This is a genomic window from Betaproteobacteria bacterium (assembly GCA_016709965.1).
Lineage (GTDB): Bacteria > Pseudomonadota > Gammaproteobacteria > Burkholderiales > Rhodocyclaceae > Azonexus > Azonexus amarohabitans.
Window position 1 is genome coordinate 1878136 of the sequence record JADJLT010000001.1, and the last position, 115343, is coordinate 1993478.

Below are 115343 nucleotides of genomic sequence, written 5' to 3' on the forward strand. Positions count from 1 at the left end.
CAATTTGTTGTCGTCGATATAGACTTCGCCGCCATCGGCTGCGACCAGACCGACAATCATGTAAAAACATGTGGTCTTGCCTGCACCATTGGGGCCGAGCAAGCCAACCACTTCGCCAGACTTGACCTCGAAAGAGACGTCTTCGACGACGGTCCGCGCCTTGTAACGCTTCTTGAGGTTATGCGCCGAGAGTTTGGATATCGGCATGTTCATTCGTTCACTCCGCACATCACCCGACGAATGGAATCGCCGGAAAAACCCCGATATTGCAGGAACCGAATCTGTTTGGCACGTTCCTCGGCGGATTCCGGCGGTCGACCGAACTTTCGCGCCCAAATAGCACGGCAACGCTCTGTCTCATCGCCCGCCTCGGGCAAGGCCGTTGCGATGTCGTCATCGCTGACGCCCTGCTGTCGCAGATCCTGACGAAGGCGGGCGTTGCCGTAGCGGCGTGCCCTCACGACGACCCGTTGCGTGGCGTAGCGACAGTCTGACAGCAATCGTTCAGCTTGCAAGGTATCAAGAACTACCGCGAGCTCTTCTGCGGATTCCGCATATATGGCCAGCTTGGCCTGGAGGCCCGCCCGGCTGTAATCACGCCGGGTGAGCAATTGCAGGGCACGGACGCGCAGATCAGGCATCCGCGGCAGCTGCCTTGGTCGGCTTGATGACAGTGGTGCTTGCAGATTCGCGAATCTTTGCTTCGATCTCCTGAGCGATTTCAGGATGCGACTTCAAAAATTCACGGGAATTGTCTTTGCCCTGACCGATTTTTTCGCCCTTGTAGGAATACCAGGCACCGGATTTTTCAACCAGCTTGTGAGCCACACCCATTTCGACCACCTCGCCCTGACGAGAAATTCCCTCGCCGTAGAGAATGTCAAAGATCGCTTCGCGGAAGGGTGGGGCAACCTTGTTCTTGACGACCTTGACCTTGGTTTCGCTGCCGATGACTTCGTCGCCTTTCTTGATCGCGCCAATACGGCGAATATCGAGGCGAACGGATGCATAGAACTTGAGTGCATTGCCACCGGTCGTGGTTTCCGGCGAACCAAACATGACACCGATCTTCATGCGGATCTGATTGATGAAGATAACCAGCGTATTGGTTTTCTTGATATTGGCAGTCAGCTTGCGCAGGGCCTGGCTCATCAGGCGAGCGTGGAGGCCAACCATCTGGTCACCCATTTCGCCCTCGATTTCAGCGCGCGGGGTGAGGGCGGCGACCGAGTCGATAACAATGATGTCGACCGAGCCGGAACGAACCAGCATGTCGGCGATTTCCAGGGCCTGTTCGCCGGTGTCCGGTTGCGAAATCAGCAGATCACCGACGCTGACACCAAGTTTCTGGGCGTATTGCGGATCGAGTGCGTGTTCAGCGTCGATGAAGGCAGCAACACCACCGAGCTTTTGCATTTCGGCAACGACTTGCAGGCAGAGTGTCGTCTTGCCAGACGATTCCGGGCCGTATATTTCGACTACGCGGCCACGCGGCAGGCCACCAACGCCAAGGGCAATGTCCAGACCGAGCGAACCGGTGGAAACCACCTGGATGCCTTCGTCGATTTCGGCATCGCCCATCTTCATGATGGAGCCCTTGCCGAATTGCTTTTCAATCTGTTGCAGCGCTGCTGCCAGCGCCTTTGCCTTGTTGTCGTCCATGGGCATACCTCGAAAATTTGACTGGATTATGGCACAGGGGCCAAAGATGGAATAGAAATTGCTGCGCTTGTTTGATCACCCGACCGGCCGGGATATGCTTGGGGCAAGATTCAATTTCAGCGAATTCATGGCGCGGACAGGGTATATTTCCTGCCCGCTCCTTTACTATTTTTACTGTGTATAAATACAGTACATTTACCATGACCGCTTTGCAAGCAGATTCTGCATACAAAACAACGCTCGGGAAACTGTTGCTGGGGCTTGCGCTGAGCCTGATGGCCACTCACACGCCGGCCAAACCAGCCCTCTGGTATTGGTGGGTCGGAAATTCCAGCGAGCAGCGCATCTGCGCGCAGGTTTCACCCGGATCAGGTTGGTCACGCGAAAACACACCATTTCGGGATAGTCATTGCAGCATCAGGGTAACGCCATTTTGAGTGTTTATTTGCCGCCCCCTGACAATGGCCTGGCTGTCATTCATGCCGACACCGAAATAATCGTCGTCGACAAACCGTCCGGTTTGCTTTCCGTCCCGGGTCGCGGGGCAGGGATGGACGACTGCCTGGCGACGCGCGTTCAAGCCAGGTTTCCGGATGCGCTGATCGCCCATCGTCTCGACATGTCCACCTCCGGCTTGCTGGTTCTGGCCCGTGGTGCGGAAATGCATCGGCAGCTTTCCAGATTTTTTCGTGATCGCCAGATCGACAAGCGTTACCTCGCTATCGTCCACGGGTTGATGGCCGTCGATAATGGCGAAGTCGACCTGCCGCTGATCTGCGACTGGCCAAATCGCCCCAGACAGAAGGTCGACTTCGAAATTGGGAAGCCGTCGCAGACGCGTTTTCGCGTCATTAGCCGCGATCCGCTGGCCAATACGACACGCGTCGAGCTGGAGCCCATCACCGGTCGCTCGCACCAGCTTCGCGTCCATATGGCCTCCCTCGGCCATCCGATTCTCGGTGACGATCTCTACGGCGGTGCGGCCACTGAACGTGCCGAACGACTGCTGCTGCATGCTATGGATTTAGGCCTTTTCCACCCGTTGACCGCAGTAGCCATGCAATTTCACAGCGACGCACCGTTTTGACCCGGCAAAAACCCGCAAAAACTTTATAATTTTTGCGTTTTTTACCTCATGCCGTCATTGTCCGCTCGATCATGTTGATCTGGTTTGTCGTTCTCTACCTGCTCGTTTCCATCGCTATTTGTCATCGGCTGCTGCAACACGATATTTACGAAGCCTTGCACCACCGGGCGGCGGCAGAAAACCACCACGTCGCTGGACGTTCACATCGACACCGATCTGTATAAAAATCAGCCCGAATCGAATATTTATCAGATTTTTCCTGACAATGTGACGCAATTTCGCCAGATATTGCGTCCTGCCGTCATCTTTGTTAATAAACATAAGGGCTGACGGGTTGCCCGATAGCTCCTAAAATCAGAAGCATGCCTCATCACGATCGTGGCCCCATCCTGCTTTCCCGCTACCTGGCGCTCGCCTGGTCGGGCTTGGTCGTCTACGCCAGCCTGCATCCGTTTTCCGGCTGGCGCGATACCGGCGTCTCGCCCTTCGCATTTCTCGAAGGCGGCTGGCCGCGTTACTGGACGGTATTCGACCTTATCGCCAACGTCGCCGTCTATCTGCCGCTGGGCTTTTTCTTGACGTTGGCCTTGAGCACCCTGCCGGGTCGTTTTACCGGCCTGATACTGGCGATACTGCTCGCCGGTGGCGTCAGTTTCAGCATGGAAAGCCTGCAGACCTGGCTGCCATCCCGCGTTCCCTCCAATCTCGACCTTGCCTGCAACAGTCTGGGTGGGCTGCTCGGGGCGCTATGGGCAAAATCGGTCGGACCACGCGTCTTCGCCCGAGTCGCCGCGCTCGAACATCAACTGATCGCCCCCATCCCGCACGCCGAACTCGGCCTGACATTGCTTGGCTTGTGGCTGCTTGTTCCGCTGTCACCGGAAACGCTGCTCTTCGGCGCTGGCGATTTGCGGCAAATTTTCGGGTTGACCGGCGCGGTCCCCTTTGCCACCGAAAGTTTCATCCTCATCGAGGCCAGTATCACGGCCTTCAATGTCGTCGCCATCGGCCTGATCGTTCGCATGCTGTGCGCCAAGTTGCTCTTTGCCTACCTGATCGTTCCGCTTTTCCTGCTGCTCTGCCTGAGCATCTCCACCGTCGCCGCAGCCATACTGGTCAGCCCCGCCGACGCCCTGGCCTGGCTGACGCCAGGCGCCCAGCTTGGCCTGATCGTAGGCAGCCTCATCCTTGGCATCGCCATCGCCTTGCCAGCCACGCCGCGCTTGATGATCGCCGTTCTTGCGCTGATTACCGGTACAGTGTTGGTCAACATGGCACCGCACAACCCCTATTCGGCCGCCGCACTGGCCGTCTGGCGACAGGGGCACTTTCTGAATTTCAACGGCCTGACCCGACTGGTGGCTAGCCTATGGCCTTTCCTGACCCTGCCATTTCTTTTGCTGACCACGCGCCGGGCATAGCCTGGCATGCCGATTCTGCCGAAGCGGCCGCCCGACGACTGACCGTCGACAGCGCCACCGGGCTGAATGAAGACGAAGCAGCCGTCAGACTGGCCGAACACGGCCCGAACTGCCTGACCGAAGTTCCCGGTATGCCCGCCTGGCGACGCTTTGCCGCCCAACTGACGGAACCGCTCGTACTCGTCCTGATTGCCTCCGGCGTGATCACCAGCGCCCTGGGGGAAATAGTCGATGCCAGCGTAATATTTGGCGTCGTATTCATCAACGCCATGATCGGCTACTGGCAGGAAGCCAAGGCCGAAGGGGCGCTGGCGGCTCTGGCGCGGAGCGTCGCGACGCCAGTGACCGTGCGTCGCGACGGGCATCGAAAGCACCTGGATGCGTCACAACTGGTCCCCGGCGACATCGTTCTGCTCAACGCCGGCGACCGCATTCCGGCTGATCTGCGACTGATCCTGCAGCATGAAATGCTTACGGACGATTCGATGCTCACCGGCGAATCGCAACCGGCGTACAAGCAGGCCGGCCCGCTACCGGCCGATACCTTGCTGGCCGACCGGCTCAACATGGCCTACGCGGGCACGACCGTCGTCGCCGGGCAGGGCTGCGGATTGGTGATCGCCACGGGCGATGCCACCGAAACCGGGCGCATTGCCGACCTGATAGCCACAGCGCCCAACATGGTGACGCCGCTGACGCGCAAGATGGACACCTTCTCCCGGTGGCTGTTGTGGGCCATCGGCGGGCTGGCGCTGCTGACGGTTGCCGTCGGACTGCTGCGTGGCGAAACGGCCTTCGACATGTTCATTGCCGCCGTGGCGCTGGCCATTGGTGCCATTCCGGAAGGCCTGCCGGCCGCTGTCACCGTCACGCTTGCCATAGGCGTCGCACGCATGGCGAAGCGGCGTGCCATCATCCGCCACCTGCCGGCGGTTGAAACGCTGGGCAGCACGACCGTCATCTGCTCGGACAAAACGGGCACGCTGACCGAAAACGCGATGACCGTTCGTGCCCTGTGGAGCAGCGGCCAGGACTATGTGCTGGGTGGTCACGGCTACACCCCCGACGGCGCCATCAGCGTGGACGGCGTCGCTGCCAGCCTCGATGAACCGGCCCGTGAATGCCTGATCGCCGGGGCGCTCTGCAATGATGCTTCACTGCGTCATGAGCACGGTCAATGGAAGATCACCGGTGACCCCACCGAAGCGGCGCTGATCGTAGCCGCCCGCAAGGCTGAACTGGATGAACATGCGCTGGGAACGCGCTTCCCGCGTATCGATGTCCTGCCCTTTGACGCCTGCCGGCAATTCATGGCCACGGCCCATCGCAGTGATGGCGATGACGTCATCTACGTCAAAGGCGCGCTCGAACGATTGCTGCCTCTGTGCGTCAATCAACTGGGTGCAGAGGGTGTCACGACGCCCGTCGACCTCAGCGTCATCGAAAAAGCAGCGCAAACCTATGCCGAGCAAGGCATGCGCGTGCTGCTGCTGGCGCGCAAAAATTTCGATTTTGGGCAAAATTTTCGGTTGACCGCGGAAAGCATTGAAACACTGACCCTGATCGGCATCGTCGGCATGATCGACCCGCCGCGCAAGGCAGCGACGGCTGCCATCCGCAACTGCCATTCGGCCGGCATCAGGGTCAAGATGATCACCGGCGACCACGCCGTCACGGCGCTGGCCATCGCCCGCCAGATCGGCCTGAACGCCGAGCGCGCCCTGACTGGCCGCGAACTGGCCACGCTCGACGATGCTGCATTGGCCGAGGCTGCCCACAGCGTCGACGTCTTTGCCCGCGTTGAACCGGAACAAAAATTGCGCCTCGTCCGCGCCCTGCAGGCCCGCGGCGAAGTCGTGGCGATGACCGGCGACGGGGTCAACGACGCCCCCGCACTCAAGCAGGCCGACATCGGCGTGGCCATGGGCCTCGGCGGCACTGAAGTCGCCAAGGAAGCCGCAGCGATGGTGCTCACCGACGACAACTTCGCCAGCATCGAGGCAGCGGTCGAGGAGGGCAGGGGCGTCTGGGACAACCTGGTCAAATTCATCACCTGGACGCTGCCGACCAATTTCGGCGAAGGTCTGGTCATCGTTGCCGCCATCCTGTTCGGCGTCACGCTGCCGATCACCCCGCTGCAGATCCTGTGGATCAACATGACCACCGCCGTGCTCCTCGGCCTGCCGCTGGCCTTCGAACCGATCGAGCGCGGCATCATGCAACGGGCGCCACGCCGGCTCGACATGCCGGTTCTCGACGCCGGCCTGATCCGGCGCATTGTGCTGGTTTCGCTGCTGCTGCTGGCCGGCTCGTTCGGCCTTTTCCTGCGCGCACTGGAGCAGGGGCACACCCTGGCCGAAGCACGCACCGTATCCCTCAACGTCTTCGTCATGGTCGAAGCGGCATACCTGTTCAACTGCCGTTCGCTGACTCAGGGATTCTGGAAGCAGGGCTTGTTTTCCAACCCGTGGATATGGGTTGGCGTCGGCATCACGCTTGGTCTGCAAATGTTGCTGACCTACCTGCCAATCATGAACCGCCTGTTCCAGACTGCGCCGATCGGCATCAATGAATGGGTAGAGATTTCAGTAGTCGCCGTGCTGTGTTCGCTGGTGGTCGCAGCCGAGAAATGGCTCTCCCGACGCCAGGCGGGAACGACCTGACCCGTGGCCCGTCCCGACTCGACAAGCGGCCAATGACCGCGCCCTGCCTGATGACCGCCTGGTCCGCCTGCGAAGCCGAGTTGCTCGGCTACCTGCGGCATCGCGTTGGGCACATCGAGGATGCCGAAGAAATTCTTCAGGAGGTCTTCATCAAGGCCATGCGTCAGGGCGACCAGTTTTGCGGTGTCGACCATCCGCGTGCCTGGCTATTTCAGGTAGCACGCAACGCCCTGGCGGATCGCTTGCGGGTAGCGCGCGAGCATGTTTCCCTGCCGGATGATCTGGCAGCGCCGCTGCTCGATGAAGCATTGCCAGTGGATGCACTCAGCCAGTGCCTGCCACGAGTCCTCTCCGAACTTTCAGAGACTGATCGTCAGGCCATCATGTTTTGCGATATCGATGGACAGTCACAACAGGCACTGGCCGAATACCTGGGTCTGTCGCTGTCCGGCGCCAAATCCCGCCTGCAACGGGCGCGCCTGCATCTGCGCCAGAAAATGGAAAAGGGCTGCCAGGTTCGTTACGACGAATCAGGGGCCGTTTGCAGCTTTACGCCTCGCCCACCGTTGTCTGGCCAATGATGCCAGGCGCACATACGGCACACCTAAAATTTGTGACTATCGTCTCCTAAACTGAATGAAGGGACATTTGCGCCCGGACTGAGGTTAAGGAGAACGACATGGATATCATCAAGCAGATTCTCGAGTCATTTAGTGGCACCTTGCCCAAAGACAGCAAGACCGCTGCCGCCATTGCCCGCAATGCCAGTCCTGCCGAAATTTCAAGCTGTGCCAGCGAGGAGGGTTTGCATGCCCTCGCTGGCGCTCTCTTTGAGGCCTGCGAGGAAGGTGGCAAAGACAACGCCGCGCTCGATAGCTCGGTCAATGTCAGTGCAAGGGTGACCGAGCGCTTGCGGGAATTCCGCCAGGAATTGCCTGCCAATTGTGAAACCGCCCGCTTGATCGACGCCGGGGCACGTCTGGAAGAGATTTCGGAAGCTGCGCAAAAAGAAGGTTTGAGCTCGCTGGTCAGCATGCTTCTGGAGGCGGAACAGGAGCAGGATGACGGCAAAACCTGAGCGCTGATTAGCCAGGAAAGCTTGGGGCTCCTCTTGAACGAACATCAGCACGAAGCAGCGCATACCCACCTGGCGACGGGCAAAACCCTGTTGATTGCCTTGGCGCTGACGATTGGCTATTCGGTCATCGAACTGGTTGCCGGCTGGCGTTCGGGTTCACTGGCCTTGCTGGCCGATGCCGGACACATGGTGACCGATGGCGCCGCGCTCGGCATTTCTGCCCTGGCCGCTTGGCTGGCAGCACGTCCGCCCAGCCGAAAGCACACCTACGGCCTCGGCCGGGCCGAACTGCTGGCCGCGTTGGTCAATGCGGTGTCGATGCTCGTCGTGGTCTTCATGATTGCGACTGAGGCGTGGCATCGGCTGCAAAGCCCGGGCAGTGTCGATGGCGCCACGGTCAGCCTGGTCGCGGTGATCGGTTTGCTGATCAATCTCGTCGTAGCCTGGGTCCTTTCCCGTGGCGAGCGCAACCTCAATATTCGTGCAGCGCTACTCCATGTGACGGGTGATGCACTCGGATCGGTCGCCGCCATTGTGGCCGGCGCCGTGATCTGGTTCACCGGCTGGACACCCATTGACCCGTTGCTGTCCATCCTGATCGGCGGCCTGATTCTCGCCTCCAGCATGCGCCTGTTGCGCGAGGCCGTGCATGCGACGCTGGATGGCGTGCCGTTCTCGATGAATATTGAGCAAATTGGCCTGTCGCTGGCCAAGGTGGCGGGTGTAAGCGAGGTGCATGATTTGCACGTCTGGCCTATCGCCGCCGAACGTCTGGCCATCTCGGCGCATGTGCGGGTCGAAAACATCGCCGACTGGGCCCGGATACTGGATGACCTGACAGCAGTGGCCGGCAAACTTGATATCAACCATGTCACCTTTCAGCCGGAGAACGTGGCGCCTGCACAACCAATCACTTTGGTCAGAAAGTGACAAATCCTGCGTCTTTTTCGCCGAAACCTCGTCTTCGTAGACGTAAATATCTTTAAGCTGAACCCGGAGCAAGCCGATGACCGCCGTTCCTGTCGAAACATCTGATCGCAACAAACTGATCCAGTGGCTGATCGGCATCTCTGTGGCGACCGTCGCCTGGTTGTTTGCCTATAGCCAGCTCACGGCTTTTGCTGACTGGATCGTTGAGATTCTCGGGCTAACGCGGCAGACGCGCTTTGGCGAGGCCGTCCATTTCTTCTTCTACGACAGCCCGAAAGTGGTCTTGCTGCTCACCGGCATCGTTTTCGTCATGGGCATCATCCAGACCTTCTTTTCGCCGGAGCGAACACGGGCAATGCTGTCCGGCAAACGCGAGGGCGTTGGCAATGTGCTAGCCGCTTCGCTAGGCATCGTCACGCCTTTCTGCTCGTGCTCGGCCGTGCCACTGTTCATTGGCTTTCTGTCCGCCGGCGTGCCGCTCGGCGTGACTTTCTCATTCCTGATTTCAGCGCCCATGGTCAATGAAGTCGCGCTGGTGCTACTGTTTGGCATGTTCGGCTGGAAGGTGGCCGCGCTCTATCTGGGTCTGGGCCTGTTCGTCGCCATCATTTCCGGACTGATCATCGGCAAGCTGAAGATGGAACGCTTTCTCGAAGACTGGGTGCAGAAAATACTCGGCGAGCAGGCTGCGCATCATTCGGATGAACAACCATCCTGGGTCGAGCGTTTTGAAGCCGGTGGCGCCCATGTCAAAGAAATCGTCGGCAAGGTATGGCCCTACATTTTGGCCGGTATTGCGCTGGGTGCGGGCATCCACGGTTACGTGCCGGAAGACTTCATGGCCTCCTTCATGGGCAAGGATGTGTGGTGGGCCGTACCGGCCGCCGTGTTGCTCGGCGTGCCGATGTACACCAACGCGGCCGGCGTCATTCCGATTGTCGAGGCGCTGATCGGCAAGGGCGCGGCGATGGGTACCGTACTCGCCTTCATGATGAGCGTGATCGCCCTCTCGGCGCCGGAAATGATCATCCTGCGCAAGGCGCTCAAGCCGACCCTGATCGCGACCTTTGCCGGGGTCGTGGCAGCCGGCATCCTGCTCGTTGGCTATGTTTTCAACTGGGTGCTGTAGCAAGACAGCTTTTCTCACAATCCCGCGAAAGGAATCATCATGAAAAACATCAAGGTTCTCGGTACAGGCTGCGCCAACTGTCGCAACACGATTGCCCTGGTCGAAGCGGTCGCCAAGGAAAAGGGCGTCGAAGTGACGCTGGAAAAAGTCGAGGATATGGCCGCCATCATCGGCTGCGGCGTGATGTCTACGCCCGGCGTAGTCATCGACGGCGCCGTCGTTCATGCCGGCGGCGTGCCATCGCGGAGCAAGGTTGAGAGCTGGTTCTGAGGCTTAAAAAGACAGCACGACAACGGCGGGTTCCACGGTCAACCGGAAAAAATGAGCAAATTTGAAATTGCTTGCCCCCGCCCGGCAATAGCTGGCACATCGATCTTGATGTCATAATCGACATACTCCCTTCTGGGCCAGTCTGCCCGTGTCACATGTCCATGCCTCTGCCGATGAAACGACGCCATCTGACCACCACCGCCTGCCTCGCCTGCTTGGCGCTTGGTGCACAAGCCGCTGATCCTGAGTATTTCAACTACCGAGACCTGCTCGCCACACGCTCGGTCAAGTCCTTCACCAACCCGGCGGTCAAGATTTACCTGGCCAACGATGCCAAGCCGGCGTTTGCAGAAAAAACCCGGCCCGACACTTATACCGGCACCGGCATCAGCATCAGCCCTTTCGGCGGCTCGCGTCGGCATTGCGTCGAAGCGTTCGAAAACGCCCTCCGCTCAATGATCAGTGATGCCGCGACCAAGGGATTCGATGCCATCATCGATTTACGGGCCATGGCTGGTGACGACCCCGAACCGGACCCCAATCGCTTTACCTGCCAACCTGCCTACAAAGTGACCATCGTCACGCTACATGCGACCTTCGGTCTGACGCCGGAAGGCGCCCTGCGCGCCGCAGACGAAGACAAGCGCCTGCTCAACCAGCCCTATCGGCCCCCTTGGGAAGGTTCGATTTATGTCCCGCTTGACCCCATCCTCACTTCTCCCGAAGCACAGGCCATCCTCGGCCCCGAGATAAAGGCTTATCGGGAAAGCGATGCACCTGCGTACGCGTTGCGTTCCGGGCCTGACGACTACGCTGGATCAGCCGATATCGGCACTATCGGCGTTCCGGAAGCCTGCAAAAGCGCTGCATTGAATGCTTTGCAGGAGATGGCAGATCGAGCCAAAGCGCAGAAATTTGATTCAATCATCAAGATTCGCAGCCGGATGTACGAGCAATACACGCCGGGTTTATCCAGCCTCGAATGCGAGGTCGGAAAACGCAAGGTCTTCGTCAACCTGCAGGCTACTTTGGTCAACCGACGCTAGCGGCCCGGGCGAGCTAGCCGCGTGCTCTTTCGTTCCACGTGAAACTGCGTCGCCTATAATGGCAGACCTCACAGGAGAGTCCGCATGAGCCACTTCAAACACCACGTCTTTTTCTGCTGCAACCAGCGCGATCCGGGCGAAGGCTGTTGCAACGCCCTCGGCGCTACCGAAATGCAAACCTACGCCAAGGACCGCATCGCCAAGTTGAAGATGAAAGGCGAGGGCAAGGTACGCATTAACAAGGCCGGCTGCATGGACCGCTGCGATCAAGGTCCGGTCATGGTCGTCTATCCCGAAGCCGTCTGGTACACCTATGTAGACAAGGAAGACGTCGAGGAAATCATTCAGGAACATTTGATCAAAGGCCGCATCGTGGAGCGTCTGAAAATATGAAAGTCGTCGAAGAGAAAATCGTCGTTGATGGCCCGGTCGGCAAGATCGACGTCATCATGGAGCGCCCGGATGCCCCCAGGGGCATCGCGCTGATCGCCCACCCGCACCCGATCGGTGGCGGCGCCAATACCAACAAGGTCGCCTACACGCTGGCCAAGACCTTCATCAGTCTGGGCTACGCCGCCTTCCGCCCGAATTTCCGTGGCGTTGGCGGCACGGAAGGCATCCATGACGAAGGCGTCGGCGAAACCGACGACCTGCTTGCCGTGCTAGAAGATGCCAAGTGCCGCTGCGGCAATCTGCCCGTCGCGCTGGCCGGCTTCTCCTTTGGCGCCTACTGCCAGACCCGCGTCGGCAAGCGCCTGGCCGAAGCCAACCACCCGGCCCAGCGCCTCGTGCTGGTCGGCACCGCCGCCGGCCACGTCGAAGGCACGCGCCAGTACGACACCGAAGCCGTGCCGCACGACACCATCGTCATTCACGGCTCGGCCGACGAAACGGTGCCGCTGGCCAACGTCTTCGAATGGGCGCTGCCGAACGACCTGCCGGTCGTCGTCGTGCCCGGCGCCGATCACTTTTTCCACCGTCGCCTGCACCTGATCCGCGACATCGTGACGCGCGCATGGCGACACTGAACGCCAGCAATCTACGCAAAACCTACGGCGGCACCGAAGTCGTCGCCGGGCTATCGTTTTCCGTCGAACCCGGCACCTGCTTCGGCCTGCTCGGCCCGAACGGCGCCGGCAAGACGACAACATTGCGCCTCTGCCTCGGCCTGACCGCGCCGGACAGCGGCGACATCACGCTCAACGGCCACGTCATTCCCGCCGATGCCCAGCAGGCGAGGGCGCGCGTTGGCGTCGTGCCCCAGTTCGACAACCTCGACCCGGATTTCACCTGCGCCGAAAACCTGCTCGTCTTCGGCCGCTACTTCGGCATCCCGGACGCCGACATCAAGGCCCGCATCCCGCAACTGCTCGAATTCGCCAGCCTGACCGGCAAGGGCGATGCGCGGATTTCAACCTTGTCCGGCGGCATGAAGCGTCGCCTGACCCTGGCCCGCGCACTGGTCAACAACCCCGACATCATCTTCCTCGACGAACCGACCACCGGCCTCGATCCACAAGCCCGTCACCTGATCTGGGACCGCCTGAAACAACTCAAATCGGCCGGCAAAACGCTGATTTTGACGACGCACTTCATGGACGAAGCCGAGCGCCTGTGCGACACGCTGATCGTCATCGACCACGGCCGCAAGATCGCCGAAGGCAGTCCGCGCCAACTCATCGCCGAGCAGATCGAACCGCAGGTCATCGAGGTTTACGACGAATCCCACGACCATAAAGGCAACGGCTGGCCCCAGGGTCAACTGGAAAATTTCGTCAAAAACGAAAAACATCTGGTCGAGCGCGTCGAAACCAGCGGCGAAACCGCCTTCTTCTATTGCCGCGACCCACGCGAACTACTGGCCAAACTGGCCGACACCGAAGGCCTGCGCTACGTGCATCGCGCCTCCAATCTGGAAGATGTGTTCATCAAGCTGACTGGGCGGGAACTGCGGGATTAGCCGGTAGTGAATCCCATGGTCAACGGCAAAAAACTGCCAAAATTCAAAACCATCCCCGCCGGAAAACAAAGCTTTCGCGTTGGAGTCATTCGGCACTGACAACGACTGTTCATTCGCCGGTCGAGGGAGGGAAGCTGAGTGAGCTGTTTTCCCACAGTGTTTCGTTGCAGGCCGCTTGATTGTGACCGCATAATCAGCGCATGAATATCAATTCATCTACGCTCCTTGGTGTCTGCACAAACTCTGTCGGGTTTCAAAAAGCCATGACTTTCCTCGTCCGCACCAACGCAACAACGCGCGGTCTTGCCTCGGCGCATCCCGGGTACGACTTGAATAGGTGGCTGAGAATCCCGGGGCGTCGACTCGTTGGCAATGGCCCTGGTGGCAGGTGGCATTGCAGTGATGCGAATGGAAAGATGCTCCGGTTGCGGTCCGCGAATGGAGCGAGGCATTTTGGCAAATCGCTTTCCAGCGTGCTCGGGGTAGCAGATGGATTGAACCGGTGGCCATGCTGACCCGCATCCGCCGCATTGCCCAAGCCGCATCGGGGATCTGCACTTGAGTTCCGCAAATCCCGGCACGCCCCCGACGCCACCGTCCGTGATGGATGCTGCCAAGCTTGGCTGGCAGCCGATGCGCCGCGCCAGACCTCAGGGCAGGCGACTTTATATTCCGTTGCTGACTTCCCTGTTGATCCACGCACTGATATTGAGCCTGACCTTCAGTGGCGACGAGTTCGGTCTTCCCGGCTTGGCCTTACCCTGGCAGGATAGACGGATCGAAGTGCCTGATCTGCAAGTTGTGCTCGCGCCGGCACCGCCCAGAGAGACAGCGCCAGCCCTCCCGGCAGCCCCTTTGCCGTTGCCATCGGAATTGATGGCCACCGGGCCGGCAGTCGTATCATTCCAGCGTCCTGACTCGCCCCCGGAACCAGCGGCCCCGGCGCTCACCACGCAGAGCGAGCCCACTGTGAAAGCGAATGTAAAGCCAAAGGCAGCGACGGAGATCGCGCCTGTTACCGCACCAGCAGAGATATTGGCAAACTCTGCGCCTCCACCGAAACCTTTTCCCGCCGTGATCGCCTTGGAGCAATCCCAAGCACCTGAGTTCGTCGTGCCCCCTCCACCGTTGGAACCCGCGCCTCCCGACTCAGCGGCGCAGGCAAGCATCGGCCAGTCGGCGCGGGAACGAGTTGCGGAGGAAATTGCTCGAGCTGAGTCTGCGCGGCTGGAAGTCGAACATCAGGAGGCAGCCCGACAAGCTGCAATCCAGAAGGAGCAGGCAGCGCAGGATGCCGCGAAAGCAGACGCGGCGCGGCTGGACGCCGAACGCCCCGAAGCCGCCCGACAAGCGGCAATCCAACAGGAATTAGCACGGCAAGAAGACGCAAAGGAAGAGGCCGCACGACTGGACGCAGAGCGCCAGGAGGCCGCGCGGCAAGCAGCAGCCCGTCAGGATTTAGCACGGCAGGATGTTGCGAAGGCCGAGGCTGTACGAATGGACGCCGAACGCCAGGAGAGTGCACGCCAAGCAGCAGTCCGACAGGAACAGGCTCGGCAGGAAGCTGCGAAGGCAGAAGTCGCACGAATGGACGCAGAGCGCCAGGAGGCCGCACGGCAAGCAGCAGCCCGTCAGGATTTAGCACGGCAGGATGTTGCAAAGGCCGAGGCTGCACGACTGGACGCAGAGCGCCAGGAGAGTGCACGCCAAGCAGCAGCCCGACAGGAGCAAGCTCGGCAGGAGGCAGCACGGGCAGAGGCCGCACGACTGGATGCCGAACGCCAAGAGAACGCACGGCAAGCAGCTGGCCAGCAGGAGCAAGCACGTCAGGAAACCGCACGGGCAGAGGCTGCGCGGCAGGAAGCCATACGAGAGCAGAACGCCAGGCGGGACGCTGCGCGTCGGGCGATGGGTCGACAACTGGACGAAGAAGCCGCCCGTCGCGACGCTGCGCAGGCGGCAACACGCCTGTCACCCTCGTCGAGCGGTATGCGCCGAGGCAGGCTCTTTGGCCGCACCGACGCCAATGCTGAACTCATTCTCTACGCAGAAGCCTGGAGCCGGAAAATTCACTTCAATATGGGATTCGAGAAAGTGCGAGAAGCTGCGATGCAACCGCACACCGATCCAATGGTCACGGTGGCCATTCGCAGCGACGGCTCGGTGGAGTCCGTTACATTTGTCCGTTCCAGCGGCGTCCCCGCGATCGACGAAGCGATACGACGCATCGTGCTGGACCAGACGCCCTATCTGCCCTTCCAGCCGGCACTTGCCCGCGAGTACGACGTGATCGAAATCCGCCGGACCTGGCATTTTGACTCGGCTATTCGGCTGTATTGACGGGACACCACCCGACGGCAGTGTGTGAGCCAGGCACCAAACCATCGCCCAAACGATCAGCACGCCCCCGGACAATCAATTCACGCTGGCATACGTTAGCGCTGACACACTCACCGAATGACCAGATGCTCGCCTTCGCGCCTAACCGGCATGGCAAAGTTGAACAGATCGGCGTGGGCAGCGAGATCGAGGTCGGCGCGGGGCAGATTTGGCCAAGTGCCGGCTGCAAAACGCTGCCCGAAATCCGATTCACGGATGCGTCGGGCAAAATCGTCTGGCACCAGGCATTCACCGCGCAGCAGCGATTCGATGTAGTCGGCGCAGGCGATGTCCTCGTCTCCATCACGATCGACCCATTCGCCGGTGATGATGAAGCAGACTTCTTCTGCCCCCGCCGCGCGGATCGCCTCGGCGGTGGCTCGGGCGCAAACGAAGCTGGCCGCGTAGAGTTGCCGCGCCTGACGAAATCGCTGCAAACCACGCACGCCAGCAGCGGTGCTCATCACGACATTTTTCCCGGCTAGCTCAACCTGCATCAGACGGGAGGGTGAATTGCCGAAATCGAAGCCGGGAGCAGGATCGCCACCACCCACGGCACCGATAGACACAGCATTCTGGAGTCGGCCGCGCAGCGACATCGCCGTGGATAACGCCTCCACCGGGTAGATGGCAAGTGCCCCTCTGTCCAGCGCAACTGCCGCCGTCGTAAACGAGCGCAGCACGTCGATCACGACAACCGTGTCTGAGGGAGTTGTCTGGTTCTGCAGACGATTGAGGATCAGACGCGAAAACTTCATGGCAGGCATCTCACTCGCCCACACTGACATGGCGATCCTGACGCTGAACCAAAGTTCTGGCCGAGCGCGGAACAGGCTTTTCGCGGTCCTTCAGCAGACCTTGCAGGCAGGCTGGGTTGGCATGGGCACCGCTGGACTGGTAGTCAGCGAGCAGTATTTGTCGGACGCTTTCCTTTTCCCGGCCGATGACGTTGGTCAGGTAATCGAACAGCGCGTCGAGCAGTTTTTCCGGCGTCAGGCGACTGGTCAGGCCGGTGCTCTGCCACAGCCAATCGGAAAACGCGAGAAAGGCGGCGAAAGGCGAAGGGCAGTCCAGCAGGATGGGCAGGGTTTGCGGGAAGCGGCCGGAATTGGCCAGCAGATCCCAGTAGCGGGCGAGCCGGGTGAAGCGCTGCACGGTCAGGGCGTCCACGACCGCCGTTTGCTGGATGGCGTAGGGCGGTTCGGCATCGTACACCATGCCGTAAGCCAGGCTATGGCGTGCGATGGGCGTGCCACGTAGGCGTTTGAGTACACCAAGCTGGATTTCGTGCGGACGCAACGCGTAAAGGCGGTCGAAGCCGGCGGCAAAGCTGCCCAGCGTTTCGCCGGGCAGGCCGAAGATGAGGTCGGTGTGCAGGTGGGCGTGGCTGTGATTAACCAGCCAGCTCAGGTTTTCACAGGTTTTGGCGTTGTCCTGCCGGCGCGAGATGGCTTGCTGCACCGCCGGGTTGAAGGTCTGGATGCCGACTTCGAACTGCAGCACACCGGGCGGAAAGCGGGCGATCATTGCCTTCAGGCGTTCCGGCAGATGATCCGGAATGACCTCGAAATGCAGGAAGAGGTCGGGCGTCAGGCGGTCGAGGAAAAACTGCAGGATGGTCAGCGAGCTGTCGATTTTCAGGTTGAAGGTGCGGTCGACAAACTTGAAGTTGCGTGCCCCGCGCAGGTAGAGCATATCCAGCGCAGCAAGAAATTGCTCCTCCTCAAAGGCCCAGGCGGTCTTGTCGAGCGAACTGAGGCAGAACTCGCATTTGAACGGACAGCCACGCGAGGCTTCGACGTAGAGCAGGCGATGCGCCAGATCGTCGACGCTGAATTCAGCGTAGGGCAAGGCAATATTAGCCAGCGCCGGCTGCTCGCCAGCGATCACTTTCATCAGTGGCTGCGGCCCGTGGAGCAGGGCGCGGCACAGTTTGGGGAAACTGACATCGCCCCAGCCGGTGATGAGATAGTCAGCCAGCCGGACGATCTCCTGACTATCCCACTCGTAACTGACCTCAGGGCCACCGAGGATGATTTTCAGGGTCGGGCGAGCCCGTTTGAGCTGGCGGACCACTTCGGTGGTTTGCACCACGTTCCAGATATAGACGCCAAAACCAATAATTTGCGGCACACCACCGACCAGCTCACCCAGCTCGACGAGCAGGGCTTCGACGATTTCCGGCACCGGCCGGGCGATGGTGAATTCGCGCAAAGCAGTCTGCGCCCGCAGGCCGCTGCCGCCATGCCGATCCATGTTGGCGAGCAGGTAGCGCAGACCAAGCGAGGCGTGGATATATTTAGCGTTGAGCGTACTGAGGAGGATGGCAGGCGGCATGCCATCATTTTGACAGCTTCACGGCACCCGCGATGGCGGCTTTCGTGAAGTCAGGGCCACAAAAAACGAATGACTTTTCGTTTTTCAGCCAAGAATCGCGTTGACCGCGGCAGCGAAGTCATCGAACACCGCTGCCGGACGAATGTCCGGACTTGTGTCGTCTCCGGGGCGGAACTTGCCGGTACGCACCAGAAGTCCCGGAATGCCCACTGCCTGCGCACCACCGATGTCGTCGCTCAGGTCGTCGCCGATCAATACCGTGTCGGCAGCCGCCAATCCCAGTTCGGACAGCGCCGCATTGAAAAACGCGGGGGCCGGCTTGCCGGTGATTTCAGCGCTAATCCCGGCCGAATACTCCAACCCGGCGACAAAGGCGCCCATGTCCAGCGACAGGCCATCGGGTTCCATGAAATAGCGGTTACGGGCCATCGCCATCAGTGGCACACCATCCATCAGCAGGCGAAAGGCATGGTTAAGGATGGGATAGGTGAAATACGGACCCATGTCGCCAAGCACGACGATATTGGGATCGGCCGAGCTTTCTCCCATTTCATCGGCGATATCCGGATGTACCAGCCACAGTGGCCGCAGCCCCCGGCTGTGTACCAGCGTACGCGCAGCCAGCGCCGCGGTTTGAATTTCCGCGCGCGCCAGAGAAAACTCCATGCGCTGAAGCTTGGCATACAAGGCCTGACTGGGGGTTCGGGTCGTATTGGTCAAAAAACGCAGGGGCAGGCCGGATGCCCGCAACCGGTCAAGCGCCCGGACCGCACCCGGCAGCGCATCGTCACCGGTATGCATGACGCCGGCCAGATCGATCAAAACTGCCTTGGGAGAAAATTTGGATTCCATAGACTTGCCCCTTTTCTACCTGCGAACTTCAAGCTCGTTCGATTGCCTGATTCGGACAAAGTTTAACTGGAGCCTACCGGCCAGTGTCAGGTTGTGTGGTTTCAAGGCCTAAAATTCTGCATGAAAACACGTGCCGACCGTGGCAATATACAGCTCACTTTATGATGAATAGCACCGCTTCAATGGATCCCACTCAAAGTAGCGCAAACAACGAAGACCAGCCCGCTGAGAATCCGGAGAGCTTCGAGGCCAAGATGAAGCTCGAGATCCGTGAGATCGGGATTCCGCCGCGCCCTGCGATCCTGATCCAGATTGAAGAAGAGTCTGCCAAGGACGAGCCAGACTTCATCTATATGGCCAAATTGCTCAACCGGGATGTCGCGCTGGCGGCCGGTATGATCAAGGTTGCCAATGCGCCCTATTTCTCCTTTGGCAAAAAAGTACCCACCGTTCAGGAAGCCTTGCTCGTCCTAGGCTTGAAACTGGTGACCAAGACCGTTTCCGGATTGGCATTGCAGCAGGTTTTCAAGCATGTGCCGCATATGGACCGTTTCTGGGATACATCGGCAATGACCGCCGATGTATCGGGCTGCGTGGCCAAGCAACTCGGCCGTGAAATTGGCATCCGTCCGGAAGACGCCTACACCTTTGCACTATTCCGTGATTGCGGCATTCCGATGTTGATGAACCCGTTTCCGGAATATCGCGAAGTACTGGCTCGTGCCAACAAGGAGCCCGTGTTGTCCTTCACCGCAGTCGAGGACGAGAGCATCGGTCTCAATCATGCTGTGCTCGGCGCCCAACTCGCCGAGAGCTGGTTGCTCCCCGATGACACTTGCCAAGCCATTCGGCATCACCATGACCGTGAGGCTTTGAACGGCACGATAGACATTCCCGTACGTTCGCGCCGGCTCATTGCGGTTGCGCAACTCGCGGAATACCTGATTCAGCTCAAATCCGCGCAATCGCGTTCCAATGAATGGGACAAGCTGGGTACTGACTGCCTTGCCTGTCTGGCGCTAACACCCGACGATTTGCCCGAACTGGGCAAGCAGTGCACCAGCGGGTAAATGCTGGCTTCTGCCGGCAGAGCGCTAAAATGCAGGCTCGACCTAACGCCCGGCCAAACAGATGTCCTCCACGCTAACCGCCAATACCCCAAGACGATTCGGCTTTCTGCCGGTCTGGCGGCGCAATTTCCTGGTCTGGAAAAAGCTGGCATTACCCTCCATCCTCGGCAATCTCGCCGACCCGCTGATCTACATGCTCGGCCTCGGTTACGGGTTGGGCGCCATGCTGCCCAGCATCGAAGGCCAGCCTTACGTCGCCTTCCTGGCTGCCGGCACCGTCTGCGCCTCGACGATGAACGCCGCCACCTTTGAAGCGCTGTACTCGGCTTTCTCCCGCATGCACGTGCAAAAAACCTGGGATGCCATCCTCAACACCCCCCTCGGACTGGGCGATGTCGTCGCCGGCGAGCTGTTCTGGGCAGCAACCAAATCGCTGTTCTCCGGTGCCGCCATTCTCGTCGTCATCACCGGCATGGGCCTGACCAACGGCCCGCTGATGCTGTGGGCACTGCCCGCCATCGTGCTTACCGGACTGGCCTTCGCCGCCCTCGGCCTGATCTGGAACGCGCTGGCCCCGTCCTACGATTTCTTCATGTACTACTTCACGCTGTTCATCACGCCGATGACACTGATTTCCGGCGTTTTCTTCCCGACTGATCAGCTCCCTGGCTGGCTGGCGCTGATCGGCGGCTGGCTGCCGCTGGCCCAAGGTGTTGCGCTGGTCCGGCCGCTACTCGCCGGGCAGGTACCGGCCAACGCCCTGATCCACATTCTGGCGCTGCTTGGTACTGCCGCCATCGCCTTCACCATCGCCCTGCACCTGACCCGCCGCCGCCTGCTCAAGTAGAATTCGTCGATGGAAACCTTGCTTGTCATCACCAACTGCCCGGACGAAGAAAGCGCCAACGCCATTGCGCTGGCCGCCATCGAAGCCAAACTGGCCGCCTGTGTCAATATTTTGCCGCGCGTACAGTCCGTTTATCGCTGGCAGGGCAAGGTCGAATCAACTTCCGAAATTCCCCTTTTTTTCAAGTCGACCGCAGCAATCTACCCGGCGCTCGAAACAAAAATCCGCGAACTCCACCCCTACGCGTTGCCCGAAATCATCGCCCTGCCGCTTAGCCACGGCTTGCCCGCTTACCTGAACTGGGTGGCGGCAGAAACGATCCAATGACCATGCGCCTTCTGTTCCTCGTCTTTTCCTTTTTCTTCTCGCTCGCCCACGCTGAGGAATTCCTCGACCCGGCGGTCGCCTTCAAACCATCGGTCAGGGCCGTGGACGGGCAGACCATTGAAGTCAGTTACGAGATCGCCAAGGGCTATTACCTGTATCGCGACAAGTTCCGCTTTGCCGTCGATGGCGAAACGGCCACGCTCGGTACTCCAAGCTTCCCGAAGGGCAAGGAACACAACGACGAGAATTTCGGCAAGGTCGAGGTCTATTACAAATCCGTTGCCATGCGAGTGTCGGTCGATCGCATGTCCTCCGGGCCTTTGCCGCTGAAAATCAAGGTCACTTCCCAAGGTTGCGCCGATGCCGGCGTCTGCTATCCGCCACAAACCCAGGTGCTCGGCGTCGAATTGCCCGATCCAGCCAGCGCACCTGCTGCGTCGACGCTCCCGGCTGAGGGCGACGAAAGTGGCAGGATCGCTGCGACGCTGAAAAACGCAGGGTTCTGGACCAGCCTTGCCTTCTTTTTCATTGCCGGACTTGGCCTGTCGCTAACCCCCTGTGTCTTCCCGATGATCCCCATTCTGTCCGGCATCATCGCCGGGCAGGGCCACAAGAACTCCCATGCTCGCGGCTTTGCGCTATCACTGACTTACGTGCTCGGCATGGCTGTAACCTATGCGGCGGCGGGTGTTGCCGCCGGCATGACCGGCACCTTGCTCTCCGCCGCGTTGCAAAGCCCGTGGGTGCTCGGCAGCTTTGCGCTGGTTTTCGTCGTCCTCTCGTTCTCGATGTTCGGCTTTTACGAACTGCAGTTGCCCACAGCACTACAAAGCAAACTCTCGGAAGAGTCCGGCCATCTGCAAGGCGGGCGCGGCGTTGGCGTCTTTCTGATGGGGGCGCTGTCGGCGCTGATCGTCGGCCCCTGCGTTGCGGCGCCACTGGCCGGTGCGCTGCTCTACATCGGGCAGACCGGTGATGCCGTGTTTGGTGGCGTGGCACTGTTCGTCATGGCCATCGGCATGGGCGCTCCCCTGATTGCCGTGGGTATCGCCGGCGGGTCGCTGCTACCCAAGACCGGCGCGTGGATGGAGGGCGTCAAGAAGGCGTTCGGCGTCTTGTTGCTGGCGACGGCCGTCTGGCTGGTTTCGCCAGTCATGCCGACCGTCGTGTCGATGCTTGCATGGGCCGGCCTGCTGATCATTCCGGCAATTTACCTCCACGCGCTCGACCCCTTGCCACCGCATGCCAAAGGCTGGCTGCGCTTCTGGAAAGGCATCGGCATCGTCATGCTGCTGACCGGCGCGGCACTGCTGATCGGCGCCCTGGCCGGCAACCGCGATCCGCTGCAACCGCTGGCCGGCCTGCGCGGACAAGCCGTGGCAGCCGAAGAGAAACGACTGCCTTTCGAGCGCGTCAAATCAGTGACTGAACTGGAGACCAGAATCAACACGGCCGGTCGCCCGGTGATGCTCGATTTTTATGCGGATTGGTGTGTTTCGTGCAAGGAAATGGAGCGACTCACCTTTTCCGATCCGGCGGTTCAGGCCAAACTGGCCGGTTTCACGCTATTGCAGGCCGATGTCACCGCCAATACCGATGATGACAAGGCATTGCTCGCCAAATTCAAGCTGTTTGGGCCGCCGGGGATCATTTTTTACGATGCGAAGGGGCAGGAAATCAGCGCCGTGCGCATCGTCGGATTTCAGGATGCGGTGCTATTTCAAAAATCGCTACAGCAACTGGGTCTGGCCAGCTAGATTTCCCGCCCGCCGGCGGCCGCAAGCGCGTGGCGCAGCGATAAGACCGCGAATACCGTGCCAACAACCGTTCCAGCCAGCACGTCCAGCATGACATGCTGGCGGGTGGCCACCGTGGACCACAGGATCGCCAGACATTGCAAGCCACTCAGGTAACGCACGACGGTGGGGGCGCCGACGGACCGGAACACCCGATCAAGCCAGAAGGCCGAAAAGACAGCGGCCGCCACGTGCAGGGAAGGGCAGGCATTGCCGCTGGCATCGGCATTCTTGATGATCGCCATCTGGGGGTAGAGGTTCCAGTCAATGCCCGCTGCGGGGACCGCGGTTGGAAACAACCAGAATATCCCCAGAGATAGCAGGCACAACCCTGCCATCCATTGGCCAAACAGTGCCAGGGTCCGGAAATTGGTGAGCAGGGCGGGTGCCAGCGAGGCATATACCCACAATGAAACATAGGCCGGGAAAGCCAGCGGCGTAAAAGGAACCCATTCATCAAGTCCGATCAAGGGCATGATGGTGGTCGGAAACAGCGGGTGGCTCAGCACACCAAAATAGCCCCAGAAAAACGCCCCCATGAACAGCATGGTACCCACCGCCTTGACGGGCCACAGGATGGCTATCCGGGAAGCAATCTGCCGGATCCAGTGCGGTCTGGAGAGGGAGGACATGAGGAGCTCTGCGCTTGGCAAACGAATGAATTGGGTGACATGGTAGCAAACGGCGTATTTTGCACCCTAGAAGAACGCACTGGCGAGAGGCTTCAGGGGCAAACCTTTGGAAAATATGGCCTTTCGGCTAAAATCGCGGGCTTATGGAATCCATTGACCTCATTCGCGATTTTCTCAAGGACCGCCTTGGCGTGGCGCCGGAAACTGTTGTTTCCCAATCGGTCCTGGCTGACCTTGGCGTTGACTCGCTGATGATGCTTGAATTGATGTTCGAGTTCGAGGATCACTTCGGCATCAAACTTTCCAGTGACCTGAAAGCTCCCCGAACGGTCGGCGAAATGGTATCGCTGATGGACGGGCTGATCAGCCGTCAGAAGAGCTAAGCGATGAGCCAACGGCGGGTTGCAATTACTGGCCTGGGGCTGGTCAGCCCTTATGGTGGCGATCTTGCCGATTTCTTCAGCCGCCTGTGTGCCGGAGAATCCGCCGTTCGTTACCTCCTGACCGACGACAAGCCGCGTCCGCTATCCATTCCCTTCGTCAATTGTCTGAACTTCAACCCGGATACCGCACTCGGCAAACCATTGGCATCGATGATGGACCGCTTTGCCCAACTGGGCATGGCGGCAGCCTTCAGCGCCTGGGATGACGCCGGATTCCCCCGCCAGACCGCGGACGATTCGCGCGATGACTGGGGTGTGTCGTGGGGCACAGCCCTCGGCGGCACGCTGGCTTATGAAAAAGGCTACCGTGAACTGTGGCAGAACGGCCGCGAACGACTGTCACCACTCTCGGTGGTCCTCGGCATGAATAACGCGGCCAATGCCCACATTTCCATCCAGCTCGGACTGGGTGGTGTCAGCATGAGCCACACGGTTGCCTGCGCTTCGTCAGCGATTGCCATCGGCGAGGCTTTCCGCCGCGTGCGCAGTGGTGAGGCGCGGGTGATGCTGACCGGCGGCTCCGATGTGCCCCAGGCCTATGGGGTGGCGCGTGCCTGGGAAGCCCTGCGCGTGATGGCCCCCGGCGACGCCGAGACATCGCCCTTCGCCTGTCGGCCATTTTCGGCCGATCGACGTGGCCTCGTGCTGGGCGAGGGCGGCGCCGCGCTGGTGCTTGAAGACTGGGATCACGCCGTCGCCCGGGGTGCCCGTATCCACGGTGAAGTAGTTGGCTATGGCACCAGTTGCGACCACAGCCATCTGGTTCGTCCCGACGTCAAGGGTCAGGTTCGCGCCTTGAAACTGACCCTGGCCGATGCGGGCTTGTCGGTCGATGACATTGACTATGTCAACGCCCACGGGACAGCAACCGCCGAGGGCGATCCGGTCGAAGTAGCCGCCTTGAAGGCCGTGTTCGGCCAGCGCGCCGACAGGCTGCCGGTCAGTGCCACCAAGTCCATGCACGGCCACCAGCTGGGTGCGGCCGGCGCGGTCGAAGCAATTGCGACGGTGCTCGCCCTGCGCGAACAGGCCATTCCGCCCACGGCTCATCTTGACCCGCTTGATCCTGCCTGCAGCGGCATCGATCACGTCACCCTGGTTCGCCGCAATCAGCCCTTGCGCGCCGCCCTGTCCAACTCCTTCGCGTTTGGCGGCAGTAACGCAGTCCTCGCGTTTCGCGCCGTTACCCAGTAAATCCACGGAAGCATCGCCATGTCTCAAGCCATTTCCCCGGAAGCCATCGAAGCCCTGTTGCCAGAGGTCGCCCAGCTGATCGTTGTGGCGCTCAACCTCGACATGACGCCCGGTGAAATAGACGCCGATGCGCCGCTGTTTGGCGATGGCCTCGGCCTGGATTCGATCGACGTGCTCGAAATTGCGCTGGTCATCTCCAAACAGTATGGCTTTCAACTCAAGTCGGACAATGAAGACAACGTCCGTATCTTTTCTTCGCTGCGCGCACTGACCACACACATCGCCAGCCAGCGCACCAAATGAGCCTTGGCCCTGCCCAGCTGCTGCGCGGCCTGGCGGTGCTCGTCTTTCTCGTCGGCTGGGCCGTGCTGGCTCATTTGGGCAGTTCGGGCGACAGCCATCTCGATCTCTCCGTACTGCTTGGCGTTGCCCCGATCATCGCCGCCCTTGGCCTGTTGCTATGGCGCACCCGGCACCCATTACTCGCCGGCAGCGGCATCGCACTGTCGCTGGGGGGACTGGCCTGGCTATGGCCAACACTGCGGGCGAACATTTCGCTGCTCTTTTTTCTTCAGAATATCGGTACCAATCTGGCGCTTGCCACCCTGTTCGGACGTAGTCTCATCGGCGACGGCGAAGCCTTGATCACCCAACTTGCCCGCGCGGTCCATCACGGTGAGATTTCCGAGCGCAAACGGCGCTACACCAGAAAGGCCACCCTTGCCTGGACGCTGTTTTTCCTGATCACTGCGCTGATATCGACCCTCCTCTGGTTATTCGCCTCGCAATCGGCGTGGTCGGTCTTTGCCAACCTGCTGTCCATGCCGCTACTGGCGGCGATGTTCGTGGCTGAACATGTCTGGCGCGTCCATTCTCTGCCGCCCGAAGAACGGCCGAGCTTCATTCAGGTTGCCCGCGCCTATCAGCTGCACGGCAAGCAGAAGCCCCCAGTCAATCCGTCATGAAAACCGAACCGCTGCTCTCCCATGGCGATCTTGACGCCATCTTTGCCTGGTGTCCGGATGGCCCGGTCAGCGTTGCCAACTATCTGGCCGACGCCACGGCACTGGCCGAACAATTGCCACCTGCCGGTTACCTGCTCAATCTTTGCCACGACCGCTATCGTTTCGCCGTCGGCTTTGCGGCCGGGTTGATGCGCGGCATGACCAGCCTGCAACCTTCATCACAGTCAGCAGAAACCTTTCAGCGCCTGTTCGGTGACTATCCGAACCTGATTTGCCTGTGCGATGCACCGGCCGACGCACAGGATTTGCCTCGCGTCGACTTTCCGGACCTTGCTGCGGTCAACCGGAAAAATGCGCAAAAAACCCAATTTTCAGTACCGCTGATTCCCGCCGATCACCTGGCCGCCATTCTCTTCACCTCCGGCTCGACCGGCCTGCCACAGGCGCAGCGCAAGACCTGGGGAAAACTGGTTGCCAACGGCCGGGCAGAAGCCATTGCGCTGGGCCTTGATCGCCGCCCGCACGCCATCGTGGGCACCGTACCTGTCCAGCACAGCTATGGCTTCGAATCGACTTTCCTGCTCGCCCTGCAGGGTGGCTGCACGTTCTGGGCGGGCAAGCCCTTCTTTCCGCAGGACATCACCTGCGCGCTGGACGCGGTCCCGCGACCACGCCTGTTGGTCACCACCCCGTTTCACTTGTCGGCACTCCTTTCCGCCGACATCGACCTCCCGCCACTTGACCTGCTGCTGTCCGCCACGGCACCGTTATCGACAGCGCTCGCGGCCAACGCCGAAGCCCGCACCGGCGCACCGATGCTGGAAATCTACGGCTCCACCGAATCCGGCCAGCTGGCCAGTCGCCGCACGACCCAGGGCGCTGAATGGACGCTACTGCCCGGCGTACGCCTCGAACCGTCCGGCGATGAGACCATCGCCTGCGGCGGCCATGTCGAAGGCCGCATCGCGCTCGCCGACCTGATCGAGTTGCTGCCCGATCACCGCTTTCTGCTGCATGGCCGCCACACCGACCTGATCAACATCGCCGGCAAGCGCACGTCGCTGGCCTACCTGAATCACCAGCTTGGCGCCGTTCCCGGGGTCGTCGATGGTGCTTTCTTCATGCCAGACGAGGAGGGCCCGGATGGCATTACCCGTCTGACCGCCTTTGTCGTCGCCCCCGGACTGACTGCCCGACAGGTCACCGTCGCCCTGCGCCAGCGCATTGACGCCATCTTTTTGCCGCGGCCGCTGGTGCTGGTGGATCAACTCCCCCGCAACAGCACCGGCAAGCTGCCCCGCGGCGACCTGCAGGCACTGTATGCCGACAAGGTGAACCATGCCTAACACCGAGTTTCAGTGGATCGTGCCGGCCGAACACCCGGCCTTCGCCGGACATTTCCCGGGCAACCCCATCGTCCCGGGCGTCGTTTTGCTCGACCGTGCCATCCTATTCGCCGAAGAAATGATCGGTAAATCAGGTCTGAACTGGCAGGTCGGCAATGCCAAGTTTTTCAGCCCGGTCAGACCGGAGGAAGTGCTCACTTTTCTGCTGGAGACCAAGGCAAGCGGGTCGATTTCTTTCAGCATTCGTGGCGCTGATCGCGATATTGCCTCCGGCAGCCTGAAACCACCTGCCACATGAGCGAGAAAAGCGAATCCGACTGGCTGCGTCAGCAGGAGCGCAGCAACCTCGCCATCCTGAAACTCATGGTGTGGATTTCGCTGACCTTCGGGCGGACCATCGGGCGGGTCGTGCTCTATGGCATTGCTGCCTATTTTGTGCTTTTTTCACCACGTGCCCGCCGCTTCAGTCGCGACTACCTTCATCTGGCGCTCAACCGCTGGGCTGAATGGTCGGACGGTTTCCGTCATGTCTTCAGTTTTGCGAGCACGATTCACGACCGCATCTACCTGCTCAATGATCGTTTCGATCTTTTCGACATCGACATCATCGGTGCTGAAGCAGTCGAGGAATCCGCCCGGAATCATCCCGGTGCCTTTCTGCTCGGTGCCCACCTCGGCAGTTTCGAAGTGTTGCGTGCCGTTGGCCGGGGCAAGGGCGGACTCAAGGTTGCGATGCTGATGTATGAGGAAAACGCGCGAAAGATCAATGCAACCCTCGAAGCAATCAACCCGGCGGCCAGCCAGGACATCATCCCGCTCGGGCACATGAATTCCATGCTGCAAGCGCGCGACAAACTTGATGCGGGCTACGTGGTCGGCATGCTGGCCGATCGCAGCCTGACCGACGACGCCACGGTCGACTGCGAATTTCTCGGCAAACCCGCGCCTTTCCCGCTCGGCCCCTTCCGCATGGCCGCCATGTTGCGCCGGCCGGTTTTCTTCATGACCGGCCTCTATCTCGGCGGCAATCGCTACCAGTTGCATTTTGAACCGCTGGCCGATTTTTCGCAGACGACGCGTGAAGAACGCGACACGGCCATCCACGCCGCCATGCAACACTACGCCGACCGTCTGACCCATTTTTGCCATCTGGCACCGTACAACTGGTTCAATTTCTTCAATTTCTGGCAGAAAAAATGATCAAACGACTTCTCGGCGGCCTCGTGCTGCTCGCCATCACCTTGCCAGCCTGTGCCGCCTTCGATGTCGGGCAACTGATGAATGACCTCGCCAGACACAAGGGTGGCAAAGCCAGATTCGTCGAAAAGCGATTCATTTCTCTGCTCGACAAGCCGGTGATATCCAGCGGTGAAATGACTTACACCGCACCCGACCGACTGGAAAAACGAACGCTGGTACCCAAAATCGAAACCCTGTTGCTGGACAAGGACATCCTCTCCATCGAGCGCGAAAAGCAGAAACTGAGCATCAACCTGGCCAATCAACCGGAAGCGCTGGCCTTCGTGGACAGCATCCGCGGCACGCTGTCCGGTAACCGGGAAGCGCTGGAGAAAAACTATGCCCTGCATTTGTCTGGCACGTCGGACAAGTGGGTGCTTACTCTCCTGCCCAGTGACCAGAAGATTGCCGCTATCGTCCAGCGCATCACGGTCAGCGGCCAGAAGAATCAGGTTCGCTCGATCGAATACCTGCAGGCTGACGGTGACCGTTCAGTCATGACCATAGAGCCGGTCGAGGCTAAATGACCCGACCCGCCGTTCGTGCCCTGTTGATCTGGCTGCTTGCCATGCTGGCCGGGGCCATGGTCGTCTGGAACAGCCACTTTTCGGCCGACATGTCCTTTTTTCTGCCAGCCAAGCCATCGGCCGAACAGCAGGTACTGGTCGATCAGTTGAAGGAGGGCGTTGTCACGCGCTTGCTGATGGTGGCTGTTGCCGGGGGTGATGCCGCACAGCGAGCCGCGGCGTCCCGCGACTTGCGCGGTCGACTGGAAAAATTGCCCGAATTCGCAGCCGTCCAGAACGGACAGAGCGGCAGCCTGGATGCCGACCGCGATTTCCTGTTCCAGCATCGCTACCTGCTCAGCCCGGCCGTCAAACCCGAACGCTTCAGTGTAAACGGCCTGCGCGATGCCATCGCCAACAGTGTCGATCTGCTTGCCTCGCCAGCCGGCATGATGATCAAGCCACTGCTGCCGCGTGACCCGACGGGCGAAATGATCGAAATCCTCGGCGCCTTGAATGCCGGGGCTCAACCCAATGTTCGCGAAGGTGTCTGGGCCTCGCGCGACGGTGAGCGCGCCATGTTGCTGACCCAGACGACGGCCCTTGGCTCCGATACCGACGGTCAGGAAAAGGCCATTGGCCTGATCCGCAGCGAATTTGCGGCCGGCTCGCCGGGCGGCGGCTTGACGATCCAGGTGTCCGGACCCGGCGTATTCGCCGTCACCTCACGCGCCACCATCAAGCATGAGGTCAGCCGGCTATCTGCCATCAGCACGCTGGCCATCATCGCCGTACTCTTTTTTGTTTACCGCTCGGCCCGTCTGATGACGCTGGGGCTGCTGCCCGTGGTCAGTGGCGCCTTGGCTGGCATCGTTGCAGTCAGCCTGGTTTACGGCACGGTGTTCGGTATCACGGTCGGCTTTGGCTCGGCACTGATCGGCGAGGCGGTCGATTATTCAATCTATTATTTTGTCCAGTCCAGCAAACTGGGTGTCGAACAGTGGCGGGAACGCTTCTGGCCGACCATTCGGCTCGGTGTGCTGACCTCGATCTGCGGCTTCGCGGCGCTGCTATTTTCCGGTTTCCCGGGACTGTCACAGCTGGGCCTCTATTCGCTGAGTGGCGTCCTCGCCGCTGCCATCGTGACCCGTTTCATCCTGCCGCCGCTGGCCGGCAACCACTTTGCCATGCGCGACCTGAGTCACCTCGGGCCGGTCCTCATTGGCGGAATCAAGCTGCTGCAGCGTCTACGCTGGCCCATCCTGGCGCTTGCGCTGGCTGCTGTGGTCTTTCTGGGGGTCAATCACAAGCATCTGTGGCACCCGAATCTGTCGGCATTGAGCACAGTCAGCGCCGAGGAGTCGGCCACCGACATGGCACTGCGCGAAGATATCGCCGCGCCGGATGCCCGCTACATGGCGGTGATCACCGCCCCGGATCGCGAAGCCGCGCTACAGGCGGCCGAGCGTGCCGGACAGCAACTCGATAGTCTCATCGCCCAGGGCCTGATCGGCGGCTACGACAGTCCGACCCGCTTCCTCCCCAGTCTGGCCATGCAGGCTTCCCGCCGTGCCAGCCTGCCGAGCGCGGATGAACTCCAGTCCCGCCTGCACGCTGCCCAAGCTGATTCACCGCTGGCCGCCAGCAAGCTCGGTGGATTTCTCGAGGACGTCGGCAAGGCCCGTACCCAGGACAACGTGACCCGTGAAACCCTGAACGGCACCAGTCTGGCACTTGTTGTCGATTCCCTGTTGCTGCAACGCCCGGCGGGCTGGAGTGTGCTGCTGCCGCTGCGCCCAGCCGGCGGCGACAAGGGCATGGATATCGCCATCGAGCCGGTGCGTGCCGCGCTGGCCGGCAGTGGTGCGTTGTTTGTCGACATGAAGAACGAGTTCGATACGCTGTACAACGACTACCTGCAGGAAGCGACGCTACTCTCACTTGCCGGCTTTATCGCCATTGTCACGCTGCTCGCCGTCACGCTGCGCTCGGCCCGGCGCCTGGCTGCCGTTCTGCTGCCGCTGCTCATCGCCGTCGTCCTGGTCATCGCCGGGCTGCATCTGGCGGGCGAACAACTCCACCTGCTGCACCTGATTGGCATGCTGCTGATTGTTGCCGTCGGCTCCAATTACGCCCTGTTCTTCGACCGCTCGAACAGCGGGGAAGGGCTGGACAGTCAGACGCTGGTCTCCATGGCCGTCGCCAACTTGACCACTGCCATCGGCTTTGGCACGCTGGCCCTCTCCAAGGTGCCCGTCCTGCACGCCGTCGGGATTACCGTTGGACCGGGAGCCATGCTCGCGCTGCTGCTCTCCGCCTGTTTCGTGGGGCAGCGTCGTGATTAAGCGCTATGCCACGGTCAACCGGAAAAATGGGCCCAAATCAAAATGTCACGTTTCACGTGAAACGGCCCCATGAGCACCACGCTCCGCACCGTGCGCCATCCGCGTGGCGCAGAAACCCTGCTCGTGTTGCTGCCCGGCGCCTACATGACGCCCGAGCATTACGCCGATAACGGCTTCTTTTCCGCTGTCGACCAGCGCGCCTTGAAACTGGACCTGCTCGCCGTCGATCTCGGTCTGGATGCCGTCTCCAGCGGCGACGCCATTCCGGCCGTCGTCGAACAAATCCTGAGTCCAGCCCGCGCCAACTATGCCCGCGTCTGGCTGGGTGGCATTTCGCTCGGCGGGTTGTTGTCCCTGTGCCTGAATGCCGATCATCCCGGCGCCATCGATGGCCTCTGCCTGATCGCCCCTTATCCGGGTAGCCGGCTGACCACCAACGCCATCAACCGCGCCGGCGGACTCGACGCATGGCAGGCAACGGCAGCGGAAATGACCGACGCGGAATATCGTGCCTATCACTGGCTCAAGGCCCCGCCGGCTGATTTTCCGGTGTTCGCCGGCCATGGGATCGATGACCGCTTTGCGTCAGGCATGCAAGCCATCGCCGAACGCTTCCCGATGGCCGCCCGCCACACCGTGCCGGGTGGCCACGACTGGCCGGCATGGCGCGTTTTGTGGGAACATTTCCTTGACCTTGGCCACTTTTCCACCTGACATGGCATCCCCCTGGCAGCCAACCCTCGCCATCAAAGCCACACTCGCCCTGCACGCTGCCGCACTCGCCGGCTGCGTGCTTGTACCCACCCTCTGGCCATGGGCGCTGGGCGTGCTGGTCGTCAACCACGCCATCATCACCACCGCCGGGCTGCTGCCGCGCACCACGCTGCTTGGCCCCAACCTGACCCGCCTGCCGGATTCCGCCGTCGCCCGCCGCGAAATTGCCATCACCATCGACGACGGCCCGGACCCGGAAGTCACCCCCCGCGTCCTTGACCTGCTCGACGCCGCCCATGCCAAGGCCACCTTCTTCTGCATCGGCTGGCGCGCCCGCGAAAGCCCGGTACTGTGCCGCGAAATCGTCGCTCGTGGCCATCGTGTCGAGAACCATGGGGACTCGCACGCCAACGCCTTTGCCTGCTTTGGTCCACGCCGCATGAAGGCCGACATCGCCGCCGCCCAGACCACCTTGACCGACCTAACTGGCCAGGCGCCACGCTATTTCCGCGCCACCGCCGGCCTGCGCAATCCCTTTCTCGACGCCGTGCTGCACGGCCTCGGCCTCCAGCTGGCGAGCTGGACACGCCGCCCCTACGATACCCGTTGCGGTGATCCAGACATCGTTTTCCAGCGCCTGACCCGCGACCTTGGCCCCGGCGACATCCTGCTCCTGCACGATGGTCATGCTGCTAGCATGGCCGATGGCCGGCCTGTTATCCTCGCGGTATTGCCCCGCCTGTTGGCGACCCTGAACGATCATCAACTCACCCCCGTCACGCTGCACGACGCCACTTCATGACCCAGCGTTTCTCCAAAGCCCTGCTCGACGAAGCCTCCCGCCCTTTCAAGAATGGCAACCGGTTCGCCTATCGCTATGCACGCGGCAAACTGTCGACCGACAACATCTTCCGTGAAATCCTGAAACGCGGCCTGTTCCCGAACAACGCACGCTTCCTTGACCTTGGCTGTGGACAAGGCTGCCTGTTCGCCTGGCTGCTCGCTGCCCGCAAACTGTACGAAGCAGGCAACTGGCCAATCAACTGGCCCGGCGCACCAAAGCCCCTCCAACTGCGCGGTATCGAGCTGATGCAAAAAGACGTCGACCGGGCCACCCGCGCCTTCGGGAGCGATCACCCGCTGGTCCGCATCGAGCAGGGCGACATGACCGAGGCCGATTTCGGCAGTGCAGACGTCATCACCATCCTCGATGCCCTGCATTACTTCGAATACGCGTTGCAAAAAGACGTCCTCCGGCGCATCCGCGATGCGCTCCCCCCCGGTGGTCTGTTTCTGACCCGCGTCGGAGATGCCTCGGCCGGACTGCCCTTCAAACTGTGCAACTGGCTTGACCACGTCGTCACCTTCTCCCGCGGCCACCGCCTGCCGCGCCTTTACTGCCGGCCGCTGGACGAATGGGTGGCCATACTGGAAAACCTCGACTTCATCGTCGAGACGGCACCGATGCACAAAGGCAAACCCTTCGCCAACATCATGCTCGTCTGCCACCTGCCTAAATAATCAATGCGCCGCGCCACCCGTCTCGTACTTCTGTGCACCGTGCTGCTCGCCGCGCTGGCCGGCTGTTCGCTGTTCGACGAAAATGAAGAAGAGGGTGGCGCCTTGCCTGCCGACATGGCGCGCCGTGCCGATGGCAAGACCGCCACCGCCTGGCCGACCTCGTTGCCCGAAGCCGAGGTCAAGAAGCGCATCGTCCGCCTGATTCCCGGCCACGCCAAAGACCGGCAGGGCTGGGCCGACGATCTATACACCGCTTACAAGACGCTGGAAGTCCCGCACGCCACGCAAACCTACTGCGCCAGCATCGCCATTATCGAGCAGGAATCCAGCTTCCAGGCCGACCCCACCGTGCCCGGCCTGCCCGCCATTGTTCGCCGCGAACTCGAAGCCCGGGCCGGGCGCTATGGCGTACCGGCGCTGATTGTCACCGCCGCCTTGAGCAAGAACTCGCCGGATGGCAAAAGCTACAACAACCGCATCGATGCCTTGAAAACCGAAAAGCAGCTCAATACGCTGTTCGAGGACATGACCGGCGAACTACCCTTTGGCCGTCAATTCTTTGCCAACCAGAATCCGGTGCACACCGGCGGCCCGATGCAGGTCAGCATCGATTTCGCCACGCAGCACCTGAAGGAGCGCAGCTACCCCTATCCACTGCCGAAAACAGTGCGCGACGAAGTCTTCACCCGGCGTGGCGGCGTCTATTTCGGCAGTGCCATCCTGCTCGACTACGACGTGCCCTACGACCATATCGTCTATCGTTTCGCCGACTTTAACGCCGGCCGCTACAGCAGCCGCAACGCCGCCTTCCAGCTCGCGTTGGGCAAGATCACCGGCAAGCCGCTGGCGCCCGACGGCGACCTGCTGCGCTACGAGGACGGCAAACCCGCGCCGATCCCCAGCAGCGTCGAAGAAGCAGCCATCGGGATGGCGAAGCAACTCGACATGAGCCGCCCGCAAATTCGCCGCGATCTGTTGCTGGAAAAAACCATCACCTTCGGCCGCAGCCCGCTGTTCAACCGGGTTTTTGAACTGGCCGAAAAGGGCGGCAAGCCGCTACCCCGCCAAGCCTTGCCGCAAATCGACCTGAAAAGCCCCAAGATCAGCCGCAAACTGACCACCGAATGGTTTGCGAAGAAGGTCGAAGGGCGCTATCGGAGCTGTTTGACGCGAAGCAGCGGCAAATAGCCCCGCTTACCGCTGCTGCCACGGTCAACCGGAAATTTCGGCCAAAATCGAAATCCAGAATCAGCGGGCCAGTATCCAAGCTGCAATCTGCCCGACCACTTCGGACTCGATGCCATTGAAGCCGTGATACGCCATCGCCTGGCACGGATCGCCACGGCTGACACCATCGCGGAACGACAGCAACTGCTTGCGCGGCAAACCGTCCAGCTTCTGCATCAGGGCCGGTATATCGCTGTAAGCGCAATGGCTGCAGCCATCGAGCTCGTGATGCGCCACCAACACCGGAATGCTCAGCTTTTCCAGTGCCATCGCCGTCACCGGCGGCGCCTTCGGGTCGGTCAGGATAGTCGAGGTCAGCACCAGACCATCCGGCCCGTCAGACCGACTCAGGCGCGTCGCCACCGCTGCGATCGATTGCGTACCGCGGCTGGTTCCGACCAGCCACACCGGCAAGCCAGACTGCTGGCGCACCCAGGCAATCACCGCCTGCACATCCGCCGCATGCTCTGCCCCATGTCGAAACCCGACGAGATAAGGTGGAGACTGCCGGTCCGATGGCGCATCAATTACCACGGACAACAAGCCCTGATCGACAAACAACTGCCGGCTACGAATCAGGAAATTCCCCATGCCCCAGCCGAAAGACCCATCTAGGGCAATCTGCAGGCCGCCATGGCTACCGGCAAACAGGATCACCCCCGCCTTGGGCGAGAGCGGGGCGAGAACGAGCAGACGCTGAGTTACGCCTGGACGGGTCGGAATATCGACGACTTTGGGCTCGGCATCGGCGTAAGCCAACGAAACAAAAAACCACAGCACGAACACGAGCCCGTTTCTAATCATTTGCATCATGTTTTGCTCCTCCCATCCGGTTCACAGAAATAACGAAGACAAGAAAACTATTTTCATTGAATTCGAGCCTGCCCTCTTTAACTCACGGATACGCACATGATAATTGGCCCCGGCCAGCAGGCTGCCGCGCTCAAAGAACGCGCGGTAAGCAGCCCCCGCCAAGGCGAGCTTGGCCTGATCGGCCATCTCCAGATGTTCAGCTGCGTACGACAGAAAAATCACCATGTCATCAACACACCGAGGCGTACCAACCTGTTTTACCGACTAGCACTGGTAATACACAAAGAAGCAATAACCCCCGTCGCAAGGAACGACGCCATTGCTCACTGCATAGCCACGATCCCTTGCCGCACGCCATCTTTGCCAGGCAGTACTTTGTGTCACAAAGGGGCCTTGTCGTTGCGAGCATTCCCGCACCTGTATGAAACGCCCTTCACTATGGATTGCCAGGCGCTGCGAGTACGCAGGTTCTATACCGGGCGTCGGCAACGCCAGAAATGGCGCCATGAGGGCCGCCCCGAGCACAATTCGAACCAAACAATATTGCCTTCGGACAACAGTTAGCCAATCTGCCGAAGATTGATTGAAGGATGCAAGCATTTTGTGTCCTCCTTTCCCGATCAAATCGAGGACGCCGCGCAAGCCGCTGCGGCTGATCTGACAAATGCATATGCCGTTGGGACCGCCCAACTCGGGTTTTGTTCCAACCTGAATATGTCAGCACTCCCATGCCGGTGCCACCCCTTGATCAGCCGCAGCGTGACCATCGATTTGTACTGGTCGTTTTGATCAGGCAGAACGTTCAAGGCCGGAACCGCCAATCCAGATTAAATTCCGGACCCCCTCTGCTAAAATCTGCCTCACACCTTTTCGAGCGCCACCGTGAATCCGCTGCTGCTGTCCGCCTACACCGTCACTACCTGCCTCGGCCGCGGAATTGATGCCACGCGAGCCGCGCTGCGCGACGGGCGGAGCGAGCTGGTGCCGTGCGCTTTTGAGAGCGTCCAGCTCGACACCTGGATCGGCGAAGTGGCTGCAGTTGACGCTGAAAGGCTGCCGGAATCGCTGGCCAACTACGATTGCCGCAACAACCGGTTGACGCAGATGGGGCTGGAAACCGACGGCTTTGCCGACCGCGTCCGCGAAGCCATTGCCCGTTACGGCAAGACGCGGGTCGGGGTCTTCCTCGGCACCAGCACGGCGGGCATTCTGCAGACCGAACTGGCCTACCGCCGGCGCGACCCGGCAACCGGCGCATTGCCGGACGATTTCCATTACCGCACGACGCACAATTCCTTCTCGCTGGCCGAATTCACCCGCGACTATTTCGGGCTGGAAGGCATGGCGATGGCAATTTCGACGGCCTGTTCGTCTAGCGCCAAGGTCTTCTCCGCTGCCACCCGCCAGCTGGAACTCGGCACTATCGACGCGGCCATCGTCGGCGGCGTCGATACGCTGTGTCTAACGACACTGTATGGCTTCGCCTCGCTGCAACTGACGTCAGCCAAGCCGTGTCGCCCCTACGACGCGGCGCGCAACGGCATTTCGGTCGGCGAGGGTGCGGCCTTCGCACTACTCGAACGCACTGACAATCCGGCTCCCGGTTCGCTGCTGCTGCTCGGCACTGGTGAATCGAGCGACGCCTACCACATGTCCTCACCGCACCCAGAAGGCTTGGGCGCCAAAATGGCCATGGCAGCAGCGCTGCGTTCGGCCGGGCTGACCGCCGGCGACATTGACTACATCAACCTGCACGGCACCTCGACGCCGGCCAACGACGCCGCTGAAGGCAAAGCCGTCTGCGCGCTGTTCGGCAATAACGTTCCGTGCAGTTCGACCAAGGGCGCCACTGGCCATACGCTGGGTGCCGCCGGTGCGGTTGAAGCGGTGATTTGCGCCTTGGCGCTGACCGATGGCTTTTTGCCCGGTAGCCCGGGGACGGAAGAACTTGATCCATCGATCCCGGTCGATTACGTGCTGCAAGCCCGCGATGGCCAGCCGCGCCGCGCGCTGACCAATTCATTCGGCTTCGGCGGCAGCAATTGCAGCCTGATTCTGGGCGTTGCGACATGAGCACCAAGCCGCTGACCGCCTGGATCGAAGGCATTGGTTTCCTCGCGCCCGGCCTGCCGGACTGGCCGATGGCCCGTTCCGTTTTACGCGATGAAATGCCGTTGACCGCAGCGCCCTCCGTCCTGCCGGCACCCAGCATCCTGCCGCCGGCTGAACGCCGGCGAGCCAGCCGGGTCGTCAAGTTAACCCTGGCGATCGGCCTTGAAGCAGCCGCCCATGCCGGCGCCAATGTCGCCACGCTGGCCACCGTGTTTTCTGCCTCGGGTGCTGACGGTCACAATTGCCACGCCCTATGCGAACAGCTGGCCACCGACGACCGCCAGATTTCGCCGACTCGCTTCCACAATTCAGTCCATAACGCCGCCGCCGGTTACTGGGGTATCGCGACCGGAGCGATGGCGCCGTGTCAGGTGCTCTGCGCCTACGACGGCAGCTTCGGCGCCGGGTTGATTGACGCCCTGGGGCAGGTCGTTCTCGACCGCCAGCCAACTTTGTTAATCGCCTACGACAGCGAATACCCCGTACCATTATTCGCCAAGCGACCAGTACCCGATGTGGCTGGTATAGCGCTTTTGCTAACGCCGGAACGCAGTGAGCGCTCGCTTGCATCGATCACTGTCACACCCGCTACCGATGCGGCTGAGCACTTGGCCAATGCTGATCTGGAATCACTGCGCCTCGCCATCCCGGCGCTGCGTGCCTTGCCACTGCTGCAAAAACTGGCGCGTGGCGAAGCGGGCAGGGTATGCCTGGACTACCTGCCGCCCATGCAGCTGTCAGTCGATATCGGACCGTGCTAGACCGTCACTGGATCGCCGCCCACATCCCGCATCAAGGCGACATGTGCCTGCTTGATGCGGTCAGCGAGTGGTCGGAAAATGCCATCGCCTGTCGGGCGATCAGTCACACCTCTCCGGCCAACCCGTTGCGCGCCGAAGGCCGTCTTGGCGCCGCCAACGGCATCGAATACGCCGCGCAGGCCATGGCCATCCACGGGGCCCTGCTGGCCAATGCCAATGACCAGCCGCGCCAGGGTTACCTGACCAGTGTGCGCAGCGTCAGCCTGCATGTTGCCCGTCTCGACGACCTGCGGGGTCATCTGGAGGTTCAGGCCGAGCGTCTGTCGGGCGATGCCAACAATATTCTCTACCAGTTCTCGATCAGCCACGACGGCCGCTGTCTGCTGGACGGTCGCGCCGCCGTTGTGCTCGACGCCGCTGCGCTGAATCCGAGCGCCCACGGTCAACCGGAAAATTCGACCAAAAAGGAAATTTCATGAAACGAGCCCTTGTCACCGGCGGCAGCGGCGGCATTGGCGCTGCGATCTGCAAGCGCCTTGCCGCTGACGGCCATCATGTCATCGTCCATGCCAACCGCAGCCCGAAAAAGGCGCAGGCGGTGGTCGACTTGATCACCGCCATTGGTGGTAGCGCTGAAGCCGTTGCCTTTGATGTCACCGAGCGTGCTGCAACGGCGGCCGTCCTGGACAAGCTGCTCGAAGCAGGGCCTATCCAGATTCTGGTCAATAACGCCGGCATCCATGCCGATGCTGTTTTCCCCGGCATGAGCACGGAGCAATGGCGTTCCGTGGTCGATGTCTCGCTGAACGGTTTTTTCAACGTTACCCAGCCGCTGACCATGCCGATGATCCGCACGCGCTGGGGTCGGATCATCAATATTTCATCGGTCGCCGGTATCACCGGCAACCGCGGCCAGGTCAATTATTCGGCGGCCAAAGGTGCGCTGCACTCGGCCAGCAAAGCGCTGGCGCTCGAGCTGGCCAGCCGTGGCATCACGGTCAACGCCGTGGCGCCGGGCATCATCGCCACCGACATGATCGAGGGTGCGTTCGACGCTGAAACGATCAAGAGTCTGGTGCCCATGAAACGCGCCGGCAAACCAGAAGAAGTTGCCGATCTTGTCGCCTTTCTCGCCTCGGACCGTGCTGCCTATATTTCGGGGCAAGTCATTTCGATCAATGGCGGGATGATCTGATCGCGGGTGAACTGCGCAGCAGTCAGATGTTTTCAGAATCATCCAGGCGCTAGAATGTGTCCATATCGTTCATCCAGGAGGCCCACATGCTTGCCCAAGTTACGGAAACCAGCCTGAGCCTGCATGAAGCAGCGCGCCTCATCAACAGTGATCCGGATGCCTTGCACGACATCGAGGTGGCACTTGCCCACGCCATCGAACATGGCGAGCTTCACGCCAACGTAAAGCGCTGGGCTACCGAACAGTGGGAGGGCCGGCAGCTGCCGGGCAACATCAACCGGCTGGAAACCTTCATCGAGCGCAGCGAGTTGGCCGCCTGGCAGCAGCGCAGCGCAGCCGCCTGAGCCGATTCAGGCTGTCAGCCGGGCCAGTGCGGCACTGATTTCCGCTTCGCTACCCGGGCGAACCAGACGCTCCAGCTCCACACCATCCTTCATGAAGATCAAGGTCGGCCAAAGCTTGACGCGAAAACTGCGGCCAAGAGGTCGACCGGAGCCATCTTCGATTTTCAGCGCACGCAGACCGGGGTAAGCCCGCTGGGCAGCCTCGATCAACGGCTGGGCGCCCTGGCAATGACCACACCAGTTGGCACCAAACTCGATCAGCACGGCGCCGTTCAAGGCATCTACTTCAGCCCGGTCCGTGGCTTCTTCAGAATAAGTCGGGATATACGCCATGCTTTTCTCCTCAGGCGGAACGCTGAATCAATGAGTGCAGGCGGGCCAGCTTCGGTGCCGCCATTGGAACAGTCAACATGGTGCTGGCCACTGCCATCAGCAACAGTGCCGTAAAGGTTTCGCTGGTGATGATTTGTTTGTCGAGCAGGATATTGGCAAAAATGATCATGATCAACGCCTTGGTCTGCAGCAGCCAGCCAATGATGCTGGCTTCGCCCGGTCGCCACTTGAGAATCCTGCCCGCGATATGAACGCCAATCAGCTTGCCGGCCACGGAAGCGACGAGCAGCACTGCCGCCGCGATAAAGACAGCCGACCCACCGACATTCCAGTTAGTCCGCAGCCCGGTCGACAGGAAAAACACCGGCATGATGACGAGCAGCACGTGATGGCGCAGCAGGTCCATTTTTTCCTGGTCGAACCAATCGGCTTCCATGCTCGCCCCGGCCAGGAAGGCACCAACCATGAAATGCAGTCCGGCCCAGTCGGCGCCAAAAGAAACCACCGCCAGCCAGATCAACGCGGCATACCAGCGATCATTTGCGTCAAGGCGCACCATCACTTTGTGAAACAAGCGGGCGGTTACCGCGAAGGTCAGCAAAAACGCGGCCTGCCGACCCATGCGTTCCCAGTCCATCAGGATCAACGCCAGAACCGCCCAGATCGCCACGTCGTCCAGGCTGGCATAGCGCAGGATGCGTTGACCGATGGGCTGGCGCAGGATTTCCAGTTTTTCCATCAGCAGGATCAGGATGGGCAGTGCGGTCACCGCGCAAGCCATGCCAACGCCGAGCACGAACTGCCAGGTCAGTGCCTTGGGTCCCATCCAGCCGTCAAAGCCAAGCATCAAGCCTGCCGCTGCACTACCCAATAGCAAGGGCGTCCCCAGCGCCAGGCCGGCCGTGATGCCGCTTTCCCGTCGATATTCCCAGGCTTTTCTGAAGTCGAGTTCGACCCCGGCAATCATCACGAAAAGCATGACCGCCCACCAGGCAATGCCGTTCAGCGACTGGACCACGGTCGGGTTGAAGACAAAGGCGTAATAGTCGGGATAGATCCGGCCAAGGATGCCCGGCCCGAGCAGGATGCCGGTCATGATCTGGACGACGACCAGCGGCGCGAAGTAATCGGTTCGGCCCAGACGCCAGATCAGGTAGGGAACGGTGAAGATGATCGCCATGGCGATCAGGAAAATTTCTGTCGTATTCATCGCCTTTAGCGCCTCGCTGCCGCAGCTGCCTGGCGTTGATAAATGGCAGCGAGCAGGTCGGTCTGGGTAAGGACGCCTGCCAGTCTTTGGCTATCATCCACGACCGGAATGATGACCGGATGATCGGCTGAAGCAAGCAATGCGGCAATCTCACTGATGGCTGTCGTGGTCAGCGCCTTGGCGAAGTGGTTGCTCATGATCTGGCCGACCACCTCGGGCTTGTCCGAATAATCGGAAGGCGTCGCGCGCAGCAGTCGGCGAATATTGTCGCCGATGCCCTGGGCGCCATGGGCTTCGACATGGCGCAGAAAATTTTCCAGCGTCAGGACGCCGATGACCCGATTGCTGCGGTCCACCACTGGCAAGCCGTGCAAATGATTGGCTTGCATCAGTCGCCAGGCTTCATTCAGCTCGGTTGCGAACTCAACGCTGATCGCCGGAGAGCTCATCACGTCGCCGCAGGTGCGCCGCTCGTGCCGCTGGTGGGCATGGCTAGTGGCCAGGTCATAGATGCGCACCAGATCGTCCTCGCTGATGTCCAGGTAGGTATCGAGCTGCTCCAGCGCGTGCTGGATATCTTCGTGACGAATGCTCCGCCTTGCCGGACGATCCTGCCGGGCCACCTGCGTAGCTGGCAGGCATTGTGGATAACGACGACCGGGGATCAGATTATTGACGACGAGGACCGCCATCAGCGCAGCGACGGCGTTTAGCAGTGCCGTTAGCAGCGAAGTCGGATGCTGCTGGGCACTCAGCGCAAAAACCACAGCCATGGCGCCGCCCGGCGGATGAATGCAGCGCAACCAGGCAGTCACCCAGATGGCCACCCCCAGCGCAATACCAACGGCCAAAAACGTTGGCGTAATCCACAAACCACAAAAATAGCCGATCAGCGCCGAGATGAAAAGTCCGCCGGCCAGCGACCAGGGCTGCGCCAGCGGGCTGTGGGGGAGGGCGAAGAGAATCACCGAGCTGGCCCCCAGCGGTGCCAGCAGATAGCTGATCCCCGGTTCGACCGGCACTACGGCGAGGATGGCCTGCATCAGCAGCATGCCGACCAACCCGGCCAGTGCGCTCAGCCAGCGTTCGCGTGCCGACAGTGGCGCGGCATCGGCGATCAGGTAACGCAGCGTAAATTGGCGCAGGGCGTTCATGACTCAGCCGAACAGGCGGCGCAGTACCAGAAATGGCAAGCGAACGATGAAACCGAGGAACAAGCGGGTGTGCATCCACGTCAGCAAGGTATTGTCACGCAGGTAGCGGAAGTGCGATACACCCCCTTCGTCAGCCCTGAAGTAACGAACCGGGGCGTCGATATTGAGCGGCCTGACACCGGCCCAGCACAGGCGGACGACCGCCTCGGGATCAAAATCAAAACGCCGCATGAAACGGTTGGCATGCATGATTTTCATCAGCGGCCTGATCGGATACACCCGAAAGCCGTAGAGCGAATCGCCAATGCCCATCCACAGGGTTTCGAGATTGGCCCAACCGTTCGACACCTTACGGCCATTGACGCGTAGCGCTGGTGCATCGGCATCGAACACCGGCTTGCCCAGAACCATTTTGGCTGGCTGTGCCTGCGAGGCAGCCATGAAGGCGGGGATCAGGTCGGCCGGATGCTGGCCGTCGGAATCCATGGTCAAGGCGTGGGTAAAGCCGGCGGCAGCTGCCTGCGTGACGCCTTCGAGTACGGCCGAGCCCTTGCCGCGATTTTGCGGCAGGACGATAACCTTCAAACCCATATCGGTCGCGGCCAGTGCCTGCAACCGCTCGGCACTGCCATCGGTGCTGCCATCAACGACCACCCACACCGGATTCCACTGAGCCCGCGCCGCCCGCACGGTGGCCAGCACCTTGGGACCGGGGTTATAGCTGGGAATCAGGACAAGATGGGTTGTTGAAGCGCTGGGCATGACGATTTCGATTCAAACAGCGAATGCTGCGGTCGACGGGGAAATTGGACCAAATTCGGAAGAAAAATAAGTATCGAGTTCAGCCGAAAACACTTGCACGTTGCTCGGTGGCGGAAAGCGACGACCGAGGCGTATGCGACAGGAGAGCGGCAGGACCGGGCGGCGAAACAACGGCCAGGCCTTGCCGAGATAAGGTGTCGAGAATTCGATCAGCAGCGTTTGTACGGGAACCTTGCTGCGGTAGGCAATCAGTCCGACGCTTGGCGTACTGGCGTCAAAGGGGAAGTTCCGGGTACGGGATCCTTCAGGAAAAATGATCAGGTGGGCACCTTGCTCAAGCTCCTCGCGAGCACCCAGAATCATCTTCAATGCTATGTCGTTGCGAATGTAACGGGCCAGTCGCGCCGCGGCACCGAACAGGATGTTATCCATCAACGATGCCTTCATCACGCAAACCGCATTGGGCAGTCGCGACACGATCATGACCGCATCCAGCAGGGAAGGATGATTGGCGGCAACAATAAGCGGCCCCTGATCGCGCAACTGGTCGATTTCATGCAGGTCGAAACGACAGGCGCAGAGCAGGCTAAGAATGCCCAGATAAACCTGGAAGCCGAATGAAATCATGCCACGGCCGAATGGTTGGCCCAGGCGTTTTGGCAGCAGGGGCTTGAGGATCAGCGCGCAGGGCAACCATAGCAGGCAAAGCACCGCCAAAGCGCCGAGACCGACCAACATGGCGACGTATTCGTAGGCCATCCACAAGGGATTGCCTGCGCTGCCGCGATCAGTCATCGACCTTGACGCGTGTTGATGACTCACCGAGGACCCAAGTGATGGCAATGCCGGCAGCCACGTAGTCTTTCTGGCGGACAAGCGGACTATTGTCGAAAGTGGCGCCGCCCAGGTTGTCGTAGCGAACAAAGCCGCCGACCCAGTAGCTGGGGAAGCGCTTGGAAAGGGCGACCAGATACTGCATGCCGGCGTAACCGGCCTTGGCTTCATAGGCCGGACGATCGGCCGTAGCGTATTGGGGCGCCACGGTGTAGTAGTAGGCATGCTGGCGTTTGTCACCAAACAGCGGGCCGGCCAGCATGCCGAGGTTCCAGCCAGCCATGCCGGGAATGTCGGTGATATCCATGTTCAGTTTGGGATGAAACACCAGGCCGATATCCTTCGGCGAACCTTCGAGCGTGATGGCGGTGCGTAGCGGTAGCAGCAATTTGACGAAGCGGGCGCGGTTTTCGGAACGCCAGAAGGTGACGTCCATTTGCGGGCCGATCTCGAAAGTTCCTTTGAGGTCTGGCATGCCGCTGCGTGCCGTGATGTCGTTGCTGCTGGCTGGCGGCGACAAAGCCAGGCTGACGCTGAGATCGAGCCAGTCAGAATCGAAAAAACTGCCCCGAATGCCATGGCGGTCAGCCTTCAGGAAATCGCCGTGATATGTGAAGTGCGGCACCGGCAACAGAAAATTGTTGGTCTGGTCCGAACCACGATACGACGGAAAGCTGAAGGCCGAAACACCGGCCCCGAGCTCCCATAAAGGCAGGTCTTCTGCTGCCTGGATGCCGGGCACCACACTCGCCAGCATCAGGGCCGCCAGACAACGCTGGCGAATCTTGTTCGGTCCGGCCATGTCAATCCTCCAACGCGTGCAAGGCGCTAGCCTCGATTTCAAGCAACAGCTCCTGCCGGCAAATATCGGCCTGCAGATAAACCACTTCTGCGCCACCAATCAACGATGCCAAGGTCTCGCGAATGATCTGGAAATCACCGGCCTCACGTACATAAACGCGGTACAAGAGATCGCCCAGCGCGAATGGCGAGGAACGACGCAGGCGATTTGCTTCGCTCAGCACTGCTTCGATATTGGCAATGCACTCGCAACACTGGCCGGCCACATCGCCCGGATGCACGGTCTGGTGGCCGACAATACTGGCCGTGCCCGAGATAAACAGGATTTCCTGCCCGGGCAGGTAAACCAGCGCTCCGCGCGAAAATGTCGGGCTGCGCGGGCCATAGTCGGCCGGATAGTTGTAGGCGCTGACCTGCCGCGGGTTTTCCAGCGGCACGGCAGGTGATTTGCCGGCCATGAAGGCAATGCTCAACGGGCCACCGGCCAGACCAATGGCGCAGGCTGCGGGAACATTGCCGGTGGCACCACGATGGCATTCGAGAAAGGCATCCTGACGTCCAATATTGAACTGGCGATAGCGCTCCAGCCCCCGGGTCTCCAGATTGATCGCCGCCAGGTAATTCCAGACTCGCCACAGATGGGGCAATTGGGCAGCATCAAGCAGACGGAAGATACGACGATAGGCCTCGGCACTGGCTGCCTGCAACGACGAACACGTTGCCGAACCAGGGAAGTCGGCTTCGTCCAGTTCGATGACCCCATAAAGCAGATCGCCGGCTCGGCGCCAGACGATACCTTCGCTGGTGCCGGAGGTGAGCGCTTGATTCGTTTGCCAGACTTCCTGAACTACAGCTGTGGTCGACCCGAGCAAGGGCGCAAAAATTCGTTGTTGCGGCCAATCCGTGATGGCCCCGCTCGGCGGTTCGCCAAGGATGGCCCCACCCAGCTCGGCGCCGGTTTCACGTGAAACCGTCAGTGGAAAGGAAGCGAAGCGGAGCGTCACTATGCGTTGTAAACGACAGCGTCGTCGACCTTGCGAATATTGAATTTCCGCTGCTTCCAACCCATGAACGCCCGCTTCGGCTGCATGATGTTGGCGGCGTAATAGAGGAACTTGAAGACCCAGATCGATGGCCAGATGGGTGTCTTGCCAAAAATGTCACCCGCCAGCATGGAGAGCACGGCCTCCTTGGCCCGTAGGACATTGCGGGGTCCCATAAAGAATTCACGCATGATCGGATTGGTCACGCGATAGATGAACCAGGAGAATTCCTTCGGCCCATGCCTCATCAGCGCGTCAAAACGTTTCAGGGCAGCTGCGGCCTTGGCTGGTGTCCTGAGGCAGGTATCGATGGCCTCGGCGGCGATCACGCCACTATTCATGGCCAGCAGCACGCCGGAGGAAAATACCGGATCAATGAAGGCATAGGCATCGCCGAGCATGACGTAATTGCTGCCGTGGTTTCGCTCGGATACATACGAAAAATTGCCGGTAGCTTCGACTTCGTTGATCAATTTGGCGTTGGTCAGCCGCATGGTCAGTTTTGGACACTGGGCAAAACCGTCGCGCAGGAATTGTTCCAGACTGCGGTCGCCCTTGGTTTTCATGTAGTAAGGCCAAGTCACCATGCCAATGCTGGTGATGTCGTTTGGCATCGGGATGAACCAGAACCAGCCGTGATCGAACCAGAAAATGGTGATATTGCCTTCGGCCGGGCCTTCATGACGCTGAACGCCAGTGAAATGACCGTAGATGGCCGAACTGTTGTGTTTCGGGTTTCGGTGCTTGATCTGGAAACGATTGGCCAGAAAAGTGTCACGGCCCGAAGCGTCAACGACAAAACGGGCCTGCCATTCAGTTTCGCGTCCGTCATCATGGACTGCACGAACGGCTGCATTGTTGTCAGGCAGGAAATCGACTGCCTTGGCCTTGCAGCCTTCATGGACTTCGACGCCCTTTTTCTCGGCATTGCGAATCAGGATTTCGTCAAACTGGTCGCGCTTGACCTGGTAGGCGTAGGGCATGGATTTGTCCCAGGCTTCAGCAAAGTTGAAGACCGAGGTCATTTCATGATTTGGCGAAACAAATTCAGCACCGGGTTTCATCATGCCGATGGCCTTCACTTGCTCGGCGATGCCCATGCGTTCGAATAATGGCAAGTTGGCCGGCAACAGGGATTCGCCAATGTGAAAGCGCGGGTGGTGCGCCTTTTCCAGTACCACCACCTTGTAACCCTTTTCGACCAGCATCGGCGCAACGGTAGAACCAGCAGGCCCGCCACCAATCACCAGCACATCGCACTGTCGACGTTCCACATTCTTCGCCTGCTGTTCCATCACTAACTACCCTTTATCTTTCTTTACGGCTGAAGTCTGTCTTATTTGGCCTTGTAGGTCATATTGCCTACCGTTTCAGAATGACCGTCAATCTTGCTAACCGTACCGCCCTTGGTCCAATAAACGTAATAAGGGCCGAAACTGGACCACCAGAAACGCCAGTATGGGCCATCCAGGTGGGGATTTTCGTTGGTCTGGGGATGGCCGACCGCCATGATGACCTGTTCCTTGGTCATCCCTTTCATCAACTGACCCTTGACGATGGCGGCACGGGTGACTGGCGAATATTTGGCCATCTTTAACTTCGGGTCTTCGAGCAGAACCAGCTTGTTAACCCACTGCTCCATCGTCTCTTCATCCCGGCCATAGTCGTGGCCCAAGCGCATCGGCTTGCCATTAATCTCGACGTAAGCACGGTTGCCATCGATTTTTTTGACGCCAATTGGTGTGCCGACAGCAATGAACGGCAATTCAGCCAGATTGGAATCACTGATCCAGTCCCCTGAATAATGCAGGTTACAGCAGGCATAGCCATGACGGACAACGGCTGTTTTTGCTTCTGCACCGCTGCTTGCGCCTTCCGGACGGGTTTCATTGGTGTTGCAGGCTCCGAGCGCGGCGATGAAACAGACCACTGCGGTCAACCGGAAAAAACGCACAAAAACGAAATTTTCATTCATGCCCGTTTCCTTTCCAATGCCCACGACCAAAACGAGGGATTATACCGCCGCCTGCAAGGCTGACGGCGTACAGCAGCCCGTACCTTCCTCAACCAAGGGAATAATTGCCTTCATCGCTTCACGCCGAGACATTTTGATTGGCGACATGGCCACGATGTGATCAACCTGTAAATCCGGGCTCAGGAATGGTTTCAAACCAACCGGCTGACGCGGATGCAGCTTGAATTCGCGCTTGGCTTTTTCCAGTTGCTCCTTGTTTGAATTGAAATACCGCGCAGCAGCGATCGTTTCAGGCAGATGATTGATCACATGCCACAAGCTCCAGCGATGGGCCCACAGTCGCTTGGCGAAGCGGCGACGATACCCTTTGCTGTCGTAGAAGCGTTTGACGTGCCAGTTATACAGCGCGTCCATCTCCTCTCGCGATTGGAAGCCGTGCGGCAAAAAGACAAAGTTCAGACAATTCATCAATCGCCAGTCTTCAATCATCTCCCCTGAAACATTGCTGTTGGCACACTCGTCCCAGATCGGCGCGCCATGCAGCGGGCTGAACTTGGTCATGTTCATTTCATCCAGTTCCAGCGACAGGATGAAATCACTGGTGACCTTGACTGTTTCAGGCGTCTCGCCTGGCATGCCAAAGATGAACAAACCCTTGGCCCGCATGCCTGCCGCGTGAATCTGGCGAACTGTGTCGCGTACTGCTTCAAGCGTTACGCCGGCTTTGTGGCGTTCCATCATCACCGGATCGGCCGATTCAATACCCATCGACACCATGAGAACGCCTGCCTGCTTGAGTTTGGCCAGCATTTCATCGGAGGTATGTCCGGTACGAATGGCGCAGTTCCACTGAATACCCAGTGGTTTTTTGATCAACAACTCACAGAGGTCAAAAACCCGTTGCTTCTTGGCTGTGAACAAGTCGTCATACATGTTGATGTGATGGACGCCGAACTTGTCGCGCAGGTATTTCATGTGATCGTAGGTGTATTGCGCCGAATTGGTTTTGTACAGTCGCTCAAATACCGTCCGATCACAAAACGAGCAGGTATAGGGACAACCGCGGGACGTAATCATCGTTGCCCCATGACGCTTTTCGTAGGCAAACAGTGGCAGGTGATAAGCGTGGGGAAAACCAGCCAATTTTTCGTAGGCAGGGAAGGGGAGTTCGTCGAGATCAATAATCCGGTCACGACGTGGATTGATACGGATCCTGCCCGTTTCATCCCGGTAAATCAGGTTGCCAATGTCCTTGAGTGGCTTACCGTCGGCCAGATCGAGGAACGAACCCTCACCTTCGCCAACAACCAGATAGTCAATTTCCGGAAAATGTTCGAGGATCGGAGCACCCAGCGACGAGACATGAACATTGCCAAAAACAATCCTTATTTCCGGTCGTTTGGCCCGTATATAAGCTGCAATTTCGAAAGCATCCATGAAACCGGATGTCGTTGCTGAAAACCCCACCATCTCCGGATCAGTCGCCAGCACCATCTCGGCATTTTCAACAATGGTTGGCGGTGCATATGGGCCGAGACAATCATGCAGTTGCACACTATGGCCAAACTTTTCCAGCCAACTGGCCAGTTGCATGATCCCGATGGGTGCCATTCGATTGGCCAGCACCGAAAAATCCGGTTGACCGGGTACAAAGTTGAAACCGGCGGGATGGACAAGCGTGATTCGCATGATCGCTTCCTCGAACGAAGTAACTGAATTTTATTAGAAAAAAACTAAATACTTCAGTTTTAGCGTCAGGGTGATCAAGTGCCCGTAACGTTTCATGGTGTTGCCTTTTGCTTTTAATAATAACTATAAGTAAACCTACTATTGAGAATAACTAAGCAACACTTCTGTGGATAACTAAAATAATCGTATCATTTTCAATGATTTGAATTCAAATAAGAGGGGTTGGTAACCCACTGGCTTGCCTGTGGATGAATTCCGGATAGTTTTTGGGTTTAAAAAAATAGCTGATTTACCAACAATTGCTGGACAGCTTGTGCACAGACTTACTGACAGGCTTATTTTCCGATGCAAAAGCGGCTGAAAATGACGCCAAGAAGGTCGTCTGCGGTGAATTCGCCAGTAATTTGGCCAAGTGATTGCTGAGCCAGGCGAAGTTCTTCGGCAAACAATTCAAGTGCCGGAAATACACCTTCAACCACGTTTCTGGCAGCAGCGACATGTTCCTGAGCATCAGACAAGGCTCGCAAATGGCGTTCGCGAGCAATGAATACATCTTCGGCCTGATGCCAGCCAGCAATTCTCAACAATTCCTGGCGTAACAGGCCTATACCCTCACCAGAGCGTGCAGAAAGGGATATGGCGGTGCTGTCCGGCTCATCATGTCGCTCCGGCTGGTTGCCTGAGAGATCAATCTTGTTGTAGATGGTGATACGTTGCAGACGTTCCGGCAGACGGTCGAGAATTTCGTGGTCAGCTTCGGTGACACCGGTCCGGGCATCGACCAGTAAAAGAACCGCATCGGAACGTTCAATTTCCTTCCAGCTACGTTCAATACCAATTTTTTCGACTTCATCATCTGTCTCGCGCAGGCCGGCAGTATCGATGATGTGCAGCGGAATGCCTTCGATCTGAATGGTTGATCGCAGGGCATCGCGTGTGGTGCCGGCGATCGGCGTGACGATGGCCAGATCGTCGCCAGCGAGGCGATTGAGGAGTGAGGACTTGCCAACATTGGGCTGCCCAGCCAGAACGACGTGTAGCCCTGATTGCAGCAGTTTTCCCTGGCCAGCGCGGTCGAATATCTCGGCTAGCTTCAGTTGCAGGCGTTCCAGTCGACCAAAGGCATTGGCTGCCTTCAGGAAATCAATATCTTCTTCAGGAAAATCCAGCGTGGCTTCAACCAGCATTCGCAGGTTGATCAATTCTTCGTTAAGTTCACCGATGGCACGCGAGAATTCGCCTTGTAATGAACGAACCGCAGAACGTGCTGCGCTGGTAGTTGCGGCATCAATCAGATCGGCAACGGCTTCAGCCTGTGCCAGGTCCATTTTTCCGTTCAGGAAGGCCCGTCGGCTGAATTCACCAGGTTCGGCCAAACGAGCACCGAGATCAAGGCAGCGGGCGAGGAGCATCTGCATGACAACTGGGCCACCATGGCCTTGCAGCTCAAGGACGTCTTCGCCGGTAAATGAATTTGGATTGTTGAAAAACAGCAAAATTCCGCTGTCGACCGTGGCACCGTCGGCTGATTTAAAATCAGCCAGAGTTGCATAACGGGGTTTGGGCGTCTTTCCGGTCAGTTCAAATGCAAAGGGCAGCAAATTGCTGCCCGATACACGAATGACGCCAACACCACCACGGCCGGGGGCCGTGGCGATGGCAGCAATGGTGTCTGACTTCACACCTTATGCTTTTGCGTCGTTGGCAGCCTTGCCGCCAGCTTCGATGAGGCGCGTGATCTGCCACTGCTGGGCGATGGAAAGCACGTTGTTAACCACCCAGTACAGAACCAGACCGGCCGGGAACCAGAAGAACATGAAGCCGAAGATCAGCGGCATGGCCATCATGACCTTGGCCTGGATAGGATCCGGTGGTGTCGGATTCAGTTTGGTCTGAACAAACATCGAGACCATCATGATCACAGGCAGAATGTAATAGGGGTCAGCAGACGCCAGATCCTTGATCCACAGTATCCATGGCGCATCGCGCATTTCTACGGCACCGAGCAACACCCAGTAGAGCGAAATGAAGACTGGAATCTGAATCAGGATAGGCAGGCAGCCGCCGAGAGGATTGACCTTCTCGGTCTGATACATTTTCATCATTTCCTGGTTCAGACGCTGTTTGTCGTCACCATAGCGTTCCTTCAGGTGCGTCAGACGAGGCGTCAGCTTTTTCATCTTGGCCATCGACTTGTACGAAGCGGCTGATAGCGGGAAGAAAATTGCCTTGAGAATGACAGTCAGAACCACAATTGCCCAGCCCCAATTGCCGACGATCTTGTGAATCGCTTCCAGTGCCCAGAATATTGGTGCAGCAACAACGGTCAACCAACCATAGTCGACAACCAGATCAAGTCCGGTAGCAACTTGCTTGAGCGCCGACTGTTCCTGTGGTCCCGCGAAAAGGGTAACGGTGATGTCGCTCTTGGAACCACGTGTAATTTCGGCGATTGGGACGATGACACCGGCCTGAAATACATTGGTCCCGTCGACCTTGCGCATGTAAAACTCGCGCGGCGTCTTGTCTTTGGGTACCCAGGCTGACACAAAGTAATGCTGAACCATGGCCAGCCAGCCATCGTCGGCGTTCTTGGCAAATTTGGCCTTGTTTTCAGCGATATGGGCAAAATCAACCTTCTGGTATTTTTCTGCATCGGTATAAACCGCAACACCGGTAAACGTTGACACCATCTTCGTCTCGCCTTCCGGCTTGACGTCATCACGCTGCAATTGGAAATAAGCGTTAGGTGTCAGTGGTTTATCGGTGGTGTTGTTGATTTCCCAAGTGACATCGATGTCATAGGAACCACGCTTGAAAGTCAGTATCTTGGCAATCTTTGCGCCATTGGCAGCGGTTGCTTCAAGTCGGACTTTCAACTCGTTAACCCCATCTGCCAAACTTGTCGGACCATCGACACGCTTGAATAATGTGCGGTGATTTGGCATCCCTTCGCCAATCAGGCCACTTTGCGCTGCATATTGGTGCTTGGCATCAAACAAGAAGAAATTTTTCGACTTGTCCTCATGGGCCTTGTACTTGAGAAGTTCAAGTTCGACCAAATCGCCGCCTTGTTCGGAAATGCTGGCCTTGATCAGGTCGGTAGCAACCGTAAATGTTGCTGCAGTCGATGCCGGCACAGCTGACTGAACTTCGCCGGGAGCTGCCTTTGCCTGCAGAGCAGCGGAAGGTATTGGCGCTGCACCAGCAATAGCGGCAGAGTTAGCCGCTTCGGCCAAGGGTTTGGGCTGGTTGTATTTCTGCCAGTTTTCCCACAGCATGAAGCTGGAAAACGTGAAGATCAAAACCAGTATCAGGCGTCGAGTATCCATGAACAGCCTACAAAAGAATTCTTGATTCAGGGTACAGGATCGTACCCACCAGGATGCCACGGGTGGCAACGGCAGACTCGTTTAAAGCCCAACCAGCCACCCCGGAAGGCGCCATATTTCTGTACTGCTTCTGCCGCATATGTCGAACAACTGGGAACATACCGGCAGCTTCGCCCGAGAAAAGGGCTGATTGCATATTGATAGATGCGAATCAGACCAATCAACAGGTACTTCATCATGCTTCCCGCTTCGGCTTGGACCGTTGCAACTTATCCAGCAAGGCAAGGAAATCGGCAGCCAGTTGAGCTCCATCGAGCGGTGCCGGCTTTGCAGCCAACCTGACTACCAGATCAACCCCAGGCAAGGCGGCCCGGTGTAGCCGAAATTGCTCGCGAACGACACGTTTGACCCGGTTACGGTCGACGGCGCGTTTGAGCAGCTTTTTGGCAACTACCACACCAAGTCTTGCCTCGGTATTACCCTCGGGACGAGGCTGATAGTGCAACATCAGCAACTTGCCACGAATTGCCCTCCTGAAACCAAAAACGGATGAGAACTCATCCGTTTTTGTCAGGCGATAGCGTCGGGCGAAGGTTTGTTCCACCTCGCCAAACGTCCGATTAAACGGCCAGACGAGTACGACCCTTGGCGCGGCGAGCAGCAATAACTGCACGGCCACCCTTGGTGCGCATACGGACCAGGAAGCCATGGGTGCGCTTGCGGCGCACGACCGACGGTTGATACGTGCGTTTCATGTTGTAATCCCTTGATGTGCTTAGAAAAACGCGTGATTACACCTTGTTTGATGGTGTTCTGTCAAGTTGATTTAATTTCAAAAGCTGTGGATAACTTCCTCGATGAGAGGTAAAATCCTTCATTCGCTGGCTGTTTGTCCGCCACCGTAATTTTCAAAAAATATCATTAAATCAAATATCTAATAACCGCCATCAAAATCTATTTTGAATGCGCGGGGAGGAGCTTTTCCGTCCATGGCCGGTTTTTGGGAATCCTGTTTGCAACGCTTCGAGCAGGAATTGCCCGCACAGCAATTCAACACCTGGATCAGGCCATTGCGGCTCGAAGGCGAAGATACAGCCCTGGACGATGGCCTGCGCCTGATTGCTCCGAATACCTTCATATTGAAATGGGTGCGCGATCGTTACCTCGCACGCATTGAAGATTACAGCCGTAATTTTTTCCCAGGCCCGGTCACGATTGCGTTGGTCATCGGCAGTGGAAAAGCTGCCGCCAGCCGAATTGAGACCAACAGTGATCCGGAAGAAAATATAGCCGCCAAGTCAGTTGCCCCCACTGAAAAGAAAATGCCGGCGCCGGAAAAATCCCGAGGCAGAGGGGGTAATTATGAAAAGTCCCGGCTCTTCCCATCATTTACTTTCGATAATCTGGTTGTGGGTAAGGCGAATGATCTGGCTCGCGCAGCTGCGGTACAAGTTGCGAATAATCCCGGTGGTGCATACAACCCGCTGTTTATCTATGGCGGTGCCGGCCTCGGCAAGACCCACCTGATTCACGCCATTGGTAACGCCATCGTTGTGGAAAATCCTGAAAAGATTGTTCGCTACGTTCATGCCGAAGACTATTACTCGGATGTGGTGCGCGCTTATCAACAAAAGTCCTTTGACACGTTCAAGCGTACCTATCGGTCGCTCGATGTGCTTCTTCTCGACGACGTTCAATTTTTCAATGGAAAAAACCGTTCTCAGGAAGAGTTCTTCTTCCTGTTCAACGCGCTGATTGAAGCACGCAAGCAAATCATCATTACCTGCGATACGTATCCGAAAGATATCAATGGTCTTGATGATCGCCTGGTGACTCGTTTCGACTGGGGCCTGACTGTCCAGATCGAGCCACCGGAACTCGAAATGCGTGTCGCAATCCTGAAAAAGAAGGCTGAGGCCGAAGGCATTCAGCTGGATGATGAAGTACCGTTTTTTATTGCCAAGCACTTGCGTTCCAACGTTCGTGAGCTGGAAGGTGCCTTGAAAAAGGTCTTGGCGTACTCTTCATTCCATGGACGTGCCATTGCGCTGGACCTGACCAAGGAAGCGCTGAAGGATGTCATTGGTTCGGCCCGCAATGTGGGTATTGATAATATCCAGAAGACGGTGGCCGACTACTACAAGATGAAGGTTGCCGAACTTTTCTCCAAAAAGCGTACCCGTGCCATTGCCCGACCCCGTCAGGTCGCCATGTGGCTTTGTCGGGAAGTGACTTCGCACAGCTTTCCTGAAATTGGTGATGCATTCGGCGGTCGCGATCACACCACGGTCATTCATGCGGTCAAGACTATCGATGCCTTGCGCCTCAAGGAAAACGAACTAAACCATGACTTGCATGTATTGCTGCAGGTATTAAAAGGATGAAGCTGTCGATAACCCTGTGCAAAAGCTGTGAATCAATTGTGAGTTATATGGGAATTCCTACTTTGTGGGAAAATTGTCCGGATTTCACCCACAAGCAATCAAGCCACTTTCGCAGATCGTATAATCTGATTCAATCATCTGAAATTAAAGATAATTTTTCAGTTATCCACAGAATTGTTCCCGATATAGTCTACTTAGGAATTTAATTTATGGTTCTTATCAAAACCCAAAGAGACACGCTTCTGGCCCCGTTGCAGTCGGTGTCGGGAATTGTCGAACGCCGTCATACGCTGCCTATCTTGTCCAATGTTCTGCTGGAAAAGAAAGGTGACCGGCTAACCTTGCTGGCAACAGACATTGAAATTCAAATCACAACGTCTACCGAAGGCGCTGGTGGCGATGGCGATGGTGCTGTCACCGTCGGTGCTCGCAAGCTGCAGGAGATTCTGCGCTCCCTGCCGGATACCACTGAAGTCAGCCTGATTCTGGAAGACAAGCGACTGCTGGTCCGCGGTGGCAAGAGTCGTTTCAGTCTGCAGACTCTGCCGGCTGACGATTTCCCGCGCATGACAGTCAGCGAAGGCGAGACCAAGCAGTTCTCGATTTCACAAAAGGCATTCCGTCAGCTGATCAGCAAGACCCAATACTCGATGGCAGCTCAGGATGTTCGCTATTACTTGAACGGACTGCTGCTGTTGGTTGAAGGCAAGGAATTGCGTGCGGTGGCTACCGATGGACACCGTCTGGCTTATGCCAGCGTTGAAATCGATACCGATTTCCCGCGTCAGGAAATGATTCTGCCCCGCAAGACAGTGCTCGAACTGAACCGTCTGCTGGTCGATACAGATGATGCACTGAACATTACCCTGACCTCCAACCAGGTGCGTTTTGCCTTTGGGTCGGTGGTTCTGGTCTCCAAGTTGATTGATGGCAAGTTCCCTGACTATGAACGCGTTGTTCCGGCAACCTTGAAGAACCACATGACGGTTGGCCGTCAGACACTGATGCAGGCCATGCAGCGTGCGGCGATTCTGACCAATGAAAAATTCCGTGGCGTTCGTGTTGTGCTGGGTGAAAACAGTCTGAAATTGATCGCTGCCAACGCCGAGCAGGAAGAAGCCGTTGAAGAAATCGAAGTCGATTACACCGGCGATGTCATCGACGTCGGTTTCAATGTCGGTTATCTGCTTGATGTACTGAACAACACCCATACTGAAGAAATTCAATGGAGCTTCAACGACGCCAATTCCAGCGCGTTGATTACTGTCCCGGGTAACGACCGCTTCAAATACGTCGTTATGCCAATGCGTATTTGATCGAACCAGCAATAACCCAAGAAGGCCTGCCCAGCCGGGCAGGCCTTTTGCAGTTTCACGTGGAACCAAAACAATGAGTGAAGAGAACGTCCCGCAAGGTGAATCGCCAGCCTATGGCGAAGCCAGCATCCAGATCCTCGAAGGCCTGGAGGCCGTCCGCAAACGTCCTGGCATGTACATCGGCGATACCTCCGATGGTACCGGACTGCACCATCTGGTCTTCGAAGTGGTCGATAACTCGATCGACGAGGCACTGGCTGGACATTGCAACGACATCATCGTCACCATTCATACCGATAATTCGATCAGCGTCATCGACAACGGCCGGGGTATTCCGACCGGCGTCAAGATGGACGACAAGCACGAGCCGAAGCGTTCAGCTGCCGAAATCGCCCTGACCGAACTGCACGCCGGCGGCAAGTTCAACCAGAATTCCTACAAGGTGTCGGGTGGCTTGCACGGCGTCGGCGTTTCCTGCGTCAATGCACTGTCCAAATTTCTGCGCCTGACCATCCGCCGCGATGGCAAGAAACATTTCATGGAATTTTGCCGTGGTGTTCCGGTTGACCGCAGCATTGAAATTCGTGATGGATTTGAAGTCTCGCCACTCAAGATTCTGGGTGACACCGAGAAGCGCGGCACTGAGGTTCATTTCCTCGCTGATGATGAAATCTTCGGTCACGTTGAATTCCACTATGAAATCCTCGCCAAGCGTCTGCGCGAGCTATCCTTCTTGAACAATGGCGTTGCCATCAAGTTGGTTGATCAGCGAGCCGGCAAGGAAGAACTCTTCGCCTTTGCTGGTGGCGTGCAGAGTTTCGTCGAGTACATCAACCGCACCAAGTCCGTTCTCCACCCGAATATTTTCTACTCGGCGGGCGATGCCAAGGTTGGCCAAGGCGCTGCTGATACAGGGATTATTATTGGTGTTGAAGTGGCCATGCAGTGGAACGACTCCTATCAGGAACAGGTTCTCTGCTTCACCAACAACATCCCGCAATCGGACGGTGGTACTCACCTGACGGGTCTGCGCGCTGCAATGACCCGCGTCATCAACAAGTACATCGACGAAAACGAAATCGCCAAGAAGGCGAAGGTTGATATTGCCGGCGATGACATGCGCGAAGGTCTGGCCTGCGTGCTGTCCGTCAAGATGCCTGATCCCAAGTTTGCTTCGCAGACCAAGATGAAACTGGTTTCCTCCGAAGCGCGGGCAGCGGTTGAAGAGGTCGTTGCCCAGAAGCTTGCCGACTTCCTGCTCGAGCGTCCGGTCGATGCCAAGATGATCTGCGGCAAGATCGTCGAAGCCTCCCGCGCCCGTGAAGCCGCCCGTCGCGCCCGTGAAATGACCCGCCGCAAGGGTGTGCTCGACGGCGTCGGCTTGCCCGGCAAGCTGGCAGACTGTCAGGAAAAAGACCCCGCGCTTTGCGAAATCTACATCGTTGAGGGTGATTCCGCCGGCGGCTCTGCCAAGCAGGGGCGTGACCGCAAGTTCCAGGCAATCCTTCCCTTGCGCGGCAAGGTGCTGAATGTCGAGAAAGCCCGTTTCGACAAGCTGATCTCTTCTGAACAAATCGTCACGCTGATCACTGCGCTCGGTACCGGCATCGGCAAGGACGACTTCAACGTCGAAAAGCTGCGCTACCACCGTATCATCATCATGACCGACGCGGACGTTGACGGTGCGCACATCCGGACCCTGCTGCTCACGCTGCTTTATCGCCAGATGCCTGAACTGATCGACCGTGGTTACGTCTATATAGCCCAGCCGCCGCTCTACAAGGTCAAGCATGGCAAGACCGAGCGCTATCTGAAGGACGATCTGGAATACAACCAGTTCCTGCTTAACATGGCGCTCGACGAAGCTGTTCTGACCCCACGTGCCGGTGCCGACGCCATCACCGGCCCGGCGCTCGAAGGCCTGGCTCGTTCCTGGCTGGCGACCGAAGCGGTCATTGATCGCCTGTCACACCTGATCAATCCGGAAGTGCTGCAATCCATCGTTCGCTACAACATTGCAATCGACCTCTCCAGCGAAGAAAACGCCCGCGCCAGTGCCGAGCGGATCGCCGGTTTCATCCCGGCCGGAACCCGCATGGTGCCGAAGTTCGATGACATCCAGGAACGCTGGATCTTGCGCGTCGAACGCATGCACCACGGTAATCTGAAGGTCGGTTTGATCGATGAAGATTTGCTCCTGTCTGGTGACTTCATTCAATTGCGGCGCACGGCCGAAACGCTGGCCGACATGTTTGCCGCAGGTGGGTTCATGGCTCGCGGCGAGAAGAAGCAGGTTGTCACCAACTTTGGCGATGCCATGAAGTGGCTGCTCAATGAAGTTGAACGTGGCATCAGCAAGCAGCGCTACAAAGGCTTGGGCGAAATGAACCCGTCGCAATTGTGGGAAACAACGATGGACCCGAAAGTCCGTCGCCTGCTGCGCGTGCAGATCGACGACGCCATTGCGGCCGACGAAATCTTCACGACGCTGATGGGTGAAGATGTGGAGCCGCGTCGGGCGTTTATTGAAACAAATGCATTGAGCGCGCGCGTCGACATCTGACGTTTTTGTAGGATCCCACGATTGTTTAGATTTTTCCCAAAAGTCTGGATTTCGTGGGATCAGACCAAGAAGCCACCTTAAGAGGGTGGCTTTTTTTCAACCATTAGTTTGATTATCAGCGATATCCTTCCATTGGTATGTTCGGACCTCAGCATCCGTTGAGGAATTTTGAAGGGACTGTCGCTATTGATATTTATCCTGCCACTATCGAGGGTACCGCTGCCCGCATGATTTCGACGAAATGCCGCAATCGCGCCGGATAGAAGCGCGCGTAGGGATAGACCAGATTAACGGGTAATGGCTCAGCCTGCCATTGAGGCAATAGATGGAGCAATTGCCCGGAAGCGAGATTCGGGGCCAGAAGCCAGGCCGAACCAATGGCCACGCCCAAGCCTTGCAAGGCAGCACTGCGCAAAGCATACAGACTGTCGGTACTCATCCTGGGTGAAATGGGAATGCGTTGCACCTTGCCCGTGTGCACATTTTGCAACTGTATTTGATTGCGATAGTAGGTTCGCAAAGCAACCCAAGGGAAGCCGGCCAAGTCCATGGCTTCTTCGGGTACAGCCAATCCATCCAGCAAAGACGGGGCGGCCACCACGATGCGTGGTACTTCGCCCAGCTTGATCGTCACCAGTGCAGAATCGGCCACCTCCCCGACCTGGATTGCGCAGTCGATGCCTGCAGCAATGAAGTCCTGAATGGCGCTGTCGTCATGCAGTAACCATTCGACGGTCATACGAGAGTAGCGCTTCAGGTAGTCCGCCAGTGGCTTGACCAGACGCTCCTGGCCGAAAGCGTGCGGAACAACCACGCGCAAAACTCCTTCCGGCTCTTCGTCCACGCCACGCAAGTCCGATTCGAATGCGGCCCAACTTGCCAAAAGGTCTTTGGCGCGTTCATAACATCGCTCGCCGTCGGCAGTGAGCCGCATGCTATGGGTGGAGCGATTCAGCAAACGCACCCCTAAAGACCGCTCCAGCGTTTGCAGGCGGCGGCTGATGGTGGGCTGGGTCGTCCCCATCTGAATGGCTGCCGCAGAAAGGTTGCCGGCATCAACGATGCGGACGAATGTCTGCATGAGCTCGATGCGGTCGCCTGTTCCCGATAACGAAGGCGCACTCGAATTGCTTGCAGGTCTGGTAATCACTGCTCTATTCATACGTGTAGCGTATATCAATATTGCAAAATTCGATACTACCGTTGTTGTCTTTTAAACGTCAGACTCTGTTCCATAGACATTTTTCGAGGACGGAGAAATGACAGCTATCCATGATATGCATGAACAAAGTGTGACAGCACCATTACGAGTTATTGAAGACAGTACTCTTCAAAATCACGTGTCGGAGGCAAGTCACACGCTCTCGCGGCGCCTGGTGTTATTGCTGGCGAGCGGCGCTGGCTTAGCCGTTGCATCGATTTATTACAGTCAGCCCATACTCGGCATCCTGGCCGCAGACATCGGTGCCAGTCCGCTCAAGATCGGCTTTGTGCCGACCCTGACCCAACTGGGCTACGCCTTGGGCATACTGTTCCTGGCCCCACTGGGTGACCGTCATGATCGCCGCACTATCATTCTCATCAAAGCCGCCTTGCTGGTCATATCCTTGCTGGCGGCAGCCTTTGCGCCGTCCATCGACATCCTGCTCGCTGCCAGCCTGGCGATTGGCTTAACCGCCACTCTGGCGCAGGATATCGTTCCGGCGGCAGCGACCCTGGCGCATGATTCCCGGCGCGGCAAAGTCGTCGGAACGATCATGACCGGGCTGCTGTTGGGCATCCTGCTTTCCCGCGTGGTTAGTGGCTTTGTTGCCGAACACTTTGGCTGGCGGACCATGTTTGTGCTTGCAGCCGCTGGCGTGGCTGTCATCGGCATCGCAGCCTGGCGCGGACTCCCGCGTTTCTCACCGACCACAAGCATGACTTACCCGGCATTGCTCGGTTCACTCTTCAATTTGCTGCGCCGCCACGCCTTCTTGCGCCATACTGCGTTGTCCCAAGGCCTGCTATCCATTGGCTTCAGTGCCTTTTGGTCCACGCTGGCAGTCATGCTCCATGCCGAGCCGTTCCACATGGGCAGTGCGGTAGCCGGAGCCTTTGGTCTTGCCGGTGCCGTCGGCGCGCTGGCTGCGCCATTGGCTGGCCACCTGGCCGACCGCCGCGGCCCGGAGCTCGTTACCCGCCTCGGCACCAGCCTGACTGCATTCTCTTTCGCCATCATGTGCTTGTCGCCTTTCCTTTCCCCAACAGCGCAACTCTGGTTGCTCGGGATCGGCACTATCGGCTTCGACCTCGGGGTACAAGCCACGCTGATTGCTCACCAGAGCATTGTCTACGGGATCGACCCGGGGGCACGTAGTCGCCTTAACGCTGTACTTTTCGTCAGCATGTTCATCGGGATGGCAATTGGTGCAGCCTTGGGCAGCATCCTGTTTGCGCAATGGGGATGGCTTGCAGTGACCGGCATGGCTACGGTGTCGGCACTGGCAGCGCTGGCCGTACGCTTCTACCCGCTACTCAGTGCCAAGCGATAGGCCACGAAGTTCACACTGGCGGAATTGGCAAGCTGACATTCACTACGATTAACCGCTGAATGTCAGCTTGCCGTCCGAAGTGCCATCAGCCGCCGGCTGAAACGCCGAAAAGATGACCGATGCCGAAGGTGATGCCGGCGGCGGCCATGCCGATCAGTAGTTGGCGCAGGCCGGAAAATGCGGGGTGCTTTCCGGTGAACACGGCGATGGCGGCGCCCAGCGCGAAAAGGCCGATGGCCGATGAAATGGCACTGGCTTGTACGACGTTTGTCTGGGCGACCAGGAACATGGGTAGCGCCGGGATCAATGCGCCGATGAGGAAGACCATAAAAGACGAGACGGCGGCGCCCATGGCCGAACCGCCCAGATCGTCCGGATTGACGCCCAGTTCTTCGCGCACCAGGGTGTCGAGCGCCGAATCCTTGTCACCGATGACGCGGGCGGCAATCTGCTTTGCTTCCGTTTCAGTAAATCCTTTGGCTTGATAGATCAACGCCAGTTCTTCCTGCTCTTCTGCGGGTGATTGCGTCAGTTCTTCGGCTTCGCTGGCGATCTGGTTTTCTTGCAGCTCGCGGGCGCTCTGGACGGATATCCACTCGCCCATGGCCATTGAGCAAGCGCCAGCCAGCGTGCCGGCGACAGCGGTTGCCAGCAGGGTGCTGGTGCTGGCCGATGTGCCGGCAACGCCCATGATCAGGCAAAAGGTGGAGACCAGGCCATCATTGGCGCCCAACACCATGGCCCGCAGGTTGTTGGCGGCCCCGGCGCCGTGCCGCCCTTCAAGGCGGGAATAGGCGGGCCCGTTCCAGCCCGTGCTTGAACGCGCTGCGAGCAGGGATAGCATGCGGGCGTGCGAGCGCTCCTGCGCCGGCATGGCGGTTCCGTGCGTTTCTTGCTGATTGTCGTAGACCTTGCGATTTCGCGCTTCTTCGTCGGCCATCAGGGGGAGCACGGCCGGCGCTCCGAAGCGGCCGGCGGCCCAGATGAGTAGTTGCGTTCGCCAGCCGGGTCGGCCTTCGGGGGGTTTCACTCCTGCATTTTCGATGCGGCGGCGCCAGAATTCGGCGTGGGTTTCTTCCACGGTGGCGAGGCGCCGATACAGTTCCGCAACTTCGCTTTTGCTTTCGCTCGCAGCCATTGAGCGATAGAGGGCTGCGCCGTCGATCTCGCTGCGATAGTTGGCGATAAATCGCGCAATATCCTGCCGTGCTGTCATTTTGTGTTCTCCAACGTCGATTTCTCCGCCCGGTATAATCTTCGATGGCCCTACAGGAAGGTGCTTCCGGGCTGCTTTCAGTCTATACCGAGCGCTCTGCCAATTGCTGAACGAATTATTTCCCGCTTTTTCCTTGACGCAGCTGGTCAGCGATTACGGCTACCTGGCGCTGGCGGTCGGCTGTCTGCTGGAAGGAGAAACCATTGTGCTGCTGGCGGGTTTTGCCGTGCATCGCGGTCAGCTGTCGTGGGGCCACGTCGTGTTGATCGCCACCGTCTTCAGTTTTGTCGGGGACCAGTTCTGGTTTCAGATCGGGCGACACTTCGGCGATCGCTTGATGGGGCGATTTCCGTCCATCGCAAGTCGTCGTCCCTGGCTGCAAAAGCGGGTGTTTGCGCATCCGGATCTGATCGTGCTGGGGGTCAGATTCATGGTCGGCTTGCGCACGGTCGGGCCTATCCTGATGGGCACGGGCTTTGTCCGGCCGTTACGTTTTTTCTGGCTCAATCTGCTGGGTGCGGTGATCTGGGTGCAGACGATTGTGAGCGCCGGCTATTTCTTCGGTGAGCTGGCGCAGCGTCTGCTGCCCGAGTTGAAAGCGGTCGAGGAGGGGGCTTTTCTAACCCTGCTGGTGTTGGGACTGCTGGTCCACGTGCTGCGCCGAAAGCAGGGCGGTATTCAGGATGACTAAACCGTGAGCGGCGGTTTTTTGCTCAGTTCGGGAGGGGGTATTTCGTGCGCGTGGTGATTCAGCGTGTTAGCCAGGCTTCCGTTGCGGTCGACGGGAAAATTTGCGGAAAAATCGAATCCGGGTTGCTGGTGCTGGCGGGCTTCGAGGCTGCCGATGATGAGTCGGATCTGGCATGGATGGCCGGCAAGATCGTCCGTACGCGGATTTTTGCGGATGAGACCGGGGTCATGAATCGCGACATCGTGGCGGCCGGCGGGGAGATTCTGGCGGTCTCGCAATTCACGCTTTATGCGTCAGTGAGAAAGGGCAATCGGCCATCGTGGAGCCGGGCGGCGCGGGGGGATGTGTCTCAGCCTTTGTTCGACCGATTTGTCGCCAAGTTATCAGCGGCGCTGGGCAAGCCGGCGGCGACCGGGATTTTTGGGGCGGATATGCAGGTCAGCCTGATCAATGACGGGCCGGTGACGCTGACGATCGATTCGAAAATGCCCGAGTAGGTGTTTCAGGCCACAGTGACTGCTTGCTGCGGTCAACCGGAAAAAACAGCGAAATTTGAAATTTTTCTAATCCAGATTGCTGTCGGTATCGGACAGCACGGATGGGTAGCCGCCCGGCGCATCCTTATGGTCGTAGATTTCCTGGATGTGGAACTCAAGGTCGGTCAGCGAGCCGTTTTCATCGGCGTAGATGTCCTTGATGCGCAGGATTTCGGGCAGGGCGCGCTTGAACGCCGCGATCAGTGTCGGGTCGAAGTGCTTGCCTGCCTGGTCCGTCATATAGCTCAGCGCTTCGTCGATCGGAATGGCTCGTTTGTAGGGGCGAACGGAGACCAGTGCGTCGAATACGTCGGCGATGGCTACGATGCGGCCTTCGAGCGGAATCGCGTCGCCTTTCAGTTGTTGCGGGTAGCCGCTGCCATCCCATTTTTCATGGTGGGTCAGGGCAATGATGCGGGCTGTTTCCAGTAGTTCGTTGGTGTGTTTGCCAATGATTTCGGCTCCCATCAGGGGGTGTTGGTGCATCACCTCCCACTCTTCCGCGTTGAGTTTTCCCGGTTTGAGGAGAATAGCGTCGGGAATGCCGATTTTGCCGATATCGTGCATCGGCGACGTGTTGAAGATGATGTTGGAAGCCTCGCTCCCCAAGCCGTGCGAGGTCGCAATGACGCGGGCGTAATGGCTCATGCGCAGGACGTGGTTGCCGGTTTCGTTGTCTTTGAATTCGGCAGCACGGCCCAATCGGCGGATGATCTGCTGGCGGGTGGTGAGCAGTTCCTGTGTGCGTTGGTGAACCATGCGTTCAAGTTCACGTGACTGGTCGTAGAGCGCCAGGTGGGTGCGGACGCGTGCCTTGACGATGGGCGGGCTGATCGGCTTGGTGATGTAATCTACGGCGCCAATGTCGAGTCCGCGTTTTTCGTCGTCAACACTACTCATCGCCGTCACGAAAATAATTGGAATACGCCGACGATCCGGATTGGCCTTGAGCCGGCGACAGATCTCCAGGCCGCTGAGGCCGGGCATCATGATGTCGAGCAGAATGAGATCGGGCGGCTCGTCGGAATAGACAATTTTCAACGCCTTTTCGCCGGAAGTGGCGACGCGAATTCGATATTCGTCGCGCAGTACTTCACTGAGCAGATCGATGTTTTCCGGGCTGTCGTCGACGACCAGGACGCATTGTTTGGGGATCAGGGGCTGCATGATCAATCGGCTCTCTTCAAGGTGAATTAGGTGCTGCGCCGCATGACGGCGATTTTTTGCAGGGTAGCGCTTGCATCTTCAAATTCATACTGGCTCACTTGCCGGGCAAGTTGATCGACCAGCATGGGGTCGGAGGCCTGCCGAAGCCAGGCTGCCAGTTCTTCGAAGTAGCTGACCGCGACTGCATCGTCATTATCAAGTAGCTGTTGCAGGTAGGAAAGGGCCTCGTCAGGGGCTTCCGGGGCGCGAATTTGCGGAGCCGATATCGGCACGACAAGCGGCGTATCCGCAATGGCCAGCGCGGCTGCCTGCGCCTTGTCCAGATCGTCCAGCAGTTGCTTAATAACAGGGTTGGTCGTTGCTGTGCCCTCCCTGAGCCTGCCTTCGAGCTCACCAGCAAGGCGGGACAGGGTGACCGCACCGATGTTGCCAGCCAATCCGCGCAAAGTGTGGGCGCGGAGCAGCATGGCAGCGGAATCTCCCCGTGACTGCTCCTCGCGCAAGCGTTCGACAGCATCGCCCTGATTGTCACGGAAGCGGCCAAGCAGCCGGTTGTACATGGCTTGATCACCACCCATGCGGTCGAGCGCAGCTCGGATGTTGATATCGGCAGATGGGGTCATCAGCGTTGTTCCCGCCGGGGCGGGGAGCTGTGGCGTACCCTCGGCAGATTCCAACCATAGCGCCAACGTAGCGTTGAGTACAGCGACATCGATCGGTTTGGGAATGTGGTCGTCCATGCCAACGGCCAGGCAGCGCTCACGGTCACTGGGCAGCGCGTTGGCTGTCATGGCGATGATGGGCAGCTGGCGCATCTGCAGGTCATGACGAATACGACCGGTAGCCTCGTAGCCATCCATCACCGGCATGTGGCAGTCCATCAGCACCAGGTCGTAGGGGATTTGTTGTACCCGTTCAACTGCCTGCAGGCCATTTTCTGCCAGATCGACGGTCAGGCCCATGTTGCTCAACATTTCCTGAGCCAGTTCGCGATTGACCTCGTTGTCTTCAACCAGCAACACACGCCGCCCCGAGAATTGGTGGGCCATTTTGGCGGAGGTGGCTTTGGGTGCGACGAGCATGGCTGATTCACGATGCAGTGCGACCATGATGCTGTCGAACAGCGATGACGGTGTTGCCGGTTTGCTCAGGATGGCGCCAATCGACAACTGGCCGAGTGCTGCCTGCAACTCTTCATGATCAAAGGCGGTGGCCATGACGATGGCGGCCTGGCTGGCATGGGGACTCCGGTTGATCCGGGAGACGAGTTCAACGCCATCCATTCCCGGCATTTTCCAGTCGATGATCAGCAGGCCGTAGGGTTGGCCGGCGACACTGGCCGCAGCCAATTCACCGAGGGCTGCACCGGCACCGGAGACTGCGTGGCTGTCGATGTCCAGTGCCTTGAGCATTTGCGTGAAGATTTCGCAGGCACCCAGGCTGTCATCAACGACCAGCGCCCGCAGATCGTTGGGCAGCCCGATGCGGCGCGGCGCTATTTCGTCACCTGCAGCAAGTCCGAAGGGAAGGTGGAAGCTGAAACAGCTACCCGCCCCCAGCTGGCTGGTGACAGTGATGTTGCCGCCCTGCAGGTCGACGATGCGTTTGCAGATCGACAAGCCGAGGCCCGTGCCACCGTATTTCCGGGTGGTTGAGGTATCGGCCTGGGTGAAAGCCGAGAACAGGTGTTCCTGCTGATCGGGGCTCATGCCGATACCGGAGTCGCGAACTTCGAAGCCGAGCTTGATACCTTGGTCGTTTGTCGCCAGTCGTTCCACCGTTACGGTTATTTCACCCGTCTCGGTAAATTTGATGGCATTGCCAACCAGATTGAGCAGCACCTGGCTAAGACGCAGGGAATCACCGATCAGGCGGTCAGGAACGTCCGGGCCAACGTCATAGAGCAGTTCCAGGCCGCGTTCGCGGGCTCTCAGCGAGCACATGTCGCCGAGCTGCCGCAGACAGCCATCCAGGCTGAAGGGGGCGAGTTCGAAATGCATCATGCCGGCCTCGATCTTGGAGAGGTCAAGGATGTCGTTGATGATGCCGAGCAGGCCCTTGGCGGCGTTGTCGACCTTGCTCAGGTAGTTTTTCTGGCGGGAGGTGAGTTCCGTTTGCAGGGCAAGGTGGGTCATGCCGATGATGGCATTCATCGGGGTGCGGATTTCGTGGCTCATATTGGCCAGAAAGTCAGCCTTCGCCGCTGCTGCCGACTCCGCATTGGCGCGGGCCCGTTCCGCTTCGCGCTTGGCTTCCTTGAGCGCTGAAATATCGACGATGACGCCGATCAGCCCGCCTGCCGTGCCATCGGGAGAGCGGAAGCAAGTAACCGAATACAAGGCGTCATGCAGTTGTCCTTCAGCATCCGGCAACTGCACTTCACGGCTGACCCGGCTGCATTCAGCAATGACTTTTTCGTCTTCAGCCTGATAAGCCTGGCGGGCCTCTTCAGGCAGATAGTCGAGATCGAGAACCCGTTTGCCAATAAATTGACTACGTTCAACCCCGAAAAACGTTTCATAAGCGCGGTTGCAGCCGAGGAAACGGGTGTGTTCGCCCTTGTAGAAAATCGGGTTGGGAATGGTGTCGAGCAAGGCTTGCAGGAAAGTGAATTGCCGGATGAGTTCAGTCTCGATTTGACGGCGATCCGTCACGTCCAGAATCGTGATGAGCAGCGAGTCGAGTTTTCCGTCAATGTCGCGGACCGGTGCAATCTGCACGTCGCCCCAGCACGACTCTCCATTCGGGCTGGAGAATTCAAACTCATTTCGGACACTATCGGTCTGTCCGGCCGACATTCGGGGCAGTACCTCGTTCATGCGGGCTTGGACTGCAGCGGGGAGAATAATTTTGTCCGGATGGGCGAGCAGGGCGTCGATGGGCTGGCCGACGAAGCGGGCAAACGCGGGATTGACCAGTACCGGCTGGCCTTCCGGATTCAGGCTGATGATGCCGACGGCGGCATTGTCAAAAACGGCGCGGAAAAATGCTTCCCGTTTCTGCAGGATATTCTGGCTCTGGCGCAAGGCGACGGTGCGCTTGGCGACTTTCAATTCAAGGTCGATGTTGGCATCCTGATGCGCCTGACGAGCGCTTTTCAGATGCTTGCGCATGCCTTCGAGGGCTGCTGCCAGCAAGATGACCTCGCGCCATGGGGCATTGGTGCTAACAGCCCGATCGAGTTCCAGTTCTCCGATACGGGTGCTATCTTCGGCCAAGGCATGGAGCGGTTCGCCGAAGCGACGGGCGATGTGGATGGCAACCGCCATGCCAAGTGCAATGGCGGAAAACAGGATGAGTCCGAGCAGCAGCAGGTCGTCGCGAGAAATCGGGACAAAATCCCTTTCCGGTGCGATGACGCCCAGCCAGATGCCGCTGGCGTTGTTTTCCAGGCGACGGAACAGGCTGACGACGCTGCCATCAGGGCCGGCAAAGATGTGCAGCCCACGCTCCGGTGTCGGGTTGGCTTGCCAAAGCCGATAAGCTTCGGCGAATTCGGGTAGCTGCAGCTCTTCGGCGGTTTTCAGCAAGGCCTGGTTGATGGTTTCCCGGTTGCTGAAGCGGGGGTCGCGCGGTGGCGCGATCAGTTTGCCTTCCTTGAGAAAAAGGGCGGCCCTGCCTTGCGATCCGAAGGTCATGCGCGTGGTGAATTCGGCAATGTCGATGAGCCGGACATCGTGGGCGATGACATAGCTGCTGCCATCTTCAGCCTTCCAGCGCATCGCAGCCGTGAGGCCGGGGTCCTTGGTCGTGAAGAAAATATACGGCTCTGTCCAGAACACATCATCGGTCTTCTGCAAGGTCATGGCACCCCTGAACCACGGGCGTTGGCGGGCGTCGTAGCTGCTCTCCCGCATTTCCACTTTCTCGATCTGCCGGTTCTTGTCCCAGGTGATCCAGTATGCCTGGCTGCCCCATTCTTCCGGGTTGCTGATCCGGTTGATCCAGTGGCCGTCACTGGTCAGCAGCAGGAGGATTTCCCGTCCCGATTCGTGAGCAAAAATGACCGAGCTGATTTCGCCATGATTGGCGATGATGGGGAAGAAGAATTCGTTGAAACGGAGCAATTGCGATTGCTCAAGATCGCTGCTGATACCCCAGCCCTGACTGCTGCGCAGCGTGACTTCGACGGTTTTGAAAAGCCGGGTAACGCGGGCTTCGAGCTGCTCGGCGGCCAGCCGCATCTGGCTTTCCGCCAGCCGGTCTACGGTCGGTCGGCCGATCACCTGGTAGAGGCTGAAGGTGAAAACGGCCAGCGATAGCAGGATCAGCAGGCCGATACGGAGTACCAGACTGTTGGCAAAACCCGGCTGTTTTAGTGAAACCCCCCGCAGCATTCCTTCCCCTTATCGTGAATGCCACACATTATTGAAATGTCGTTAATTTGCCGACGTTGCAATGTTACGAGATATCCCGGTCGGCCGTATACGGTTCCGGCAATCGTTTGTTTGAATCAGGGAACAACGGTCATTTCCGGTGTGTTGCCGATGAATTCGAGGCGTTGGCGCAGCGCTTCGGTGACGAAGATGTGGTTGTCGCGGTCAACCCGCAAAACGAGGCCAACGTCCATTTTTCGAGCCATCTCTCGCCAGTGCTCGGGGCCGGCGATGAAGACGGGCTTGGAGGTGGCGTCGGAGAGTGTGCCGGCTCGGGGCCCGGTCGGGATGAGGACAGTCACGGCTTGTGTGTGGTCAGCTGGATAGCCGGTGCCCGGGTCGAGCAAGTGGGCATAGCGTTTGCCGTCGACTTCGAAAAAACGCTGATAGTCGCCTGACGTGCCGATCGCTTCGCCGTCGTTCAGGGAGACGGTGGCCATCGGGCCGGATTGGCGCGGGTGCTGGATGCCGACACGCCATTTTTTTCCTTCCTTGCTGCCCAGCGCCATGATGTTGCCGCCAATGTTGATCAGCGCGTTGTTGATGCCCTGCGCGCGAAGAATGGCGGCGGCACGGTCAAGGGCAACACCCTTTAAATAGCCGCCGAAGTCGAGCGCAACGTTGCGGTTGCGACTGGAGATGGTGCTCCCGTTGATCGTGATATCGGCGATGGAGGGTTTGCTGGCCAACCAGGCCTGTATGTCAGCTTTGGTGGGCAATTCAGCCTTGAATTCGTCGGCCTGGAATCCCCACAGCTTGATCAGCTGGCCAATGCCGGGGTCGAACAGGTAGTCGCCCTGTTGCGACAGGGCTTGCGCCTCCTGAACGAATTCGGCGAGTTCAGGACTGACTTGCTGCGGTCGACCGGAAAAAATGGCCGAATTCAAAATCGTCAATTCAGAGTCTTGCCAGGCGTGGTAGGCCCGGTGCAGGCGGTCGAATTCGCGCAGCACGGCGGCGATGGCCTTGCGGCCCTGCTCGGGATCATTGCTGACGACCAGCACTTCGACGCGGGTGCCGAAGACGTAGGCTTGTTGTTCCTGCAGCGGCGTCCGGCCGCAGGCAGCGAGAAACAACGCAAATAGCGCGATCAGGAAAAGTTTCAGGCCAGACCGCATGCGCGTTCGATTGCCGAGATGAAGGCGCCGGCGGCATCAAAGCCAGATTGCTGGCGAATTTCGACCATGCAGGTCGGGCTGGTGACGTTGATTTCCGTGAGGTGGTCACCAATGACGTCGATGCCGATCAGCATCAGCCCGCGCTTGAACAGGGCAGGGCCGATGGCTTCGGCGATTTCACGGTCGCGTGCCGACAGCTCCTGGGCGACGCCGGTACCGCCAACGGCAAGGTTGCCGCGGGTTTCGCCAGCCTTGGGGATGCGCGCCAGGCAAAACGGTACCGGCTTGCCGGCGATGAGCAGGATGCGCTTGTCGCCCTGACTGATCTCGGGGATGTAACGCTGCGCCATGATGGTTCGCGCACCTTCCTGGGTGAGCGTTTCGACGATGACGTTGCGGTTCGGGTCGTTGCGATGGACGCGAAAAATCTGGCTGCCGCCCATGCCGTCGAGCGGCTTGAGGATGACGTCGCGCTGCTCGTCGATGAAATGGTGAATCTGCGCCATGTCGCGGCTGATCGCGGTGGTTGGTGCAAAGTGGGCGAATTCCATCAGGGCCAGCTTTTCGGAATGATCGCGCAGAGCCCGTGGCCGGTTGAAGATTTTGACGCCATCCGCTTCGGCTTTTTCCAGCAGCCATGTCGCCGTCAGATATTCGAAATCGAAAGGGGGGTCCTTGCGCATGACCACCGCGTCGAAGGCCGTCAAGGGCATCCATGCGCGGCCGGTTTCCCGATACCAGTCGTGGTCGTCCGGGCGCATGCGCAGGTGCAGCGCCTCGCCGGAAACGCCGCCGGCGTGGCCATGGTCCGGCTTGCGCCAGCCCAGTGTCGCTGCCTCGATGGCATAGACGTCGTGGCCGTGGTTTTCGGCGGCGCGCATCATCGCGATCGATGAATCCTTCCACGCTTTCAAGCCTTCCAGCGGATCGAGGATGAAAGCGATTTTCAGTGACTGGCTGCTGCCGCCGAGCAGATGCTTTTCAAAGTGAAGTTGTTGAGCCATGGCGACTCAGACTTCTTCCGGCGGTGCCGTGCGTTCGAGTTCGATGGCGGCAGCCAGGCAGGCCAGACGACCGACTACGCCGTAGGCGTAGAAGCGGTTGGGTGCGGCATCCGGGTTGTTGCAGCCGTAGTCGGGCATGTTGCAGCCGGTCTCGAAGGCGAGCGGCTCGAAATGCATGCCCGGTGCGTTGAGGTTTTCGTCCTTGCCGCGCCCGGTGTGGACGCGGTAGAAGCCACCGACGACGTAGCGGTCGATCATGTAGATGACCGGTTCAGCGACTGCTTCATTTAGTGTCTCGAAGGAATGCACGCCTTCCTGGATCAGTACCTCGGAGACTTCGAGGCCTTCCTTGACGACGCTCATCTTGTTGCGCTGCTTACGGTTAAGCGCGATGACCTCGTCGACATTACGCACGGTCATCACGCCCATGCCGTAGGTTCCGGCATCGGCCTTGACGACGACGTAGGGTGTTTCGTTGATGCCGTACTCCTTGTACTTCTCGCGAACGATGTCGAGCACGGCCGAGACATTGGCGGCCAGACATTCTTCACCCTGACGTTCATGAAAATTGACACTGCTGCAGACTGAAAAGGTCGGGTTGATGCGCCATGGATCGATGCCGATCGCCTTGGCAAAATCGTTGGCAACCTCGTCGTAGGCAGCGAAGTGGTTTGACTTGCGGCGCACCGCCCAGCCGGCATGCAGTGGCGGCAGTACGAACTGCTCGTGCAGACCTTGCAGGATGGCCGGAATGCCAGCCGAAAGGTCGTTGTTGAGCAGAATGGCGCAGGGGTCGAAGCCGTCCAGCCCAAGGCGGTGTGGTGTGCGGACCAGCGGTTCGAGCAGGAGGGTTTGACCGTAGGGCAGATCGATCGATGTCGGCTGCGTGATTTCCGGCAGCATGGAGCCGAGGCGAACGTTCAGCCCGGTCTGCTTGAGTATGGCGGCGATCTGCGCCACGTTCTGCAGGTAGAACTGGTTGCGCGTGTGGTTTTCCGGAATCAGCAGCAGGTTGCGTGCATCCGGGCATATTTTTTCGATGGCGCTCATCGCCGCCTGCACGCATAACGGCAGGAAGGCAGGATTCAGATTGTTGAAACCGCCGGGGTAGAGATTGGTGTCGACCGGCGCCAGCTTGAAGCCGGAATTGCGCAGGTCGCACGACGAGTAGAAGGGCGGCGTGTGCTCCTGCCACTGGCCGCGCAGCCAGTGTTCGATCTGCGTACTGCTCTCCAGAAATTTGCTTTCCAGTTCGAGCAGGGGGCCGGTGAGGGCGGTGGTGAGGTGGGGAACCATGTGCTGTCTCTCAATTCCAGGATTTTTATTGTGGTTGCAAATCTTACACCGCAGTGCAGCAAGAGTGCGCTCTGGCTTCGATCAAGCCCTTGAAAACAGGTAAAATTCACCTTTTCGTTTTACCGCTTTTTTCAGATTGGAATCGTAGTGCTCGTTGCCGCCAATATCACCATGCAATTTGGGGTAAAGCCCCTGTTCGAGAACGTTAACGTCAAGTTTGGCGAAGGCTATCGTTACGGCCTGATTGGCGCCAATGGCGCCGGCAAGTCGACTTTCATGAAGATCCTGTGCGGCGCCCTGGAGCCTTCGGCCGGCAATGTCTCGAAAGACAAGCACGAGCGCATGGCCTATTTGAAGCAGGACCAGTTCGCCTACGAAGACATGCGCGTGCTCGACGTCGTACTGATGGGCCACGAAGAAATGTGGGCCTGCATGAGCGAGCGCGACGCCATCTACGCCAATCCTGAAGCGACCGAAGACGACTACATGAAGGCCGCCGATCTCGAGCATCAGTTCGGCGAGTTTGATGGCTACACGGCTGAATCCCGTGCCGGCGAGCTGCTGCTCGGCGTGGGTATCCCGACCGAACAGCACGACGGCCCGATGAGCCAGGTCGCGCCGGGCTGGAAGCTGCGCGTGCTGCTCTGTCAGGCCCTGTTCGCCAATCCTGATATTTTGTTGCTCGACGAACCGACCAACAACCTCGACATCAACACCATTCGCTGGCTTGAAGACACGCTGAATGCCCGTGACTCGACGATGATCATCATCTCCCATGACCGTCACTTCCTGAACCAGGTCTGTACCCACATGGCCGATCTGGACTACGGCAAGATCACCACCTACGCCGGCAACTACGACGACTTCATGGAAGCCGCGCAGGCCGCCCGGGAGCGTCTGTCCAATGCCAACGCCAAGGCCAAGGAGCGTATTGCGGAGCTGCAGACCTTCGTCCGTCGCTTCTCGGCCAACGCCTCCAAGGCCAAGCAGGCAACCAGCCGCGTCAAGCTGATCGAAAAACTGAAACCGGAAGACATGAAGCCGTCGTCGCGCCAATACCCGTGGATTCGCTTCGATTACGACGAGAAGCAGAAGCTGCATCGTCAGGCGGTCGAGATCGAGAATGTTTCCTTCACCTACGAAGGCGGCGAGCGCAAGATCTTCAACAATCTGACGCTGACCATCAACGCCGGCGAAAAGATTGCCGTCATTGGCGAAAACGGCGTCGGCAAGACCACGCTGCTGAAGTTGCTGATGGGCGAAGTGACACCGCAATTCGGCACCATTAAATGGGCCGAGAAGGCCTACCCGGGTTACTACGCGCAGGACCACAGCGCCACGTTCGCCGGCGAGGAAAGCCTGACCGAATGGATCGCCGGCTACGCCCGTGCCACCATCGAAGACGGCGGCGATCTGGAAACCCTGATCCGCGGCACCTTGGGCCGTCTGCTGTTCTCCGGCGACGAAGTAAAGAAATCGGTCAACGTGATTTCCGGTGGTGAGCAGGGCCGCATGCTGTTCGGCAAGCTGATGCTGTCAAAGCACAACGTGCTGCTGATGGACGAGCCGACCAACCACCTCGACATGGAATCGATCGAAGCCCTGAACAGCGGGCTGGAAAAATTCCCGGGTACGCTGGTCTTCGTGTCGCACGACCGTGAGTTCGTGTCCTCGCTATCTACTCGCGTTCTGGAAGTGAAGAACGATGGTCGTATCGTCGATTACCTCGGCGGCTACGAGGATTACCTGGCATCACAAGGCGTCGAATAAAACTTCTGCTGGATACCGCGTAGGCTTCCAGCAGAAATTTCGTTTTTTGCCCTTTTTTCCGGTTGACCGTGGAAGGCCGAAACGTGACGCGTTTTCGGCCTTTTTTACTGCGGCAGGCCGCCGGCAGCCAGCGTGCGGATGATGCGCACGCAATCGACGTCGGACTGGTGGTAGGCCGACTTCACGTATTCAATATAGGCCCGCTCTTCCGAGTTCGGGTTGGTCGCCAGCGTCGTCTGATAAGCGAAGCGCAGGAACAGGAAGGTGGGTTCCGGCTCTTCGATGCTGATATGCAGGCTGCCGCCGGGATGGGTTTCGGAAGGCTGGATGTCGAAACGTACCGAGGTCATGTCGGCCAGCGTGACGCGATCCTGAATCACTGCCGGGCCGAAATCGAGTTCGCGCAGTAGCGTGTCGGCCTCCCGTTCAAGGATGGTGCAGGATTCCAGTCCGGGCAAGAAAGGGATAGGGTTTTCGACGCGATGGAGCAGCCCTTGCCACAGTTGATCGCGGGTCAGAGTGTCGATCAACGGGTTTTCCGGGTCGTTGATCTGGATAAGATGTTCGAATTTCATAGGCCCAATGTTAACATCCCTCCCATGCAACTAGAACGTATCCTCCAAAAACACGGTTTCGGTTCCCGCAGGGAATGTCGAGGCCTTATCCGCCGCCATCGTGTCGCGATCAATGGCCAGGTTTGCGACGATCCTTTCGTCGAACTCGACACCAACGGCCTCGTTTTCACTGTCGATGGCATCGATTGGCCTTACGCCGAATTCGCTACGCTGATGCTCAACAAGCCGGTGGGCTATGAGTGCTCACGCAAGCCGAAGCATCACGCTGGCGTTCTTGAATTGCTGCCGGTGTCCTTGCGTGAACGGGACGTGCAGCCGATTGGTCGCCTCGACGAGGACACTACCGGACTGTTGTTGATTACCGATGACGGGCAACTGAATCATGTATTGTCCTCGGGCAAGCGCAAGGTGCCGAAAGTCTATCTGGCAACGACCAAGCATCCACTCGATCAGGCGCAAATCGACCAGTTGCTGGCTGGTGTTCTGCTTGCCGACGAATACGAACCGATTGCGGCGGCGGGTGCTGAAATCGTTGGCGAAAAGCTGCTTCGCCTGACGCTGACCGAGGGCAAATATCATCAGGTCAAGCGTATGGTCGCTGCGGTGAGCAATCGCGTTGAAGCATTGCACCGTGAGTCGGTTGGCGAATTGACTTTGCCGCCGGATCTGAAGCCGGGCGAGTGGCGCTGGCTTACCGCGGTCGACCTGAAAAAACTGGGATATTCGAAATGACCCTGACCGAAATGCGCTACGTGGTGGCTCTGGCCCGTGAGCGGCATTTCGGCAAGGCGGCGGAGGCTTGCCACGTCAGCCAGCCGACGCTATCCGTTGCCTTGAAAAAGGTTGAAGGCCAAATTGGCGTGCCGCTCTTTGAGCGCGGTGCCAGTGACGTCCGCATCACGCCGCTGGGCGAGCGCATCGTCGCGCAGGCGAGGCGGGTGCTGGAAGAGGCGGTCAAGCTGGAAGAAATCGCCGAGGCCACCGGCGACCCAATGAGCGGCCAGCTTCGCGTCGGCATCATCTACACCATCGCGCCCTACCTGTTGCCGCAATTGATCCCGGCCCTCAACCGCGAGGCGCCGAAGATGCCGCTCTTCCTCAAGGAAGATTTCACGGCCAACCTGACCCCCGCGCTGAAAGCCGGTGAGTTGGACGTTATCGTCATCGCGCTTCCCTTCGATGAACCTGGCCTGGTTGCCCAGCCGGTCTATAACGAGCCTTTCCGCGTAGTTGTCCCGGCCAGCCATGAATGGGCTTCACGCGCTGACGTTAGCGGCGACGAGCTGGACGGCCAGAATCTGCTTCTGCTCGGCCAAGGCAACTGCTTCCGCGATCAGGTGCTCGAATCCTGCCCCCGTCTCACGGCGCCGGATGCGCTGGAGCATTCGCTGGAGGGCAGTTCGCTGGAAACCATCCGTTACATGGTGGCCAGCGGTGCCGGCGTGGCGGTCATGCCGAGCACGGCCGCCGATCCGCTGGTGGCCAAGGAGCCGATGGTCAGGGTGCTGCCTTTTGCCGGCACCCAGCCCAAACGTACCGTCGGCCTGGTCTGGCGCGTCACCTTCCCGCGGCCGCAGGCGATTGATGCGGTGCGGGCAGCCTTGCTGTCCTGCGAGTTGCCGGGGGCTTCGGCGGTTCGTTGAGGTTTCACGTGGAACGGTTTGATCGGATTCCGTACAGTCAATCCGATCCGGGCACACGGGTTTGGGCGTCCCGCCTTCAGTGCCTTTCATGCAGGCGATGAGATTGTTCAACTTGCTGGCCAGTTCGGCCAGAAGCAGGCCGAAAGACAAGGATTTCTTCGTTAAAAAGCCCGCGGAATATTCCGCGGGCTTTTTGCTGACTAGCCAGGGTGAATCAGGCTTCTGCGTCGGCTTTTTTCTTGGCCGGTGCCTTGGGCTTCGCCACTTTTTTCTCGAACTCGAAGCTGACCTTGCCGTCCTTGGCCATCAAATAGGCTGAGAATTTTCGGCGGGTGCGGTTGGAGACGAATTCCTTGAGCAAGTCGGTCTTGCCTTCGGCCAGCAGCTTCTTCATCTGAGCAACATCAATCGGCTGCTGCAGAATGATCTTGCCCGACCGGAAATCGCAGGTTTTGTCCGGGCCGACTGATTTCTCGCAGACGTAGGAGGTGCCGTGTTCGTAGACGTTTGCTGCGCACTTCGGGCACTGGCCCAGACTTTCCTGGGCGGAAAAATCGACCGGTTCCGCATCCGCGGCATCCGCCTTATCCTGGCCGAAGTCGAATTCTGGCTGCAAATCGTCGTTGAGCTTGATAGCCGCCGAGAAGCTTCGGCCCATCTTGTTGCGGAAACCGGTCAACGGGCCGACTTGGCGTTCGGTCAGTAGTTGCTCGATTTCAGCCGGTTCGTATTGGCGTCCGGCGACGATTTTCCACAGCGCATAGTCGCAGGTGCCGCATTGGAATTTCTTGTAGGTTTCGCGAATCTGGCCGCCGCACTTGGGGCAGGGCGTGGTCAGCACGCCGAAGTCACCGGGGATGGTGTCGGCTTCGTAGTGCTTGGCGCGTTCGACCATGTGGCGCGTCATTTCGGCGATTTCACGCATGAATTCCTCGCGTGTGAATTCGCCCTTTTCGATGCGGCCGAGCTTCCATTCCCAGTCGCCGGTCAGTTCTGGCTGGGTCAGCTCCTTGATGCCGAGGCCGTTGAGCAGGGTCATCAGCGAGAAGGCTTTGGCGGTCGGGATCAGTTCGCGGCCTTCGCGGTGCATGTATTGCTCGCCGATCAGGTTTTCGATGATCTGGGCGCGTGTTGCTGGCGTGCCGAGTCCGCGGCCGGCCATGGCGGCCTTCAGTTCCTCGTCGTCGACCATCTTGCCGGCGCCTTCCATGGCGGAGAGCAGGGTGGCTTCCGAGTAGCGCGGCGGTGGCTTGGTGGCGTTGGGCTTGACGGTGACTTCTTCGGCTTTGACCTTTTCCTTGGCGTCGACCGCAACCAGGTTGCCCTCGTCGCCATCCTGAGCTTCTTTGCCATGAACGGCCAGCCAGCCCGGATTGACCAAGACCTTGCCCTCGGTCTTGAAGGGGTGACCTTCGACGCGGGTGATCCGGGTCGTCACCATGTATTCGGCGGCCGGGAAGAAGACGGACAGGAAGCGCTTGACGACGAAGTCGTACAGCTTCTGTTCCAGCTCGTTCAGGCTTTTCGGGGCCTGCGGCGTCGGAATGATGGCGAAGTGATCGCTGATCTTGGCGTTATTGAAGATGCGTTTGTTCGGCAGCACCCAGTTGCGCGCCAGGATCTGGTGGGCAAACGGGGAATAGCGGGCGAGCAGCACCTCGTCGTGGCCCTTGCCGGCACCTTCGCCGGTCAGCACCGTCAGTGTTTCCTTGACGGTGGGCAGATAGTCTTCCGGCAGGCAGCGCGAGTCGGTCCGCGGGTAGGTCAGAACCTTGTGTTTTTCGTACAGGGCCTGGGCCAGTGACAGCGTGGTCTTGGCCGAGAAGCCGAAGCGGCTGTTGGCTTCGCGCTGCAGGGTGGTCAAATCGAAGAGGGCTGGTGACAGGCGGGTTTCCGGCTTGGCCTCTTCGGTCACTTCGCCGGGCTTGCCCAGCGTGGCGGCGCGGATGGCGTCAGCCTTGTTCTGTTCCCAGAGGCGGTCGGCCCGGGCGTGTTCGTCTTCGTTCTTGCCCTTGAAGCTTTCGTCGAACCACTTGCCTTTGTAGCTGCCGGCCTTGGCGGTGAAGTCGGCTTCAACTTCCCAGTAATCACGCGACTTGAATTCGCGAATACGCTTTTCGCGCTCGACGACGATGGCCAAAGTGGGTGTCTGGACGCGGCCGACGGTGGTCAGGTGGAAACCGCCGGTCTTGGAATTGAAGGCGGTCATCGCCCGCGTGCCGTTGATGCCGACCAGCCAGTCGGATTCGGAGCGGCAGACGGCAGCATCGCCGAGGCCTTGCATTTCGTTGCCGTTGCGCAGACGAGAGAAGCCGTCGCGGATGGCGCCCTGCGTCATCGACTGCAGCCACAGGCGCTGCACCGGCTTGCCGGACTTGGTGTGCTGGGCGATGTAATTGAAGATCAATTCGCCTTCGCGCCCCGCGTCACAGGCGTTGATCAGCGCGCTGACATCCTTGCGCTTGATCAGTTTAGCCAGCACCTTGAGGCGGGATTCCGTCTTCTCGATGGGCTTCAGCGCGAAGTGCGGCGGGATGACCGGCAGGTGGGCAAATGACCATTTTCCGCGCTTGACTTCGAACTCTTCGGGGCAGGCCAGTTCGAGCAGGTGGCCGACGGCTGACGAAATGACGTGGGTGTCACTTTCGAAGTAGTCGTCGTGCTTGGTGAATCCTCCCAGCGCCTTGGCGATGTCGGCAGCGACGGAAGGTTTCTCGGCAATAATCAGCTTTTTGGTCATGTTTGGGCCTGTGAAGTCCGGGGCATGATAAGTGCCCGGTGAGCGGCTTGGCAAGCCGTCTCTATATATAGGGGCTTAGCTCAGGCGCTGGTATCGGTTGCCGGGCAGCGTGGCAATTTGGCCGGACAGTTCCAGCATCAGCAGTTCCGGAAGTAACTGGTCGGCGCTTTGACCGGTGTACTCGACGAGATCGTCCAGGCTGCATGGCGCATGGCCAAGGGCGGTGAGTACAGGGTCTTCGAGGTTTTGCGATATTTCTTCGGCAGGTTTTGTCAAAGTGTCAAAATTGCCCAACTCTTCCAGCACATCGTTGGCTGTCTCCACCAGTTTCGCGCCTTGCTTGATCAGCTTGTGGCAACCTCGCGCAACAGGCGAATGAATCGAGCCGGGAATGGCAAAGACCTCTCGTCCTTGTTCGCCAGCGAGTCGTGCGGTGATCAGGGAACCGCTTTCGGGTGCCGCTTCGACTACCAGAACGCCGCGCGACAGCCCGGAAATGATGCGGTTACGCCGCGGAAAATTGGCAGCGATGGAGGGGGTGCCGAGCGGGAACTCGGAAATAACGGCGCCTCTTTCGACGATCGCCAACGCCAGTTCCTTGTTGCGGGCCGGGTAGATGCGGTCGGAGCCGGTACCAATGACGGCGATGGTATCGCCACCACCCGCCAATGCGCCACGGTGGGCCGCTGCATCGATACCCAATGCGAGGCCGCTGATGATGCACAGACCTTTGTTGGCGAGGGCCTTGGCAAAATTTTCTGCAGTCTGCAGACCTTGGGGGGTCGCATTGCGGCTACCGACCATGGCCAGCCCGCGCTTCCGCAGCAGGTCAACGTTGCCACGTACATAAAGCAGCGTGGGTGGGTCGGCGATTTCAAGCAGCGCTTGGGGGTAGGCGGCGTCGGCCAGCGTCACGATGTACTGCCCAGGCTGGGCAGCCCATTCAATGCTACGGTCAACTGCCTCCGATGGGTCAAAATCGAAAAGCAGGTCGGCCCGGTCGCCAATGACGGCTCGGGTCGCAAGCCTCCCGGCAGCAAAGATGGCTTCGGGTAAACCGAAAGCGGCGAGAAGCTTTCTTTGCGACTCGCCGCCGATTCCGGGAATAAGCGTCAGCCGCAGCCAAGCGGCCAAACTTTCACTAATGATCACGGGTTGCGGGCTGCATCCCCGACGATGACTGATTTTGAGGACTCAACGACCAACGCGTAGGCGACCCGGTCAAAGACACGGAAGACGAAAGCCAAACCGTAGCGTTCTTCCGGGATTGGCGTTTCGGTGCGTCGACCGTCATCGTCGACGTTGAGCGAGACGCGCTTGCGGAAGAGGGCGACGACGTGACCGATTTCTAACCCGTCGTTCTTGCCGCGAGTCAGCGAGATGACGGAATTGGTGCCACCTTCCTGAACGCCGCCGTAGATCGACATGACACGGGCAGCAACTTCCTGTTCCGGCCGGTGCGGTGCGTAAGCAATGATCTCTGGTGGTGGTGCGGGTATCAGGCGGTCACCGCGAGCCATTTCTTCTTTGGCCAGCGTAACGCGCAGGGAGGCAGGCTCACCAGGCTTGACCAGTTTGGCGTTGCCGAGGAAGTAGGCTTCATAGGCCATGATTTCGCCGGTTTCGGGGTTTTTAAGCGGTTTGCCTTTACGGTAAACATGCCATTTCTCGATGCTCGCATCGGGAATGCCACTAGCGTAAAACGAATCGCCACTACCGAGCAGCATTCGATCTTCCTGAGCAGCTACGATGCGTGCGCCTCGTGCTTCAGACTCCTTATCAGTGGCTTCGACAATCAGAGGCTGAGAAATGAACGGCTCGATGATGTCGGGACGAATGCTCGGGATAACTTGTTCAATCGGCGTGCTGTGCACCATGGGCTGCATTTTGCCGTCCTGCCCGGTCACCCGCTTGGCCTTTTTCAGGCGGGGTGAACCGCTCGACATGTCGAGCAGAATGATGTCGCCAGGGTAAATCCAGTGTGGATTCTTGATTTCTTCCTTGTTCATCTGCCAGATTTCTGGCCAACGCCAAGGTTGCTTGAGGAATTTGCCTGAAATCGCCCAAAGTGTGTCGCCTTTGACGACGATATGGCGGTCAGGGGGATTGTCGACGAGCGTTAGCGGCTCGGCGGCCGATGCGCAGACGGCCGTTACGGCCAGGATGAGCGCGGATATAATGCGAACCATAGTCGTAGCCTCACGTGCCGGTGGAACGCAATACCGTTGTCGCGGTCTCAATAGCGCCAATCAATTTGCGTCCATAATCGCGGAAATTGCTTTAGATTCTGCACGTAATAACCTAATCGAGCAAGCTTTTATTCCTATTTCAATATGTCTCTTCTACCCATTTTACGTTTCCCCGATCCGCGCCTGAAAAAGGTGGCGGCGCCCGTCGCAAAAATCGATGAAGGCACCCGAAAGCTGGTCGCCGACATGGCTGAAACGATGTATGAAGCCCCCGGTATTGGCCTCGCTGCAACTCAGGTTGATGTCCACCAGCGTATCGTCGTCATTGATGTATCCGAAGACAAGTCAGAATTGCACGTATTCATCAATCCGATCCTCGGCCAAAGTGAGGGTTTGCAGGTTGGCGAGGAAGGTTGTCTATCGGTGCCCGGTATTTACGACAAGGTCGAACGTGCCGAGCGGGTTAGCGTCAGCTATCAGGATCTTGACGGTCAGCAGCACACCATGGAAACAGAAGGTTTGTTGGCTGTGTGTATCCAGCACGAAATTGACCATTTGAACGGTACCGTTTTCGTCGATCACCTGTCCTTGCTCAAGCAGGCACGGATCAAGAACAAGCTGGTGAAACAGGCGCGCGTCACGGCATGAGACTGATATTCGCCGGAACGCCGGAGTTTGCTGCACAGGCCTTGCAGGCGATTGTTGTTGCTGGCCATGATGTGGCGCTGGTCCTGACGCAGCCGGATCGTCCGGCCGGGCGAGGTATGACGCTACAGCCATCGGCGGTAAAGAAGGTGGCGCTCGAACACGGTATCGAGGTGTTTCAGCCATTGACGCTCAAGGATACTGAAGCGCAAGCGAAGATTGCGGCGATTGGTGCCGAGGTGATGGTCGTCGCGGCCTATGGCCTGATCCTGCCGCAGGCAGTGCTCGACATGCCGCGCTTCGGTTGCATCAATATTCATGGCTCGCTGCTACCGCGCTGGCGCGGGGCGGCGCCAATCCAGCGTGCCTTGCTGGCCGGCGACACCAAAACCGGCGTCTGCATCATGCAGATGGAAGCCGGGCTGGATACCGGCCCGGTGTTGTTACGGGGTGCTTTTGCCATTGAAGCTACCGATACGACCGCAACGCTGCATGATCGGCTGGCCGGATTGGGGGCCAGACTGATTGTCGAGGCACTCGGCAAGCTGCCGTTGCCAACCGAGCCTCAACCGACCGAAGGCATCACTTATGCGCACAAGATTGAGAAGGCCGAGGCGTTGATTGACTGGACGAAGAGCGCGGCCGAACTGGATCGCCATATTCGTGCTTTCAACCCCTTTCCCGGTGCTCAGGCAGTGTTGGGGGGGCAGACGGTCAAATTTTGGCAAGCCGCGCCGGTTGACCTAAATGGTGAATTTGGCACTGTTTTGGCGGTTGACCGTAGCAGTGTCGTAATTGCCTGCGGTGACGGTGCGTTGGCCGTGACCGAGTTGCAAAAAGCGGGCGGCAAGCGTTTGCCAGTGCAGCAGTTCCTGGCGGGACATCCGCTGAAAGTGGGCGATCGCTTCGACACACTGGCCTGATCAGGCCACCCCAATGCTGCGGGGTGCTTCCCGGTATACGGGGGGCAAGGTGCCGACGACTGCCAGGCTGGGTTTCTCACCTGCCATCTGGTGACGCACAGTCAGGTAGCGCAGGCAGGTGACACGCAGGAAAGAAGTGAAGTTTTCGACTTCGCCGCGGTATTGCTCTATTTCGTCGTAGAGCTTGGCGATCAATTGATTGGTCGTCATGTGCTCGTTACCCGCCAGTTCAGCGAGGATGTCCCAGAACAGGTTTTCCAGGCGGATCTTGGTCACGAAGCCATGAATCCGGATTGACCGCGCCCGCGACTCGTAGAGCATGGGGTCGGCATTGATATAGATTTCGCACATGACATCTCCTGCTCAGAAACGCTGCGGGCGGGCCGAATGCCCGCCGCTTATCAAAGAGTAATGTTTGTACCGAGCACTTGCAGGAATTTTGCCAGCCAGTCGGGGTGGGCCGGCCAGGCAGGTGCGCTGACAAGGTTGCCGTCGACGTGGGCCTGATCGACCGGAATGTCGGCAAATTGACCGCCGGCCGCACGTACTTCGGGTGCGCAGGCTGGGTAGGCTGGGTAGGCGCTGCAGGAACGGTCTTTCAGGACGCCTGCCGCACTCAGTAATTGCGCGCCGTGGCAAATAGCCGCGATCGGTTTGCTAGTCGTGGCGAAGTGCTGAACCATGGCCAGTACCGCTGGGTTGAGACGCAGATATTCCGGTGCGCGTCCGCCGGGAATCACCAGAGCATCGTAGCTTTCGACCGTAATTTCGGCAAAGGTCGCGTTCAGTGTGAAATTGTGTCCCGGTTTTTCGCTATAGGTCTGGTCACCTTCGAAATCATGAATTGCCGTTCGGACGAATTCGCCGGCTCTTTTGCCGGGGCAAACAGCGTGTACGGTGTGGCCGACCATGAGCAGTGCCTGAAAAGGCACCATCGTTTCGTAGTCTTCGGTGTAATCGCCGGTCAGCATCAGAATTTTCTTCGCAGCCATCTTCGCCTCCTTTTTGCGTACAAGCCGTTGGCAACATGCCAATGTTGGTTTGGACATTGTCGGTAGAACTGCGTTCGGATGGGTAGTAGCCCGGTGCTACGGCAGGATTTCTTTATCCGGATCGAGCTGGCCTCGTTGAACTGCGGTCTGTTCGATCCGGGTCGGACGAAAGCGGTCGATCATGTCGTTGAACAGGGCGTGCGCCTGCTGGCTGTGGTCGCCGCTGAAATTGCAGACATAGACGTCCAGCGTGACGCTGCTTAATTCGGGCCAGGTGTGAATGGCAAGATGAGACTCGGCCAGGACGACGGTGCCGGTGACGCCGGCCGGTTCGCCATTTGCAGCGCAAAAGGCGTGAAAGAGACGGCCGACGACGGTCAGGGCATGGCGCTGGCAGGCGTCGACGCTGAATGATTCGAGTGCTGACGCGTCATGCAGAAAGTCTTCCGGGCATCGGCAATCGTGGAGGTCAGCAATCAGGTGAAGGCCGTTCATGGGTCAATTTTAGGGGTTTCGCGCGAAACCCGCTGGCTGAATATGCTTTCAAGCAGGCGACCCAGCCGGTAGCCGGCGTCGACGATGCGTCGGTTGGAAATATCACGGGCCCGTTGCTGAAATGACTCGGTGATGGCGGGGAGCAGGCTACCGTTGCTATCTGGGTAAGCCTGATTGAGAAGGCGGTGGCTTTCGTCGCGCCAGAGCGTGACATTTCCCTGAACGGGCGCGGGATAGTTAGCCATCAGTTGATCCGCAATCTTTTCCAGACGTTTGCCGCGCAACCAGGGCGGGCCGGGCAGGTCGTCCCAGTAAGTGTGCAAATTGCTGACGGGCAGTCGCTTGTTGAACGGGTTTTCGATCTCGATCTTGTTCCCGCCTTCGTCGCCATGCCGGCCAACGTGCAGCGGCTGGTGGATGTCGGCAACGAGATGTTCCAGCCAGGGCAGGGCATTTGAAATTTCGGCTTTTTTTTCGGTTGACCGCAGGAGATGGCTCAGGCGCTCGATTTGTTGATCCAGTTCGCCTGCCTCGACTTTTCCCCGGCTATTCAAATCAACGTAGTGCCAGCGTTTGTGGCGCGCGGTGTCGGGTAGGCCTGATTGGCTCGGCGTGGGTGCCTCTTTGTCCTCGTCATAAAAGCGTGGGTCGTTGCGGATGTCGTCCGGCCAGGTCGAGGCTTCGGCGAAGATGGCGACGCCGCTGTCCGTGTGCGCCCTTTCTACCCAATGCTCGTAATCCGGATGGCGGACGAGCGTTTGCCTGATCACCTCCCGGGTGTTTGGCGAAAGTTGCTGCCAGGCGATGAATGCTGTCAGTCGGTGGCCGGCAGCGTTCCAGGCCATAGCCGGGGCGCTCAAGACAAAGAAAATCAGAGTGAAAATGAATTGCTGCATTCGGCCATTATGCCGCGTGCGATAATCTCCGCCTATGTCCCGTTTGCCGCTCAACTCACTCGCTTTCGCCCTGTTGCAGGCCGCCCGTATCGATACTGCCGTGTTTGGCGGGCAAAGTCTGGCCGAGGGGCTGCTCAGCCGTGTCGATGTGGTGGCGCGGCCGGCGGTTCGGGATCTTGTCTATGGTTCACTGCGTGCCTATGGGCGCGGAGACTTTTTCCTGTCCCGTTTGCTTGAAAGGCCGTTGGCTTCCGATGAGGTTCGCGCTTTGTTGCTGGTTGCGATTTACCGTCTGGAAACCCGGCCGGACGCGACCCATACTGTGGTTGATCAGGCCGTTTCGGCAGCAGGAGAGGTTGCGGGCGGAAATTTTCGTGGTCTGGTCAACGGCGTGCTGCGCAATTTCCTGCGTCAACAAGTGGCGTTACGTGCCGCTTTCGAGGCTGACCCAGTAGCTGCTTCGATGCATCCAGACTGGTGGCTTGCCCGCTTGCAGGCAGCTTTTCCTCAGGACTGGATGAGCATTGTCGAAGCAGGCAATTTGCCACCGCCCATGGGTTTGCGCGTCAACGTACGCCGTATTTCTCGTGACGATTATTTGTCGAAGCTACTTGATGCGGGCATTGCCGCAAAAGTTGTTGGCGAGAGTGGACTGGCGCTCGAAAAGCCGGTGTCGGTGGATGCCCTGCCGGGATTTGCCGATGGCTTTGTCTCCGTGCAGGATCCGGGGGCGCAGTTGGCGGCGACACTGCTTGATCCGGCACCGGGCAGCCATGTTCTGGACGCCTGCGCGGCGCCTGGCGGCAAGACGGCGCACCTGCTGGAACGCTGCGATCTCGACTTGCTGGCACTTGATCTGAAGCCATCGCGCTGTCGGCGCATTGCCGAGGGGCTGTCGCGTCTCCGCCTCGTGGCGAGGATCGAAGCGGCTGACTGCGCCAAGTTGACCGCCTGGTGGGACGGACGTCCTTTTGACGCAGTGCTGGCTGATGTGCCATGTACGGCCAGCGGCGTCGTTCGCCGAAATCCGGACGCCAAGTGGCTGCGCCGCGAAGACGACATTGCCGGTTTTGCCGTCGCACAAGCGCGTATCCTTGATGCGTTGTGGCAGGTTGTACGGCCGGGCGGTAAACTGCTCTACGTAACCTGCTCGGTTTTCCCCGCCGAGAACGGTGATCAGATCGGGCGTTTCCTGAAGTGCCAGCCGGATGCTCATCGTTGCCACGAGGAACAGCTTTTACCGACTGCCGAACACGATGGATTTTTCTACTGTCTGCTCGAAAAGCGTGATTGAACGACTGCGCCGCTGGCTGCTGTTGTTGGCTTTCGTGCCTTTTTTGGCGTGGACCGCAGAAATTGAAGTTGCCAACCCCCAAATTACAGCCAGTGACGATGGCTATGTGCTATCTGCCGATTTCAAATTCGAACTGAGTCCACGGCTTGAAGAGGCGGTTACCAAAGGCGTTGTTCTCTATTTCGTCGCCGATTTCGAACTGACCAAGGGCCGTTGGTACTGGCTCGATGAAATGCTGGTCAACCGCAGCCAGACCTATCGCCTGTCTTATCACGCGCTGACCCGGCAATATCGTTTGTCGACCGGTGGCCTGCATCAGTCGTTCTCAACGCTGGCCGAGGCCATGCAGGTATTGTCCCGCCTGCGCAACTGGACCATCGCCGAGCGAGGCGAGAAGTGGATACGCCCCGGCGAACCTGTGGATGCTTCTTTACGACTTCGACTTGATATCACGCAGTTACCGCGCCCCTTCCAGATTACGGCTCTTGGCAACAAGGATTGGAGCTTGGGTTCCGACTGGAAGACTTGGCGGACGACCCTGCCTCAGTTTGCCTCGCCGACGGAGGCAAAGTGAAGCGTATCGTCGCAGCCGGCGGTGCGTTTGCGGCAGCCATAGGGGTCATCCTCTGGTTCTTGCTGCTGATGTCCACGGCGGCAGACACTGTAATTTTCTCCCGCAATTACCCGTTGCTGATCGGGCTCAATGTCGTCCTGGCGATCGGCATGCTTGGGTTGGTCGGCTGGCAGTTACGTACGCTCTGGCGCGATTATCAGGCGCAGGTATTCGGCGCCCGCCTCAAGCTGCGTTTGATGCTGATGTTCGGGGTCATTGCCGTGCTGCCCGGGGCACTGGTCTATGGTGTCTCGGTGCAGTTTGTTACCCGCTCCATCGAAAGCTGGTTCGACGTTCGCGTCGAAAAGGCGCTCGAATCCGGCCTGCATCTTGGCCGTTCAGCGCTTGACTCGCTGCTGCTCGATCTGGGCGACAAGGCGCGCAGCATGGCGACCGAGCTTTCCGATATTCAGGAGTTTTCTCGTCGCTCGGCATTGCTGCGCCTGCGCGAAGAAAAGGGGGTTCAGTCCGCGGCGCTGTTCTCGGTTGGGGGGCAGCTCCTGTCGAGCGCGACGACCGAGTTGTCCAGCCTCCTTCCTGATTTGCCCAGTCAGTCCCAGTTGAAACAGGCGCGCAGCACGCAGCTTGTTAGCACCGTTGAAGGTGATGGCGGCAAACTCTACCTGCGCGTGCTGGTGCCGGTCAGTGCCCGCGGCATGTTTGAGGAGCCGCGAATCCTGCAGCTCACTCAGCCCGTTCCATCCGGTCTTGCCCACGACGCCGATGCAGTGCAGGGCGTCTATCGCGATTATCAGGAATTACAGTTGGCGCGCGAGGGCCTGACCCGTATTTACGCGCTGACGCTGACACTGACTGTCCTGGTGGCGCTCTTTGGGGCATTTGCGCTGGCCTATGTCATGGCCCGGCGACTGGCGGCGCCACTCTACATTTTGGCGGAAGGCACGCAAGCGGTTGCACAAGGTGACTTTTCCCCCCGTCAGGCCATCTACAGCGGCGACGAGCTTGGCGTGCTGACCCAGTCGTTCAACCGGATGACCCGTCAGCTAGATGATGCCCGCCGGGAGACTGAGCGGCATCGGGCCGAACTCGAGTCGGCACGTGGTTATCTCGAATCGATTCTGGCTAACTTGTCGACCGGTGTTCTGGTATTTGACCGACATTTTGTCTTGCGTACGGTCAACGAGGGTGCGTTGACCATCCTGAGCGACGATTTCATGGGATTGGTTGGTGCCGCTGTTGAAGAATGGCCGCGTCAACAGGCCCTCGGGACTTTCATTCGCGAGCATTTTGCTGAAACTGAAGAGGCGGAATGGCAAGCCCAGCTCGAAATGGAACGGCCGAATGGCATGCAACAAGTCTTGTTACTGCGCGGTTCCCGTTTACCGGAGGCCAGTGGTGGCGGTGATGTGGTGGTGTTTGATGATGTGACGCGCCTGATTGCCGCCCAACGTAGCGCTGCATGGGGTGAGGTGGCACGTCGACTGGCCCACGAAATCAAGAATCCGCTGACGCCAATTCAGCTGTCTGCCGAACGGTTGCAATTCAAGCTGGCCGATAAACTGAGTGATGGTGATGCTGCCATGCTGGCGCGTGGCACACAGACCATCATCAATCAGGTTCAAGCCATGAAACGCATGGTCAATGATTTCCGCGATTACGCGAGGATGCCGGCTCCTGAGGTGGATGAGCTTGATCTGAATGATTTGATTGGCGAGGTACTGGGTCTTTATGAAAGCTCGTCAGCGATCATCGAATCGCGCTTGGCGCCGGATTTGTCACTGGTACTTGGCGATGCCACACAATTGCGACAGATTATTCATAACCTGCTGCGCAATGCCGAAGATGCACTGGAGGGGCGTGAGGGAACTCGCATCCTGATCCAGACAGAAACGGCTGGCCGTCAGGCGAAACTGACCATTGCCGATAACGGCCCGGGATTTCCGGTGGAGCTGTTGCCGCGTATTTTTGAACCTTATGTCACTACCAAGGCCCGTGGCACGGGTTTGGGTTTGCCCATCGTCAAGAAAATTGTCGAAGAGCATCAGGGCACCATTGAAATCAGCAATGCACCGGAAGGTGGCGCACGGATAGAGATTCGTCTGCCTCTGGTGAAAGCGGAGGAAGCCAAAAATGGCAATCATTCTGGTCGTTGACGACGAAGTCGGCATACGTGAACTGTTGTCCGAAATACTGATTGATGAGGGCTACGATGTTCGTCTGGCAGAAAATGCGACGGCAGCCCGTCTGGTTCGCAACGAACTACGGCCCGACCTCGTGCTGCTCGATATCTGGATGCCTGACACTGATGGCATCACGTTGCTGAAGGAGTGGCACGCAGCTGGCCATCTCAACATGCCGGTGGTCATGATGTCCGGTCATGGCACGATCGATACCGCGGTGGAGGCCACCCGATTTGGTGCCTTTGATTTTCTTGAAAAGCCCATCGCACTCCAAAAGCTGCTGTCTACTGTCCAAAAGGCCTTGAAACATGACAAGCCGCCTGCCCGCCCGGCGTTGACCCTGGAAGCGTTCAGCCGCCTCGCCTTCGTCAAGGAATTCAAGCGGCGGATGGAGCAGGCCCTGGCCAAATCGCCCATTCTGCTTCTCAAAGGTGCGAGTGGGGGCATGGCTGAAATTTGTGCCCGTACGCTTCAATTGCCGCGGGCACCGTGGCTGGATCTATCCGGCGTGAGCAGCGCATTAACGCAGGAAATGCTGGAAAAAGTGACGGGAGGGATCCTTTTTGTTCCCGACCTGTCCGGGTTCGGCAAAATGCAGCAAATGAACCTGGCTTTCGCGGTCGACCGCCTGGAGAAGCTGAATCTGCAAATGATTGTCGCCTCGGCAACGCCGCTGGCGGCGCTTGGTGAAGCGGGCTGGGACAGCAAATTGCTGGCACGTCTTGGCGAGATATGGGTTGCTTTGCCGTCGCTGGCCGGCCATGGTGACGAGTTGCCGGAAATTGCCGGGCTGCTGCTGACCAATTTTGTCGAGCGAGGAGAGGTGCCGCAGCGTCGGTTGTCGACGGCGGCCCTGAATGCGTTACGTACATTGCCGTGGAAGCGCTCGCCGGAGTCGAGTTGGAGCGATCTCTATGCATTGGTCCGCAATCTCGCGCTGACCTCCCTGGAGGATGAGATCAGTGCCGAAGACGTGGCCCGGGTCATGCCTCCAGATGCCGGTGGCAGTCCCGAAATACTGTCGCTGCTACCGTTGTTTGATCAGCCATTGCGCGAGGCCCGCGACGCGTTCGAGAAGATGTATTTCGAGCACCATCTGCGCCTTGAAGGTGGCAATATGACAAAGCTGGCAGAGCGGTCCGGGCTGGAGCGTACACACCTCTACCGGAAGTTGAAGCAGCTGGATGTCAAGTTGGGAAAACGTAACGAAGAATAATTACCCGGGCACAAAGGGGGAGACATGAAAGTGATCATTCTCGGCGCAGGTCAGGTTGGGGCCAGTGTTGCCGAAGGACTTGTCTCGGAAGAGAACGATATCACGGTCGTCGACAACGATTCCGCGCGGCTCGCACAATTGCAGGACCGGCTGGATTTGCGAACGGTAGTGGGCAATGGGGCAACTCCCTCGGCACTTCGCGAAGCAGGGGCGGACGATGCCGACATGATCATCGCGGTTACCGAGAGTGATCAGTCGAATCTGGTTGCCTGCAAGCTGGCTCACAGCATCTTCAATGTGCCGACCCGAATAGCCCGTCTGCGTTCTCGTGACTTTCTCGAGGACGAGAGCCTGTTGTTGCCGGAGAACTTTGCGGTGGACTTTGCGCTATGTCCGGAGCAAGTGATTACCGACTATATCCGTCATCTGATCGAGTTTCCCGAAGCACTGCAAGTGCTGGATTTTGCCAATGGACGAGTCAGTCTCGTCGCTGTGCGGGCTTATGAAGGGGGATTGCTGGTTGGCAAACAGATCAAGCAAATGCGGGATTATCTGCCACCGGAAATGGATGCACGGATCGCCGCCATTTTCCGTCGTGACCAGCCGGTTTTCCCGGAAGGGGAGACCGTGGTTGAGGCTGGCGACGAAGTGTTCCTGCTCGCGGCAGCCGAGCATATCCGGCCGGTACTTTGCCAGCTTCGGCGAATGATGAAGCCGGTGGAAAGGATCATGATTGCCGGGGGGGGTAATATCGGTCTGCGTCTGGCGAAGACGCTCGAAAAACGCTACGAAATCAAGCTGATTGAAGGTCGCAAGGAACGGGCGGAATTGATCGCCAACGAACTGCACAATACTCTTGTCCTGCTCGGCGATGCGACTGACGAAGATCTGCTAGAACAGGAAAATATTGCCGAGATGGACCTTTTCATCGCAGTGACCAACGATGACGAAGACAACATCATGTCCGGCAGTCTGGCCAAACGGTTGGGGAGCAAAAGGGTGGTTGCCCTGATCAATCGCCGTGCCTATGCCGAGATGATTGAAGGGGGGCCGATAGACATCGGCATTTCACCGGCCCAGGTATCGATTGGTGCATTGCTGGCACATGTTCGGCAGGGTGATGTGGCCGAAGTCCATTCGTTACGACGGGGGGCTGCGGAAGCACTGGAACTGGTTGCCCACGGTGATGCGAAGACATCGCAAATCATCGGCAAGCGTATTGATCAGATTGACTGGCCGCACGGTGTCACGGTTGCTGCCCTGGTTCGTAATTTCGACAAGGCCATGGTAATTGGTCAGACCGATGACTGGACTTCGATAACACGTCACGGCGAGGTCGTTATAGCCCACCACGACACCGTTATCGAACCGGAAGACCACGTGATCGTTTTCTGCACTCGCAAGAAACTGGTCAAGAAGGTCGAGAAGCTTTTTCAGGTCAGTTTTCACTTTTTTTAGGGGTAGATCGTGACCCGCTTTGCCCCCGTTTATCGTGCGTTGGGCATGATCATCATGCTCTTCAGCCTGACGATGCTTGCGCCGCTGATCCTGTCATACGTCACGAAAGATGGCGCACAGTCCGCCTATGATGAAGCATTTGCGCTGACCATGCTGTGCGGGTCTTTTCTCTGGTATCGCTACCGTCGCTGCAAGCGCGAGTTGAATATTCGCGATGGCTTTCTGATGGTGGTACTCGTTTGGACAGTCCTGCCGGCATTTGCTGCCATCCCACTCATGTTGCAGCTCGGACTGAGTCATACCGATGCCTATTTTGAGACTGTGTCGGGGCTGACCACCACTGGATCAACCGTGTTGTCCAATCTGGACACGCTTCCCATGTCGATAAATCTTTGGCGCCACCAGTTGGTTTGGATCGGGGGTATGGGGCTGATCGTGCTTGCCATTGCCATATTGCCGCTGCTGGGTATCGGCGGGCGACAAATGTTCAAGGCTGAAACGCCTGGGCCGATGAAAGACGCCAAGATGACGCCGCGTATCGCAGAAACGGCCAAGGGACTCTGGTTGGTCTATGTAGGCGTGTCAATTGCATGCATCGTCAGTTATCACTGGGCCGGCATGAGCTGGTTTGATGCGGTCTGCCACGGCTTTTCAACCATGGGCCTTGGCGGCTTTTCGACCCACGATGCAAGCTTCGGTTTTTTCAATTCTCCCGCTGTTGAGTTTGTGGCCATTGTTTTCATGCTGATCGCCGGCATGAATTTCGGAACATTGTTTCTGGCCGTCAGCGGACGCTCCATTCGTCCCTATCTGCATGATCCGGAGGCGGCTTGGTTTCTCGGGATAACGCTACTCAGCATTCTCGTGGTGGCCATCTATATCTGGAAGGATGGGGCTTATTCCGAACTGGATACGGCGCTTCGGCATGCGGCCTTTAATGTAATTTCCATCGCCACAACGACTGGCTACGCCAGCGTCGATTATTCGCTTTGGCCTATTTTTGCCCCCTTGTGGATGCTGTTTTTGTCCAGTTTTGTCACCAGCGCCGGCTCTACCGGTGGCGGTATCAAGATGATGAGAGCGCTGCTCCTCTACAAGCAGGTTTATCGTGAACTGCTGCGGGCGATGCATCCCAACGCGGTTTACAACATCCGTATCGGCAGTCAGATTGCACCTCAATCCATATTGTTTGCGGTGCTTTCCTTTGGATTCATGTATATGGTCAGCATCGTTTCACTGACCTTAATTCTTGCATTTACTGGCCTTGATATCGTTTCCGCCTTTACCGCCATCGTGGCAAGTGTCAATAACACCGGGCCAGGCCTTGGCGTGGTTGGTCCTTCCACAACGTATGCGGTGCTAGAAGACTTTCAGACCTGGATCTGCATCTTTGCAATGCTGCTGGGACGACTCGAAATTTTCACTTTGCTGGTTGTTTTGACTCCCGCCTTTTGGCGGAAGTGACCCGGCGCCCGGAAAGGCGGATAATTCCGCCTTTCCGATTTTCAGGCGGAGTCCGACGTGAGCCGACCCAAGAACGATACTTTCCTGCGCGCCCTTCTCAAAGAGCCGACCGAATATACCCCGCTGTGGCTGATGCGTCAGGCCGGTCGGTATTTGCCTGAGTATTGCGAGACCCGCAAACGTGCCGGCAATTTCCTGAACTTGTGCAAGTCGCCGACCATGGCCTGCGAAGTAACGCTGCAACCTCTTGCTCGCTATGATCTGGACGCTGCCATCCTTTTCTCGGACATCCTGACCGTTCCGGATGCAATGGGCCTCGGCCTGTATTTCGCTGAAGGCGAAGGACCGAAGTTCGAGCGCCCGCTGCGCGAAGAATGGGCGATCAACAACCTTACCGTGACCGATCCCTACGAGCATCTCGGTTACGTGATGGATGCCGTGTCGGAAATCCGTCGTGCGCTGGACAATTCTGTGCCGCTTATCGGCTTCTCCGGCAGTCCCTATACGCTGGCTTGTTACATGGTTGAAGGCGAAGGATCGAGCGACTTCCGCAATATCAAGGGCATGCTTTACAACCGTCCGGACCTGTTGCACCGCATCCTCTCGGTAACGGCTGATTCAGTGATCGCCTATCTGAATGCCCAGATCGATTGTGGTGCGCAGGCGGTCATGATCTTCGATACCTGGGGTGGTTCGCTCTCGAACGCAGCCTACGAAGAGTTTTCATTGCAATACATGCGGCGAATTGTTGCAGGCCTGAAGAAAGAAAAAGACGGCCAGCGCATTCCGAGCATCGTCTTTACCAAGAATGGTGGTCTGTGGCTGGAAAAAATAGCTGACATCGGCTGCGATGCTGTTGGCCTCGACTGGACGATCGACATTGGTGATGCCCGTCGCCGTGTCGGCGACAAGGTTGCCTTGCAGGGAAATCTCGATCCGAATGTCCTGTTCGCGCAACCAGAAATCGTGGCTGCCGAAGCAAAGAAGGTGCTGGATAGCTTTGGTCACGGAAATACGGGTCACGTATTCAATCTTGGCCACGGTATTTCACAATTCACCCCACCGGACAGTGTGACGGCACTTGTTGAGACCGTGCATTCTCACAGTCGTCTATTACGGAAGTGATAGCGATAAGTGAGCGCTAAAGCTTGACTTATGCACAGAGTTTTGCGTTTCTGTACAAATAAAATCAGGAAAGCCCTTGACTCAAGGGTTTTTGCTTAAGCTTCTGAATTTAAACGAATTTGACTGTTGCTTAATATTTCGGCAGAGTGACAAATACCTTACCAAACCGTTACCTGGCGCCAAGTTCGAAAAGAAATCCACAAACTTATCCACAGAATTTGTGGACAACTCTAAAACGCCAATTTTGTTGCTGTAAATCTGGCGTTTTGAAGAAATGACGGCTTTGGCCGGTAAATCCATGCCCGTATTGCGCGTTGCACTCGATTTGCCGCTGTATCGTCTTTTTGATTACGTGGCTGAATCCGCGTCGACCGCGGATATTGGCTATCGGGTGCGTGTGCCATTCGGTCGTGGTGAAAAACTTGGGGTGATTGTTGAGGTCGCCACCGAGAGCGACTGGCCACTGGATCAATTAAAGATGGCAAGCGAAATCTTGCGCGATTTGCCGCCATTGCCCGCCGATTTTTTCAAGCTCTGTGAATTTGCCAGTACTTATTATCAGGCTGCCTATGGCGAGGTTCTCCTTCAGGCCTTGCCAGCTGGTCTGAAACGTCTCGATCCGCCAAGTCGCCGGAACGCTCGCGTCAGCGCAAAGCCTGCCTCCGTGCAAGCGCCGTTGCTGACCGACGAACAGGCAGAGGCGCTTGCTGGCATTGATCCAGCCGCTGGTTTTTCGGTTCATCTGCTACATGGTGTGACGGGCAGTGGAAAGACCGAGGTATACCTGCGCCTTGTGGAACAAGCGCTGGCGGGCGGCAAGCAGGCCCTGCTGTTGGTTCCGGAAATCAACTTGACCCCGCAGCTTGAAGGCCGGGTGCGTGCCCGCTTTCCCGATGCCGGCGTGGTATCGCTTCACAGCGAATTGGCAGAGGCCGCTCGAGAGCGCAACTGGCGGGCAGCATTTGCGGGCGAGGCCAGCATCATTCTGGGTACCCGGCTTTCGATCTTTACCCCGCTTCCCCGATTAGGCCTGATTGTCATTGATGAAGAGCACGATTCATCATTCAAACAGCAGGATGGCATGCGTTACTCGGCGCGCGATGTCGCTGTCTTTCGGGCTCACCAGCTTGGCATACCAATTCTGCTCGGTTCGGCGACACCTTCACTGGAGTCGTGGGCGAACGCTCAGGGGGGCCGCTACGGTCTGCTAAAGCTGAATCAACGGGCAAATCCCGAAGCGACGCTACCTGAAGTACGCATACTTGATACGCGAAAGATGGTTTTGAAGGAGGGGGTCAGTGAGCCGTTGATCGCCGCCATCAAGGAACGTCTGGCCCGCGGCGAACAGAGCCTCGTTTTTTTGAATCGTCGTGGATACGCGCCGGTGCTGGCCTGCACTGCCTGCGGCTGGATCTCGCGCTGCACGCGCTGTGCAGCAAACATGGTGCTCCATCTCGCAGATCGTCGCTTGCGCTGCCATCACTGCGGCTGCGAACACCGTATCCCCAAGGCTTGTCCGACCTGCGGCAATCAGGACATTCATCCTTTCGGCCGTGGCACGCAGCGCCTTGAGATCTGGTTGCAGGAGCAATTTCCGGGAGCGCGCATCCTCCGTGTTGATCGCGATTCAGTGAAAAGCCGCAAGCAATGGGAGGCGATGCTTTCACTTATCCACGGCGGACAAGCGGACATCCTGGTCGGCACCCAGATGCTGGCAAAGGGACACGATTTTCCGAAGTTGACGCTGGTCGGTGCGCTTGGTGCTGACGCTGCACTCTATGCCGCTGATTGGCGCGCGCCGGAACGCTTGTTTGCCCAGTTGATGCAAGTTGCAGGGCGCGCAGGGCGTGCGGAGCTCAAGGGCGAGGTGCTGATTCAAACCGAGTACCCGGATCACCCCTTGTTCGCAGCCTTGGTCGATCACGATTACCCGGGATTTGCCGCGCAGCAACTCAAGGAGCGCGAGCAAGCAGGATTCCCACCCTATGCCTTTCAGGCAATGCTGCGTGCCGAATCTCCGGAGATGGCGGATGCCATTGCGTTTCTGAAGACAGCAGCTGCGTTACCTGTCATTGGGGATCACGAAAATATCCTGATTTACGATCCGGTGCCGATGAAGCTGGCTCGATTGGCCAATCTGGAGCGTGGCCAGTTGTTGGCTGAGTCTCATTCACGTCCAGCCTTGCAGCAGTTTCTGCCGTGCTGGCGAGAGGCCATTCAGGGTATCAAGGCGCCTTCAAAGTTACGCTGGCATATCGAGGTTGATCCGCTGGAGTTTTGAGACAGCGTTGGCACCATTTCCCCACGCCTATACGGTAAGCGGGTTTTTGTCGGTCGGTCGCAAAAACCAGATGAGCGCTCCAAGCTGGCCGCTGAGTAAAGCAAAGAAAGTGAGCCGGAAAGCAGCGATAGTGCTCCAGCCACTGGCTTGAAGGGTATCTACAAGCGCACCGATCCCCCATTGAAGGCCGAATGCACCGACGAAAACGAGCAGATTCAGCGATGTATTTGCCCGTCCGGAAAGGGTGACTGGAAACGACTGCGCAACCAGTGAATAGGAGATGTTGGAGAGTGAGAAGCAGGCGCCCAGGACAGGCCAAAGTAGGTGTCCGGCGAAACCCGGCCGACTGGCGATCAGGCAGAAACAGGCGATAGCGAGCATCATGGCGCCGCGATAGATTTTCTCCAGCTTTATGCCTCGATGCACTAGGGCGGTAGCGAAGAAACCCATGAACAGGAATCCCCCGAGCATGGCCGCACTGATCCAGGTCAGTCGGGTCGCAATTGCTGCGCGATCCAGCCCTTCCAGCACGGTCATCCAGCGTGATGCCCACAGACCCTGCACGGCCATGAAACCGCCGGTCATCCAGAACCCCATCGGTGCATAGCGCCAGAAATGGCGATCCGAAAATACCATCCTGACGCCGGCAAGTTGTTCCTTGAAGCCTGCGCCCTTCGTCTCGCTGGCTTTGTCTGGCACTGAAAACCAGATGGTGGTCGCGACCAACAGCGTGGCAGTTGCAAGTCCAAACGCAATTTCCCGCCAGCCAGTAAAGCCGAGGGCGAACTCAAGCGGTTTGGATGCGGCCAGTGCGCCCAGGCCGCCGGAGGCCATGATCCAGCCGGTCAGCGAGGCCTGTCGGTTGGCTGGAAACCATTGGGCAAAGGCTTTGAATGAGGCCATCAGGCAGGCGGATACGCCAAGCCCGATCAGCGCCCTGCCGATGGCCAGGCCGCTCAAGGTAACTGACATGGCAAATACGGCAGCACCCGTGGCTGCCAGCAGCAGCAGCCCGGCTTCGACTCGGCGAGGCCCGAAGCGGTCAAGTAGCATGCCGAGCGGCAATTGCGCCGCACCGAAGGCGAGAAAATAGGTACTGGTCAGCAGGCCGAGCGCGTTGTCGCCGAGATCAAGCTCCTGTGCGAGTACCGGGCCGATAACTGCGTTAGCCGTTCGAAAAAGGTAGGACAGGAAATAACCGGCAGCAAAGGGCAGGAATAGCTGGACCCAAAGGCGATGCGTTTCGGGGGAGTTCACGTCTTGTCCCGTTCCACGTGAAACGGCTCGGATGACGAGACTGACTTTTTCTGATTTTTGCGCAGCCAATCGATGCGAGTGACGATCTTTTGCTTCCATTGATTGGCGATACCAGTGGTAGTTGCCAGCCTTTCAAGGTCGGACAGGGCGGGGCGGTGAGATTGCCAGCAGATCATGGCCTCTGCCAGCGTGAAAGCGCCTTCAGCCGCCATCTCCAGATCAAGATCTTCACCCGGGGCAACATCGCCGGGGGTAAGCACTGACCAGTACCAGCCTGTCAGCCGCTGCTCGGCAATGTAGGCTGCCATGCCGTCAGTCGAGAAGCGCTCATCAATTTTCCAGCAAGGATTGCGCGGCTGGCAGACTTGCAGGCGAGCACTGCCGAGGCGCCAGATGTCGCCAATGCGGACGCCGTTTTCATCGAGATTGAGCGTCGAGATATTTTCACCGAGGCTGCCGATGACTAGTTGCGGTGCAGCATCAGGAAAACGCTCGGCAAGCTTGGCGTAATGGCTTGCCGGATAGAGGTGAACCGCTTTTTCCGGACCGCCGTGGACGCGTCTGTCGGCTTGAAAGTCGCCGACAAAGCCGTCCCGGCGAAGTTCGAGTGTTGTGCCAACCCGCTCCTTGTACATGCCCGTCGGGCGGCCGGACTCAGGAAGCGGCCGAATGCCGCCAATGAAAAGGGTAACTTGAATCATGATCGCCGGATTTTGCCATCAATCCCATAACCATGCGGCGCCACGAACGCCCGAGGAGTCACCATGGGTAGGTGGCAGAAATTTTGTTTCAAAAAAGTCGGAAAAAACGTGTTGACCGCAGCATTCGGGCAAATTCCGGTACAGCCGCTGCATTTTGGACACACCTCCACCAAGCACAATAACGTCGGGATCCAGAAGGTTGATGACGCTGGCCAAGGCCCTGCCCAAGCGGACTTCATAACGTTGCAGGGTCGCTTCGCAAGAAGCATTGCCCGCACTAGCGCGACTCTCTATTTCTGCGGCACTCAACAGTTCGCCGGTATGGCGCTGATGATCCGCGGCCAGTGCCGGTCCTGAAAGATAGGTTTCTACACAGCCATGGCGACCACAGTAGCAAGCCGGCAAGGGTAGATCGTCGGCTGTTGGCAGTGGCAGAGGATTGTGTCCCCACTCGCCGGCAATTGAATTGGCACCGACCATGACTTGGCGACGTATCACGATGCCGCCACCGACACCGGTACCCAGAATGACGCCGAAGACGTTTTCAACATCGCGTCCGCTGCCGTCGATGGCCTCGGAGAGTGCGAAGCAGTTTGCGTCGTTCGCAAGTCGCACGTCGCGTTGCAGCAAGGCTTGGAGGTCTCTTCTTAGCGGTTTGCCGTTCAGGCTGGTCGAATTGGCGTTTTTGATCAGTCCGGTGAGGCGCGACTCGGCGCCCGGAATGCCGATTCCGACTGTTCCGGGTTGTCCAAGCTTGTGTTCGGTATCTTCAACCAGGGCGGCAACGGCCTTCAGTGTTGCCATGTAGTCACCTTGCGGCGTCGCGACCCGTCGCCGTATGAGTTCGCGCCCATTCTCAGCCAGCGCGATGACCTCAATTTTGGTGCCGCCAAGATCAATGCCGATACGTAACATCGTGGATTTCTGTACGCTAGACCCGAACAGCGATGCCTTTCACGTTGCCATAAGTGGTGGTCAACGTACGTAGTACGCTGGCACCGACCTCGAGGAGCAAGGCAAATAAATTGCGCTCGGAATACAGACAGACGGGCTGTCGAATATCGTATTTTTCGGCAAGTGCCGGGGAAAGCTCGGCAAAGCGTTGATCGATTGTCAGCTCACGGTCGGCGTAGCCTTCACTCAATTCTGAATGCAAGCCAAGCAAGGAGATGTACAGCTTGCCGCCAATTTTTAGCTTGAGCAACAATTGCCGCGCAACCCGGAGAGCCTCATCGTAAGGCAGGGTGCATAGGTCGCTGCCAAGAACGATGATGTCGAACGGCTGGCCATGTAAATCCACTGGAAGATCAGACAACGCGCCGGCAGCAAATGAAATTTCGTCGCGCATCCCGGCGGCCAGGATTCTGCCCTCGATTTCCTGTTTATGGCTGAGAGTATCAGCGACAACGACCTGAGCGCCAAGACGGGCAAACTTGATGGCCATCTCGCAACGCTTGTCAGTGAGGGTCAGTACTGAAACCTGCCGATCAACCCGCTGACGTTTGACGCATTCCTCCAATGCAAAGCGATCAAGTTCGTCAGCCCCTGTCTCCAGTGGATTGGCTGTAATATTGGACGTCATATTTTGTTGTCTCCCTTCAGCTCATTGTGCACAAGGCTGGATAGCGTGACAACCAGGAATCAACTCAGCGAAAGGAAAAAGAATGCTAGTACGCTTTTTATCCAGTGAAACAGGGGAAATTCTGATGTTCGCGGAAGCAGCTCGTCCCTTGCTGCAGGCCATTGGCAAGGAAACAACTGCGCGGGGCACCTTTACCCAGGCCGAAATGGCAGATGCCGCACGGCGCTTGAGCGAGGCGGTGAAGAATGCAGATGCGCCCCCACCTCAAGATGATGAGATTGACGAAAAAACCGGAAAAAAGAAGGAGCCTGTTGTCGCAATCAGTCAGCGTGCCTGGCCGTTGATCGACATGCTGGAGCGCACCAGTAAAGGTGGCTCCAAGGCAAATATTGTCTGGGAAGCCTCGGCTGACTTTTAAGGCCGATGTTCAGCCAGCCTGATCAATAGCAAAACCGCGGGCGATGCTTTCGATCACGATGCCCAGCTCACCTTCAAACTGGCCAAAAATGCTTTCGGATGGCATTTTCCCAGCATGCAGGGCATCTTCAAGCACCTTGGCGGCGTTCTGCAAATCAAGCGCCCCAATCGTACCGGCCAGTCCCTTGGTGCTATGGGCTCGCCGCTCCGCTGTCGAAAAATCGCCGGTTGCCAGTGCTGTGCGTATGAGTGTCGGTTCATCTTTGAACCTGGCGTAAAAATCGCGCAATACTTTTTCGTATAGCGTTGCCTTGTTCATCATCCGTTTCAGGCCTTCGGCCTTGTCTATGCCCGGCAGGTCAGGAAATCCATCGGTTGAAGTCATGGAAGTGGTCTCTTGTATTTGGGCATGGTTACTTGATGCTTGTTTGGGTTGCCAACGACTCAACATATGTTGCAATAACTCAGGATCGATCGGTTTTGTCAGAAAGTCGTTCATGCCTGCGGCCAAGCATCGCTGACGTTCGCTATCCAGCGCATGCGCCGTCATTGCGATGATCGGCAGATCGGGCACGCGTTTGCTGGCACGCAAGCGGCGGGTGGCCTCCAGGCCATCCATTTCCGGCATTTGGACATCCATCAAGACGATGTCATAGATGTTAGCCTCTTCGAGCAGTTTCTTCAATGCACGCGCACCATTGTCGGCCGTGTCTACGGTGATTCCAAAGGATTCCAGTATCTCGCAGGCTATCAGCTGGTTGGTTGGCATGTCATCAACCAGAAGGACACGCAAGCCGGCAAGGCGGGCGGCATGGGTTGGCAATGCGGAAGGGCTGTTCTGATGGCTTTCGGCAACCAGCTTGCCGATCTGGGTGGCAGTGACTGGCTTGTTAATAACGACATCGAAGCAGCCCAATCGCCTGTCCCCTTCGAGAAGTGCCGTATCCGCTGCGGTGACCATGACCAGTTTGGGCGGTAGCAAGGTCTGGCTACGGATAGATTCAGCCAGTTCCAGGCCATCCATGCCCGGCATGTTGAGGTCGATGGTGACGAATTTGAACGGTGCGACGCGCGCCTCGGCGAGTAGTTGCAAGGCCTGCGCGCCCGACTCGGCCGGAACAGCGGTGTAGCCGTTTTTCTCGAATAGCCGGATAAGGATGGCGCGTGAGAGCGGGCTGTCATCAACCACGAGCGCACGCGACATTGCAGCCCGTGGTCCGACCTCATGCTCGCTGCCCAAGCCCAGCTTCACCGCAAAGGTGAAAGTACTACCGACCCCGGGCTGGCTGGTGACCCAGATGTCGCCATCCATCAACTGGGACAGTCGTTTGCAGATGGTCAAGCCCAAGCCTGTCCCGCCGTATTTTCGGGTGATTGAGGTATCCGCCTGGGTGAATGCCTGGAAGAGATTCTGTTGTTGTTCCTGTGACAAGCCGATTCCCGTGTCCTGAACATCCAGTTCGAGCATGACCGAGCAGCTGTCACAGGGCACGCGGCGGACGAAAACTGTAACCGAGCCGTTGGCCGTAAACTTGAGCGCATTGCCAATCAGGTTGATGAGGATCTGGGCCAGCCGCAACGGATCGCCGACGAGGCGGGGAGGTACTTCGGGCTCGACAAGGTATTGCAGCGCCAATCCTTTTTCCTGGGCACGATGCAACAGTACGCTGGCCACATTGTCGAGGACTTCGTCGAGTACGAATTCAGTGGCTTCAAGCTGCATGCGCCCGGCTTCAATCTTGGAAAAATCCAGGATGTCGTTGATCAACCCGAGCAGCATCTGGCCGGCATTGTGTATGCGCGCCACAAAGTCGCGCTGCTTTGCAGACAGTTCGCTCTTCAGCAAAAGGTGGGCGAGACCGATTACCGCGTTCATCGGGGTACGGATTTCGTGACTCATGTTGGCCAGGAATTCGGCCTTGGTATTGGCTGCCGATTCGGCCACTTGCTTGGCTTCGGTCAGTGCGATTTCGGCAAGTTTGCGCTCGGTAATGTCTTGTAGCGTTTCGATGGCGCCAACAATTTTGCCGCGCTTGTCACGTAGCGGTGCAGCGGTGAAAAACAACCAGCGATTGAATTTCGGAAAGTAGTCCTCGCCTTCAAAAGCGCCCTGCACAAGTTCTGATTGCCTGAATTTGCCGGCATAGAGTGATTCAATCCCAGCCATTTTCCCGGCCATCACCAGGTCGGCCATGATTGGGCGCTGAGCGGAATAAAAGGCCTTCCATGAATCACGCGTGCCAATCATGTCACTGGCCGGAACGCCGATGATTTGTTCGCAGGCGGTGTTCCAGTGAGTGACCGTGTGATTCTCGTCAAGCACCAGCGTTGGCACCGGGCTGGCCTCGATGATTTTGGCGAGCGAGCCGCGGGCAGTTTCCAGTTCGGCCGTGCGTTCCTGGACCAGTCGTTCGAGATTTTCGCGATGCGCTTCCAGCTCGCGCTCAGCGTGCAGCTTGTCGGTAATGTCGCGAACGAAAAGTACAATCCCCGACGATCTGCCGCTCGAATCCATGATGGTCGTGAATGCGGTCGCGGCATCAAACCGGGTGCCGCCGACGCGTTGCATCGGGAGTTCTCGATTGACGATGAAACCGTTGAACTCTTCTGGACTGTCCAGCAATCCGGCGGCTTCACTGGCATCTTCGGCGTTCGCAGGAAGTAGATCGCCGATCCTGCGGGCGCTCAGATCATCCATTTCGTCCAGCCCGAACAGGCGATGGGCCTGCTGATTGGCCATTTGCAGTCGACCGTCCAGGCTCAATAGCAGGATCGCATCAGGGGATGTTTCGACCAGGGTGCGATAGACCTTCTCGCTCTTTTCCAGCTGGTAATGGGCAAGGCGCTCGTCGGTGATGTCGAGGACGAGAGAGAGTATGCCGAGCAACTTGCCATTGGCGCTGCGCAGGGCGACGTTGTACCAATTGCAATGGAGGAGCAAGCCATTTTTACCAAGTGCCGGACCGACATAAATGCCATCACCGCTGCCGCGCATGACCGCGCGGACGACTTCGGTGAATGTAGTGTGCTGCTCATCGGGGAGCAGGAGCCGGTGCACCCGCTTGCCAATGACCTCTTCCGAGCGCCAGCCGAACATCATTTCGGCTCGGCGGTTCCATTCGGTGATGCTGCCCTCGCGGTTCCACAGGATGAAGGCGAGGGGGCTGGTGTTATAGAGCGCCCGAAAGCGAAGCTGGCTGTCGCGCAGGGCGGCTTCCGCCTGCTTTTGCTGGGTGATCTCGATAAACGTGATGACGGTCGGGCCGATTGATGCTTCCTGTCCGGCGGCGGGCGGGCGAACTTCGAACCAGTGCCAGAGTCCGCTGCCGTGCTTCAGGCGAAGGCTGAAGCCGGGGTGACCATGCGTCGCATTGTTCGACAGGTGCTCGAACAGCGCACCCAGTCGCTGACGATCATCAATATGGGCCAGTGCGAGCCAGGCCTCAGGCGTTTCGGGAAGCGCGTCGCTGGGGTAGCCGAGGAGCTCGTGGAAATTTTCCGAAATCTGCAGATAGCTGGTTTCGGGGTCCCAGAGCCAGCAACCGACCCCGGCGGTGACCATTGCTTCAGCGAGTACTTCGGCCGGAATCCTGCGCTGATTGGACATGTTCCGGGGTTCCGCGCGAGGCTAGAACAGCTCGATGTCGTCGCTCTTTTCTTTCATTTCTGCCATGAATTTTTCGACGGCTTCCTGTACTGGCATGCCTTGCATGACTGCGTCGAACATGGCGATTTCTTCGCGCGTCGAATACTTGGCCTTGATCTTGTCCTGAAGGCCGACCCACTCGCTTGGGTTGAACAGCCGACGGCTATCGGAGACGAGATTGCTGAGGTCACCCAGGCTGATGCCGACATGGGCCAGCCGTTGTACCAATTTGTCATAAAACTGGAAGGCGATGATGGCTTGGTGAACCATGCCGGAAACGTGCTCGGAAACGCCGATCAGATTTTGCTTGGCAGCACCGACTTCACCCTGATCGGGCAGGGTTTGCACGGTGTCGGAGATCATCCGCATGTAACCGGCCATGGTTGTGAAAGAGTCAGTCAATACCTCGACGGAGGAATTGCTGTCCTTCATGGCCGCCTCGATCTGCACCGCGGAAAGCTCGAGCATCAGTACCGTCTCGCGGACCTGGCTCCAGTTCAGGTCCGGCATGTGGGCGCTGGTACCGCGCGGCAGATTCGTCTCGTCACTCATTGTTTTTTCTCCCTGATACTGGGCGGAAACTATAGCGCAATTCGTGGCGGGCGTTCTAGGGCCAAACCGGTGGTAGTGGTGGATTTTTCATTTGGCGTGATAATTCCCGTATGGAATCTTTGAAAAATTTCGGTTTTGCCTTGTTTTTCGGGTCGACCGCAGCATTTGCCGCGCCGCCGCTCATTGCCATTGATGTTGGGCATGGGGGCGTCGATGGCGGGGCGACCAGTGCCCGGGGCCGTCCGGAGTTTGCGTTCAATCGCGAATTTGCCGGGGTGCTGGCCGGGGTCATGCGTGAGCGCGGCCTCGGTGTGCGCGAGGTCAATTTTGCCGGCGATATCGGTAGCCTGACGGCACGCCCGGCGCAGGCGGCGGGGAGCGATTTTTTCATCGCCATCCACCACGACTCGATTGGTGAAGCCTGGCTCAAGCCGTGGGTCTGGGAAGGTGTTGAGCAGACCTATACCGAGGTCAAGCGCGGCTACGGCATTTTCGTGTCGGCGCAAAATCCGGATCCTGAAAGCAGCCTGCTTTGCGCTACCAGTATCGGTGCCATACTGCGCCGGGCCGGCTTTGAACCTTCAACATGGCATGCCCGAAAGCATCTGGCGGCCGATGCAGAAAATGGTGTCTGGTACTACGACAATCTGGTGGTGCTTTATAAAACGACCCTGCCGGCGGTACTTTTTGAGGCCGGCGTCATCAAGCATCGCGATGAGGAGCTCGAACTCGGCGACCCGGTGCGTCAGGCCCGGATGGCTGACGCGGTAACGACCGGCATTGCCGCCTGCCTGTTCGCTACAGGAAAATCGGTTCGGGAGTGAGGTCGACCGCGAACTTGGCTTTGACATCAGCCTGAACGGCCGCCATCGTTCGCTTGACGTCGGCACCGGTTGCGCCGCCGCGATTGACCAGCACCAGCGCCTGCTTTTCGTACATGCCGACCGGCCCGAGATTCTTTCCCTTCCAGCCGGCCTGCTCGATCAGCCAGCCGGCTGCCAGTTTGACGCGGCCATCTGCCTGCGGGTAGCGCGGTAATGTCGGGAAATCGGCGGACAATTTATCGGCCAGCTTGGCATCGACCACCGGGTTATGGAAAAAACTGCCGGTGTTCGGGATAACTGCCGGGTCGGGCAACTTGCGCTGGCGGACGGCAATGATGGCGTTGGCGATATCCTTTGGCGTTGGCGTGATGACGTTTTGTGCGGCCAATTCCTGATTGACGTCGGCGTAGCGCAGGTTGGGCGTCCACGCTTTTGGCAGCCGGAAAACAACCGAGGTGATCGCCATCCGCCCGCTCAAATGCCAGCCTTCCTGCTTGAAAATGCTGTCGCGGTAGGCAAAACGGCAGTTGCTACGGTCAACCGGAAAAAACGCCTGTTTTTCAAAATCCCAGGCGGTCAGTGAGTCGAAGCATTCACCGATCTCCAGCCCGTAAGCGCCGATATTCTGAATCGGCGCCGCGCCGACCGTACCGGGAATCAGGCTCAGGTTTTCCAGACCCGGCCAGCCTTGTTGCAAGGTCCATTGCACGAAGTCATGCCAGTTTTCGCCGGCGCCGGCCTCAATGTAGAAGGCCTCGCTATCCTCCTTCAGCAAACGCTTGCCGGCGATGGCCATGTGCAGAACGAGGCCGTCGAAGTCGCCGGTCAGCACCAGATTGCTGCCGCCACCGAGAATAAAGCGCGTTTGGCCGGCCATTTCAGGTGATGCCAACTGCTCGGGTGCCGTAATTTTCAGGTAGCGGGCAGCCTTGCCGGGAAGGGCGAGGGTGTTGAAGGCGGTCAGATCGAGGTTGTTCTTGGCTTGCATGGCAGAATTTTCGTCGATTTTCCGAGCGTTTGCTCGGTTTGCTCCAGGTTATCCGTACTTTGGGCGCCGGATCATCGCGTCAAGCTGAGGCGAATTCGCTGGGACAGTTCGGCTCGCAAGTGCAATCCTCGGGTAAACCCTTGCTAGCGGCGCCCCGAAAAGCATTTAATAATTCACCGTAGGTAAATTGATTGCGTTATAAGCAATTGAAGAAGGCAAGGCTTTCAGGAGAAACAATGAGTGATTTCATTCTGGAGACGCGCGGTCTGACCAAGGAGTTCAAGGGTTTTACCGCGGTTTCCGATGTCAATCTTAAGGTGCAACGCGGCACGATCCACGCGCTGATCGGACCGAATGGTGCAGGCAAGACGACGGTATTCAACTTGGTCACCAAGTTCCTGCCGCCCACCTCGGGAAGCATTATTTTCAAGGGCGAGGACATTACGCGTGAAGCGCCGGCCGTTACCGCACGCCGTGGATTCGTCCGCTCTTTCCAGATTTCCGCCACCTTCCCGCATCTGACGGTGCTGGAAAACGTGCGTATCGGTCTGCAGCGCAAACTGGGGACGGAGTTCCATTTCTGGAAATCGGAAAAAAGCCTGAACAAGCTGAACGAGCAAGCCATGGCGCTGCTCGAGGCAGTCGACCTTGGCAGCTTTGCCGACACCATGACGGCAGAAATGCCCTATGGTCGCAAGCGGGCGCTGGAAATCGCCACGACGCTGGCGCTCGAGCCGGACATGATGCTGCTCGACGAACCGACCCAGGGCATGGGGCACGAAGACATCGAACGGGTGGTCGAACTGATCCGCAAGGTTTCGGCCAATCGCACCATCTTGATGGTGGAACACAATCTGTCAGTCGTCGCCAACCTGTGCGACCGGATTACCGTGCTGACCCGCGGCAGCGTACTCGCCGAAGGGACTTACGAAGAAGTCTCGAAAAATCCGCAGGTGCTCGAAGCCTACGTCGGTTCCGACAACATGAACGACGCGCATCACTGAGCGGGATACAACCATGACCAGCGCTTTCAAACCAAAACCAGAGTACCTCCGCCTGACCGACCTTCATTCGTTCTACGGGGAATCGCATATCCTGCACGGGCTGGATATCAGTGTCGCCAAGGGCGAATGTGTCACCTTGCTCGGCCGTAACGGCTCCGGCCGGACGACCACGCTGAAATCAATCATGGGGCTGGTCGGGCGAAGGACCGGCTCCATCATGGTGAACGGCAACGAGGTCATCAACGTGCCAACGCACAAGATTGCCCACCACGGTGTCGGCTATTGCCCCGAAGAGCGGGCGATCTTTACCTCGCTCAGTGCCGAGGAAAACCTGACCCTGGCGCCCATCGTTTCCAGCGGCGGCATGTCGGTCGACGAGCTTTATCAGATGTTTCCGAATCTGAGCGAACGGCGTACCAGCCCGGGCGGCAAGCTATCCGGGGGCGAGCAGCAAATGCTGGCAATGGCGCGCATCCTGCGCACCGGTGCCAAGTTGCTGCTGCTCGATGAAATTACCGAAGGTCTCGCCCCGGTCATCGTCAAAAAGCTGGGCGAGGTGATTATTGAACTGAAAAAACGCGGCTTCACCATCATTCTTGTCGAACAAAATTTCCGTTTCGCTGCGCCGCTGGCTGACCGCCATTACGTGCTCGAACACGGAGAAATAATCGCCACCATCACTCAGGAAGCACTCCCGGGAAAGATGGAATGGCTGCACCACAGGCTCGGCGTCTAGCCGGGATTGCCCACTCTAGGAGGAGTTACCCATGTTATCCAGAAAATTCAAGACCACCATCTGTGCCACAGGGCTGGCCGCACTGTCTGTCGGTGCTCAGGCCGAGATTTCAGGCGGTTCCGTGAAAATCGGCGTATTGACTGACCTTTCCGGGACCTATTCCGATCTGGCCGGCTCCGGCGCCGTACTGGCCACCAAGATGGCGATCGACGACTTCATTGCCAACGAAAAGCCCAATTTCAAGATTGAAATGGTCTCGGCCGACCACCAGAACAAGGCCGACATCGCCTCGAACAAGGCACGTGAATGGATCGAGCGCGAGAACGTAGATACCGTGACCGAACTGGTTACCACCTCCACCGCGCTGGCCGTCATGAAGGTCGCCAAGGAAAAGGACCGCATCGTGCTGATGAGCGGTCCGGCATCAACGCCGATTACCAACGAGCAGTGCAACGACGTTTCGGTGCACTACACCTATGACACCTACGCGCTGGCCAACGGCACGGCCAAGGCAGTGACCCAGCAGGGCGGCAAATCGTGGTTCTTTCTGACCGCGGACTATGCTTTCGGTCAGGCGCTGGAGAAAGACGCCTCGGCAGTGGTTGTCGCCAATGGTGGCAAGGTGGTCGGTTCGGTGCGCCATCCTTTCCCCGGCTCTGACTTCTCGTCCTTCCTGCTCAAGGCCCAGGCCTCCGGCGCCCAGGTCATCGGTCTGGCCAACGCTGGCGCCGACACGACCAATGCCATCAAGCAAGCCGCTGAATTCGGCGTCACGCCGAAACAGTCGCTGGCCGGCCTGCTGATGTTCATCACCGACATCCATTCGCTCGGTCTGAAGCCGACCCAGGGCATGTATCTGACCACTGGTTTCTACTGGGATCGCAATGACGAGACCCGTGCCTGGTCGAAGCGATTCTTCGACAAGCAGAAAAAGATGCCGACCATGGTCCAGGCCGGCCAGTATTCGTCGATTTATCATTACCTGAAGGCCGTCAAGGCTGCCGGTAGCGACGACACCACCAAGGTCATGGCGATGATGAAGAAGACGCCGATCAACGACTTCTTTGCCAAGAATGGGCAGATCCGCGCGGACGGCCGCATGGTGCATGACATGTATCTGGTCCAGGTCAAGAAGCCTGGCGAATCGAAGTATCCGTGGGACTACTACACGATCAAGGCCACCATTCCGGCTGCCGAGGCTTTCCAGCCGCTGGCTCAGTCGCGTTGCCCGCTGATCAAGAAGTAAGCAGAGTCATCGCAATCCCCAGTGCGGGCATTGTTCGCACCGGGTCTGGAGTCTTCCATGGAAATTTTCGGAATCTCGACCGCCCTGCTTGGCAGCCAGTTGCTGATCGGGCTGATCAATGGTTCGTTCTACGCCATTCTCAGCCTGGGCCTGGCCATCATCTTCGGCCTGCTCAACATCATCAATTTCGCCCATGGCGCTCAATACATGATGGGGGCGTTTGTCGCCTGGATCGCGCTGACCCGATTCGGCATCAATTACTGGGTGTCGCTGATCGCCGCGCCGCTGATTGTCGGCATCGTCGGCGTGCTGATTGAGCGCCTGATGCTGCGCCGTCTGTACAAGCTGGACCACCTCTACGGCTTGTTGCTGACCTTCGGCCTGGCGCTGATTATTGAGGGCGTATTCCGTGACCAGTTCGGCATTTCCGGTGAAAGCTACGAGGTTCCCGAACTGCTCTCAGGTGGTGTCAATCTCGGCTTCATGTTCCTGCCCATCTACCGCGGCTGGGTGATCATCGCCTCGCTGACCGTCTGTTTCGGCACCTGGTACATGATCGAACGCACCAAGCTCGGCGCCTACCTGCGCGCCGGCACCGAGAACTCGCAAATGGTCCAGGCGCTGGGCATCAACGTGCCGCTGCTGATCACCTTCACCTACGGCTACGGCGTGGCGCTGGCTGCTTTTGCCGGTGTGCTGGCTGCCCCCATATTTCAGGTCAATCCGCTGATGGGCTCCAACCTGATCATCGTTGTTTTCGCCGTGGTCGTCATTGGCGGCATGGGGTCGATCATGGGTTCAATTCTGACCGGCCTTGGTCTCGGGCTGATCGAGGGGCTGACCAAAGTCGTTTATCCGGAAGCCTCCAGTGTGGTCGTCTTCGTCATCATGGTCATCGTTCTGCTGGTCCGCCCGGCAGGGCTGTTCGGCAAGTCTTGAAGCGCGAAAAGTGAACACTCGAAGGAAAACCCCATGAATGCGCCTGTCTCGTTTGCCGAATCGAAGATGCCGCTGCTTCTGGCTGTGCTGTTCGTTATCGGCCTGATCGCCCCGTTTGCGGTCTACCCGACTTTCCTGATGAAAATCCTCTGTTATGCGCTGTTCGCCTGCGCCTTTAATCTCCTGCTCGGTTTCGCCGGCCTGCTCTCCTTCGGTCACGCAGCTTTTCTTGGCACGGCGGGCTACGTCTGCGGCATGATGGTGCGCGACGTCGGGGTGACACCGGAAGTCGGCATCCTTGCCGGCACCGTTGCCGCCGGTCTGCTTGGCTGGGTGTTTGGCTGGCTGGCCATCAAGCGCACGGGTATCTACTTTGCAATGATTACCCTCGCGCTGGCGCAGATGGTTTTCTTCCTCGCCATCCAGATCAAGCAAACGGGCGGCGAAGATGGCCTGCAGGGCGTGCCACGTGGCAACTTGCTCGGCTTTCTTGATCTTTCCAACAACCTCGCCATGTACTACGTGGTGTTTGCCATTTTTTGCTTCGGCTTCTTCGTCATCTACCGCACCATCCATTCGCCCTTTGGCCAGATTCTGAAGGCCATCCGTGAGAACGAACCACGCGCCATTTCGCTGGGCTATGACGTAGCGAAATTCAAGCTGATCGCCTTCATCATTTCCGCATCGCTGGCCGGTATGGCAGGAGCGACGAAGACCCTGGTCTTCCAGCTTGCCTCACTGAGTGACGTGCATTGGCATGCCTCGGGCGAAGTGGTGCTCATGACCCTGCTTGGTGGTCTCGGCACCATCCTTGGCCCGATTGTCGGCGCCGCCACCATCGTTACGCTGCAGACTCAACTGCCGGATTCGGTAGGGTCTTGGGTAACGGTGATCATGGGTACGATCTTCGTGATCTGCGTGCTCAGCTTCCGCCGCGGCATCGTTGGCGAACTTCAGGCGCTGATCAAGCGCTCTGGGGTGAACTGATGTCACATGCTGTCATTGCCGGATGGCAATGACAGCAATTTTCAGATCAGAGCAGCGGGGCCAGCCAGTATTCGGCGTCCTTGATCGACATGCTCTTGCGCTTGGCCCAGTCCTCCAACTGATCGCGCCCAATCTTCGGAATAGCGAAGTAAGCGGCGGCCGGATGGCCAATGTAGAAACCGGATACAGCTGCCGCCGGCATCATCGCGCAGGATTCTGTCAAGATCATACCGGCGTTGGCGGGGGCGTCGAGCAGGGCGAACAACTCACGCTTGGCGGTATGGTCCGGGCAGGCCGGATAGCCGGGGGCAGGGCGAATGCCTTTGTATTGCTCGGCGATCAGTTCGGCGTTGGTGAATGCTTCATCGTTGGCGTAGCCCCAGTATTGGGTGCGGATTTGCAGATGCAGCCATTCGGCGGCGGCTTCGGCCAAGCGGTCGGCTAGCGACTTGAGCATGATTGCCGAGTAGTCGTCGTTGGCAGCTTCGAACGCAGCGACACGTTCGTCGATGCGATGGCCGGCGGTGACGGCAAAGGCGCCGACATAGTCATTGTGGCCAACGTAATCGGCGAGCGCCATGTTGAAACGGCCGGTGGGCTGCTTGTGTTGCTGACGCAGGCCGACCCAGCGTGTGAGTTCGGTGGTTCGCGACTCGTCGGTGTAGATGATGATGTCTTCATGCTCGCCGCGAGCCGGGTAAAGACCGAAGACGGCTCTGGCTGACAGCCAGTTTTCCTTGATGATTTTGGCCAGCATGGTCTTGGCATCTGCGAACAGCTGACGGGCCGTTTCGCCGACCGTTTCATTCTCGAGAATGGCCGGATAGCGACCGGCCAGATCCCAGCTTTGGAAGAACGGTGTCCAGTCGATGAGCAGCGACAGGTCGCTCAAACTCGGGTTCAGGGTTTGCAGGCCGAGTTTGTTGGGAATGGTCGGGGCGAAGGGCTGGCTCCACGTGAAATGGTTGGCGCGGGCTTCTTCCAGCGTCACCATCGTCGGTCCTTTGCGGCCGGCATGTTCAGCGCGCACGGCTTCGTATTCGGCGATGATCTCCGCCTTGTAGCCATCACGCTGGTCGACGGAGAGCAGCTTGGTGGCGACGCCGACGGCGCGTGAGGCATCGGGCACGTAAACCACGGTGCCGTCGGTATTGGGTGCGATCTTGATCGCGGTATGGGCGCGGCTGGTCGTCGCGCCGCCGATCAGCAGCGGCTGCTTCATGTTCAGGCGCTGCATTTCGCTGGCCACGTGGGCCATTTCCTCAAGCGACGGCGTGATCAGGCCGGACAGACCGATGATGTCCACACGATGTTCCAGCGCGGCTTTCAGAATGTTGTCGCAGGAAACCATGACGCCGAGGTCGACCACGTCGTAGCCGTTGCAGCCGAGGACAACGCCGACGATATTCTTGCCGATGTCGTGCACGTCACCCTTGACCGTGGCCATCAGGATCTTGCCCTTGCTGCCCAGCCCCGTGCGGGTTTTTTCCGCTTCGATGTAGGGCAGCAGATGGGCGACCGCCTGCTTCATGACGCGGGCCGACTTGACCACCTGGGGCAGGAACATCTTGCCGGCACCGAACAGGTCACCGACGTGGTTCATGCCGTTCATCAACGGACCTTCAATGACGGCGAGCGGCGGCTTGCCCTCGGCTTCGAGCTGGGCGCGGACTTCTTCGGTATCGGCCACGACGAAATCGGTGATGCCCTTGATCAGCGCATGTTCAAGGCGCTTTTCGACGCTTTGCTCACGCCATGAAAGATCCGGCCCGGTGTCCTTGGCCTTGCCTTCCTTGACTGTCTGGGCGAAATCGACCAACGCCTCGCCGGCGTTCGGATGGCGGTTCAAGACCACATCCTCGACCTTCTGCCGCAGTTCCGGTTCGAGATCGTCGTAGATGCCGAGCATGCCGGCATTGACGATGCCCATGGTCATGCCTGCCTTGATGGCGTGGTAGAGGAAAACGGTGTGGATCGCTTCGCGTACCGCATCGTTGCCGCGGAAAGAAAACGAGACGTTGGAAACGCCGCCGGAAATGTGGGCGTGCGGCAGGTTCTGCTTGATCCAGCGTACCGACTCGATGAAATCGACTGCGTAGTTATCGTGTTCCGGAATGCCGGTGGCGATGGCGAAAATGTTCGGGTCGAAGATGATGTCTTCAGCCGGGAAACCGATGCTCAGCAGCAGGTCGTAGGCGCGCTTGGAAATCTCGGTCTTGCGGGCAAAGGTGTCAGCCTGGCCCTTCTCGTCAAAAGCCATGACGATGACGGCAGCGCCGTAGCGGCGCGCCAGCTTGGCTTGCTCGATGAACTTGGCTTCGCCTTCCTTCATCGAGATCGAATTGACGATGCCCTTGCCCTGGATGCACTTGAGGCCAGCCTCGATGATTTCCCATTTCGATGAGTCGATCATGATCGGCACGCGCGAAATATCCGGCTCGGAGGCGATCAGCTTGAGG

At 58.5% G+C, this 115343-nt stretch carries 109 protein-coding genes (2 of these 109 only partly in view); 61 read left to right on the plus strand and 48 right to left on the minus strand.

Features of this window, described 5'->3' with window-relative positions; genetic code table 11:
* The 3 genes in view from lptB to recA are tightly spaced (each overlapping or abutting the next) and all read right to left on the minus strand, a layout consistent with a single transcriptional unit that may run on beyond the window.
* Positions 1 to 213 carry the 5' end (the start) of an LPS export ABC transporter ATP-binding protein gene (gene lptB, locus IPJ12_09260; protein MBK7647330.1) on the minus strand. Its footprint begins 522 nt before the window's first position, so the window shows 213 of its 735 coding nt (coding positions 1–213); it begins with the start codon at positions 211 to 213; its stop codon lies beyond the left edge, outside the window.
* The gene (gene recX, locus IPJ12_09265; protein ID MBK7647331.1) at positions 210 to 641 is read right to left on the minus strand and encodes a recombination regulator RecX; all 432 of its coding nucleotides are present in this window, start codon (positions 639 to 641) and stop codon (positions 210 to 212) included. Before recX ends, lptB begins: the two co-directional genes overlap by 4 nt.
* On the minus strand, positions 634 to 1662 hold the full coding sequence (recA, locus tag IPJ12_09270; GenBank protein MBK7647332.1) for a recombinase RecA: 1029 nt from the start codon (positions 1660 to 1662) through the stop codon (positions 634 to 636). The genes recX and recA overlap by 8 nt, the downstream gene beginning before the upstream one ends.
* A 430-nt stretch (positions 1663 to 2092) precedes the next feature.
* Here recA and IPJ12_09275 point away from each other — a divergent pair, with 430 nt between their 5' ends.
* Positions 2093 to 2749 carry an RNA pseudouridine synthase gene (locus IPJ12_09275; GenBank protein MBK7647333.1) on the plus strand — a complete coding sequence of 219 codons (657 nt, stop codon included), beginning with the start codon at positions 2093 to 2095 and terminating at the stop codon, positions 2747 to 2749.
* 114 nt (positions 2750 to 2863) lie between these two features.
* Here IPJ12_09275 and IPJ12_09280 read toward each other — a convergent pair whose 3' ends face one another.
* Positions 2864 to 3070: a hypothetical protein gene (locus tag IPJ12_09280; protein MBK7647334.1), complete on the minus strand. Its 207-nt coding sequence runs from the start codon at positions 3068 to 3070 to the stop codon at positions 2864 to 2866.
* A gap of 41 nt (positions 3071 to 3111) precedes the next feature.
* Here IPJ12_09280 and IPJ12_09285 point away from each other — a divergent pair, with 41 nt between their 5' ends.
* The 12 genes from IPJ12_09285 to IPJ12_09340 all read left to right on the plus strand — a co-directional run bounded on the left by IPJ12_09285 (position 3112) and on the right by IPJ12_09340 (position 15586).
* Positions 3112 to 4170, plus strand: coding sequence for a VanZ family protein (locus tag IPJ12_09285; GenBank protein MBK7647335.1), 1059 nt, complete (start codon positions 3112 to 3114; stop codon positions 4168 to 4170).
* On the plus strand, positions 4119 to 6833 hold the full coding sequence (locus tag IPJ12_09290) for a cation-transporting P-type ATPase (GenBank protein ID MBK7647336.1): 2715 nt from the start codon (positions 4119 to 4121) through the stop codon (positions 6831 to 6833). The genes IPJ12_09285 and IPJ12_09290 overlap by 52 nt, the downstream gene beginning before the upstream one ends.
* A gap of 32 nt (positions 6834 to 6865) precedes the next feature.
* Positions 6866 to 7414 carry a sigma-70 family RNA polymerase sigma factor gene (locus IPJ12_09295; GenBank protein ID MBK7647337.1) on the plus strand — a complete coding sequence of 183 codons (549 nt, stop codon included), beginning with the start codon at positions 6866 to 6868 and terminating at the stop codon, positions 7412 to 7414.
* 98 nt (positions 7415 to 7512) lie between these two features.
* On the plus strand, positions 7513 to 7911 hold the full coding sequence (locus IPJ12_09300; protein ID MBK7647338.1) for a hypothetical protein: 399 nt from the start codon (positions 7513 to 7515) through the stop codon (positions 7909 to 7911).
* 21 nt (positions 7912 to 7932) lie between these two features.
* Entirely contained in the window at positions 7933 to 8841 is a 909-nt protein-coding gene (locus IPJ12_09305) for a cation transporter (GenBank protein MBK7647339.1), read from the plus strand.
* 76 nt (positions 8842 to 8917) lie between these two features.
* Positions 8918 to 9970 (plus strand): permease, encoded by a 1053-nt coding sequence (locus IPJ12_09310; GenBank protein MBK7647340.1) that lies wholly within the window; start codon positions 8918 to 8920, stop codon positions 9968 to 9970.
* Between the two features lie 39 nt (positions 9971 to 10009).
* A complete protein-coding gene (locus IPJ12_09315) occupies positions 10010 to 10240 on the plus strand; it encodes a thioredoxin family protein (protein MBK7647341.1) in 231 nt (76 codons plus the stop codon).
* A gap of 155 nt (positions 10241 to 10395) precedes the next feature.
* Complete coding sequence (locus IPJ12_09320) at positions 10396 to 11286, plus strand: hypothetical protein (protein ID MBK7647342.1); 891 nt, start codon at positions 10396 to 10398, stop codon at positions 11284 to 11286.
* Between the two features lie 84 nt (positions 11287 to 11370).
* Positions 11371 to 11679 carry an NAD(P)H-dependent oxidoreductase subunit E gene (locus IPJ12_09325; GenBank protein MBK7647343.1) on the plus strand — a complete coding sequence of 103 codons (309 nt, stop codon included), beginning with the start codon at positions 11371 to 11373 and terminating at the stop codon, positions 11677 to 11679.
* Positions 11676 to 12314 (plus strand): alpha/beta hydrolase, encoded by a 639-nt coding sequence (locus IPJ12_09330; GenBank protein ID MBK7647344.1) that lies wholly within the window; start codon positions 11676 to 11678, stop codon positions 12312 to 12314. The genes IPJ12_09325 and IPJ12_09330 overlap by 4 nt, the downstream gene beginning before the upstream one ends.
* A complete protein-coding gene (locus IPJ12_09335) occupies positions 12302 to 13246 on the plus strand; it encodes an ATP-binding cassette domain-containing protein (protein ID MBK7647345.1) in 945 nt (314 codons plus the stop codon). Before IPJ12_09330 ends, IPJ12_09335 begins: the two co-directional genes overlap by 13 nt.
* 558 nt (positions 13247 to 13804) lie before the next feature.
* Positions 13805 to 15586, plus strand: coding sequence for a TonB C-terminal domain-containing protein (locus IPJ12_09340; protein MBK7647346.1), 1782 nt, complete (start codon positions 13805 to 13807; stop codon positions 15584 to 15586).
* Between the two features lie 110 nt (positions 15587 to 15696).
* Here the strand turns inward: IPJ12_09340 and IPJ12_09345 are convergent, their stop codons facing one another.
* The 3 genes from IPJ12_09345 to IPJ12_09355 form a co-directional block, all read right to left on the minus strand.
* Positions 15697 to 16383: a 2-phosphosulfolactate phosphatase gene (locus IPJ12_09345; GenBank protein ID MBK7647347.1), complete on the minus strand. Its 687-nt coding sequence runs from the start codon at positions 16381 to 16383 to the stop codon at positions 15697 to 15699.
* Between the two features lie 10 nt (positions 16384 to 16393).
* Complete coding sequence (locus IPJ12_09350; protein MBK7647348.1) at positions 16394 to 17962, minus strand: DUF4080 domain-containing protein; 1569 nt, start codon at positions 17960 to 17962, stop codon at positions 16394 to 16396.
* Positions 17963 to 18046: 84 nt separating this feature from the next.
* Positions 18047 to 18814: a TIGR01458 family HAD-type hydrolase gene (locus IPJ12_09355; GenBank protein ID MBK7647349.1), complete on the minus strand. Its 768-nt coding sequence runs from the start codon at positions 18812 to 18814 to the stop codon at positions 18047 to 18049.
* Positions 18815 to 18996: 182 nt separating this feature from the next.
* On the opposite strand from IPJ12_09355, the gene IPJ12_09360 reads away from it, so the two are divergent.
* From IPJ12_09360 to IPJ12_09375, 4 genes are all read left to right on the plus strand, one after another.
* Positions 18997 to 19884, plus strand: a complete 888-nt coding sequence (locus tag IPJ12_09360) for an HDOD domain-containing protein (protein ID MBK7647350.1) — start codon at positions 18997 to 18999, stop codon at positions 19882 to 19884.
* Between the two features lie 61 nt (positions 19885 to 19945).
* Positions 19946 to 20731: an ABC transporter permease gene (locus IPJ12_09365; GenBank protein ID MBK7647351.1), complete on the plus strand. Its 786-nt coding sequence runs from the start codon at positions 19946 to 19948 to the stop codon at positions 20729 to 20731.
* 9 nt (positions 20732 to 20740) lie between these two features.
* Positions 20741 to 21058: a divalent-cation tolerance protein CutA gene (locus IPJ12_09370; GenBank protein ID MBK7647352.1), complete on the plus strand. Its 318-nt coding sequence runs from the start codon at positions 20741 to 20743 to the stop codon at positions 21056 to 21058.
* Positions 21055 to 22815: a protein-disulfide reductase DsbD gene (locus IPJ12_09375; protein MBK7647353.1), complete on the plus strand. Its 1761-nt coding sequence runs from the start codon at positions 21055 to 21057 to the stop codon at positions 22813 to 22815. The genes IPJ12_09370 and IPJ12_09375 overlap by 4 nt, the downstream gene beginning before the upstream one ends.
* Here the strand turns inward: IPJ12_09375 and IPJ12_09380 are convergent.
* The gene (locus tag IPJ12_09380; protein MBK7647354.1) at positions 22812 to 23486 is read right to left on the minus strand and encodes a phosphatase PAP2 family protein; all 675 of its coding nucleotides are present in this window, start codon (positions 23484 to 23486) and stop codon (positions 22812 to 22814) included. The two genes, IPJ12_09375 and IPJ12_09380, sit on opposite strands and share 4 nt — an antisense overlap.
* Positions 23487 to 23629: 143 nt before the next feature.
* Between IPJ12_09380 and IPJ12_09385 the strand changes: the two genes are divergently transcribed.
* The 13 genes from IPJ12_09385 to IPJ12_09445 all read left to right on the plus strand — a co-directional run bounded on the left by IPJ12_09385 (position 23630) and on the right by IPJ12_09445 (position 34947).
* Positions 23630 to 23869, plus strand: coding sequence for an acyl carrier protein (locus tag IPJ12_09385; protein ID MBK7647355.1), 240 nt, complete (start codon positions 23630 to 23632; stop codon positions 23867 to 23869).
* A 3-nt stretch (positions 23870 to 23872) separates the two neighbouring features.
* Complete coding sequence (locus IPJ12_09390) at positions 23873 to 25123, plus strand: beta-ketoacyl-[acyl-carrier-protein] synthase family protein (protein MBK7647356.1); 1251 nt, start codon at positions 23873 to 23875, stop codon at positions 25121 to 25123.
* An 18-nt stretch (positions 25124 to 25141) separates the two neighbouring features.
* Positions 25142 to 25426 carry an acyl carrier protein gene (locus tag IPJ12_09395; GenBank protein MBK7647357.1) on the plus strand — a complete coding sequence of 95 codons (285 nt, stop codon included), beginning with the start codon at positions 25142 to 25144 and terminating at the stop codon, positions 25424 to 25426.
* The gene (locus tag IPJ12_09400) at positions 25423 to 26088 is read left to right on the plus strand and encodes a hypothetical protein (protein ID MBK7647358.1); all 666 of its coding nucleotides are present in this window, start codon (positions 25423 to 25425) and stop codon (positions 26086 to 26088) included. Before IPJ12_09395 ends, IPJ12_09400 begins: the two co-directional genes overlap by 4 nt.
* Positions 26085 to 27434, plus strand: coding sequence for an acyl-CoA synthetase (locus IPJ12_09405; GenBank protein ID MBK7647359.1), 1350 nt, complete (start codon positions 26085 to 26087; stop codon positions 27432 to 27434). The genes IPJ12_09400 and IPJ12_09405 overlap by 4 nt, the downstream gene beginning before the upstream one ends.
* The gene (locus tag IPJ12_09410; protein ID MBK7647360.1) at positions 27427 to 27732 is read left to right on the plus strand and encodes a hypothetical protein; all 306 of its coding nucleotides are present in this window, start codon (positions 27427 to 27429) and stop codon (positions 27730 to 27732) included. Before IPJ12_09405 ends, IPJ12_09410 begins: the two co-directional genes overlap by 8 nt.
* Complete coding sequence (locus IPJ12_09415; protein MBK7647361.1) at positions 27729 to 28634, plus strand: acyl-CoA synthetase; 906 nt, start codon at positions 27729 to 27731, stop codon at positions 28632 to 28634. The genes IPJ12_09410 and IPJ12_09415 overlap by 4 nt, the downstream gene beginning before the upstream one ends.
* On the plus strand, positions 28631 to 29200 hold the full coding sequence (locus IPJ12_09420) for an outer membrane lipoprotein carrier protein LolA (protein ID MBK7647362.1): 570 nt from the start codon (positions 28631 to 28633) through the stop codon (positions 29198 to 29200). The genes IPJ12_09415 and IPJ12_09420 overlap by 4 nt, the downstream gene beginning before the upstream one ends.
* Complete coding sequence (locus IPJ12_09425) at positions 29197 to 31524, plus strand: MMPL family transporter (protein ID MBK7647363.1); 2328 nt, start codon at positions 29197 to 29199, stop codon at positions 31522 to 31524. Before IPJ12_09420 ends, IPJ12_09425 begins: the two co-directional genes overlap by 4 nt.
* 69 nt (positions 31525 to 31593) lie before the next feature.
* Positions 31594 to 32238: a hypothetical protein gene (locus IPJ12_09430; GenBank protein ID MBK7647364.1), complete on the plus strand. Its 645-nt coding sequence runs from the start codon at positions 31594 to 31596 to the stop codon at positions 32236 to 32238.
* 1 nt (position 32239) lies between these two features.
* Positions 32240 to 33040, plus strand: coding sequence for a polysaccharide deacetylase family protein (locus IPJ12_09435; protein ID MBK7647365.1), 801 nt, complete (start codon positions 32240 to 32242; stop codon positions 33038 to 33040).
* Complete coding sequence (locus tag IPJ12_09440; protein MBK7647366.1) at positions 33037 to 33759, plus strand: class I SAM-dependent methyltransferase; 723 nt, start codon at positions 33037 to 33039, stop codon at positions 33757 to 33759. The genes IPJ12_09435 and IPJ12_09440 overlap by 4 nt, the downstream gene beginning before the upstream one ends.
* Before the next feature lie 3 nt (positions 33760 to 33762).
* Entirely contained in the window at positions 33763 to 34947 is a 1185-nt protein-coding gene (locus IPJ12_09445) for a DUF1615 domain-containing protein (protein MBK7647367.1), read from the plus strand.
* Positions 34948 to 35007: 60 nt separating this feature from the next.
* Here the strand turns inward: IPJ12_09445 and IPJ12_09450 are convergent, their stop codons facing one another.
* The gene (locus tag IPJ12_09450) at positions 35008 to 35799 is read right to left on the minus strand and encodes an alpha/beta hydrolase (GenBank protein MBK7647368.1); all 792 of its coding nucleotides are present in this window, start codon (positions 35797 to 35799) and stop codon (positions 35008 to 35010) included.
* A gap of 21 nt (positions 35800 to 35820) precedes the next feature.
* Entirely contained in the window at positions 35821 to 36024 is a 204-nt protein-coding gene (locus tag IPJ12_09455) for a hypothetical protein (protein MBK7647369.1), read from the minus strand.
* Positions 36025 to 36681: 657 nt separating this feature from the next.
* Here IPJ12_09455 and IPJ12_09460 point away from each other — a divergent pair.
* The 5 genes from IPJ12_09460 to IPJ12_09480 all read left to right on the plus strand — a co-directional run bounded on the left by IPJ12_09460 (position 36682) and on the right by IPJ12_09480 (position 40211).
* Positions 36682 to 37872 (plus strand): beta-ketoacyl-[acyl-carrier-protein] synthase family protein, encoded by a 1191-nt coding sequence (locus IPJ12_09460; protein MBK7647370.1) that lies wholly within the window; start codon positions 36682 to 36684, stop codon positions 37870 to 37872.
* A complete protein-coding gene (locus tag IPJ12_09465) occupies positions 37869 to 38672 on the plus strand; it encodes a beta-ketoacyl synthase chain length factor (protein MBK7647371.1) in 804 nt (267 codons plus the stop codon). The genes IPJ12_09460 and IPJ12_09465 overlap by 4 nt, the downstream gene beginning before the upstream one ends.
* A complete protein-coding gene (locus tag IPJ12_09470; GenBank protein MBK7647372.1) occupies positions 38618 to 39151 on the plus strand; it encodes a hotdog family protein in 534 nt (177 codons plus the stop codon). Before IPJ12_09465 ends, IPJ12_09470 begins: the two co-directional genes overlap by 55 nt.
* Positions 39148 to 39867 (plus strand): 3-oxoacyl-ACP reductase FabG, encoded by a 720-nt coding sequence (gene fabG / locus IPJ12_09475; protein MBK7647373.1) that lies wholly within the window; start codon positions 39148 to 39150, stop codon positions 39865 to 39867. Before IPJ12_09470 ends, fabG begins: the two co-directional genes overlap by 4 nt.
* Positions 39868 to 39953: 86 nt before the next feature.
* Positions 39954 to 40211, plus strand: coding sequence for a hypothetical protein (locus IPJ12_09480; protein MBK7647374.1), 258 nt, complete (start codon positions 39954 to 39956; stop codon positions 40209 to 40211).
* Between the two features lie 6 nt (positions 40212 to 40217).
* On the opposite strand, the gene IPJ12_09485 is transcribed toward IPJ12_09480, so the two are convergent.
* From IPJ12_09485 to rpmH, 15 genes are all read right to left on the minus strand, one after another.
* Positions 40218 to 40544: a thioredoxin family protein gene (locus IPJ12_09485; GenBank protein MBK7647375.1), complete on the minus strand. Its 327-nt coding sequence runs from the start codon at positions 40542 to 40544 to the stop codon at positions 40218 to 40220.
* Between the two features lie 10 nt (positions 40545 to 40554).
* Complete coding sequence (locus IPJ12_09490) at positions 40555 to 41754, minus strand: cation:proton antiporter (protein ID MBK7647376.1); 1200 nt, start codon at positions 41752 to 41754, stop codon at positions 40555 to 40557.
* A gap of 5 nt (positions 41755 to 41759) precedes the next feature.
* Positions 41760 to 42908: an HPP family protein gene (locus IPJ12_09495; protein MBK7647377.1), complete on the minus strand. Its 1149-nt coding sequence runs from the start codon at positions 42906 to 42908 to the stop codon at positions 41760 to 41762.
* Positions 42909 to 42911: 3 nt separating this feature from the next.
* The gene (locus IPJ12_09500) at positions 42912 to 43670 is read right to left on the minus strand and encodes a glycosyltransferase family 2 protein (GenBank protein ID MBK7647378.1); all 759 of its coding nucleotides are present in this window, start codon (positions 43668 to 43670) and stop codon (positions 42912 to 42914) included.
* Between the two features lie 12 nt (positions 43671 to 43682).
* The gene (locus tag IPJ12_09505) at positions 43683 to 44465 is read right to left on the minus strand and encodes a 1-acyl-sn-glycerol-3-phosphate acyltransferase (protein ID MBK7647379.1); all 783 of its coding nucleotides are present in this window, start codon (positions 44463 to 44465) and stop codon (positions 43683 to 43685) included.
* Positions 44458 to 45306 (minus strand): MipA/OmpV family protein, encoded by an 849-nt coding sequence (locus tag IPJ12_09510; protein ID MBK7647380.1) that lies wholly within the window; start codon positions 45304 to 45306, stop codon positions 44458 to 44460. Before IPJ12_09510 ends, IPJ12_09505 begins: the two co-directional genes overlap by 8 nt.
* 1 nt (position 45307) lies before the next feature.
* On the minus strand, positions 45308 to 46309 hold the full coding sequence (locus IPJ12_09515; GenBank protein MBK7647381.1) for a hypothetical protein: 1002 nt from the start codon (positions 46307 to 46309) through the stop codon (positions 45308 to 45310).
* Positions 46309 to 47643 (minus strand): tryptophan 7-halogenase, encoded by a 1335-nt coding sequence (locus tag IPJ12_09520; protein MBK7647382.1) that lies wholly within the window; start codon positions 47641 to 47643, stop codon positions 46309 to 46311. The genes IPJ12_09515 and IPJ12_09520 overlap by 1 nt, the downstream gene beginning before the upstream one ends.
* A 41-nt stretch (positions 47644 to 47684) precedes the next feature.
* The gene (locus IPJ12_09525) at positions 47685 to 48323 is read right to left on the minus strand and encodes a hypothetical protein (protein ID MBK7647383.1); all 639 of its coding nucleotides are present in this window, start codon (positions 48321 to 48323) and stop codon (positions 47685 to 47687) included.
* Positions 48324 to 48362: 39 nt separating this feature from the next.
* The gene (locus IPJ12_09530; GenBank protein MBK7647384.1) at positions 48363 to 50012 is read right to left on the minus strand and encodes a cobalamin-dependent protein; all 1650 of its coding nucleotides are present in this window, start codon (positions 50010 to 50012) and stop codon (positions 48363 to 48365) included.
* Between the two features lie 335 nt (positions 50013 to 50347).
* Positions 50348 to 51694, minus strand: coding sequence for a tRNA uridine-5-carboxymethylaminomethyl(34) synthesis GTPase MnmE (mnmE, locus tag IPJ12_09535; protein ID MBK7647385.1), 1347 nt, complete (start codon positions 51692 to 51694; stop codon positions 50348 to 50350).
* A 3-nt stretch (positions 51695 to 51697) separates the two neighbouring features.
* Positions 51698 to 53344: a membrane protein insertase YidC gene (gene yidC / locus IPJ12_09540; GenBank protein ID MBK7647386.1), complete on the minus strand. Its 1647-nt coding sequence runs from the start codon at positions 53342 to 53344 to the stop codon at positions 51698 to 51700.
* Between the two features lie 26 nt (positions 53345 to 53370).
* The gene (gene yidD, locus IPJ12_09545) at positions 53371 to 53583 is read right to left on the minus strand and encodes a membrane protein insertion efficiency factor YidD (GenBank protein MBK7647387.1); all 213 of its coding nucleotides are present in this window, start codon (positions 53581 to 53583) and stop codon (positions 53371 to 53373) included.
* Positions 53580 to 53948, minus strand: a complete 369-nt coding sequence (rnpA, locus tag IPJ12_09550; GenBank protein MBK7647388.1) for a ribonuclease P protein component — start codon at positions 53946 to 53948, stop codon at positions 53580 to 53582. The genes yidD and rnpA overlap by 4 nt, the downstream gene beginning before the upstream one ends.
* A 16-nt stretch (positions 53949 to 53964) precedes the next feature.
* The gene (gene rpmH, locus IPJ12_09555) at positions 53965 to 54099 is read right to left on the minus strand and encodes a 50S ribosomal protein L34 (protein ID MBK7647389.1); all 135 of its coding nucleotides are present in this window, start codon (positions 54097 to 54099) and stop codon (positions 53965 to 53967) included.
* A gap of 234 nt (positions 54100 to 54333) precedes the next feature.
* On the opposite strand from rpmH, the gene dnaA reads away from it, so the two are divergent.
* The 3 genes from dnaA (at position 54334) to gyrB (ending at position 59607) form a co-directional block, all read left to right on the plus strand.
* Complete coding sequence (gene dnaA, locus IPJ12_09560) at positions 54334 to 55728, plus strand: chromosomal replication initiator protein DnaA (GenBank protein ID MBK7647390.1); 1395 nt, start codon at positions 54334 to 54336, stop codon at positions 55726 to 55728.
* Positions 55729 to 55937: 209 nt separating this feature from the next.
* Complete coding sequence (locus tag IPJ12_09565; protein ID MBK7647391.1) at positions 55938 to 57044, plus strand: DNA polymerase III subunit beta; 1107 nt, start codon at positions 55938 to 55940, stop codon at positions 57042 to 57044.
* Between the two features lie 73 nt (positions 57045 to 57117).
* Entirely contained in the window at positions 57118 to 59607 is a 2490-nt protein-coding gene (gene gyrB, locus IPJ12_09570) for a DNA topoisomerase (ATP-hydrolyzing) subunit B (protein MBK7647392.1), read from the plus strand.
* Between the two features lie 193 nt (positions 59608 to 59800).
* On the opposite strand, the gene IPJ12_09575 is transcribed toward gyrB, so the two are convergent.
* Positions 59801 to 60769: a LysR family transcriptional regulator gene (locus IPJ12_09575; protein MBK7647393.1), complete on the minus strand. Its 969-nt coding sequence runs from the start codon at positions 60767 to 60769 to the stop codon at positions 59801 to 59803.
* A gap of 97 nt (positions 60770 to 60866) precedes the next feature.
* On the opposite strand from IPJ12_09575, the gene IPJ12_09580 reads away from it, so the two are divergent.
* Positions 60867 to 62141, plus strand: coding sequence for an MFS transporter (locus IPJ12_09580; protein ID MBK7647394.1), 1275 nt, complete (start codon positions 60867 to 60869; stop codon positions 62139 to 62141).
* 85 nt (positions 62142 to 62226) lie between these two features.
* On the opposite strand, the gene IPJ12_09585 is transcribed toward IPJ12_09580, so the two are convergent.
* Complete coding sequence (locus IPJ12_09585; GenBank protein ID MBK7647395.1) at positions 62227 to 63357, minus strand: VIT1/CCC1 transporter family protein; 1131 nt, start codon at positions 63355 to 63357, stop codon at positions 62227 to 62229.
* A gap of 103 nt (positions 63358 to 63460) precedes the next feature.
* Between IPJ12_09585 and IPJ12_09590 the strand changes: the two genes are divergently transcribed.
* Positions 63461 to 64048 carry a DedA family protein gene (locus IPJ12_09590; protein MBK7647396.1) on the plus strand — a complete coding sequence of 196 codons (588 nt, stop codon included), beginning with the start codon at positions 63461 to 63463 and terminating at the stop codon, positions 64046 to 64048.
* A gap of 44 nt (positions 64049 to 64092) precedes the next feature.
* Positions 64093 to 64545, plus strand: coding sequence for a D-tyrosyl-tRNA(Tyr) deacylase (locus tag IPJ12_09595; protein ID MBK7647397.1), 453 nt, complete (start codon positions 64093 to 64095; stop codon positions 64543 to 64545).
* Between the two features lie 66 nt (positions 64546 to 64611).
* Here IPJ12_09595 and IPJ12_09600 read toward each other — a convergent pair whose 3' ends face one another.
* The 5 genes from IPJ12_09600 to gshA form a co-directional block, all read right to left on the minus strand.
* Positions 64612 to 65751, minus strand: coding sequence for a two-component system response regulator (locus IPJ12_09600; GenBank protein ID MBK7647398.1), 1140 nt, complete (start codon positions 65749 to 65751; stop codon positions 64612 to 64614).
* Positions 65752 to 65777: 26 nt separating this feature from the next.
* Positions 65778 to 70088, minus strand: a complete 4311-nt coding sequence (locus IPJ12_09605) for a response regulator (protein MBK7647399.1) — start codon at positions 70086 to 70088, stop codon at positions 65778 to 65780.
* 116 nt (positions 70089 to 70204) lie between these two features.
* Entirely contained in the window at positions 70205 to 71245 is a 1041-nt protein-coding gene (locus IPJ12_09610; protein MBK7647400.1) for an FAD:protein FMN transferase, read from the minus strand.
* Entirely contained in the window at positions 71230 to 72249 is a 1020-nt protein-coding gene (gene gshB, locus IPJ12_09615; GenBank protein MBK7647401.1) for a glutathione synthase, read from the minus strand. The genes IPJ12_09610 and gshB overlap by 16 nt, the downstream gene beginning before the upstream one ends.
* A gap of 6 nt (positions 72250 to 72255) precedes the next feature.
* The gene (gshA, locus tag IPJ12_09620) at positions 72256 to 73545 is read right to left on the minus strand and encodes a glutamate--cysteine ligase (protein ID MBK7647402.1); all 1290 of its coding nucleotides are present in this window, start codon (positions 73543 to 73545) and stop codon (positions 72256 to 72258) included.
* A 147-nt stretch (positions 73546 to 73692) separates the two neighbouring features.
* Between gshA and IPJ12_09625 the strand changes: the two genes are divergently transcribed.
* Positions 73693 to 75315 carry an ABC-F family ATPase gene (locus IPJ12_09625; protein ID MBK7647403.1) on the plus strand — a complete coding sequence of 541 codons (1623 nt, stop codon included), beginning with the start codon at positions 73693 to 73695 and terminating at the stop codon, positions 75313 to 75315.
* Between the two features lie 104 nt (positions 75316 to 75419).
* Here IPJ12_09625 and IPJ12_09630 read toward each other — a convergent pair whose 3' ends face one another.
* A complete protein-coding gene (locus IPJ12_09630) occupies positions 75420 to 75890 on the minus strand; it encodes a DUF1857 family protein (protein MBK7647404.1) in 471 nt (156 codons plus the stop codon).
* 24 nt (positions 75891 to 75914) lie between these two features.
* On the opposite strand from IPJ12_09630, the gene IPJ12_09635 reads away from it, so the two are divergent.
* Positions 75915 to 76622 carry a 16S rRNA pseudouridine(516) synthase gene (locus tag IPJ12_09635; GenBank protein ID MBK7647405.1) on the plus strand — a complete coding sequence of 236 codons (708 nt, stop codon included), beginning with the start codon at positions 75915 to 75917 and terminating at the stop codon, positions 76620 to 76622.
* A complete protein-coding gene (locus IPJ12_09640) occupies positions 76619 to 77533 on the plus strand; it encodes a hydrogen peroxide-inducible genes activator (protein ID MBK7647406.1) in 915 nt (304 codons plus the stop codon). The genes IPJ12_09635 and IPJ12_09640 overlap by 4 nt, the downstream gene beginning before the upstream one ends.
* A gap of 214 nt (positions 77534 to 77747) precedes the next feature.
* On the opposite strand, the gene IPJ12_09645 is transcribed toward IPJ12_09640, so the two are convergent.
* The 3 genes from IPJ12_09645 to IPJ12_09655 form a co-directional block, all read right to left on the minus strand.
* The gene (locus IPJ12_09645; GenBank protein ID MBK7647407.1) at positions 77748 to 80273 is read right to left on the minus strand and encodes a DNA topoisomerase III; all 2526 of its coding nucleotides are present in this window, start codon (positions 80271 to 80273) and stop codon (positions 77748 to 77750) included.
* Positions 80274 to 80348: 75 nt separating this feature from the next.
* The gene (gene dprA / locus IPJ12_09650; GenBank protein MBK7647408.1) at positions 80349 to 81425 is read right to left on the minus strand and encodes a DNA-protecting protein DprA; all 1077 of its coding nucleotides are present in this window, start codon (positions 81423 to 81425) and stop codon (positions 80349 to 80351) included.
* On the minus strand, positions 81422 to 82462 hold the full coding sequence (locus tag IPJ12_09655; GenBank protein MBK7647409.1) for a LysM peptidoglycan-binding domain-containing protein: 1041 nt from the start codon (positions 82460 to 82462) through the stop codon (positions 81422 to 81424). The genes dprA and IPJ12_09655 overlap by 4 nt, the downstream gene beginning before the upstream one ends.
* A gap of 144 nt (positions 82463 to 82606) precedes the next feature.
* Between IPJ12_09655 and IPJ12_09660 the strand changes: the two genes are divergently transcribed.
* Both IPJ12_09660 and IPJ12_09665 read left to right on the plus strand, forming a co-directional pair.
* Positions 82607 to 83110 (plus strand): peptide deformylase, encoded by a 504-nt coding sequence (locus IPJ12_09660; protein MBK7647410.1) that lies wholly within the window; start codon positions 82607 to 82609, stop codon positions 83108 to 83110.
* Positions 83107 to 84030, plus strand: a complete 924-nt coding sequence (locus IPJ12_09665; GenBank protein ID MBK7647411.1) for a methionyl-tRNA formyltransferase — start codon at positions 83107 to 83109, stop codon at positions 84028 to 84030. Before IPJ12_09660 ends, IPJ12_09665 begins: the two co-directional genes overlap by 4 nt.
* Here the strand turns inward: IPJ12_09665 and IPJ12_09670 are convergent, their stop codons facing one another.
* The 4 genes from IPJ12_09670 to IPJ12_09685 form a co-directional block, all read right to left on the minus strand.
* A complete protein-coding gene (locus IPJ12_09670) occupies positions 84031 to 84381 on the minus strand; it encodes a ribbon-helix-helix domain-containing protein (GenBank protein MBK7647412.1) in 351 nt (116 codons plus the stop codon).
* Positions 84382 to 84431: 50 nt separating this feature from the next.
* Positions 84432 to 85022 carry a DJ-1/PfpI family protein gene (locus IPJ12_09675; protein ID MBK7647413.1) on the minus strand — a complete coding sequence of 197 codons (591 nt, stop codon included), beginning with the start codon at positions 85020 to 85022 and terminating at the stop codon, positions 84432 to 84434.
* A 96-nt stretch (positions 85023 to 85118) separates the two neighbouring features.
* Positions 85119 to 85517 carry an adenosylmethionine decarboxylase gene (gene speD / locus IPJ12_09680; protein ID MBK7647414.1) on the minus strand — a complete coding sequence of 133 codons (399 nt, stop codon included), beginning with the start codon at positions 85515 to 85517 and terminating at the stop codon, positions 85119 to 85121.
* On the minus strand, positions 85514 to 86413 hold the full coding sequence (locus tag IPJ12_09685; GenBank protein MBK7647415.1) for a S1/P1 nuclease: 900 nt from the start codon (positions 86411 to 86413) through the stop codon (positions 85514 to 85516). The genes speD and IPJ12_09685 overlap by 4 nt, the downstream gene beginning before the upstream one ends.
* A 34-nt stretch (positions 86414 to 86447) precedes the next feature.
* On the opposite strand from IPJ12_09685, the gene rsmB reads away from it, so the two are divergent.
* The 8 genes from rsmB (at position 86448) to IPJ12_09725 (ending at position 98005) form a co-directional block, all read left to right on the plus strand.
* On the plus strand, positions 86448 to 87707 hold the full coding sequence (gene rsmB / locus IPJ12_09690) for a 16S rRNA (cytosine(967)-C(5))-methyltransferase RsmB (GenBank protein ID MBK7647416.1): 1260 nt from the start codon (positions 86448 to 86450) through the stop codon (positions 87705 to 87707).
* Entirely contained in the window at positions 87670 to 88281 is a 612-nt protein-coding gene (locus IPJ12_09695; protein MBK7647417.1) for a DUF4390 domain-containing protein, read from the plus strand. Before rsmB ends, IPJ12_09695 begins: the two co-directional genes overlap by 38 nt.
* Positions 88278 to 90434 carry a HAMP domain-containing protein gene (locus tag IPJ12_09700; protein MBK7647418.1) on the plus strand — a complete coding sequence of 719 codons (2157 nt, stop codon included), beginning with the start codon at positions 88278 to 88280 and terminating at the stop codon, positions 90432 to 90434. Before IPJ12_09695 ends, IPJ12_09700 begins: the two co-directional genes overlap by 4 nt.
* On the plus strand, positions 90412 to 91677 hold the full coding sequence (locus IPJ12_09705) for a sigma-54-dependent Fis family transcriptional regulator (protein MBK7647419.1): 1266 nt from the start codon (positions 90412 to 90414) through the stop codon (positions 91675 to 91677). Before IPJ12_09700 ends, IPJ12_09705 begins: the two co-directional genes overlap by 23 nt.
* Positions 91678 to 91701: 24 nt before the next feature.
* Positions 91702 to 93135 (plus strand): Trk system potassium transporter TrkA, encoded by a 1434-nt coding sequence (gene trkA / locus IPJ12_09710; protein ID MBK7647420.1) that lies wholly within the window; start codon positions 91702 to 91704, stop codon positions 93133 to 93135.
* A 45-nt stretch (positions 93136 to 93180) separates the two neighbouring features.
* Positions 93181 to 94599, plus strand: coding sequence for a TrkH family potassium uptake protein (locus IPJ12_09715; protein MBK7647421.1), 1419 nt, complete (start codon positions 93181 to 93183; stop codon positions 94597 to 94599).
* 57 nt (positions 94600 to 94656) lie between these two features.
* Positions 94657 to 95724 (plus strand): uroporphyrinogen decarboxylase, encoded by a 1068-nt coding sequence (locus IPJ12_09720; GenBank protein MBK7647422.1) that lies wholly within the window; start codon positions 94657 to 94659, stop codon positions 95722 to 95724.
* A 298-nt stretch (positions 95725 to 96022) separates the two neighbouring features.
* Complete coding sequence (locus tag IPJ12_09725; protein ID MBK7647423.1) at positions 96023 to 98005, plus strand: primosomal protein N'; 1983 nt, start codon at positions 96023 to 96025, stop codon at positions 98003 to 98005.
* A gap of 27 nt (positions 98006 to 98032) precedes the next feature.
* On the opposite strand, the gene IPJ12_09730 is transcribed toward IPJ12_09725, so the two are convergent.
* From IPJ12_09730 to IPJ12_09745, 4 genes are read right to left on the minus strand one after another with little or no spacing between them, the layout of a single operon-like run.
* Positions 98033 to 99262, minus strand: a complete 1230-nt coding sequence (locus IPJ12_09730) for an MFS transporter (GenBank protein ID MBK7647424.1) — start codon at positions 99260 to 99262, stop codon at positions 98033 to 98035.
* Positions 99259 to 99963, minus strand: coding sequence for an MOSC domain-containing protein (locus IPJ12_09735; protein ID MBK7647425.1), 705 nt, complete (start codon positions 99961 to 99963; stop codon positions 99259 to 99261). The genes IPJ12_09730 and IPJ12_09735 overlap by 4 nt, the downstream gene beginning before the upstream one ends.
* An 18-nt stretch (positions 99964 to 99981) precedes the next feature.
* Positions 99982 to 100878, minus strand: coding sequence for an ROK family protein (locus tag IPJ12_09740; protein ID MBK7647426.1), 897 nt, complete (start codon positions 100876 to 100878; stop codon positions 99982 to 99984).
* 16 nt (positions 100879 to 100894) lie between these two features.
* Complete coding sequence (locus IPJ12_09745) at positions 100895 to 101545, minus strand: hypothetical protein (GenBank protein MBK7647427.1); 651 nt, start codon at positions 101543 to 101545, stop codon at positions 100895 to 100897.
* An 82-nt stretch (positions 101546 to 101627) separates the two neighbouring features.
* Between IPJ12_09745 and IPJ12_09750 the strand changes: the two genes are divergently transcribed.
* Positions 101628 to 101963 carry a DUF1840 domain-containing protein gene (locus tag IPJ12_09750; GenBank protein ID MBK7647428.1) on the plus strand — a complete coding sequence of 112 codons (336 nt, stop codon included), beginning with the start codon at positions 101628 to 101630 and terminating at the stop codon, positions 101961 to 101963.
* Between the two features lie 9 nt (positions 101964 to 101972).
* Here the strand turns inward: IPJ12_09750 and IPJ12_09755 are convergent, their stop codons facing one another.
* Both IPJ12_09755 and IPJ12_09760 read right to left on the minus strand, forming a co-directional pair.
* Positions 101973 to 105569, minus strand: coding sequence for a PAS domain S-box protein (locus tag IPJ12_09755; protein MBK7647429.1), 3597 nt, complete (start codon positions 105567 to 105569; stop codon positions 101973 to 101975).
* A gap of 21 nt (positions 105570 to 105590) precedes the next feature.
* Entirely contained in the window at positions 105591 to 106160 is a 570-nt protein-coding gene (locus tag IPJ12_09760; GenBank protein ID MBK7647430.1) for a hypothetical protein, read from the minus strand.
* 110 nt (positions 106161 to 106270) lie between these two features.
* Between IPJ12_09760 and IPJ12_09765 the strand changes: the two genes are divergently transcribed.
* Entirely contained in the window at positions 106271 to 106984 is a 714-nt protein-coding gene (locus IPJ12_09765; GenBank protein MBK7647431.1) for an N-acetylmuramoyl-L-alanine amidase, read from the plus strand.
* On the opposite strand, the gene murB is transcribed toward IPJ12_09765, so the two are convergent.
* Positions 106959 to 107990 carry a UDP-N-acetylmuramate dehydrogenase gene (gene murB, locus IPJ12_09770; GenBank protein ID MBK7647432.1) on the minus strand — a complete coding sequence of 344 codons (1032 nt, stop codon included), beginning with the start codon at positions 107988 to 107990 and terminating at the stop codon, positions 106959 to 106961. The genes IPJ12_09765 and murB overlap by 26 nt on opposite strands.
* A 218-nt stretch (positions 107991 to 108208) precedes the next feature.
* On the opposite strand from murB, the gene IPJ12_09775 reads away from it, so the two are divergent.
* From IPJ12_09775 to IPJ12_09795, 5 genes are read left to right on the plus strand one after another with little or no spacing between them, the layout of a single operon-like run.
* The gene (locus tag IPJ12_09775) at positions 108209 to 108976 is read left to right on the plus strand and encodes an ABC transporter ATP-binding protein (protein ID MBK7647433.1); all 768 of its coding nucleotides are present in this window, start codon (positions 108209 to 108211) and stop codon (positions 108974 to 108976) included.
* A gap of 13 nt (positions 108977 to 108989) precedes the next feature.
* Positions 108990 to 109712, plus strand: coding sequence for an ABC transporter ATP-binding protein (locus IPJ12_09780; protein ID MBK7647434.1), 723 nt, complete (start codon positions 108990 to 108992; stop codon positions 109710 to 109712).
* A gap of 31 nt (positions 109713 to 109743) precedes the next feature.
* Positions 109744 to 110958, plus strand: a complete 1215-nt coding sequence (locus IPJ12_09785; GenBank protein ID MBK7647435.1) for an ABC transporter substrate-binding protein — start codon at positions 109744 to 109746, stop codon at positions 110956 to 110958.
* Between the two features lie 57 nt (positions 110959 to 111015).
* Positions 111016 to 111897 carry a branched-chain amino acid ABC transporter permease gene (locus tag IPJ12_09790; protein MBK7647436.1) on the plus strand — a complete coding sequence of 294 codons (882 nt, stop codon included), beginning with the start codon at positions 111016 to 111018 and terminating at the stop codon, positions 111895 to 111897.
* A gap of 33 nt (positions 111898 to 111930) precedes the next feature.
* Positions 111931 to 112884 carry a branched-chain amino acid ABC transporter permease gene (locus tag IPJ12_09795; protein MBK7647437.1) on the plus strand — a complete coding sequence of 318 codons (954 nt, stop codon included), beginning with the start codon at positions 111931 to 111933 and terminating at the stop codon, positions 112882 to 112884.
* Positions 112885 to 112930: 46 nt separating this feature from the next.
* On the opposite strand, the gene metH is transcribed toward IPJ12_09795, so the two are convergent.
* Positions 112931 to 115343 carry the 3' portion of a methionine synthase gene (gene metH / locus IPJ12_09800; GenBank protein ID MBK7647438.1) on the minus strand. It continues 1253 nt past the right edge of the window, so only the last 2413 of its 3666 coding nucleotides appear in the window; its start codon lies off the right edge, out of view — the gene reads right to left on this strand; its stop codon occupies positions 112931 to 112933.

Coding starts and splice junctions, on each gene's coding strand:
- recX (MBK7647331.1), bottom strand. CDS start 641: ATGCCTGATCTGCGCGTCCGTGCCCTGCAATTGCTCACCCGGCGTGAT.
- recA (MBK7647332.1), bottom strand. CDS start 1,662: ATGGACGACAACAAGGCAAAGGCGCTGGCAGCAGCGCTGCAACAGATT.
- IPJ12_09280 (MBK7647334.1), bottom strand. CDS start 3,070: ATGTTTATTAACAAAGATGACGGCAGGACGCAATATCTGGCGAAATTG.
- IPJ12_09285 (MBK7647335.1), top strand. CDS start 3,112: ATGCCTCATCACGATCGTGGCCCCATCCTGCTTTCCCGCTACCTGGCG.
- IPJ12_09290 (MBK7647336.1), top strand. CDS start 4,119: ATGGCCTTTCCTGACCCTGCCATTTCTTTTGCTGACCACGCGCCGGGC.
- IPJ12_09295 (MBK7647337.1), top strand. CDS start 6,866: ATGACCGCGCCCTGCCTGATGACCGCCTGGTCCGCCTGCGAAGCCGAG.
- IPJ12_09300 (MBK7647338.1), top strand. CDS start 7,513: ATGGATATCATCAAGCAGATTCTCGAGTCATTTAGTGGCACCTTGCCC.
- IPJ12_09310 (MBK7647340.1), top strand. CDS start 8,918: ATGACCGCCGTTCCTGTCGAAACATCTGATCGCAACAAACTGATCCAG.
- IPJ12_09315 (MBK7647341.1), top strand. CDS start 10,010: ATGAAAAACATCAAGGTTCTCGGTACAGGCTGCGCCAACTGTCGCAAC.
- IPJ12_09320 (MBK7647342.1), top strand. CDS start 10,396: ATGTCCATGCCTCTGCCGATGAAACGACGCCATCTGACCACCACCGCC.
- IPJ12_09325 (MBK7647343.1), top strand. CDS start 11,371: ATGAGCCACTTCAAACACCACGTCTTTTTCTGCTGCAACCAGCGCGAT.
- IPJ12_09330 (MBK7647344.1), top strand. CDS start 11,676: ATGAAAGTCGTCGAAGAGAAAATCGTCGTTGATGGCCCGGTCGGCAAG.
- IPJ12_09335 (MBK7647345.1), top strand. CDS start 12,302: ATGGCGACACTGAACGCCAGCAATCTACGCAAAACCTACGGCGGCACC.
- IPJ12_09345 (MBK7647347.1), bottom strand. CDS start 16,383: ATGAAGTTTTCGCGTCTGATCCTCAATCGTCTGCAGAACCAGACAACT.
- IPJ12_09350 (MBK7647348.1), bottom strand. CDS start 17,962: ATGCCGCCTGCCATCCTCCTCAGTACGCTCAACGCTAAATATATCCAC.
- IPJ12_09355 (MBK7647349.1), bottom strand. CDS start 18,814: ATGGAATCCAAATTTTCTCCCAAGGCAGTTTTGATCGATCTGGCCGGC.
- IPJ12_09360 (MBK7647350.1), top strand. CDS start 18,997: ATGGATCCCACTCAAAGTAGCGCAAACAACGAAGACCAGCCCGCTGAG.
- IPJ12_09365 (MBK7647351.1), top strand. CDS start 19,946: ATGTCCTCCACGCTAACCGCCAATACCCCAAGACGATTCGGCTTTCTG.
- IPJ12_09370 (MBK7647352.1), top strand. CDS start 20,741: ATGGAAACCTTGCTTGTCATCACCAACTGCCCGGACGAAGAAAGCGCC.
- IPJ12_09375 (MBK7647353.1), top strand. CDS start 21,055: ATGACCATGCGCCTTCTGTTCCTCGTCTTTTCCTTTTTCTTCTCGCTC.
- IPJ12_09380 (MBK7647354.1), bottom strand. CDS start 23,486: ATGTCCTCCCTCTCCAGACCGCACTGGATCCGGCAGATTGCTTCCCGG.
- IPJ12_09385 (MBK7647355.1), top strand. CDS start 23,630: ATGGAATCCATTGACCTCATTCGCGATTTTCTCAAGGACCGCCTTGGC.
- IPJ12_09390 (MBK7647356.1), top strand. CDS start 23,873: ATGAGCCAACGGCGGGTTGCAATTACTGGCCTGGGGCTGGTCAGCCCT.
- IPJ12_09395 (MBK7647357.1), top strand. CDS start 25,142: ATGTCTCAAGCCATTTCCCCGGAAGCCATCGAAGCCCTGTTGCCAGAG.
- IPJ12_09400 (MBK7647358.1), top strand. CDS start 25,423: ATGAGCCTTGGCCCTGCCCAGCTGCTGCGCGGCCTGGCGGTGCTCGTC.
- IPJ12_09405 (MBK7647359.1), top strand. CDS start 26,085: ATGAAAACCGAACCGCTGCTCTCCCATGGCGATCTTGACGCCATCTTT.
- IPJ12_09410 (MBK7647360.1), top strand. CDS start 27,427: ATGCCTAACACCGAGTTTCAGTGGATCGTGCCGGCCGAACACCCGGCC.
- IPJ12_09415 (MBK7647361.1), top strand. CDS start 27,729: ATGAGCGAGAAAAGCGAATCCGACTGGCTGCGTCAGCAGGAGCGCAGC.
- IPJ12_09420 (MBK7647362.1), top strand. CDS start 28,631: ATGATCAAACGACTTCTCGGCGGCCTCGTGCTGCTCGCCATCACCTTG.
- IPJ12_09425 (MBK7647363.1), top strand. CDS start 29,197: ATGACCCGACCCGCCGTTCGTGCCCTGTTGATCTGGCTGCTTGCCATG.
- IPJ12_09430 (MBK7647364.1), top strand. CDS start 31,594: ATGAGCACCACGCTCCGCACCGTGCGCCATCCGCGTGGCGCAGAAACC.
- IPJ12_09435 (MBK7647365.1), top strand. CDS start 32,240: ATGGCATCCCCCTGGCAGCCAACCCTCGCCATCAAAGCCACACTCGCC.
- IPJ12_09440 (MBK7647366.1), top strand. CDS start 33,037: ATGACCCAGCGTTTCTCCAAAGCCCTGCTCGACGAAGCCTCCCGCCCT.
- IPJ12_09445 (MBK7647367.1), top strand. CDS start 33,763: ATGCGCCGCGCCACCCGTCTCGTACTTCTGTGCACCGTGCTGCTCGCC.
- IPJ12_09450 (MBK7647368.1), bottom strand. CDS start 35,799: ATGATGCAAATGATTAGAAACGGGCTCGTGTTCGTGCTGTGGTTTTTT.
- IPJ12_09455 (MBK7647369.1), bottom strand. CDS start 36,024: ATGGTGATTTTTCTGTCGTACGCAGCTGAACATCTGGAGATGGCCGAT.
- IPJ12_09465 (MBK7647371.1), top strand. CDS start 37,869: ATGAGCACCAAGCCGCTGACCGCCTGGATCGAAGGCATTGGTTTCCTC.
- IPJ12_09470 (MBK7647372.1), top strand. CDS start 38,618: ATGCCTGGACTACCTGCCGCCCATGCAGCTGTCAGTCGATATCGGACC.
- fabG (MBK7647373.1), top strand. CDS start 39,148: ATGAAACGAGCCCTTGTCACCGGCGGCAGCGGCGGCATTGGCGCTGCG.
- IPJ12_09480 (MBK7647374.1), top strand. CDS start 39,954: ATGCTTGCCCAAGTTACGGAAACCAGCCTGAGCCTGCATGAAGCAGCG.
- IPJ12_09485 (MBK7647375.1), bottom strand. CDS start 40,544: ATGGCGTATATCCCGACTTATTCTGAAGAAGCCACGGACCGGGCTGAA.
- IPJ12_09490 (MBK7647376.1), bottom strand. CDS start 41,754: ATGAATACGACAGAAATTTTCCTGATCGCCATGGCGATCATCTTCACC.
- IPJ12_09495 (MBK7647377.1), bottom strand. CDS start 42,908: ATGAACGCCCTGCGCCAATTTACGCTGCGTTACCTGATCGCCGATGCC.
- IPJ12_09500 (MBK7647378.1), bottom strand. CDS start 43,670: ATGCCCAGCGCTTCAACAACCCATCTTGTCCTGATTCCCAGCTATAAC.
- IPJ12_09505 (MBK7647379.1), bottom strand. CDS start 44,465: ATGACTGATCGCGGCAGCGCAGGCAATCCCTTGTGGATGGCCTACGAA.
- IPJ12_09510 (MBK7647380.1), bottom strand. CDS start 45,306: ATGGCCGGACCGAACAAGATTCGCCAGCGTTGTCTGGCGGCCCTGATG.
- IPJ12_09520 (MBK7647382.1), bottom strand. CDS start 47,643: ATGGAACAGCAGGCGAAGAATGTGGAACGTCGACAGTGCGATGTGCTG.
- IPJ12_09525 (MBK7647383.1), bottom strand. CDS start 48,323: ATGAATGAAAATTTCGTTTTTGTGCGTTTTTTCCGGTTGACCGCAGTG.
- IPJ12_09530 (MBK7647384.1), bottom strand. CDS start 50,012: ATGCGAATCACGCTTGTCCATCCCGCCGGTTTCAACTTTGTACCCGGT.
- yidC (MBK7647386.1), bottom strand. CDS start 53,344: ATGGATACTCGACGCCTGATACTGGTTTTGATCTTCACGTTTTCCAGC.
- yidD (MBK7647387.1), bottom strand. CDS start 53,583: ATGATGAAGTACCTGTTGATTGGTCTGATTCGCATCTATCAATATGCA.
- rpmH (MBK7647389.1), bottom strand. CDS start 54,099: ATGAAACGCACGTATCAACCGTCGGTCGTGCGCCGCAAGCGCACCCAT.
- dnaA (MBK7647390.1), top strand. CDS start 54,334: ATGGCCGGTTTTTGGGAATCCTGTTTGCAACGCTTCGAGCAGGAATTG.
- IPJ12_09565 (MBK7647391.1), top strand. CDS start 55,938: ATGGTTCTTATCAAAACCCAAAGAGACACGCTTCTGGCCCCGTTGCAG.
- gyrB (MBK7647392.1), top strand. CDS start 57,118: ATGAGTGAAGAGAACGTCCCGCAAGGTGAATCGCCAGCCTATGGCGAA.
- IPJ12_09575 (MBK7647393.1), bottom strand. CDS start 60,769: ATGAATAGAGCAGTGATTACCAGACCTGCAAGCAATTCGAGTGCGCCT.
- IPJ12_09580 (MBK7647394.1), top strand. CDS start 60,867: ATGACAGCTATCCATGATATGCATGAACAAAGTGTGACAGCACCATTA.
- IPJ12_09585 (MBK7647395.1), bottom strand. CDS start 63,357: ATGACAGCACGGCAGGATATTGCGCGATTTATCGCCAACTATCGCAGC.
- IPJ12_09600 (MBK7647398.1), bottom strand. CDS start 65,751: ATGCAGCCCCTGATCCCCAAACAATGCGTCCTGGTCGTCGACGACAGC.
- IPJ12_09605 (MBK7647399.1), bottom strand. CDS start 70,088: ATGCTGCGGGGGGTTTCACTAAAACAGCCGGGTTTTGCCAACAGTCTG.
- IPJ12_09610 (MBK7647400.1), bottom strand. CDS start 71,245: ATGCGGTCTGGCCTGAAACTTTTCCTGATCGCGCTATTTGCGTTGTTT.
- gshB (MBK7647401.1), bottom strand. CDS start 72,249: ATGGCTCAACAACTTCACTTTGAAAAGCATCTGCTCGGCGGCAGCAGC.
- gshA (MBK7647402.1), bottom strand. CDS start 73,545: ATGGTTCCCCACCTCACCACCGCCCTCACCGGCCCCCTGCTCGAACTG.
- IPJ12_09630 (MBK7647404.1), bottom strand. CDS start 75,890: ATGAAATTCGAACATCTTATCCAGATCAACGACCCGGAAAACCCGTTG.
- IPJ12_09635 (MBK7647405.1), top strand. CDS start 75,915: ATGCAACTAGAACGTATCCTCCAAAAACACGGTTTCGGTTCCCGCAGG.
- IPJ12_09640 (MBK7647406.1), top strand. CDS start 76,619: ATGACCCTGACCGAAATGCGCTACGTGGTGGCTCTGGCCCGTGAGCGG.
- IPJ12_09645 (MBK7647407.1), bottom strand. CDS start 80,273: ATGACCAAAAAGCTGATTATTGCCGAGAAACCTTCCGTCGCTGCCGAC.
- IPJ12_09655 (MBK7647409.1), bottom strand. CDS start 82,462: ATGGTTCGCATTATATCCGCGCTCATCCTGGCCGTAACGGCCGTCTGC.
- IPJ12_09660 (MBK7647410.1), top strand. CDS start 82,607: ATGTCTCTTCTACCCATTTTACGTTTCCCCGATCCGCGCCTGAAAAAG.
- IPJ12_09665 (MBK7647411.1), top strand. CDS start 83,107: ATGAGACTGATATTCGCCGGAACGCCGGAGTTTGCTGCACAGGCCTTG.
- IPJ12_09670 (MBK7647412.1), bottom strand. CDS start 84,381: ATGTGCGAAATCTATATCAATGCCGACCCCATGCTCTACGAGTCGCGG.
- IPJ12_09675 (MBK7647413.1), bottom strand. CDS start 85,022: ATGGCTGCGAAGAAAATTCTGATGCTGACCGGCGATTACACCGAAGAC.
- speD (MBK7647414.1), bottom strand. CDS start 85,517: ATGAACGGCCTTCACCTGATTGCTGACCTCCACGATTGCCGATGCCCG.
- IPJ12_09685 (MBK7647415.1), bottom strand. CDS start 86,413: ATGCAGCAATTCATTTTCACTCTGATTTTCTTTGTCTTGAGCGCCCCG.
- rsmB (MBK7647416.1), top strand. CDS start 86,448: ATGTCCCGTTTGCCGCTCAACTCACTCGCTTTCGCCCTGTTGCAGGCC.
- IPJ12_09695 (MBK7647417.1), top strand. CDS start 87,670: ATGGATTTTTCTACTGTCTGCTCGAAAAGCGTGATTGAACGACTGCGC.
- IPJ12_09705 (MBK7647419.1), top strand. CDS start 90,412: ATGGCAATCATTCTGGTCGTTGACGACGAAGTCGGCATACGTGAACTG.
- trkA (MBK7647420.1), top strand. CDS start 91,702: ATGAAAGTGATCATTCTCGGCGCAGGTCAGGTTGGGGCCAGTGTTGCC.
- IPJ12_09715 (MBK7647421.1), top strand. CDS start 93,181: ATGATCATCATGCTCTTCAGCCTGACGATGCTTGCGCCGCTGATCCTG.
- IPJ12_09725 (MBK7647423.1), top strand. CDS start 96,023: ATGCCCGTATTGCGCGTTGCACTCGATTTGCCGCTGTATCGTCTTTTT.
- IPJ12_09735 (MBK7647425.1), bottom strand. CDS start 99,963: ATGATTCAAGTTACCCTTTTCATTGGCGGCATTCGGCCGCTTCCTGAG.
- IPJ12_09740 (MBK7647426.1), bottom strand. CDS start 100,878: ATGTTACGTATCGGCATTGATCTTGGCGGCACCAAAATTGAGGTCATC.
- IPJ12_09745 (MBK7647427.1), bottom strand. CDS start 101,545: ATGACGTCCAATATTACAGCCAATCCACTGGAGACAGGGGCTGACGAA.
- IPJ12_09750 (MBK7647428.1), top strand. CDS start 101,628: ATGCTAGTACGCTTTTTATCCAGTGAAACAGGGGAAATTCTGATGTTC.
- IPJ12_09755 (MBK7647429.1), bottom strand. CDS start 105,569: ATGTCCAATCAGCGCAGGATTCCGGCCGAAGTACTCGCTGAAGCAATG.
- IPJ12_09760 (MBK7647430.1), bottom strand. CDS start 106,160: ATGAGTGACGAGACGAATCTGCCGCGCGGTACCAGCGCCCACATGCCG.
- IPJ12_09765 (MBK7647431.1), top strand. CDS start 106,271: ATGGAATCTTTGAAAAATTTCGGTTTTGCCTTGTTTTTCGGGTCGACC.
- IPJ12_09775 (MBK7647433.1), top strand. CDS start 108,209: ATGAGTGATTTCATTCTGGAGACGCGCGGTCTGACCAAGGAGTTCAAG.
- IPJ12_09780 (MBK7647434.1), top strand. CDS start 108,990: ATGACCAGCGCTTTCAAACCAAAACCAGAGTACCTCCGCCTGACCGAC.
- IPJ12_09785 (MBK7647435.1), top strand. CDS start 109,744: ATGTTATCCAGAAAATTCAAGACCACCATCTGTGCCACAGGGCTGGCC.
- IPJ12_09790 (MBK7647436.1), top strand. CDS start 111,016: ATGGAAATTTTCGGAATCTCGACCGCCCTGCTTGGCAGCCAGTTGCTG.
- IPJ12_09795 (MBK7647437.1), top strand. CDS start 111,931: ATGAATGCGCCTGTCTCGTTTGCCGAATCGAAGATGCCGCTGCTTCTG.